This is a genomic window from Fervidicella metallireducens AeB, assembly GCF_000601455.1.
Lineage (GTDB): Bacteria > Bacillota > Clostridia > Clostridiales > Caloramatoraceae > Fervidicella > Fervidicella metallireducens.
In genome coordinates this window covers 1-115,343 of record NZ_AZQP01000001.1, presented here as the reverse complement: position 1 = coordinate 115,343, position 115,343 = coordinate 1, and the positions used below count along the sequence as shown (strand labels likewise).

The 115,343-nt window shown below is 32.4% G+C and carries 111 protein-coding genes, 2 tRNA genes, 3 pseudogenes and 1 other annotated feature (1 of these 117 running past the window's edge); of the genes and pseudogenes, 18 read left to right on the top strand and 98 right to left on the bottom strand.

From position 1 onward, the window contains the following. From Q428_RS00555 to Q428_RS00480, 16 genes are all read right to left on the bottom strand, one after another. Positions 1-285, bottom strand: the 5' end (the start) of a protein-coding gene (locus tag Q428_RS00555) for an L-threonylcarbamoyladenylate synthase (protein WP_035377192.1). Its footprint begins 759 nt before the window's first position; only the first 285 of its 1,044 coding nucleotides appear in the window; it begins with the start codon at positions 283-285; its stop codon lies beyond the left edge, outside the window. A 12-nt stretch (positions 286-297) separates the two neighbouring features. Continuing rightward, on the bottom strand, positions 298-1,029 hold the full coding sequence (locus Q428_RS00550; protein WP_035377190.1) for a ZIP family metal transporter: 732 nt from the start codon (positions 1,027-1,029) through the stop codon (positions 298-300). A gap of 60 nt (positions 1,030-1,089) precedes the next feature. Next, entirely contained in the window at positions 1,090-1,704 is a 615-nt protein-coding gene (locus Q428_RS00545; RefSeq protein ID WP_035377188.1) for a hypothetical protein, read from the bottom strand. A 20-nt stretch (positions 1,705-1,724) separates the two neighbouring features. After that, positions 1,725-2,096 (bottom strand): hypothetical protein, encoded by a 372-nt coding sequence (locus tag Q428_RS00540; RefSeq protein WP_035377186.1) that lies wholly within the window; start codon positions 2,094-2,096, stop codon positions 1,725-1,727. Between the two features lie 72 nt (positions 2,097-2,168). Then, the gene (prfA, locus tag Q428_RS00535) at positions 2,169-3,239 is read right to left on the bottom strand and encodes a peptide chain release factor 1 (RefSeq protein WP_035377184.1); all 1,071 of its coding nucleotides are present in this window, start codon (positions 3,237-3,239) and stop codon (positions 2,169-2,171) included. A gap of 107 nt (positions 3,240-3,346) precedes the next feature. After that, the gene (locus Q428_RS00530; RefSeq protein WP_035377183.1) at positions 3,347-3,862 is read right to left on the bottom strand and encodes a chromate transporter; all 516 of its coding nucleotides are present in this window, start codon (positions 3,860-3,862) and stop codon (positions 3,347-3,349) included. A 1-nt stretch (position 3,863) separates the two neighbouring features. Further along, positions 3,864-4,391, bottom strand: coding sequence for a chromate transporter (locus Q428_RS00525; RefSeq protein ID WP_035377181.1), 528 nt, complete (start codon positions 4,389-4,391; stop codon positions 3,864-3,866). Positions 4,392-4,453: 62 nt separating this feature from the next. Then, positions 4,454-5,299 carry a peptide chain release factor N(5)-glutamine methyltransferase gene (gene prmC, locus Q428_RS00520; protein ID WP_035377180.1) on the bottom strand — a complete coding sequence of 282 codons (846 nt, stop codon included), beginning with the start codon at positions 5,297-5,299 and terminating at the stop codon, positions 4,454-4,456. Beyond that, complete coding sequence (locus tag Q428_RS00515; protein WP_035377179.1) at positions 5,296-6,213, bottom strand: DUF1385 domain-containing protein; 918 nt, start codon at positions 6,211-6,213, stop codon at positions 5,296-5,298. The genes prmC and Q428_RS00515 overlap by 4 nt, the downstream gene beginning before the upstream one ends. Before the next feature lie 57 nt (positions 6,214-6,270). Next, positions 6,271-6,480: a DUF3006 domain-containing protein gene (locus Q428_RS00510; RefSeq protein WP_035377177.1), complete on the bottom strand. Its 210-nt coding sequence runs from the start codon at positions 6,478-6,480 to the stop codon at positions 6,271-6,273. A gap of 9 nt (positions 6,481-6,489) precedes the next feature. Next, the gene (locus Q428_RS00505; protein ID WP_035377176.1) at positions 6,490-7,068 is read right to left on the bottom strand and encodes a thymidine kinase; all 579 of its coding nucleotides are present in this window, start codon (positions 7,066-7,068) and stop codon (positions 6,490-6,492) included. Positions 7,069-7,209: 141 nt separating this feature from the next. Beyond that, positions 7,210-7,419, bottom strand: a complete 210-nt coding sequence (gene rpmE / locus Q428_RS00500; protein WP_035377174.1) for a 50S ribosomal protein L31 — start codon at positions 7,417-7,419, stop codon at positions 7,210-7,212. 199 nt (positions 7,420-7,618) lie between these two features. Continuing rightward, positions 7,619-9,043 carry a transcription termination factor Rho gene (rho, locus tag Q428_RS00495; RefSeq protein WP_035377173.1) on the bottom strand — a complete coding sequence of 475 codons (1,425 nt, stop codon included), beginning with the start codon at positions 9,041-9,043 and terminating at the stop codon, positions 7,619-7,621. Between the two features lie 302 nt (positions 9,044-9,345). Continuing rightward, on the bottom strand, positions 9,346-10,308 hold the full coding sequence (gene glpX / locus Q428_RS00490) for a class II fructose-bisphosphatase (protein WP_035377172.1): 963 nt from the start codon (positions 10,306-10,308) through the stop codon (positions 9,346-9,348). 231 nt (positions 10,309-10,539) lie between these two features. Further along, positions 10,540-11,187 (bottom strand): fructose-6-phosphate aldolase, encoded by a 648-nt coding sequence (fsa, locus tag Q428_RS00485; RefSeq protein ID WP_035377171.1) that lies wholly within the window; start codon positions 11,185-11,187, stop codon positions 10,540-10,542. A 33-nt stretch (positions 11,188-11,220) separates the two neighbouring features. Continuing rightward, a complete protein-coding gene (locus Q428_RS00480) occupies positions 11,221-11,616 on the bottom strand; it encodes a hypothetical protein (RefSeq protein ID WP_035377170.1) in 396 nt (131 codons plus the stop codon). 179 nt (positions 11,617-11,795) lie between these two features. Here Q428_RS00480 and kal point away from each other — a divergent pair, with 179 nt between their 5' ends. Next, complete coding sequence (kal, locus tag Q428_RS00475) at positions 11,796-12,170, top strand: 3-aminobutyryl-CoA ammonia lyase (RefSeq protein WP_035377284.1); 375 nt, start codon at positions 11,796-11,798, stop codon at positions 12,168-12,170. A gap of 9 nt (positions 12,171-12,179) precedes the next feature. Beyond that, positions 12,180-12,995, top strand: coding sequence for a 3-keto-5-aminohexanoate cleavage enzyme (gene kce / locus Q428_RS00470; RefSeq protein WP_035377169.1), 816 nt, complete (start codon positions 12,180-12,182; stop codon positions 12,993-12,995). Between the two features lie 24 nt (positions 12,996-13,019). Here kce and Q428_RS15315 read toward each other — a convergent pair whose 3' ends face one another. Further along, positions 13,020-13,178, bottom strand: a complete 159-nt coding sequence (locus Q428_RS15315) for a hypothetical protein (RefSeq protein ID WP_161633571.1) — start codon at positions 13,176-13,178, stop codon at positions 13,020-13,022. A 156-nt stretch (positions 13,179-13,334) separates the two neighbouring features. On the opposite strand from Q428_RS15315, the gene Q428_RS00465 reads away from it, so the two are divergent. Continuing rightward, on the top strand, positions 13,335-13,532 hold the full coding sequence (locus Q428_RS00465; RefSeq protein WP_035377168.1) for a hypothetical protein: 198 nt from the start codon (positions 13,335-13,337) through the stop codon (positions 13,530-13,532). Between the two features lie 93 nt (positions 13,533-13,625). Here Q428_RS00465 and Q428_RS00460 read toward each other — a convergent pair whose 3' ends face one another. The 15 genes from Q428_RS00460 to sleB all read right to left on the bottom strand — a co-directional run bounded on the left by Q428_RS00460 (position 13,626) and on the right by sleB (position 29,803). Then, positions 13,626-15,227 carry a CTP synthase gene (locus Q428_RS00460; RefSeq protein ID WP_035377167.1) on the bottom strand — a complete coding sequence of 534 codons (1,602 nt, stop codon included), beginning with the start codon at positions 15,225-15,227 and terminating at the stop codon, positions 13,626-13,628. A 185-nt stretch (positions 15,228-15,412) separates the two neighbouring features. Continuing rightward, positions 15,413-16,054, bottom strand: a complete 642-nt coding sequence (locus Q428_RS00455; RefSeq protein WP_035377165.1) for an MBL fold metallo-hydrolase — start codon at positions 16,052-16,054, stop codon at positions 15,413-15,415. A gap of 327 nt (positions 16,055-16,381) precedes the next feature. Continuing rightward, a complete protein-coding gene (gene kamE, locus Q428_RS00450) occupies positions 16,382-17,170 on the bottom strand; it encodes a lysine 5,6-aminomutase subunit beta (protein ID WP_035377163.1) in 789 nt (262 codons plus the stop codon). Further along, entirely contained in the window at positions 17,170-18,729 is a 1,560-nt protein-coding gene (gene kamD, locus Q428_RS00445) for a lysine 5,6-aminomutase subunit alpha (RefSeq protein WP_035377161.1), read from the bottom strand. Before kamD ends, kamE begins: the two co-directional genes overlap by 1 nt. Then, positions 18,716-20,362: a lysine 5,6-aminomutase reactivase ATPase KamC gene (kamC, locus tag Q428_RS00440; RefSeq protein WP_035377159.1), complete on the bottom strand. Its 1,647-nt coding sequence runs from the start codon at positions 20,360-20,362 to the stop codon at positions 18,716-18,718. Before kamC ends, kamD begins: the two co-directional genes overlap by 14 nt. Further along, complete coding sequence (gene kamB, locus Q428_RS00435) at positions 20,363-21,388, bottom strand: lysine 5,6-aminomutase reactivase subunit KamB (protein ID WP_035377157.1); 1,026 nt, start codon at positions 21,386-21,388, stop codon at positions 20,363-20,365. Between the two features lie 57 nt (positions 21,389-21,445). Next, the gene (gene kamA / locus Q428_RS00430) at positions 21,446-22,705 is read right to left on the bottom strand and encodes a lysine 2,3-aminomutase (protein WP_035377154.1); all 1,260 of its coding nucleotides are present in this window, start codon (positions 22,703-22,705) and stop codon (positions 21,446-21,448) included. A 24-nt stretch (positions 22,706-22,729) separates the two neighbouring features. Beyond that, on the bottom strand, positions 22,730-23,767 hold the full coding sequence (gene kdd / locus Q428_RS00425; RefSeq protein ID WP_035377153.1) for an L-erythro-3,5-diaminohexanoate dehydrogenase: 1,038 nt from the start codon (positions 23,765-23,767) through the stop codon (positions 22,730-22,732). Positions 23,768-24,015: 248 nt separating this feature from the next. Next, on the bottom strand, positions 24,016-25,407 hold the full coding sequence (locus Q428_RS00420; protein WP_242847733.1) for a sigma-54 interaction domain-containing protein: 1,392 nt from the start codon (positions 25,405-25,407) through the stop codon (positions 24,016-24,018). A 396-nt stretch (positions 25,408-25,803) separates the two neighbouring features. Further along, on the bottom strand, positions 25,804-26,064 hold the full coding sequence (locus Q428_RS16210; protein WP_051514782.1) for a YwiB family protein: 261 nt from the start codon (positions 26,062-26,064) through the stop codon (positions 25,804-25,806). Next, a complete protein-coding gene (locus Q428_RS16205) occupies positions 26,061-26,228 on the bottom strand; it encodes a DUF1934 family protein (protein WP_161633570.1) in 168 nt (55 codons plus the stop codon). Before Q428_RS16205 ends, Q428_RS16210 begins: the two co-directional genes overlap by 4 nt. A 38-nt stretch (positions 26,229-26,266) precedes the next feature. Continuing rightward, positions 26,267-27,247 (bottom strand): DUF814 domain-containing protein, encoded by a 981-nt coding sequence (locus Q428_RS00410; RefSeq protein ID WP_035377149.1) that lies wholly within the window; start codon positions 27,245-27,247, stop codon positions 26,267-26,269. Between the two features lie 129 nt (positions 27,248-27,376). After that, on the bottom strand, positions 27,377-27,565 hold the full coding sequence (locus tag Q428_RS00405; RefSeq protein WP_201769227.1) for a small, acid-soluble spore protein, alpha/beta type: 189 nt from the start codon (positions 27,563-27,565) through the stop codon (positions 27,377-27,379). 164 nt (positions 27,566-27,729) lie between these two features. Then, complete coding sequence (gene ypeB, locus Q428_RS00400) at positions 27,730-29,085, bottom strand: germination protein YpeB (protein ID WP_035377147.1); 1,356 nt, start codon at positions 29,083-29,085, stop codon at positions 27,730-27,732. Positions 29,086-29,095: 10 nt separating this feature from the next. Continuing rightward, a complete protein-coding gene (gene sleB, locus Q428_RS00395) occupies positions 29,096-29,803 on the bottom strand; it encodes a spore cortex-lytic enzyme (protein ID WP_035377145.1) in 708 nt (235 codons plus the stop codon). A 204-nt stretch (positions 29,804-30,007) separates the two neighbouring features. On the opposite strand from sleB, the gene Q428_RS00390 reads away from it, so the two are divergent. Continuing rightward, the gene (locus Q428_RS00390; protein WP_035377142.1) at positions 30,008-31,132 is read left to right on the top strand and encodes an MGDG synthase family glycosyltransferase; all 1,125 of its coding nucleotides are present in this window, start codon (positions 30,008-30,010) and stop codon (positions 31,130-31,132) included. Between the two features lie 32 nt (positions 31,133-31,164). Here the strand turns inward: Q428_RS00390 and spoIIR are convergent, their stop codons facing one another. The 14 genes from spoIIR to Q428_RS00320 form a co-directional block, all read right to left on the bottom strand. Continuing rightward, complete coding sequence (gene spoIIR / locus Q428_RS00385) at positions 31,165-31,884, bottom strand: stage II sporulation protein R (RefSeq protein ID WP_051514778.1); 720 nt, start codon at positions 31,882-31,884, stop codon at positions 31,165-31,167. A gap of 189 nt (positions 31,885-32,073) precedes the next feature. Beyond that, entirely contained in the window at positions 32,074-33,225 is a 1,152-nt protein-coding gene (locus Q428_RS00380; protein ID WP_035377140.1) for a Ger(x)C family spore germination protein, read from the bottom strand. A 24-nt stretch (positions 33,226-33,249) separates the two neighbouring features. After that, positions 33,250-34,404, bottom strand: a complete 1,155-nt coding sequence (locus tag Q428_RS00375) for a Ger(x)C family spore germination protein (RefSeq protein ID WP_035377136.1) — start codon at positions 34,402-34,404, stop codon at positions 33,250-33,252. Then, a complete protein-coding gene (locus tag Q428_RS00370; RefSeq protein ID WP_035377134.1) occupies positions 34,394-35,500 on the bottom strand; it encodes a GerAB/ArcD/ProY family transporter in 1,107 nt (368 codons plus the stop codon). The genes Q428_RS00375 and Q428_RS00370 overlap by 11 nt, the downstream gene beginning before the upstream one ends. Then, complete coding sequence (locus Q428_RS00365; protein WP_035377132.1) at positions 35,487-37,052, bottom strand: spore germination protein; 1,566 nt, start codon at positions 37,050-37,052, stop codon at positions 35,487-35,489. The genes Q428_RS00370 and Q428_RS00365 overlap by 14 nt, the downstream gene beginning before the upstream one ends. Positions 37,053-37,063: 11 nt before the next feature. Next, a complete protein-coding gene (locus Q428_RS00360; protein WP_035377130.1) occupies positions 37,064-37,276 on the bottom strand; it encodes a CLC_0170 family protein in 213 nt (70 codons plus the stop codon). A gap of 125 nt (positions 37,277-37,401) precedes the next feature. Beyond that, complete coding sequence (locus tag Q428_RS00355) at positions 37,402-38,139, bottom strand: NTP transferase domain-containing protein (RefSeq protein WP_035377128.1); 738 nt, start codon at positions 38,137-38,139, stop codon at positions 37,402-37,404. Between the two features lie 15 nt (positions 38,140-38,154). Beyond that, positions 38,155-38,997, bottom strand: coding sequence for a 4-(cytidine 5'-diphospho)-2-C-methyl-D-erythritol kinase (gene ispE, locus Q428_RS00350; protein WP_035377279.1), 843 nt, complete (start codon positions 38,995-38,997; stop codon positions 38,155-38,157). Positions 38,998-39,180: 183 nt separating this feature from the next. Then, entirely contained in the window at positions 39,181-41,814 is a 2,634-nt protein-coding gene (gene cphA / locus Q428_RS00345) for a cyanophycin synthetase (RefSeq protein WP_035377126.1), read from the bottom strand. Then, positions 41,801-42,637 carry a cyanophycinase gene (locus Q428_RS00340; protein WP_035377124.1) on the bottom strand — a complete coding sequence of 279 codons (837 nt, stop codon included), beginning with the start codon at positions 42,635-42,637 and terminating at the stop codon, positions 41,801-41,803. Before Q428_RS00340 ends, cphA begins: the two co-directional genes overlap by 14 nt. A 301-nt stretch (positions 42,638-42,938) precedes the next feature. Continuing rightward, positions 42,939-44,501, bottom strand: a complete 1,563-nt coding sequence (locus tag Q428_RS00335) for a DUF3794 and LysM peptidoglycan-binding domain-containing protein (protein ID WP_035377122.1) — start codon at positions 44,499-44,501, stop codon at positions 42,939-42,941. Positions 44,502-44,881: 380 nt separating this feature from the next. Then, on the bottom strand, positions 44,882-45,142 hold the full coding sequence (locus tag Q428_RS00330) for a Veg family protein (protein ID WP_035377119.1): 261 nt from the start codon (positions 45,140-45,142) through the stop codon (positions 44,882-44,884). Between the two features lie 368 nt (positions 45,143-45,510). After that, the gene (gene yabG / locus Q428_RS00325; RefSeq protein WP_035377117.1) at positions 45,511-46,383 is read right to left on the bottom strand and encodes a sporulation peptidase YabG; all 873 of its coding nucleotides are present in this window, start codon (positions 46,381-46,383) and stop codon (positions 45,511-45,513) included. Between the two features lie 143 nt (positions 46,384-46,526). Further along, entirely contained in the window at positions 46,527-47,522 is a 996-nt protein-coding gene (locus Q428_RS00320; protein WP_035377115.1) for a CotS family spore coat protein, read from the bottom strand. 134 nt (positions 47,523-47,656) lie between these two features. On the opposite strand from Q428_RS00320, the gene Q428_RS00315 reads away from it, so the two are divergent. After that, positions 47,657-49,429 carry a M3 family oligoendopeptidase gene (locus Q428_RS00315; RefSeq protein ID WP_201769229.1) on the top strand — a complete coding sequence of 591 codons (1,773 nt, stop codon included), beginning with the start codon at positions 47,657-47,659 and terminating at the stop codon, positions 49,427-49,429. Between the two features lie 65 nt (positions 49,430-49,494). Next, on the top strand, positions 49,495-50,628 hold the full coding sequence (locus Q428_RS00310) for a glycosyltransferase family 4 protein (RefSeq protein ID WP_035377111.1): 1,134 nt from the start codon (positions 49,495-49,497) through the stop codon (positions 50,626-50,628). A 26-nt stretch (positions 50,629-50,654) separates the two neighbouring features. Here the strand turns inward: Q428_RS00310 and Q428_RS00305 are convergent, their stop codons facing one another. From Q428_RS00305 to Q428_RS00290, 4 genes are read right to left on the bottom strand one after another with little or no spacing between them, the layout of a single operon-like run. Next, positions 50,655-51,668: a CotS family spore coat protein gene (locus Q428_RS00305; RefSeq protein ID WP_051514775.1), complete on the bottom strand. Its 1,014-nt coding sequence runs from the start codon at positions 51,666-51,668 to the stop codon at positions 50,655-50,657. After that, positions 51,668-52,615 carry a protein kinase family protein gene (locus tag Q428_RS00300; RefSeq protein WP_035377107.1) on the bottom strand — a complete coding sequence of 316 codons (948 nt, stop codon included), beginning with the start codon at positions 52,613-52,615 and terminating at the stop codon, positions 51,668-51,670. The genes Q428_RS00305 and Q428_RS00300 overlap by 1 nt, the downstream gene beginning before the upstream one ends. 15 nt (positions 52,616-52,630) lie before the next feature. Then, the gene (locus Q428_RS00295; RefSeq protein ID WP_035377106.1) at positions 52,631-52,990 is read right to left on the bottom strand and encodes a hypothetical protein; all 360 of its coding nucleotides are present in this window, start codon (positions 52,988-52,990) and stop codon (positions 52,631-52,633) included. A gap of 1 nt (position 52,991) precedes the next feature. Continuing rightward, complete coding sequence (locus tag Q428_RS00290) at positions 52,992-53,996, bottom strand: CotS family spore coat protein (protein ID WP_051514773.1); 1,005 nt, start codon at positions 53,994-53,996, stop codon at positions 52,992-52,994. A gap of 155 nt (positions 53,997-54,151) precedes the next feature. Here Q428_RS00290 and Q428_RS00285 point away from each other — a divergent pair, with 155 nt between their 5' ends. After that, positions 54,152-55,279, top strand: a complete 1,128-nt coding sequence (locus Q428_RS00285; RefSeq protein ID WP_035377102.1) for a glycosyltransferase family 4 protein — start codon at positions 54,152-54,154, stop codon at positions 55,277-55,279. Positions 55,280-55,317: 38 nt separating this feature from the next. On the opposite strand, the gene Q428_RS00280 is transcribed toward Q428_RS00285, so the two are convergent. Continuing rightward, complete coding sequence (locus Q428_RS00280; RefSeq protein ID WP_035377100.1) at positions 55,318-55,734, bottom strand: hypothetical protein; 417 nt, start codon at positions 55,732-55,734, stop codon at positions 55,318-55,320. 244 nt (positions 55,735-55,978) lie between these two features. Here Q428_RS00280 and Q428_RS00275 point away from each other — a divergent pair, with 244 nt between their 5' ends. Continuing rightward, on the top strand, positions 55,979-56,476 hold the full coding sequence (locus Q428_RS00275; protein WP_035377098.1) for a hypothetical protein: 498 nt from the start codon (positions 55,979-55,981) through the stop codon (positions 56,474-56,476). Between the two features lie 32 nt (positions 56,477-56,508). Here the strand turns inward: Q428_RS00275 and Q428_RS00270 are convergent, their stop codons facing one another. From Q428_RS00270 to Q428_RS00260, 3 genes are all read right to left on the bottom strand, one after another. Beyond that, the gene (locus Q428_RS00270; protein WP_035377096.1) at positions 56,509-59,070 is read right to left on the bottom strand and encodes a hypothetical protein; all 2,562 of its coding nucleotides are present in this window, start codon (positions 59,068-59,070) and stop codon (positions 56,509-56,511) included. 264 nt (positions 59,071-59,334) lie between these two features. Further along, complete coding sequence (locus tag Q428_RS00265; protein WP_035377094.1) at positions 59,335-60,399, bottom strand: mannose-1-phosphate guanylyltransferase; 1,065 nt, start codon at positions 60,397-60,399, stop codon at positions 59,335-59,337. A gap of 71 nt (positions 60,400-60,470) precedes the next feature. Continuing rightward, positions 60,471-61,652 (bottom strand): diguanylate cyclase domain-containing protein, encoded by a 1,182-nt coding sequence (locus Q428_RS00260; RefSeq protein WP_035377092.1) that lies wholly within the window; start codon positions 61,650-61,652, stop codon positions 60,471-60,473. Positions 61,653-61,839: 187 nt separating this feature from the next. On the opposite strand from Q428_RS00260, the gene Q428_RS00255 reads away from it, so the two are divergent. Continuing rightward, the gene (locus Q428_RS00255) at positions 61,840-63,180 is read left to right on the top strand and encodes a M28 family peptidase (RefSeq protein WP_035377089.1); all 1,341 of its coding nucleotides are present in this window, start codon (positions 61,840-61,842) and stop codon (positions 63,178-63,180) included. Between the two features lie 105 nt (positions 63,181-63,285). On the opposite strand, the gene Q428_RS00250 is transcribed toward Q428_RS00255, so the two are convergent. Continuing rightward, positions 63,286-66,213 (bottom strand): insulinase family protein, encoded by a 2,928-nt coding sequence (locus tag Q428_RS00250; RefSeq protein WP_035377087.1) that lies wholly within the window; start codon positions 66,211-66,213, stop codon positions 63,286-63,288. A gap of 299 nt (positions 66,214-66,512) precedes the next feature. Between Q428_RS00250 and Q428_RS00245 the strand changes: the two genes are divergently transcribed. The 3 genes from Q428_RS00245 (at position 66,513) to Q428_RS00235 (ending at position 70,126) form a co-directional block, all read left to right on the top strand. Beyond that, positions 66,513-67,580 carry an LCP family protein gene (locus Q428_RS00245; RefSeq protein WP_051514771.1) on the top strand — a complete coding sequence of 356 codons (1,068 nt, stop codon included), beginning with the start codon at positions 66,513-66,515 and terminating at the stop codon, positions 67,578-67,580. A 160-nt stretch (positions 67,581-67,740) separates the two neighbouring features. After that, a complete protein-coding gene (alr, locus tag Q428_RS00240; RefSeq protein WP_035377085.1) occupies positions 67,741-68,796 on the top strand; it encodes an alanine racemase in 1,056 nt (351 codons plus the stop codon). Next, positions 68,789-70,126 carry a peptidoglycan bridge formation glycyltransferase FemA/FemB family protein gene (locus tag Q428_RS00235; protein WP_035377083.1) on the top strand — a complete coding sequence of 446 codons (1,338 nt, stop codon included), beginning with the start codon at positions 68,789-68,791 and terminating at the stop codon, positions 70,124-70,126. Before alr ends, Q428_RS00235 begins: the two co-directional genes overlap by 8 nt. A 63-nt stretch (positions 70,127-70,189) precedes the next feature. Here the strand turns inward: Q428_RS00235 and Q428_RS00230 are convergent, their stop codons facing one another. The 7 genes and pseudogenes from Q428_RS00230 to Q428_RS00210 form a co-directional block, all read right to left on the bottom strand. Continuing rightward, positions 70,190-70,987, bottom strand: coding sequence for a M55 family metallopeptidase (locus tag Q428_RS00230; RefSeq protein ID WP_035377082.1), 798 nt, complete (start codon positions 70,985-70,987; stop codon positions 70,190-70,192). A gap of 99 nt (positions 70,988-71,086) precedes the next feature. Then, a complete protein-coding gene (locus Q428_RS00225; protein ID WP_035377080.1) occupies positions 71,087-71,740 on the bottom strand; it encodes an HD domain-containing protein in 654 nt (217 codons plus the stop codon). Positions 71,741-71,879: 139 nt separating this feature from the next. Then, positions 71,880-72,338 (bottom strand): S1C family serine protease, encoded by a 459-nt coding sequence (locus Q428_RS16455; RefSeq protein ID WP_341348986.1) that lies wholly within the window; start codon positions 72,336-72,338, stop codon positions 71,880-71,882. A 5-nt stretch (positions 72,339-72,343) separates the two neighbouring features. Beyond that, positions 72,344-73,132: a S1C family serine protease gene (locus tag Q428_RS16450; RefSeq protein ID WP_341348984.1), complete on the bottom strand. Its 789-nt coding sequence runs from the start codon at positions 73,130-73,132 to the stop codon at positions 72,344-72,346. 97 nt (positions 73,133-73,229) lie between these two features. Continuing rightward, the gene (locus Q428_RS16200; RefSeq protein ID WP_278244848.1) at positions 73,230-73,358 is read right to left on the bottom strand and encodes a hypothetical protein; all 129 of its coding nucleotides are present in this window, start codon (positions 73,356-73,358) and stop codon (positions 73,230-73,232) included. Positions 73,359-73,438: 80 nt separating this feature from the next. Continuing rightward, positions 73,439-74,055: pseudogene (gene safA, locus Q428_RS00215) on the bottom strand (SafA/ExsA family spore coat assembly protein). A gap of 70 nt (positions 74,056-74,125) precedes the next feature. Next, on the bottom strand, positions 74,126-74,884 hold the full coding sequence (locus Q428_RS00210) for an ATP-binding protein (RefSeq protein ID WP_035377078.1): 759 nt from the start codon (positions 74,882-74,884) through the stop codon (positions 74,126-74,128). Between the two features lie 256 nt (positions 74,885-75,140). Here Q428_RS00210 and Q428_RS00205 point away from each other — a divergent pair, with 256 nt between their 5' ends. Beyond that, positions 75,141-75,599, top strand: coding sequence for a DUF3231 family protein (locus Q428_RS00205; protein ID WP_035377076.1), 459 nt, complete (start codon positions 75,141-75,143; stop codon positions 75,597-75,599). A 110-nt stretch (positions 75,600-75,709) separates the two neighbouring features. Continuing rightward, positions 75,710-76,699 (top strand): hypothetical protein, encoded by a 990-nt coding sequence (locus Q428_RS00200; RefSeq protein ID WP_035377075.1) that lies wholly within the window; start codon positions 75,710-75,712, stop codon positions 76,697-76,699. A 14-nt stretch (positions 76,700-76,713) separates the two neighbouring features. Here Q428_RS00200 and Q428_RS00195 read toward each other — a convergent pair whose 3' ends face one another. From Q428_RS00195 to Q428_RS00175, 6 genes and pseudogenes are all read right to left on the bottom strand, one after another. Continuing rightward, complete coding sequence (locus Q428_RS00195; RefSeq protein ID WP_035377073.1) at positions 76,714-77,508, bottom strand: undecaprenyl-diphosphate phosphatase; 795 nt, start codon at positions 77,506-77,508, stop codon at positions 76,714-76,716. A 105-nt stretch (positions 77,509-77,613) separates the two neighbouring features. Continuing rightward, a complete protein-coding gene (locus Q428_RS00190; RefSeq protein WP_051514769.1) occupies positions 77,614-79,176 on the bottom strand; it encodes a S41 family peptidase in 1,563 nt (520 codons plus the stop codon). 132 nt (positions 79,177-79,308) lie between these two features. Then, positions 79,309-79,455: pseudogene (locus Q428_RS14745) on the bottom strand (SH3 domain-containing protein); the annotation flags it as partial. Between the two features lie 159 nt (positions 79,456-79,614). Beyond that, positions 79,615-84,072 carry a S8 family serine peptidase gene (locus tag Q428_RS00185; RefSeq protein ID WP_051514767.1) on the bottom strand — a complete coding sequence of 1,486 codons (4,458 nt, stop codon included), beginning with the start codon at positions 84,070-84,072 and terminating at the stop codon, positions 79,615-79,617. A 306-nt stretch (positions 84,073-84,378) separates the two neighbouring features. After that, positions 84,379-86,805: a hypothetical protein gene (locus Q428_RS00180; protein WP_035377072.1), complete on the bottom strand. Its 2,427-nt coding sequence runs from the start codon at positions 86,803-86,805 to the stop codon at positions 84,379-84,381. A gap of 616 nt (positions 86,806-87,421) precedes the next feature. Next, positions 87,422-87,610, bottom strand: a complete 189-nt coding sequence (locus Q428_RS00175) for a ferredoxin (protein ID WP_035377070.1) — start codon at positions 87,608-87,610, stop codon at positions 87,422-87,424. A gap of 153 nt (positions 87,611-87,763) precedes the next feature. Here Q428_RS00175 and Q428_RS00170 point away from each other — a divergent pair, with 153 nt between their 5' ends. Beyond that, entirely contained in the window at positions 87,764-88,126 is a 363-nt protein-coding gene (locus tag Q428_RS00170; protein WP_035377068.1) for a hypothetical protein, read from the top strand. A 39-nt stretch (positions 88,127-88,165) separates the two neighbouring features. Here the strand turns inward: Q428_RS00170 and Q428_RS00165 are convergent, their stop codons facing one another. The 16 genes and pseudogenes from Q428_RS00165 to Q428_RS00090 form a co-directional block, all read right to left on the bottom strand. Next, complete coding sequence (locus Q428_RS00165; RefSeq protein ID WP_035377066.1) at positions 88,166-88,768, bottom strand: hypothetical protein; 603 nt, start codon at positions 88,766-88,768, stop codon at positions 88,166-88,168. Positions 88,769-88,824: 56 nt separating this feature from the next. Further along, positions 88,825-89,598 (bottom strand): hypothetical protein, encoded by a 774-nt coding sequence (locus Q428_RS00160; protein WP_152539046.1) that lies wholly within the window; start codon positions 89,596-89,598, stop codon positions 88,825-88,827. A gap of 14 nt (positions 89,599-89,612) precedes the next feature. After that, positions 89,613-90,146, bottom strand: coding sequence for a GNAT family N-acetyltransferase (locus Q428_RS00155; protein WP_035377061.1), 534 nt, complete (start codon positions 90,144-90,146; stop codon positions 89,613-89,615). A 281-nt stretch (positions 90,147-90,427) separates the two neighbouring features. Continuing rightward, positions 90,428-90,853: a hypothetical protein gene (locus Q428_RS00150; RefSeq protein ID WP_035377059.1), complete on the bottom strand. Its 426-nt coding sequence runs from the start codon at positions 90,851-90,853 to the stop codon at positions 90,428-90,430. A gap of 15 nt (positions 90,854-90,868) precedes the next feature. Next, a complete protein-coding gene (locus tag Q428_RS14305; RefSeq protein WP_051514766.1) occupies positions 90,869-91,444 on the bottom strand; it encodes a hypothetical protein in 576 nt (191 codons plus the stop codon). Positions 91,445-91,574: 130 nt separating this feature from the next. Continuing rightward, positions 91,575-92,693: a hypothetical protein gene (locus tag Q428_RS00140; RefSeq protein WP_035377057.1), complete on the bottom strand. Its 1,119-nt coding sequence runs from the start codon at positions 92,691-92,693 to the stop codon at positions 91,575-91,577. Positions 92,694-92,765: 72 nt separating this feature from the next. Next, on the bottom strand, positions 92,766-93,611 hold the full coding sequence (rsmA, locus tag Q428_RS00135) for a 16S rRNA (adenine(1518)-N(6)/adenine(1519)-N(6))-dimethyltransferase RsmA (RefSeq protein WP_035377054.1): 846 nt from the start codon (positions 93,609-93,611) through the stop codon (positions 92,766-92,768). Beyond that, on the bottom strand, positions 93,608-94,153 hold the full coding sequence (rnmV, locus tag Q428_RS00130) for a ribonuclease M5 (RefSeq protein ID WP_035377052.1): 546 nt from the start codon (positions 94,151-94,153) through the stop codon (positions 93,608-93,610). The genes rsmA and rnmV overlap by 4 nt, the downstream gene beginning before the upstream one ends. A gap of 85 nt (positions 94,154-94,238) precedes the next feature. Then, a complete protein-coding gene (locus tag Q428_RS16195) occupies positions 94,239-95,282 on the bottom strand; it encodes a ubiquitin-like domain-containing protein (protein ID WP_051514764.1) in 1,044 nt (347 codons plus the stop codon). Positions 95,283-95,613: 331 nt separating this feature from the next. After that, positions 95,614-96,369 (bottom strand): TatD family hydrolase, encoded by a 756-nt coding sequence (locus tag Q428_RS00120; protein WP_051514761.1) that lies wholly within the window; start codon positions 96,367-96,369, stop codon positions 95,614-95,616. Positions 96,370-96,447: 78 nt separating this feature from the next. Next, positions 96,448-98,415, bottom strand: a pseudogene (gene metG, locus Q428_RS00115) (methionine--tRNA ligase); the annotation flags it as partial. 90 nt (positions 98,416-98,505) lie between these two features. Beyond that, positions 98,506-98,738, bottom strand: a binding site (T-box leader). An 84-nt stretch (positions 98,739-98,822) separates the two neighbouring features. Next, positions 98,823-99,509, bottom strand: coding sequence for a hypothetical protein (locus tag Q428_RS00110; protein ID WP_035377047.1), 687 nt, complete (start codon positions 99,507-99,509; stop codon positions 98,823-98,825). Positions 99,510-99,511: 2 nt separating this feature from the next. Continuing rightward, on the bottom strand, positions 99,512-100,294 hold the full coding sequence (locus tag Q428_RS00105; protein ID WP_035377045.1) for an RDD family protein: 783 nt from the start codon (positions 100,292-100,294) through the stop codon (positions 99,512-99,514). Positions 100,295-100,342: 48 nt separating this feature from the next. Continuing rightward, positions 100,343-101,779, bottom strand: coding sequence for a GGDEF domain-containing protein (locus tag Q428_RS00100; protein WP_161633567.1), 1,437 nt, complete (start codon positions 101,777-101,779; stop codon positions 100,343-100,345). Positions 101,780-101,861: 82 nt separating this feature from the next. Continuing rightward, a complete protein-coding gene (locus Q428_RS00095; RefSeq protein WP_035377040.1) occupies positions 101,862-102,380 on the bottom strand; it encodes a spore maturation protein in 519 nt (172 codons plus the stop codon). A gap of 9 nt (positions 102,381-102,389) precedes the next feature. Then, the gene (locus Q428_RS00090; protein WP_035377038.1) at positions 102,390-102,971 is read right to left on the bottom strand and encodes a nucleoside recognition domain-containing protein; all 582 of its coding nucleotides are present in this window, start codon (positions 102,969-102,971) and stop codon (positions 102,390-102,392) included. 233 nt (positions 102,972-103,204) lie between these two features. On the opposite strand from Q428_RS00090, the gene Q428_RS00085 reads away from it, so the two are divergent. Next, a complete protein-coding gene (locus tag Q428_RS00085) occupies positions 103,205-103,678 on the top strand; it encodes a hypothetical protein (RefSeq protein ID WP_035377036.1) in 474 nt (157 codons plus the stop codon). 43 nt (positions 103,679-103,721) lie between these two features. On the opposite strand, the gene Q428_RS00080 is transcribed toward Q428_RS00085, so the two are convergent. Both Q428_RS00080 and Q428_RS00075 read right to left on the bottom strand, forming a co-directional pair. After that, complete coding sequence (locus Q428_RS00080; protein WP_035377034.1) at positions 103,722-104,345, bottom strand: MtnX-like HAD-IB family phosphatase; 624 nt, start codon at positions 104,343-104,345, stop codon at positions 103,722-103,724. Positions 104,346-104,349: 4 nt separating this feature from the next. Then, positions 104,350-105,720 carry a tRNA nucleotidyltransferase/poly(A) polymerase-related protein gene (locus tag Q428_RS00075; protein WP_035377032.1) on the bottom strand — a complete coding sequence of 457 codons (1,371 nt, stop codon included), beginning with the start codon at positions 105,718-105,720 and terminating at the stop codon, positions 104,350-104,352. 354 nt (positions 105,721-106,074) lie between these two features. Here Q428_RS00075 and Q428_RS00070 point away from each other — a divergent pair, with 354 nt between their 5' ends. Next, entirely contained in the window at positions 106,075-106,317 is a 243-nt protein-coding gene (locus Q428_RS00070; protein ID WP_035377030.1) for an AbrB/MazE/SpoVT family DNA-binding domain-containing protein, read from the top strand. Between the two features lie 53 nt (positions 106,318-106,370). Here Q428_RS00070 and rsmI read toward each other — a convergent pair whose 3' ends face one another. The 9 genes from rsmI to Q428_RS00025 form a co-directional block, all read right to left on the bottom strand. Next, positions 106,371-107,213: a 16S rRNA (cytidine(1402)-2'-O)-methyltransferase gene (gene rsmI, locus Q428_RS00065; protein WP_035377028.1), complete on the bottom strand. Its 843-nt coding sequence runs from the start codon at positions 107,211-107,213 to the stop codon at positions 106,371-106,373. After that, positions 107,173-107,946 carry a tRNA1(Val) (adenine(37)-N6)-methyltransferase gene (locus Q428_RS00060; protein ID WP_051514759.1) on the bottom strand — a complete coding sequence of 258 codons (774 nt, stop codon included), beginning with the start codon at positions 107,944-107,946 and terminating at the stop codon, positions 107,173-107,175. The genes rsmI and Q428_RS00060 overlap by 41 nt, the downstream gene beginning before the upstream one ends. Before the next feature lie 119 nt (positions 107,947-108,065). Continuing rightward, positions 108,066-108,236 (bottom strand): DUF362 domain-containing protein, encoded by a 171-nt coding sequence (locus Q428_RS00055; RefSeq protein WP_035377026.1) that lies wholly within the window; start codon positions 108,234-108,236, stop codon positions 108,066-108,068. A 133-nt stretch (positions 108,237-108,369) separates the two neighbouring features. Then, positions 108,370-109,278 carry a PSP1 domain-containing protein gene (locus Q428_RS00050; RefSeq protein WP_035377024.1) on the bottom strand — a complete coding sequence of 303 codons (909 nt, stop codon included), beginning with the start codon at positions 109,276-109,278 and terminating at the stop codon, positions 108,370-108,372. 1 nt (position 109,279) lies between these two features. Further along, positions 109,280-110,245 (bottom strand): DNA polymerase III subunit delta', encoded by a 966-nt coding sequence (gene holB, locus Q428_RS00045; RefSeq protein ID WP_051514757.1) that lies wholly within the window; start codon positions 110,243-110,245, stop codon positions 109,280-109,282. A 15-nt stretch (positions 110,246-110,260) separates the two neighbouring features. Then, complete coding sequence (locus Q428_RS00040; RefSeq protein WP_035377022.1) at positions 110,261-110,590, bottom strand: cyclic-di-AMP receptor; 330 nt, start codon at positions 110,588-110,590, stop codon at positions 110,261-110,263. Between the two features lie 142 nt (positions 110,591-110,732). Next, entirely contained in the window at positions 110,733-111,368 is a 636-nt protein-coding gene (tmk, locus tag Q428_RS00035) for a dTMP kinase (RefSeq protein WP_035377020.1), read from the bottom strand. Between the two features lie 9 nt (positions 111,369-111,377). Next, positions 111,378-112,799 (bottom strand): aminotransferase class I/II-fold pyridoxal phosphate-dependent enzyme, encoded by a 1,422-nt coding sequence (locus Q428_RS00030; protein ID WP_035377267.1) that lies wholly within the window; start codon positions 112,797-112,799, stop codon positions 111,378-111,380. 92 nt (positions 112,800-112,891) lie between these two features. After that, positions 112,892-113,086, bottom strand: a complete 195-nt coding sequence (locus Q428_RS00025; RefSeq protein ID WP_035377018.1) for a sigma factor G inhibitor Gin — start codon at positions 113,084-113,086, stop codon at positions 112,892-112,894. 128 nt (positions 113,087-113,214) lie between these two features. Between Q428_RS00025 and Q428_RS00020 the strand changes: the two genes are divergently transcribed. Next, positions 113,215-114,366 carry an amidohydrolase gene (locus Q428_RS00020; protein ID WP_035377017.1) on the top strand — a complete coding sequence of 384 codons (1,152 nt, stop codon included), beginning with the start codon at positions 113,215-113,217 and terminating at the stop codon, positions 114,364-114,366. 7 nt (positions 114,367-114,373) lie between these two features. Here the strand turns inward: Q428_RS00020 and Q428_RS00015 are convergent, their stop codons facing one another. The 3 genes from Q428_RS00015 to Q428_RS00005 form a co-directional block, all read right to left on the bottom strand. Next, positions 114,374-114,868: a hypothetical protein gene (locus tag Q428_RS00015; protein ID WP_035377016.1), complete on the bottom strand. Its 495-nt coding sequence runs from the start codon at positions 114,866-114,868 to the stop codon at positions 114,374-114,376. 231 nt (positions 114,869-115,099) lie between these two features. Continuing rightward, positions 115,100-115,175, bottom strand: a tRNA-Ala gene (locus Q428_RS00010). A 9-nt stretch (positions 115,176-115,184) separates the two neighbouring features. Continuing rightward, a tRNA-Ile gene (locus Q428_RS00005) sits at positions 115,185-115,261 on the bottom strand. Positions 115,262-115,343: the final 82 nt, after the last annotated feature.

Genomic DNA, 115,343 nt, shown 5'->3' with positions numbered 1-115,343 from the left:
TGGCCCTGGCCAGAAAGCTTCCATCAGTTTTTTTGCATTTTCAGAAATATCAGTAACATACTTTGATAGATCAAAATCCGCCACATGTACTATTAATGGATTATCCTGTGGTCTTCCCTTTGCTGTAAAAATTTTTTCACAGGCCTTTTCATCTAAAGCATTAGCACCTAGACCATAAACAGTTTCAGTTGGAAAAACAACAGTACCTCCAGAAGCTATTATTTCAGCTGCCTCCTTAATTTTATCTGTGTCATGTTCATCAATATAGTAAACCTTTGTATTCATTTTCCTATCTCCTTATAAAATTGATGTAATAACCAATCCAATTATTATCCCAATAATTATCGAAATTGTTGAAAAAATCCCTTTAAACAAATCCTTACTTTCAGGAATAAGCTCTCCACATACAATATAAAGCATTGTACCACCTGCAAATCCTAAACATATTGTTATAAAGGTTTTTGATATTTCCCCAAGTGCAGCTCCAATATATGCCCCAACAGCAGTTGGCAAAGCTGTTGCTGCAGTTATTCCTATAATTTTAAATCTGCTTATTCTACTCTGCATCAGGGGAGATGCCACTGCTGCACCCTCTGGAATATCGTGCAGTCCTATAACAATGGCAAGTTCTACTCCCAAAGCTCTACCTCCCATGAAACCAGAACCAATTGCCAGCCCCTCTGGAAAATTATGAGCAGCAAGCCCTAAACCTAGCAATAATGCTGTTTTCAGATGCTTACCATATTTTTTCATCATCATAGTATGGGGTAAAAATATATCTAAAAGAGTAACAAAAAACACTCCAATAACAATACCCACTAGGGTTAAAACCATTCCACCCATTGCTATAGCCTCAGGAACTAAATCAAATGTTACAACTGAAAACATAATTCCCCCTGCTATCGCCATTATACTTGACATAACTATATTATTGGATTTTCTAAAACTCGTTGCCAGGATAGCACCTAAAGATGTTCCTATTCCACAAACCAGAGTACCAACTAGTGTTATAAACAATATTTTATTCAAGTTTTCATCTCCTTAAAATTTTAATCTCAATAAAATCTATTTTAAGGAGATATATTATATTCATGACAAATTATACTCTTCCATAAAAGTTCTTACATAATTTAAAGCCAGCTGAGAAAATTCAGCATTGTAAGAGTTTTTATACAAAAGATAAAGATAATAATATTTCCTAGCACCAGCTTTTTTTATAATGTAACAATATAAATCTTTATCCTTATAGCTGTTTCTTAAATGTGTATATACTTTCTTATAGCCTGGATCCCCCTTGATAAAGGAATTATCAAACTTTACAAAGCGTTTGTTTCTCTTTAATTTTTCCATAATGATTACTATTTCAAACTCATAATTCTTTCTTTCTACTATATCTATGTAAATTATTTTATCAAGATTGATGTTAAAGGGAGACTTAAAAAAGCTGTCCTTAATCCTTACTTTTTGATTTCCAAGTATCAACTGAAACTTATCATCAGAAACTAATTTAACGATATTTACAAAAAGAAGTAAGTTCACCACACCTACATATAAAAAGGCAAAATATTTTTCCCATCCCATAAAAATTCCCTGATCATTGAGAACAGCAACTAAATAGACCATTAATATCATTATAAATAATGAAGCTGCAGTAAGTTTCTTTCTCCTTGCAATATCCCTTTTTAATTGTTTCTTTATCTTCAAATTACCACCTCTTCCCGTGGCTATTTATTTATCTCTTTAAACATTTCACCTAAAATATTTTTTCCATTCTTAGATGTAAGAATATAATAATGTTTCCTTTTTGTATATACCTTAGTTAAAAATGATGATTGTCTTAATCCTTCAAATTCTTTTTTATCAATCCTAGTCTTTCTAAGCAGGGTATAAAAATTAATCCCACTGCTGTCTATACTAACTTCATGGCAGAAATAATTCAAATACCAGATTAAAAAAATAGAGTCTATTGATAGATTTAAAATATTTACCCACTTGTAGCTGTTAGAATATAAAATCCAGACATAAGTTAAAACAAGGGTTGCCAAAAATATGGGAAAAATGAGAAACAAAGCTTTATTTACTTTAAATCTTTTCATACCTAACTCCTTTTCTTTAAAACATAGGCATGCCTGAGGTACATAAGTATTCACGCATGCCTAAAATTAAAATTATTCTCCTATTTCCTTCATTTTCTCTGCCTGATCAGCAGTTATCAATGCATCGATCATTTCATCTATATCACCATCAAGAAAGGCTTCAAATCTATATATTGTATGACCTATTCTATGATCAGTAATTCTTCCCTGTGGATAATTGTAGGTTCTTATTCTCTCACTTCTATCACCAGTACCAACCTGGCTCTTTCTTTCTTCTGCCCTTTCTGATCTGAGTCTTTCCTGTTCTAATTCATATAATCTAGCCTTAAGAACCTTAAAAGCCTTTTCTTTATTTTTTAACTGTGATTTTTCATCCTGACAGGAAATTACTATACCAGTTGGAATATGGGTTAATCTAACAGCTGAGTCAGTTGTATTAACACACTGACCACCATTACCAGATGCTCTGAACACGTCTACTCTTACATCATTTGGATTTATTTGAATATCAACATCCTCTGCTTCTGGAAGAACAGCAACGGTGGCAGTAGATGTGTGTATTCTACCGCTTGCCTCAGTATCTGGAACTCTTTGTACTCTATGAACACCACTTTCATATTTAAGCTTGCTATAAGCCCCATGGCCTTTTATCATAAATACAACTTCTTTAAAGCCACCAATATCAGTAGCATTTGTTGACATAAGTTCAACCTTCCAATTGTTTCTTTCCGCGTATCTTGTATACATTCTGAAAAGGTTTGCAGCAAATAAAGCTGCTTCGTCTCCACCTGCTCCACCCCTTATTTCAACGAAAACGTTTTTATCATCGTTAGGATCCTTTGGAAGAAGCAGAACTTTTAATTCCTTTTCCAGTATTTCTTTTTTTTCCTGATACTCCCTTAATTCTTCTTCAACCAGTTCCTTCATTTCCTTATCCAACTTTTCATTAAGCATTTCTTTATCATCTTTAATTCCCTGAACCACAGCCTTATATTCTTTATATTTTGTTACTATTGGTTCTAAGGCTCCATGCTCTTTACAAAGTTTTTGAAACAAAGCCTGATCAGCAATAATTTCTGGGCTACTTATTTTATGGGACAAATCATCATATTTTTCTAAAATAAAATCTAGTTTATCTAGCATAAATTCCTCACTCCATCATATAATTTCACATTATGATATTATAACACAAACTAGTCAGCTTAAACAAGAAATGTTGAAAATGTTAAAAAGTTGTTTTTATTTGTTGTCTAATAAACAATAATCCCTATAATAGCTGAAATGATAATAACGTAGATGGGATCCATTTTTTTAATAAACAAACTACTAAAACCAAGTATAAAAATAGCTGAACTTTTAAAATCAATCACATTAGTCTTAGTTATGCCATAGGCACTGAAGGCAATCAGTCCAACTATTGCTGGTCTGATACCCATAAAAGCTTTCTTCACCAGTTCTTTTTCATATACCTTGGCAAAAAAAGAAGCTATTAATATTATCATTAAAAATGAAGGCAGCACTACCCCTAATGTAGCAAAGATACTGCCCCATATTCCAGCTAGCTTATATCCTACAAAGGTTGCTGAATTTACCGCAATAGGACCTGGGGTCATCTGCGAAATTGCCAGAATATCAGAGAATTCCTGAAATGTCATCCAGTGATTTTTTTCTATAACTTCTCTCTGTATAAAGGGAAGCATGGCATAACCGCCGCCAATTGAAAATGCCCCTATTTTTGCAAACAAAATAAATAATTTAAATACCACATTATTCACCCCTCTTTGCAAATATAATTCCAGTAAAAGCAGATATTAATATCACAAATATGGGGTCCAGCTTTAAAAAACCTACTGCAGCAAAGGCTCCAACAGATACCAGGTACCATACTGATTTTATTCTACTGGTTTTAGCTATTTTAAAAACAGAAAAGGCAATAAGAGCAGCAACTGCTGGTCTAATACCCATAAAAGCCTTTTTTACAATCTCCCTATCCATAAATCTAACAAAAAACATGGCTATAAAAAGAATACTTAAAAAGGATGGGAGTATGCATCCAAGGGTTGCTGATACTGCCCCTAATATCCCTTTTTTTCTGTATCCTATAAAGGATGCCATGTTTATTGCCAGTGCCCCTGGTGTTGACTGGGCAACTGCCAAAATATCAACAAACTCATCCTTTTCTATCCATTGCTTTTTATCAACAACCTCTGACTGTATAAGGGGAACCATTGCATATCCCCCTCCTAGAGTAAAGGCACCAATTTTTGCAAACACCTTAAATAGCTGAAATATCATTTATTCTTCATCTCCATATACTTGTATACTATCTATCTGAATTAATTGATATGATTATAACCTTATTTTTTCCACCCCAAAACAACTCTGTCATGTCCTGCATAGTCCTTAAAGAATTCTATATTTTCAAAGCCATTTTCAACAAGGATACTGGTGACATCCTCCCTTTGGTCATGCCCGATTTCGTAGGCTAAAAGGCCACCATTTTTCAGTAGCCTTGCAGCTTGTTTTGTTATCTTCCTGTAAAAATACAGTCCATCTTCTCCTCCTGATAATGCTGTATATGGCTCATAGTCCCTAACTTCAGTCATAAGGGTTTTTATAACATCCTCCCTTATATATGGCGGGTTTGAAACTATAACATCAATCTCTTCTATTTTTTCCTCAAGTGCTGCAAGTTTATCTGATTTTAGTACTATTACCCTATCATTTACTCCATTTATTTCTGCATTGATTTTTGTAATTTCCAACGGGATTGGCATAACATCAAGTGCATAAACCACTGCATCATCCTTGTATTTTGCTATAGAAACTGATATTGCTCCGCTCCCACACCCCACATCAGCTACAACTGGTTTTTTTAAAGACTCTATTTTTTTTAGAACTTCCTCAACTAATATCTCTGTATCCCCTCTTGGTATTAATACTCCAGGTTCTACATAAAAATCTAATGACATAAATTCCTGATGACCTGTTATATATTGAGTTGGTTCGCCCCTTTTTCTTCTATCAACAAGCTTAAAATATTTATCAACAATATCCACATCTAATTCTTCAATTCTGTTGAGATACAAATATATTCTTTCTCGCTTCAGCAAAAAACATAAAAGTACCTCTGCATCTAGCTGCGGTGTCTCTGTATCCTTCAGTATATTCACTGCTTCCTTTATTGCTTCAAAAATTTTCATGTAGTTGTCTCATCTCCCTCTGGGATAACTGCCTTTAAAGCCGCAATTGCCACTTCTAACTGTCTCGCATCTGGTTCCCTTGTAGTTAGCTTTTGCAACATTAGCCCAGGATATGATAGTATCCTGGCAATGGGGCTGTTGGATTTACCAAACCACTTTATCAGCTCATATGATATTCCTGCAATTAATGGTAAAAATACTATTCTCGAAATAATTCTCAATAATAGATTAGGCCACCCCAAAAATCCAAAAAAAATGATACTTATAATCATAACGATTAACAGAAAGTTAGTTCCACATCGTGGATGAAGGGTACCATATTTCGAAGCATTTTCGGGAGTTAATGGAACTTTTGCTTCATAACAGAATATACTCTTATGTTCTGCGCCATGGTATTCAAAAACCCTTTGTATATCCCTCATCTTGCTTATTAAAAAAATGTATATTAAAAAGACAATCAGCCTTATTATGCCCTCAACAAGATTTATCAGTACACTATTATCACTTATTTTCTTAATAACATTTGCTGCCAATGTTGGCAGTGCAAAAAAAAGTGCAAAGGCTATAACGAAGGAAAGCATTAACGCAAAGCCCATTATAAAACTTTCTGCTTTATCGCCTAATTTTCTTTTCAGAAACTTATCAAATTCGCTTTCTTCATCCTCATCTTCATAAAATGAAGCTGAATATGTTAATGTCTTTATACCAATTGTTAATGAGTCAATAAGTCCCACTGCACCTCTGATTAAAGGTAATGAAAAAAATTTATTTCTTTGTGAAAGGGGAACATTATCCTCAACCTTAACCTCAATTTCACCATCCGGTTTTCTTACAGCAACCGCAACTTTTTTTGGCCCCCTCATCATTACTCCTTCAATAACTGCCTGTCCCCCAATATTAGTCCTTCCAGACATCTAATCACCCCTTATTTTCAACATTTAAACTCCTGAAACCCTTATAAAAAAATACTCTTACTCTTCCCATAAATCCAGGTATTTTTCGACTTCCTCAGTCCTCTTTCTTGTCTTTTCATTATCAACTTTTATTATATCTTCCATAATCAAAACATCCCCTTCCTTTGCTTCATCAGGGAGTCTTGTTCTATTTACATTTTCTATGCTTCCATCATCCTTAATAATGACAGCATAATCCCCTTCAAATCTGTCAATGACACCTCTCATTTTGACACCTCAATCCCTAGGTATTATATGACATTTTCTACATCTAGCTTCATAAGCCTCTTGAGCACCTACTAAAACTATTGGGTCGGAATATCTTGCGGGTTTGCCATTTATGAGTCTTTGTGTTCGTGTTGCTGGATTTCCACATACAACACATATAGCCTGGATTTTGTCTACGAATTCAGCTATTGCTAATAAGCCCTGTATTGGTCCAAAGGGCTCTCCTCTAAAATCCATATCAAGCCCGGCACAAATAACCCTTTTATTTTTATCTGCAAGCTTTCTGCACACATCTATTATTTCATCATCAAAGAATTGAACTTCATCAATTGCCACAACCTGCGTATCCTCAGTAACAAAAGTCAATATTTCCTTTGCGCTTGAGACGCATATTGCTCCCTCTTTATCTCCACTATGGGATACAACATCAGTTTTACTATATCTTATATCAATAGCAGGCTTGAAAACCATTATACTTTGCTTGGCTATTTTTGCCCTTTTTACTCTTCTGATAAGTTCTTCACTTTTGCCGCTATACATAGGTCCGACAACAACCTCTATCCATCCATGATCTTTAGGTCCGTACATGCTTCCCACTCCTTAACAATATATATTGATAGTAACATTTATTTCTATTTTTTAAAATATATATTTCATATTTTCTTTTGAAGTTTTATTATCATAATTCAGATAATTTAACTAAAAAAGACCGGTACTCCGGTCTTTTTTCTATTCTTCTGATTTTAAGTTGTATTTCTTCATGAACTTTTCTATTCTTCCACCTGTGTCTAACACCTTGTGCTTTCCTGTGTAGAATGGATGGCACTTTGAACAAACGTCAACTCTTAATTCCTTCTTAACTGATCCTGTTGTGAAAGTATTTCCACAAGCACATTTAACAACAGCTTCAGAATAGTTTGGATGGATTCCTTCTCTCATCTATTTCACCTCTTTCACAATTGTCTTTTAAAAAATTAGTAAAGAGTACCCCTTTAGCCCAGTAATACCACAAATAGATGAAAGTTCTGCGGCCTTTGGAGTAACCCAAAAGTTTTCAAATTATTTTTTTATTTGAAAATCTATACCATTCGTCAACTCTTAACATTATATCATAGTAATTTTTTTAAATCAACTATTTTTACAGATACTTTTCATCTCTTAATTGTTTAGGATAAATCTGAACAAAATCCTTATTGTTTTTAGTTCTACTTAAAGCAGTTATTAGGTTTTCTGTGGCTTCCTGAGTAGATAGATTTCCCTGAAGCTTTCTAATAGAAATGATGGTATTCAGTTCATCTTCACTTAATAATAGATCTTCCCTTCTTGTTCCAGATTTATTTATGTCGATAGCTGGGAAAACTCTTCTTTCCTGAAGTCTTCTATCTAAGTGTACTTCCATATTTCCCGTTCCCTTAAATTCTTCAAAAATCACTTCATCCATACGGCTTCCTGTGTCAATTAAAGCAGTTGCCAGTATTGTTAAACTTCCGCCTTCTTCAATGTTTCTGGCTGCACCGAAAAATTTCTTTGGTTGAATCAATGCTCCAGGATCAAGGCCTCCAGATAATGTTCTTCCTGTTGGGGAAATGGTTAGATTATATGCCCTGGCAAGTCTTGTAATGCTGTCTAAAAGAATAACAACATCCTTCTTCATCTCAACTAATCTTTTAGCTCTTTCTAAAACAAGTTCAGCTACACCTGTATGATTGTTGGGTTCTTCATCAAAGGTAGAATAAACAACTTCACCTTTAATTGATCTTTGCATATCTGTAACTTCCTCAGGTCTTTCATCAATCAGAAGTACAATAAGCTCTACATCAGGATGATTGGTGGTAATAGCATTTGCTATTTTCTTTAACAATACTGTTTTACCTGCCTTTGGAGGAGCTACAATCATTCCTCTTTGTCCTCTTCCTAAAGGTGCCAGCAGATCAATAAGTCTTGTAGCTAAATCATTACCAGTAGTTTCTAGGCTAAGTCTTTTATTAGGGTAAATGGGTGTTAAGTTTTCAAAGGATTTTCTCCTTGCTATATTTTCTGGCTGCACTCCATTTATTTCCTGAAGATAAAGAAGGGCTTTATATTTTTCACCTTCCTTTGGGAATCTTGCTTTACCCTTTACCTTATCTCCAGTTCTTAAGCCAAATTTTCTTATCTGAGAAGGAGACACATATATATCCCTTGTACCCTGTTGGTAATTGTCAAGTCTTAAAAAACCATAGGACTGATTTGTTATATGTTCAAAGATACCTTCTACTGTGTCAGAATCCTGCAGAAGTTCCTGTATTTTTTCTCTCTTTTCAACATCAATATCATGCAGTTTAAAACTCTCTACCGGCTTTACAATTTCTTCTACTTCCTCAATCTCTTTTTCAACTTCTTCAAGAATTTCCGTTGGAAGTTCTTCCTGAATATCCTCAGAATGCTCACTTTTTTCCTGTATTTTTAATATTTCTTCAACAAGCTCACTTTTCCTGTATTTAGTCACGGATTTAATGCCGAAGTTTTTTCCTATCTCCCTTAATTCTTCAAGGGTTTTTGTTTTCAGTTCTTCAAAGTTCATACTACACCTCCATGTGTATAAAACACATATGTTTCTTCAAAAGTAATTTATGTAAATTTAAAATTTTTAAGAAATTAATCCAGAACACTGAACAATTTATTTGAATTCTGATTTTTGTTTAATGTGTGGAAATTGAAAAATGGATGATAAAAATTTGAATTTGGAGAAATACTCGAATAGGATTCCTTATTTATTTTATATCTAAAGCTTATAAATGTAAAGCTTTAAAGGAAGAAAGTGATTTCATTATATATAACAATTTTGTAAATAAAAAACCCGAAAAAATTCGGGCTTTTTAAGGATTATCTTTTGTTTTTCTTTAAATTATGAATTGTATTAATAAACCTTATAGTTCCAGTTTTTGCTCTCATAACAACTGATTGGGTTTTAGCCATATCTTTCTGAAGATAAACCACACCCTTTAAAAGATCTCCATCTGAAACACCTGTAGCTGCAAAGTATACCTCATCACCTTTTACTATATCATCCAGCATTAAAACTTTATCACAGTCATCAATACCCATTTCCTTACATCTTTTTCTTTCTTCATCATTTAAAGGATACAGTTTACCCTGCATATCACCACCAAGACATTTTATTGCAGCAGCTGCAATAACTCCCTCTGGTGCACCACCTATTCCGACCATTATATCAACACCTGTATCTTCAAATCCAGTTGCTATTGCAGATGCAATATCTCCATCTGTTATAAGCTTCATTCTTGCCCCAACTTTTCTAACTTCATCCATAAGGCCTTGATGTCTTTCACGATCAAGCATAATAACCGTTACATCCTCTACACTTTTCCCAAGGGCAGCAGCAACCCTTTTTATATTTTCACTTAGTGGAGCATTTATGTCAACACAGCCAGCAGCCTTAGGACCAACTGCTATTTTATTCATATACATATCTGGTGCATGAAGTAAACATCCTTTTTTTGCGACAGCAACAACAGCTAATGCATTTGGAAGACCTCTGGCAACGAGATTTGTACCATCAAGAGGATCTACTGCTATATCTACTTCAATGGAATTTTCGTCCCCACATCCTACTTTTTCACCAATATATAACATAGGTGCTTCATCTAATTCACCTTCACCGATAACCACTGTACCTCTTATGTTTAATGCATCAAACATTCTTCTCATTCCGTCTACTGCTTCCTGGTCAGCTGCATTTTTATCTCCTCTTCCCATTAACTTAGCAGAGCCAAGTGCAGCTGCTTCTGTTACTCTAACAAGACCTAATGCAAGATCCTTATCCATTTTTATTTTCCTCCCATAAACAGAACTAAAATATATTTATTAAAAACTCAATACTATTATAACTACTTTTTTTAAAAAAAGTCAATTAATATTACTCATTTTTTGTTAATTGTGCTATATTATTTTATTTAATTTTCAAAAATATCATACATTAGTCACCTTCATAATATTCAAAGCATTAAGTCTATTAAGTTTTTTATAAAAAATAAAAGTCGGGTTTCCCCGACTTCATTATTTCTTAGGAACTTTTTCCCAATCTTTTAAGAATTTTTCTATACCAATATCCGTTAACGCATGCTTTGTCATCTGTTTTAATACATTAAATGGTATAGTTGCAATATGTGAGCCAGCAAGAGCTGCCTCAACAGCATGCATAGGATGTCTTACACTTGCAGCAATGATTTCAGTTTCTATTCCGTAGTTATCAAAGATTGTAACTATTTCACGTATCAGATTCATGCCTTCCATTCCAATATCATCAAGTCTTCCAAGGAATGGGCTTACATAAGTTGCCCCTGCCTTGGCTGCTAAAAGTGCCTGGGCAGATGAAAAAATTAAAGTAACATTAGTCTTTATTCCCTCGGAACTTAAAATTTTAACAGCCTTTAATCCTTCTATGGTCATTGGGATTTTAATTACGATGTTTTTATGAATTTTAGCAAGTTCCCTTGCTTCTTTCACCATTCCTTCATGCTCTAAACTTATTACCTCAGCACTGATAGGTCCATCCACTATAGAAGTTATCTCTTTAACAACCTCAACAAAGTCCCTTCCTTCCTTTGCAATAAGAGATGGATTCGTAGTAACTCCACTTAAAATTCCCCAACTCTCTGCTTCTCTAATCTCATCAACATTTGCAGTATCAATAAAAATCTTCACCCTAGAAACCTCCTAATTTAAAATTTTTCATTATCATTTTACAACTCTTGATGGTCTTTCTTCAACTATTCCTAAATATTTTAATAACTGATACATATCTTCCATATAACGTGTTACGATATCTTCAACAAACTTTTCTTTCCCCAAAAAGGCTATCTCCATTCCAATCAATGGACAGCTAATTATAGTTACAGGCCTTTCTATTATATCCTTAAGCCTATATTTATATGCATGTGTCTTTTCACATGCTATACAATCTATTTCGATTAAAAGCTCATTGTTTATTATCTGTATTTTTAATAACTTGCTGCCACAATCACATCTGAAACTTGTTGCAGTTTTTAATTTAAAAAAATCTAAATTTATTATACTGAATTTACCGCATTCACTACACTTAACGGCTATTTTACTGGAAGCGTTAAAAATCATAAGCTCACCTCCTAATAATAATTATTCTCTATCAAGTTCTAAAATCCTTTTTAATTTTGATAATTTTACTTAATATTTATGTCAAAAAAAGAAGGATTTTATATTATTTCGAAGAATAATAATATTAAGAAATATCAAATTAATAGGGGGTAATTATCGTGCCAGTAAATGAAAAAGTAATGATCAGATTAAGAATGTCAAGTCATGACGCACATTACGGTGGAAACCTTGTTGATGGTGCAAGAATGCTTCAGTTATTTGGAGACGTTGCAACTGAACTTTTAATCCGCCATGATGGTGATGAAGGTTTATTCAGGGCTTACGACAAAGTTGAATTTTTAGCTCCTGTATTTGCAGGGGACTACATCGAAGCCGTAGGGGAAATTGTTGAGGTTGGTAATACTTCAAGAAAAATGGTCTTTGAAGCTAGAAAGGTTATAGCACCAGTTCCAGGAAGTGATTCAGCTTGTGATGTGCTGCCAGAACCTATTGTTGTGTGCAGAGCTTCAGGAACCTGCGTTACACCAAAGGATAAACAAAGATACAACAAATAGGAGGTTATTATGGAAAAGTTAATTATCACATGTGCTTTAACAGGTGCAGAAGTTACAAAAAAACAAAGTCCTCATGTGCCTTATACCCCAGAAGAAATGGCGCAGTCTGCATATGAAGCTTATTCAGCTGGAGCTTCAATTTTACACGTACATGTAAGACGTGATGATGGTACACCAACTCAGGACAAAAACAGGTTTAAGGAAGTTATTGATGCTATAAGGGCAAAATGTCCCGATGCAATTATTCAGGTTTCAACAGGTGGTGCTGTTGGGATGTCTGATGAAGAAAGACTTCAGCCAGTTGAATTGTATCCAGAAATGGCAACTTTAGATGCTGGAACAATAAACTTTGGTGATGAAATATTTGTTAACAGCTGGCCATCTCTAGTTAACTTTGCAACAAAGATGAAGGCTAATAATGTTAAACCTGAAATCGAAGTATTCGATAGAGGTATGATAGAAAATGCTGTAAGGCTGCATAAAATGGGCTTAATAGATGGCCCAATGCATTTTGACTTTGTCCTTGGAGTTCCTGGTGGAATGCCTGCAACTATGGAAGATTTACTTCATATGGTTCGTTCAATACCTGCTGGCTCAACCTGGACAGTTGCAGGTATAGGCCGTTTCCAGACTCCTATGGCCGCTGCTGCCATAATTATGGGAGGACATGCAAGGGTTGGTCTTGAGGATAATATATATTATTCTAAAGGTGTTTTAGCAACAAATGGCCAGCTTGTAGAAAGGGTTGCACGTCTTGCTAAGGAACTTGGACGTGAGATTGCAACACCCGATGAAGCAAGAGCTATATTAAATATAAAGAGGTAACAACAAGGGAGAGTTTCACTCTCCCTATTTAACTGTTTTATTAGTTATTTTTTTAGCAGGCATCTCCAGCTCTAAATACCTGTTGTTTTTTGCTGCCACTTCTCTTGAGAATGAGGCAGTTTCTTCTCCAAATTCAAAATCCATCTTCCCATCATATCTAATCTGATCTTTATTTTTACCCATAATAACACCTCCGTAACTTAGTTTCTTCACATCTTCAAAATATTATGCTATTGTTATTTATTTTTATGTATATATATGAATATCATGGAAAAAATTCAAATATTATTAAAATAAGGATTCTAAAGCCCTAAATTTATTATCCCATGGAGGTGTGTTATGGAAAAATGTATTTACTGTGGGTCAACAAACCTTGAAAAGGATGTAACTGTTGAAACATCCTTAAGGGGCAGTATATGTGGACTTAAATATAACTCCGGATTATTACCTGAACACGAAACTCTTCATGCAGAACTTTGTAAAGATTGTGGAAGTGTAAGGCTTTATATAAAAGATACTGAACATAATTGGATATGATTTTTAAATTCAACATAAAGGCCGAAAAGTTTTAGCATCACTACTTCAACTGAGTTCTGCTAAACTTTTCAGCCAGATTTTTATCTTTATTAACTATTTATCTTCCAAGGATGCCTTCACAAAATCCCTGAACAGAGGATGTGCCTTATTTGGTCTTGATTTAAATTCTGGATGGAATTGTACCCCTACGAACCATTTATGTTCAGGAATTTCAACTATTTCAACCAGCCTATCATCAGGTGATGTTCCTGATAAAATCAGTCCTTTTTCTGTTATCTGAGTTCTAAATTCATTATTAAATTCATATCTGTGTCTATGTCTTTCATATATAACTTCATCAGCATATGCTTTATATGCCTTTGAATTTTCTTTAAGCTTACATGGATATAAGCCTAATCTCATAGTTCCGCCCTTTTCATCTATATTTCTCTGGTCCGGCATAAGATCGATAACTGGATATTTCGTATCTGGATTAATTTCTGAACTATTGGCTCCTTCAAGACCAGCAACATGTCTTGAAAACTCAACAACAGCCAGCTGCATACCAAGACATATCCCTAAAAATGGAATATTGTTTTCTCTGGCATATTTTATGGCAAGAATCTTTCCCTCAATTCCTCTGTCTCCAAATCCTCCAGGTACAAGTATTCCCTCTGCTTCTTTTAATATTTCCTTATAGTTGTTCTCATCCATATCACAAGCATTTATCCAATCTATTTCCACTTCACAGTTATTTGCAATTCCAGCATGTCTAAGGGCTTCAGCTACTGACAAATACGCATCTTTCAGCTCTACATATTTTCCAACTAAAGCTATTTTTGTTCTTTTATTTACGTTCTTAAGTGTATTTACCATATCAGTCCATTCAGTTAAATCTGCTTCTTTACAATCAATGTTAAGTTTCTTTACAATTAAGGCATCTAAACCTTCGTTATGCAGCAGTAAAGGAACTTCATAAAGGGTTTCAGCATCTAAATTCTGTATAACAGAATCTCCATCAACATTACAGAAAAGCCCTATCTTATCCTTTGTTTCTGCTGAAAGTGGCTTTTCTGAACGGCATACAATCACATCTGGCTGTATGCCTATACTTCTTAATTCCTTAACAGAATGCTGAGTAGGTTTTGTTTTAAGTTCTCCTGACATTCCAAGATAAGGAAGCAAGGTTACATGTATGAAGCAGACATTCTCTCTACCTACTTCATATTTTATTTGTCTAATTGCCTCTAAAAAAGGAAGACTCTCTATATCTCCAACTGTTCCTCCGATTTCCGTGATAACCACGTCAACATCTCTTTCCTTTGCTACCCTGTAAACTCTTTGTTTAATTTCATTTGTAATATGGGGAACTACCTGTACTGTTCCACCAAGATACTCACCTTTTCTTTCCTTTGTTATAACTGACCAATATACTTTTCCTGCAGTAACATTGCTGTTAATCGAAAGATTTTCGTCTATAAATCTTTCATAATGTCCAAGGTCTAAATCTGTTTCTGCACCATCATCAGTTACAAAAACTTCTCCATGCTGATATGGACTCATGGTACCTGGATCTATATTAATATATGGATCGAACTTCTGTATGGATACCTTAAGTCCTCTGGATTTTAAAAGTCTGCCTAATGATGCAGCTGTTATCCCCTTCCCTAGTGATGAAGCCACACCGCCTGTAACAAATACATATTTCGTTGCCATGTTTCTCCTCCTTACCGAACATTTTTTAATAACATTTTTCTATTTTACCCTTTAATAAACGATATATCAATAATTAATTTTGCAAAAATCTATTAACTTTTTTATGACTTTAATTTTCCCCAAAATTCAAATAAAAAACTTTCGAGAAGGTTGTTTCCCAAAAGTTTTTTCAAATTTACTAAATTCTATTCATATTTTAAAACATATACCTTTGTTTCACCAGTATTTAAATCTTCCTTTTTTATCTCCATAACTTGTGAATTTACAGAATTAACATTATGAACCTTCTCTAAAAATCCTTCTACAGAATCAAGGTTAAACTTTAATGCAGGTGTTTTATAATGCATTGGTATGACGATTGACGGTTTTAATTGATTTACAACCTCAACTGCCTCTTCAGAATTTATAGTGTAAACTCCTCCTACTGGTATCAGTAAGACATCAACCTTACCTATCATATTAATCTGACTTTGAGTCAAAACATGACCTAAATCACCTAAATGACATACCCTTATTCCATCAACTTCCATGACATAAACGATGTTATCCCCTCTTTTAGTACCTCCCATTTCATCATGATACGTATGTATGCCGGTTATAGATATATCTTTAACATTGAAAATTCCTACCTTCTTTATTACTTCAAAATTACCCTTAACACAATCAATAAAATTATGGTCATAATGTCCATGACTCGTTGTGACAATATCACATTCAACAACAGGCAGTTTATATCCAACGTTATCATCAAAAGGATCTGTTACTATTCTTATGCCTTTATCTGATTTTATTTTAAAACACGAATGACCTAACCACTTAATTTTCATAAAACCCCTCCGAAACTCATTTGATATGTTTTTTTATTTATATTAACTTATTAACAACATTATGCTTATTTTTCTATTTTTTATGCAATCTGAAATTTTATTTATAATATTTATAAATTCTTCTTTTCTTCTGCTTTTCTACGTTATCCTTCAAAAATAACAACTTTTCCCTTATCTTTATAATATCCGCATTCAGACCTCTCTTAATTTATTCATTATAAAATTATTATGACCTTCTAATACCAATGACATACTAAACAATCTGTAAAAATAAGGGCTGTCGCATCAGCATCTTTAAACTGCTAATGTTACAGCCCCTTTATCATATTATTTTATTCCTCTTTTAGCCATCTCCTGTACTATAAATGAAGCAACGTCATCAGCGTATGTTCCTGAGCCAAAACCTGCGTCATATCCTAATTCCTTTGCCAATTCATGGCTTATTCTTGGACCTCCTGCAACTAAAACTACCTTATCTCTAAGTCCCTCTGCCTCTACTATTTCAACTAATTCTGTCATGTTTGGAATGTGTACGTTCTTCTGTGTTACAACCTGTGATACTATTATTGCATCTGCATTTAGCTCTATAGCCTTTGCTACAAGTTCTTCATTTGGTACCTGGCTTCCCATGTTTACTGCCTCAATCATCTGGTATCTTTCAAGACCGTAATGTCCAGCAAATCCCTTCATGTTCATTATTGCATCTATACCAACTGTATGTGCATCAGTTCCAGTACAAGCTCCAACAACAACAATCTTACGACCAATGTTCTTTCTAATAAACTCATCTGTTTCTTCCATTGACATTGTATTAGTTTCAACCTTAGGAACAACTATCTTTGTTGAGTCAACAGAATGAACACATGAACCATATACAACGAAAAATGTATATCCAACTCCCATATCCATCATATGGGTTACGTTTGGTTCTTCAATTCCCATCTTCATTGCAAGCTGTCTTGCTGCTTCCTTTGCTTCATCACCTATTGGTAATGGCAGTGTAAAGGATAACTGAACCTTTCCATCGTTCATTGTATCTCCGTAAGCTTTAACCTTTGTAGGATCAAAGGTTTTGTCAAATTCTTTATTCTCAGTTGAATATAATCCACCACTCATTATCTGTCACCTCCAAGCATTAGAGGAATAAATGGGTTAAAGTATTCTGCATCCTTTGTAAATACTCCATCAAGACCCTTTCCTCCAGTTCTTGATCTTTTTACATCACCAAATTTACCCTGTTCGATAGTTGAGAAAAGTCCTTCTCTTTCTATTTCTTCAAGTAAATCCACAGCCTTAGATAAAACTTCCTTTGCTCTGTTTACTATTATTCCATCTTTCTTAAATTCAACTTCATCTCCAATTGATTTCATGTTATTAAATACATATCTTGCATTTTCAATTGAAAGTGCTCTTTCTGATATAAATGGTGTATGAATTGCTTCTGACATCATTCCAAGTAATTGGATTCCTTGGTTTGTCCAGATTGAAATAGCATTAAATAAAGCATCCTGTATATGCCCTCTAAAAATATTTCCTGTCATAAACTTAGTTGGAGGCATATATTTTAAAGGCGCCTTAGGGAATATCTCCCTTGCCATTTGTGCCTGGGCAAGCTCTAATAAAAATCCATTTTCAAGTGATGGATCCATTTCAAAGGCATGACCAAGACCCATTTGTTCTTCAGGAAGTCCTGCCTTTAAAGCAAACTGCTCATTTATGAACTGTGATGCTAAAACTGTATGTGCAGCCTCTACTGCATCTGCAGTTGTTAGATAGTTGTCCTCTCCAGTGTTTATAATAACCCCTGCATATCCGTTGATAACCCTTGAGAAGAACTGATCAACCAGTGTTCTTTGCATGTTAATATCTCTGAACAATATTCCATATAATGCATCGTTCAGCATAACATCAAGTCTTTCCATTGCTCCCATAGCTGCTATTTCAGGCATACAAAGCCCTGAGCAATAGTTACACAATCTTATATATCTTCCAAGTTCCTGACCTACCTCATCAAGTGCCTTTCTCATTATTCTAAAGTTTTCCTGAGTAGCATATGTTCCACCAAATCCTTCTGTTGTAGCTCCATATGGAACATAGTCAAGTAAGCTTTGTCCTGTTGTTCTGATAACAGCAATAACATCTGCTCCCTGTCTTGCGGCTGATTGTGCCTGGATTACGTCTTCATATATATTACCAGTTGCAACTATTACGTATAAATATGGCTTTGGACCTTCTCCAATATTTTTTATAAAATCTTCTCTATATTTTCTATTATTTTTTATTCTTTCTACTGTTGGAATTGCAAGTTCCTGAGCCTTTGCAGCAACCTCTTCCATTGGTTTTTCAGGTAATCTGCAGATATCTATTTCTCCCCTTGCTACACCCTCTGCAATTTCCTGTGGGGTAAGACCTGTATTAATTACAGCATTTGCAATATAATAAGCGATTCCCTTTGTTAAACCACCAGCGTTTTTAACATGTTCAACTATTACGTTTGGAAGTGGTACCCCAGCATCGTCCACTCCATCTATACCATAAAGTCTTGCAATAGTTCTTTCAACAGCCACTGTTGAATGTACATCAATGAATTTCTGTGTATCCTCTGCTATTCTTCTAGCTGCTTCTCTACCTCTGTTTATGAGGTTCTGATCCAGATTTAATTTACTCATTGACATCCTCACTTCCTTCCTTTAATATTTCTTCAGCATTCTTTAAAACTATTTCATTTAATCCCATAAGCCTTGCTATGTTTATTGCATCCTTTGGAACAGAATATTCCCCCTCTATTCTCTCCAACCTGTAATCCATATTATCCAGGATTAAATCAATGCCCTTTTCTTTTATTTCATTGTTATTTAATAAGCCTTTGAAATCCATATTTTTCAAACCAATAACCCTTAAATGTTCAATGCCCTTCTCCCTTGTTATTCCATCAAAATGGGTTGTAAAAAGTGTTAAGGCATTCTTATCCTTTAGATATCTGACTATTGCTCTTGAAATTGCATATCCTTCCTCTGGATTGGTTCCCCTTGCCAGCTCATCAACTAATATCAGTCCTCTTTTTTCACTGTAATTTAAAATTTCCTTCATTCCTGATATTTCAGAGCCAAAGGTTGACAATCCTGTATCAATAGACTGCATATCCCCTATTGAAAAATATATATAGTCAAAAAGACAAGTTCTGAATTCCTCTGCAGGAACAAATAATCCATATTGTGTCATAGCTGCCAGAATTCCAGCCACCTTAAGATTAACAGTTTTTCCACCCATATTAGCACCAGTTATTACAGTTACTCCTCTTCTTATGGAAAAACTAACAGGTACAAATCCCTTGCCCTTATCCTTCAGCAATCTCTCCAGTTTTATATGCCGACCATTTGATACTTTTATTTCTTCTCGGTCTGATATTATTGGTTTTATACCATTTATCTGCTTAGCAAACTTTGCCTTTGATAGAGAATAGTCGAAATATGCTATCTTTGAAATTATGTTATTTAAAATATTTATATTCTCTGCTATCTTTTCTGTTAAATTTCTTCTTATTCCGAATTCCTCTCTATCCTCAAGAATCTTTATTTCCTCAAGTTTATCTGATATTTCATTAAGTTTTTCATTACTTTTAACTTTAAAGGTTGTCATCAAAATTGTTGAAGATTCCTGGGATAAATAAGGACAACTAATTGCCTTATTAAACCTCTCAGTATCTGTTTTTAAAATATTTATTTCACCATTAAGTTTCAGCTTACCCCCTATAAAAGCTTCAACCTGTGAAATAATTTCTTTTCTTTCTAATTCATACTCTCTTTGTAATTTTCGCTTTTCTTCACGAAATCTTTTTAAACTATCTGAGTAATTATCATAAATATAGAAAGTTCTGCTCTCTGTACCTTCAGGGTCAAGTAAACTCTCTAAATCCTGTGCCCTTGACAGTTTCAATTTTTCTGAGATATTTTCAATTCTCTGCTGAATTAAAGATATGTCTTTAATTGAAAAAAGAAAATTCTTTATCTCAAAAAATTCTACTTCTTCTAAAACTATGTTATTTTCTGCCCTTTTCAGTGAGCCACGGATTTCCTTAATATTTCTGAGAATAGATTTTATTTCTCTAAACTCCTGCTGATACTTGTCAGTAAGGTCTATAAGTCCTTCAATCTCATCCAATTCTCTTTTTAAGTCTTCCTCTTCACCTATCAAATAAGGTCTGCTCTCTGATTTTAATTGTATGCCATAGGGGGTTTTTGGTGAAATCATAGAAAATATATAATCCATTTCAAGACTTTTAAAGGTGTGTTTATTCATGAATTCCATCTAAAAACCTCCCTGCATACAATCATACACATCAATAGGATAAAGCTCATCCTTCATAGCCTTTAGAAAAAGCTCCGGTTCAAAAAAATAGCCATCTGGTGAATAGGGATTTACAGTTACAGCCATTAGATTTATAGGCTCCATAACATAAATCTCTCCACCATTTCTCTCAAATATTTTATAATCCATTGGTTCAACGAATATTTTAGTTCCGTCCTTTACTACGATTTTAATTTTTTTGTATCTTACAAGCTGCTGCATTCCTCTTAAAAAGCTGCCCATCAATGTTCCTGGTATCACTATAAATTCATAGTCTTCCTTCACTTGACATATGATATCATCTGCTATTCCTAATACCGTTTTATAGCTGGTATTGATGATATTTTTATCCTTATCAATAAAGGCAACCTGTGAGGAGGTGGCGGCCTCCTCACACAATGCCAGTATATCCTTTTCAACCTGTGGAAGTGTTAACATTTTGACGGTATGTTTTGTTCTTTCTATTACCATATCCATACTTCTTGAAACCACAGCACCTGTCGCAAGAATGGCGGCATCTGCAACAGCAGGTGAAGCCTGAGTTTTTCTATTTAATGCTCCGTCAATTAAAACTGTATCTGCTCCCAGTTCTAACATAAAATCTGAGACTTTTTTAATTTCCGTTGAGCTGTCAGGCCCGGCAATTTCAACATATCCCTCATCCATTATTTCGCATACAACAATTCTTCCCATGGCAGTGTGAAGATTTGTTACATCAATAATTTCAAAGGAAGCTGTACTCTTTACCAGACATCCCTCTGCTGTAGCTAAGAAAGTACCTTTTTTAACATATATTGGCGGTTTTTCAGTGTCAGTTACTATATCCTTTCTTTCTCCATCTCTTCCGATGGATGTGATACCCAGTCTTATTGAATTATTATCTGCAATATTTATCAACTCATTAAGTGTGACGGTCTTTCCTGCATTTTTGCTTGTACCTATTATAGCTATTTTTTTGTACTGTTTTAGTATTTCTGTAAAATTCATTACTGCACCTTCTATTATCTAAATCCCAGTCTTAAGTTATTCCTTTACAGATTGGATTTATTCATGATGATTCTTTGCTGCTCTTTCTCTTCTTTCTAATATATTAGGTTCAAAATTTAGTGTTTCCGTTTCTAAAAGCTGTGATACCCCAGTTGTCTTTTTTCTATTTTCTTTACATGTTCTGCAGTTACATTCTTCTTCTGCATGTTGTGGTTCTGTGTATGTTGTAATTACACCTTCGAAATTTCTTAACACAACTTTCTTTGGTGATTGGCTTATGATGTACTGTGGCATTACTGGTGTCTTTCCACCGCCTCCTGGAGCATCAACAACGAAGGTTGGAACACAGAAACCTGAAGTGTGTCCTCTTAAGCCCTCTATTATTTCTATACCCTTTGAAACCTTTGTTCTAAAATGCTCAATACCCTGTGAAAGGTCACATTGATATAGATAATATGGTCTAACCCTCATTTTAACAAGTTCATGTACTAAATCTCTTTGAATGAACACACAGTCATTAACTCCTCTTAAAAGAACTGATTGGTTTCCAAGCGGAATACCTGCATCTGCTAGAAGTTTACATGCCTTCTTTGATGCTTCAGTTATTTCATTTGGATGGTTAAAGTGAGTATTAAGCCAGATTGGATGATATTTCTTAAGCATATTAACAAGCTCTGGTGTAATTCTCATTGGGTTAACTACTGGAGTTCTTGAACCAATTCTAACTATTTCAACATGTGGTATCTCTCTAAGTTTTTTAATGATATATTCTAAAACATCATCATCAACTAATAAAGCATCTCCTCCTGATAATAAAACGTCTCTAACCTGAGGAGTGTTTCTGATGTATTCTATAGCCTTATCTATCCTTTCCATTGGCATTGAACCGTCTGTATGTCCTGCAAATCTTCTCCTTGTACAGTGTCTGCAGTACATAGCACACATATCTGTTATTAAAAGAAGCACTCTGTCTGGATATCTATGTGTAAGTCCTGGAACTGGTGAATCTCCATCTTCATGTAGAGGGTCTGCCATATCTGCATCTGAGAAATTAAGCTCTGCTATTGTTGGAACAGCTTGTTTTCTAACTGGGCAGTTTGGATCGTTAGGATCCATTAAAGTTGCATAATATGGAGTTATTCCCATTCTTAAAGTTTTAAGTACCTTATCAATTGCATTTTCTTCTTCTGGAGTTAGGTTAATTACCTTTTTTAAATCTTCTACATTTGTTATTCTGTTTCTAGTCTGCCATTTCCAATCATTCCACTGTTCATCAGTTACATCTTTCCAAAGTTCAATTTCTTTAAAGTTTCTCATCGTTTTTCCCCCCATTAAAATTCATTAGGCATATACTTCTTCAAATATTTTTCTTAGTGTTTCATTTTCCCTTAGAACTTGTAGAGTTATTTCAGCATGTCCCTTAGTATAACCATTTCCTATAATCATATTTACATCTTTACCAACACCCTCTGCTCCTAAAGCTGCCTTTGTAAAGCTTGTAGCCATACTGAATAAATAAACTGTTCCATCATCTCTCACTGGTAGTATTGATGCCATTTCTGTGTTTGGAACATTAACAACGTTTATTGATATATCAACATATCTTCCCCCAGTTGCTTCTAATACTTTGTTTAAAACATCAACTGGCTGAGTTGCATCTCCTTCGATAACTATATCGCAGAAACCTGTTTGTTTTAATCTTTCTGCTTCTTTACCTGCTCTTACAAAGCCTATAACTTTACCTGTAACTCCTGCCCTTTTCTTAGCTTCATAGCAGCAAAGCATTCCGCTCTTTCCTGCCGCACCAAGTATAAGTACATAATCTCCTGGTTTTACCAGTTTAGCTGTCTGGGCAGGTGCACCTGCAACATCTAGTGCAGCTAAAGCAAGTTTTTCAGGCATATCTGAAGGTAATTTTGCATAAATACCACTTTCAAATAAAATAGCCTTTCCTTCAATATCAACCTGGTCTATGTCCTTTTTAATATTTAGAATTTTATCTATTCTTAAAGGAGTTAAAGAAAGTGAAACTAGTGTTGCTATTTTATCTCCTACTTTTAAATCTATTTTTCCTTCTAAGGCTGGACCTATTTTCTCAATAACCCCTATTAACATACCACCTGATCCTGTAACTGGATTTTGATGTTTTCCTCTATCTCTTACAATTCCCATCATTATCTCTGCTATTTTAGCCTCATCTCCACCTGCTTGTTCCTCAATCTGAGTGAAGCTGGCAGAGTCAATATTAAGTGTCTTTACGTCAATTAATATTTCATTGTCGTAAATCTCCATGCTATTATCAATTTTTACTGCCGTTTGTGGTAGTACTCCAATTGGCTCAATTACCCTATGTGTTCCGTATGGACATCCTTTTTTCATGAATGATTCCTCCCTATCAAAAATTTTTTTGCTACGTTTTTCGACGCTAATATATAAAGCAAGAATCATGCCAACTTTCTAAATTGTAGAAAATTTATTTATTTTTTGTTTTGAATTTTTCATAATTAAATTAAAGGTTCTGAATATTCTAGCTTGTATAAAAATAAGCGTTTTACCAAATATAAAAAATCCTGTAATTTTGAACAGGATTTTTTATCTCTTAGATTGATTTCGCCTAATTTTCGGCACTATAATTTTATATTAAATCTCTTCATTCTATATTGAAGTGTCTGTCTTGGTATTTTTAAATATTCTGCTGTTTTTGAAATATTATAGTCCATCAGTTTCAATGTTTCGCAAATTATTCTTTTTTCTGTTTCATCTAATATCTCATTAAGTGATTTGTTTTTGTCTTCCCTTATATACTCCGGTAAATCACTTAATTCTATATATTCACTTTCCTTAAGATTTATTATTCCTTCCAGTACATGTTCCAATTCTCTTATGTTTCCCGGCCAATCATACTCAAGTAATTTTTCCATTGCTTCCCTTGAAATACCTTTAATTTTAGCATTTAACTTTCTATTATACTTTTCTATAAAATGTTGAACCATAATTGGAATATCTGATTTTCTATTCTTAAGCTCTGGGATAGTCAGACTTATTACATTTAATCTATAATATAAATCCATCCTTATAACCTGATTTTTTACACATTTTTGTGGTTCACTGTTTACAGATGCTATTATCCTGACATCTACATTTTTTTCTTTAGTATCCCCTACTCTTCTTACCTTTCCATCCTCAAGAACTCTAAGAAGCTTTGCCTGTAAATCCATAGGCATGGAGTTAAGCTCATCAAGATAAAGGGTTCCTCCATCCGCCAGCTCAAATAAACCAGGCCTATCCTCTGAGCCAGTAAAGCTTCCTTTTACAGTACCAAATAAAATCCCTTCCAGTAGTGTTGAGGGAAGAGCAGCGCAGTTTTGCGCTATAAAGGGTTTATTTTTTCGACTGCTGGAATTATGTATAGCCTGTACAAATAATTCCTTACCTGTCCCTGTTTCCCCATAAATCAGCACTGGTGAAGATGAAGCAGCTGCCTTTAACGCATATGCCTTAAGTCTTAACATTACGTCGCTCTGTCCAATGATATCCATGAAGGTATACAGTTTAGATTTGTTGGAATTTAATGTATTGGAAGGTGTATATTTCTTCTGTGGTTCAATTTTTTCCCTTTCAATATCTAGAAGCTCGTTTCTAAGTTCAACCAGCTCCTCAGATAGCTTTCGCATTTCAGTTATATCCCTTGATATTTCAAGAGCAGCTGTAATCTTTTTGTTCTTTTTTATTGGAATTGTTGAATTAATTGTTGTTATACTTTCACCTTTATAATTTTTAAAGCTTTGAAAATTCCCTATTATTGCTTCTCCACTATTTAATACTTTTAATAGTGTACTGGTTTTCTCTGATAATGATGGATAAACCTCAAGAATATGTCTTCCTATGGCAGTGTTTCTATCTATATTATCTACTTTAGCTGCCTTTTGATTGCAGAAAACTATTTTACCGTTAGTATCAATTACAGTAATTCCTTCATCAAGGTAGTTTAAAATCTCAAGTATATTTTCATCAAACACAACCTTCACCCCACTTGCCTGTTTTTCGGCGATATATGCAAAATTTTCTGCATATTTTTATGATATCTTATTTTCTTATGTTATTCAATGGAGAAATATAAGATGTTAATCTCCTAATTAATCAATGTGTTAATGTAAATATCTGTCATTTGCTTTAGGAGTTAAAGTAACTTAAAGCAAAGCCCAAAATGTGCTTAAAGCAAGTTTAACTATTTACTTTAAGAGGTTTAAGTAACTGCTTTAACTTCTTTAAGTGAAGGTAAAGCAGTTAAAGTTAATCCTTAAATCAAAAAGCCTGATATCTATCTAGTCATTAATATTTATTGTAACCAGATAGATTGCAGGCTTTAATTTAAAATTTAATTTAAGTATTTTTCCATAATATATGAATTGCAATTAATTGTCTAAGTGTTTAATATTAAGCTCCAGACTATTTTCAATGGGATAAAGTCCAATTGCCTCCATTTTATACTTAAGTTCTACCCTTCCTCCATTTTCATTAACATCTATGTGAACCTTATCTGGGCTTACCTTTACTTCTAAAGCCCCATAGGGTGTACTGTAAAAACTTACATGTTCAATTCCCTTTTTAAAATAAAGTTCAGAGTTGGTTGTCCCTTGTCTTAAAATGGTTAAGGCATCTTCTTTTATTTTCAAAGTAGTACGGGTACCTCCATACCAGATATCTCTGTTTCATCGTAAACTGCGTAAAACTCGTTGCCTTCTTTATAATATTCGCCTTCTGTTATAAGTTCTATCTCCTCAGGCTTGTCATCTATTAGCTGAAGTGTTTTAACAGAAATTAAAACCCTTTTCCCCATTCCATCTCCTCCTTCCATAAATTAAATCATCCTTATGTTTATATTAAAAATTGAACTATATCCTCATCCTTTGCTGGCTTAACCTTTAATATATTATAAGTTTTATCTGAATTTTGTTTGTATTTTATCTCCAGCTCATCCTGATCTTTACCTTTACTATATCTTCCGCATATTCTTCCTGCAAGAAGAATATCTTCTTCTTCAGGACTTCCTTGAAGGATTACCATAGAGCCAGTGAAATCCTTAGCTATAAATACATAATCATTTTTATTTATAAGTGGTTTAATGATTTCAGCCTCACTCTGTTCCCTGGTTGATATAACCTTTGCCCTTTCACTTACTCTAAAATGTCTTCCATATCTTAAAATTTCCACGTCCTGTGGCTTTGCATCCTTGTTATGCATCAATAAATCCTTAAGTCTATTAGAAAAATTAGGTTCTGTAAGTTTGCACCCTCCTGCTGGTGATGGGTATTCCTCTATTCCCCAAGCCTTAGCAAGCTCCATCTGCCTTTTTCTGGACCTACCGCTTATTGACTCTAATTTTTCCCTGTCAACTAAACCCTCTAATTCCATCTTTGTTGGTTCAAGATTCTTTGCACAAAGTGGTCTTAATATTTTATCTTCAAAGCCTGATTCTTTCTTAACTATATCAAGGGCTGATTTATTTTGGGACATAGGACGTTGATTTAAAACTTCACCTGTAATAATAAAATCTGCATTAAGTTCCTCTAATAGTCTTCCTGCATAACTCATCATCATTGCATGACAGTCTATACATGGATTCATATTTTTCCCATAACCATGCTTAGGGTTCTTTACCATTTCAAAATGTTCTTCAGTAAAATCAACAACCTTTAAAGGTATATCTATCTGCTCAGTCATTTTAACTGCATTTTCATGACTAAAAAAAGCTGACTTAAAACATATCCCTATAACATCAATTCCCTGATCCTTAACAAGTTTTGCTGCTAGTATACTATCTAATCCTCCAGAAACAAGTGCAAGTGCTCTTGTCATTATCTCCAACTCCTTTATTAAAATTCCTATCTAAAATATAATAAACTAATATATATTGTTTGTAAACTCAGTACTCCTCATGTATAAATTTGATTATGTAAAATTTAAAGCCGACCAATAGGTCGGCCTTTAGTGCATTCCGTTATTCTGTTGTTCATACAACTTTTCAGCATATCTTATGGCAGCAGTTACAAGGTTTCCACATTGCCTTGAAGAAACTGAACCCCATCCTTCTGACTTAACCACATCATAGACCCCAAGTTCTTTTGCAAGTTCGTACTTAAAATCCTCAGACATTATACTGTGATGTTTGCTCACAATAACCCCTCCCTTAAATATAATGTAGATAATCCCAATAATCCTGTAGAGAACCATTAAAATTCATTTTATTAAATGGTTATAAAAGGATTAGAGTTTCACACTATAATTCAGGTCGGTAGTTATATTTTAACCACAAAAACTAAGTCTATAACATGTAAATATTACATTGTCAGTTCACCATTTGGGGTTTCCAGTATTTTAAGGATTCTTTCCTCTTCTCCATCAAAGGCATTTATATATATGATGTATTTTTCTCCATTATAATCGCCGTAAAATTCATAACAAAAAACTTCCCTTAGAGATTCCATAGGTATTATACATAGCCTTATGTTTTTGATATTCAACCTATTGCTGACACTTTTCTTTGCATCCTTTAAAGTGATTTTAGGTGATTGTATCTTTCTGTCATAGTGTGCAATAAGAAAATGCTGTGATTCAATTCCCACTATATCACCGTTATCCAGTGCAACCTTAAGCTTTATCTGATCTGGATATACCACAACCTTATTCTTTACATACACATAATTTATAACAGCAACGTTATCATATCTTAGTGAAAATGTTGGTATCATGTCTTTATATCCTAATTTCTCAAGAAATTTTGTACCTTTTTCAATGGCATCTTTCATTTTAATTTTAGCTTCTTTTACTTCTCTTGAGTCAAGCATATATATAACTTTGCCGCCATTTTTACTTATATCTATATTTATATCAGAATCCTTTCTTCCTTTTATCTTTACAGCTATTGCATAACAAGGTATTTTTTCACCTGTCTTATTGCTGTAAAGGCTGGTTTCCTGAACTTTTTCCTTACCTATTACTTGAGCCGCAATCTTCTTTGCCTCCTCCAAAGTTATTTTCTTTTCACTCAAAATTCTTGGTTTTATATTTAAAACATTCTCTGAAAATGGTCCGTCATAAATTAAAGTTGGGTACTGCTGCATCTCACTTGCTATACCTTCAAACTTTACATCTACTGTATTTTGAATGTTTCCAGCAAAAAGTTTTCTTCCTTTGTGTTTTATTTCTCCCCATTTGATTTTACCATCTGATACTTCCTGCTGCAGAGCTTTAAGCTGCATACTTAAGTACCCTGAAAAGTCCTTTAGTTTTTCAACGTTTTTCCATTCTTCATCAGTTAATTCCTGTCCTCTATTGTTAGCCCTGACCAAAGCTAAAGAAAAATCTGCTACCTGAGATAAAAATTTGCTGGTTTGAGAAATGGCAACATGAGTTATGGGCAGTGCATTTAATTTGTCCTGGGCTGCACTAGATTCTTTCCATATTTCACCAAACAAAATTAAGCTCTGCCTTGGAGAAGCTGTTACTGTTGCCTTAGATAGTGCCACCTGTAGATTTTCAACATTACTTATTACATCATACAGGTTTTTCTGATACTGATTCTGCAAATAATTTCTATAATCACGTCTATCTAAATACATCAGTGTTCCAAAGGTTGAAGAACCAACAACAATCAAAGAAACAATGACTGCAAGAACCGCTCTTTTTTTAAACATGTTTTCACCTCTATTTACAAAAATGATGTTTTCCTATAATTTTTATAACTGGTCTTGACCATATCCATTTGTTTGTAGTTTTTGCCGGATTATAATAGAACACACAGCCTGAAGTTGGATCCCAGCCGTTAACAGCATCCCTGGCTGCCTTCAAAGAGCTATCCTCTAATTTCGCGTTAATTTGTCCATCTGAAACAGCTGTAAAGGCCCCCGGTTGATATACAACACCAGCAATGGTTCTTGGAAACCTTGGATCTCTTGTTCTGTTTACTATAACTGCTCCAACTGCAACCTGACCTACATAAGGTTCTCCTCTTGCCTCGCCATTAATAGCCCTTGAAAGTAAATTTATATCTGCACTTTGAGCAGTTTTTTGAGATGATTTACTTGATGAGGAATTGTTATTTCCTTGATTATCTGATAATCCCAAAGCTTTTAAAGTAGCATTGCCTGTTATACCATCTATTTTTAATCCCCTTGATCTTTGAAATTTTTTTACTGCCTCCCTTGTATCGGTTCCATAATAGTTATCTGGATTGCCTTTGAAAAAACCTAGCTGCTTTAACTTTGATTCAATTTGTTTAACTTTTGAGTTGTTTGAACCTACATTGTATGAAATAACTGCTGAATATGACTTTAAAAATAAAGACTGAGTAATAATATCCGCAATAAAATACACAATAAATAATGGAATCAAAATAGTGTTAATTTTTTTCATAATCCACCTCCAAACCACCAATGCTAGAAATTATTTTCTGTAATATTTTGCTTTTTATTCTTGTTTTTTTAATTTTTATCAATAAGTAGATGAAAATATTTATTATTTGTAAATGATATGTTAATCTTAGGTTATTAATAGACCAGGAGGAAAATTTTTGATTATAATATTAAGTGGTGCAATTAATTAAACAGGGGTGATAAAGTGCGATTATTAATACTGACAGTTTCTGCAGGTAATGGACATAGTAAAGCAGCTGAGGCTGTTGAAGATTATTTCAAAAAATACTATTCCCATGTAGAAGTTCAGATAGTAGATACCTTAAAATATATAAATCCAGTTGTAGATAAATTAGTGGTAGGCAGCTACTTAAAAACACTGAAAAAAACTCCATTTATCTATGCAAAACTTTATAAATATGCTGAAACAGAGGATGCAATTTCAACATTTTCAGGATTAGTTAATGACGTCCTTTCCCTTAAACTTAAAGGATTAATTGACGAGTTCAATCCTGATGTTATCCTTTGTACCCATCCATTCCCATTAGAAATGCTGTCTATATTAAAAAGAAAAGGAAAAACAACTGTTCCTGTTGCTGCCATATTAACAGATTACGCACCGCATTCCTTTTGGTTTTATAGTTATATTGATGCTTATGTTATTCCCCATGAGGATTTTGTAACTGATTTAATTGAGAAGGGTATTTCAAAAGAAGCCATATATCCTCTAGGGATACCTGTAAATCAGGATTTCTTAAATCCAATTGAGGTCGATAATGTCTATAAGGAGTTTGATCTGGATAAAAGTAAACTTACATTACTGCTGATGGGTGGAAGCCTTGGCATTGGGAGTATAAAGGATATTTTTGAAAATTTAGCCTTCAGCTCCCTTGATATTCAGTTAATTGCCTGTACCGGAAGCAATACTAAGCTCAAAAATCAGCTTGATAACATCAGCAGCCGCTGCAATAAAAAGACGGTTGTATTGGGTTTTACAAATAAAATAAATGAATTGATGTCTGTATCAGATATTATAATCTCTAAACCAGGTGGATTAACTATTACTGAAGCCCTGATAAAACATCTTCCATTCATAATTATCAGTCCAATACCTGGTCAGGAAGAACGAAATGCAGACTATCTTTTAAACAGCGGAATTGCGGCAAGAATTAAAAACAGTGAAAATATAGTTCCTCTACTGAACCAGCTTACAAGCAGCCCCAATAGATTAAATCAAATGCGTCAAAGCGCTGCTGAAAAATCAAAACCTGATGCAGCAAAAGATATATGTAATCTGCTCATGAGGCTAGCAGAGAGAAATAATTTATAAAGGAATGGAAATATTTATCCCATTCCTTAATTTTATATTTCAACCTTTATGTTCTTTAAACTTTGATATGCCTTTTTTATCATCTCTAAAGACTTGAATCTAAGTTCAACCTTCATATGTTCCGAGGATTTAGCTTTATTTTCCTGAATTTTGCTAGCTTTCACAGTTTTATTAAGCTGCTTTTGGTTTTCATATTGCTTAAAGGCTGTTATACTCTCTATTTCACTTTCATCTAACACTTTTTTCAGTTCTATATCTGTCTTTTCTGTCGTCAATCCCTTTGTAATATCAATAAAACAAAGTGGAGGAAACATTACACACCACCAATTTTTCCCTTCACCCTTTCCTAGTACAACCTTTAAAGCTGTATATTCCCCAGCTGGAAGGGTTATCTCTCCATATTTTTTAATGGGAAAGTTAAACCGACCAATTGCCGCAGTGGCAGTATAATCTTTACCTTCCCTTTTTAAAACATCATCAGCAATACTTTTTATCTCATTTAAATTTTTGTTCAGAATATTTAAAGATTCATTTAATGACTTGCTCTCAGCTAAATCAGGTCCGATTTTTTTAAGAATTTCATCCCTTACCTTCAATTTTGTAGCTTGGTCAGTATCTAAATCACTGTTAGCTACAACATGAAATCTGATAAGTTTATGGCTTATATCATCCTGAACAGTTGATTTATTTGTGGTAAAAACAATGCCACAAATCAGCAAAATAGTAATTATTGAAAAAAACAGCTTTTTCATGGTACTCCCCCTAAACTCTTATATGTTATTTTGTTACAAATATCCATGTAAAATACAACTCTGTATCTCATTTATAATTGTTTCCAAAATAATTATTTTTAAACATGGCATAAGAGTTTATTTTGAATAAAAGGAACCATTAATCTATCTGTAAGTAAAATGTCAAATCAAAAATATATTTTTAAAAATCTATCTTGAAGGGCCTATTCTTCTTATAAACATTTCTACATCCACCTGAAATTCTGCATTTTTAAAGGTCTCATCCCAATCCTTTTCATGTTCCTTAAAGAATTTATTGTGATATTTTTTAGTATACTCACCTATTCCTAAAAAATCCTTTCCTACATCATTCTGAAAATACTTTATTTCTTCCTCTAATTCAAGTTTTAAGGAATCTTCAAGAAGTTTTTTTACATCTTCAATTTTTTCTGGATTCATTAATTCTTCATTAAAACTGTATTGATATAAATCCCCCTCCATTTCTACACTTATCCTGTATTTGGGTTTATTCTTATCAACAAGCCAGATTCTTCTGTTAGATGAAGATATAGAAAAGGAATATTCTTTGTTTCCATCTTCAACTACCTTTCTTCCTCCCTTTAACCTGTTGATTAAACATGCATATCCTCTGATATATTTATCAGGGATGTACCCTTGAAATTTATAGTCACTTACTATTGCTAAGCCACTAGCTGTCATCTCACCATTTTTAACTTCAATACACGGAATAAGTACACTGCCATTGTCTCGTAAGCTTGAAAGGAAACTGGACAAATCTAATTTTATTGATGAACCAAGTTTTTCGGCTCCGTCTATTATATTTTTAATATGTTCAGATGGGGTATCATCCAGTTTTAAGTCTGTGTTATAAATTTCATCTATGTTTCCCTTTACTGCAACAACATACATCTGCCTGTTAAATTCATGAAATCTGGCATTTACATCTAAAGTTCCTAAAAAAGCATCTTCATTTTTTAACAATCCTTCACCTAGTAAAAATACCCTTGTATGTGCATAAAATGGACTCCTTCCAAATTTGTTGCTTAAATTTACAACAATATTTGAAAGATTCAATCCTTGGCTTTTCAAGACTTCATATGGTTTTGGATCTCCTGATGCTAATTTCTGAGGCGAAATAACAGTAAAAATGCCCTTCATAATTGGGGATGTATCTTCATAAATTCCCTGTGTTGTGCTGGCATTTGGATTTTTTTCTGTTAATGCATCTACTGCTATAGAAACTATAAATGCTCTATTTTCTATTTCTACCTTATCCCAACACCCTGTAAAAAATATAATAACAAGAAGTAATATCGATAGTAATTTATACCTTTTTTTCATCATCTCACCACCATTCCCAATTACTTATCTTGCTGGTCCTACCCTTCTGATATACATTTCAACATCAAAATCAAATTCAGCCTTTTTAAACATCTCATCCCAATTATTTTGATATTTCTTATATAAATCGTAATGGTATTTTTTTGTGTATTCACCAATTCCTAAATAATCAACACCAACGTCCTTCTGAAAGTACCTTATGGTATCTTCTAACTCTTTTTTCATTGATTCTTCAAGCTTTACCTTTATTTCTTCAATCTTATCAGAACCTATCAGTTTGTCATTAAACCTGTATTGATAAATATCCCCTTCCATTTCAACTGCAATAGTGTATTTTAAATTTTCTTTGTCCGTAAGCCAGATTCTTCGTTTTGATGATACTATTGCATAGGATATATATTTATCTCCTGATACAATAACTTTTCTCCCTTTTTCAAGCTTATTGTTTAAGCACAGAAATCCTCTTACATATTTTTTATCCATATATGTAAGCAGGTTGTAATCTTTTATTAATGCAATCTTATCGGATACAATATCATCTTTTTCCTTTTTGATACAAGGTATTACTGCCTTTCCTTCATTTCTCAATCCAATGAGCAAATCACCTGCTTTAACACTTATGGAATTCCCAAGCTTTTGGGAATTATCAACAATGGTTTTTATATATGCTCCTAATAGATTTTCTATCTTAACATTTGAATCTAGAATGTCATTTATACTGCCTTTAGCTACCACTATCCTCATCTGTCTGTTAAACTGAGGATATCTTTCTAAATCATCTATTACTCCTTTAAATACCTCTCTATTACTTATAAGTTTTTCACCAAAGATATATACATTTGCATGGGGATAAAATGGGAAATTACCGAATTTTTCACTTATCCTTTTAATAGCATCAGCAATTGAAATTCCATTTCCTTCAACCCTTGTATAAGGCTTAGGATCTCCTTTTGCAATTTTCCCTGGGGATATTGCTTGTAGTATATATTTGACCTTCTTAGGCTGGTTTTCAAAATAGGCATTATTAACATTTTTATCCTTTTCCCCTCCAGTTACTAAGGAATCAGCTGCTACTACATCAACTATTGCCCTTTGATCAATCTCCCTCATATCCCAACAGCCAGTAAAGACAACAGTTAAAATAAGTATAAGGGAAAGATACCCACCTTTAACCTTCATTACTCCTGTTCCTCCCTTTTTTAATAGTTGAAATCAAAAACATTAATAAGGGCAGAATCATGAACATAAAGCGGCTCGATGTCATTGTCAATAAATCACTTATTTTGAAAACATCTGCAACGCTATCTCCCTGAAGTGCTATTAAATACACCAATGGCAAGGACAAGGATATTATATGTTTTCTTTCTCTTTGTTTTAATACATCTGCACCAACAACTGATAGACCATATACAAAGGATATTACCGATGTATAAATAAACAAAATCCATAGAGCCATCATAAGACCTTCAGTTCTCTCTATGAAGGCACCAGGTACGTCTGAACTCTTTACCAATGTCATTGTTGGATATATTAGTGACTGCGTTTCCTTTACCCCAAATCTTGCTAAAACCTGAATGATAACTAAAGTGTATAATAGTGTAATAAAAAGCATAGCTATAATTGCAGGCTTTCGTACCTCCTTTGGTTTTCTTATGAAAGGAAAGATAACCATAAGTATTTCATATCCTGCATAGGCAAAGATAGTTTGATCTATGCTCTTTAGGTATTTGATGGGTTCCTGTGAAAAAAAGGGTCTTAAATTGCTATAATCGCTTTTAGGAAGAAATAATAGTATGAATATTATCAGAACAAATAGAACCATTGGAGTTATAAACTCAAAAAATCTTACAATCGGCTCTATGCCTGCTCTTGCATGTACAGCTGCAATCAGAAGCAGCGGTAGAATGATGAATTCAAGGGGCGTGTTAGTAAGGAGGTAGAGTTTTGTTGTCTCACCAAAAATTCTAAGTTCTATTGCAGTGAAAACCAAAAAATGAACAAATGTAACTAGCCCTATTAATGTTCCTAAAAAACCGCCAAAGAGTTTTTTCAGTGTACCAACATATCCATATTGACTGTATTTTTCACCTACTTTACACATCAAATAGATGAAAATAAGGCTCAAAAGTCCAGATACTAATGTAACTAACCAGGCATCATTTTCAGCAGCTTTAACAACAGATGCAGGTAAAGTCAATATTCCAACACCTAAGACAGTTAAATATATAAAAATACCAACTTGTATTCCAGAAATCTTATCATCATTTGGAATCATCTTTATTACCTCCCTGTCTAATAATATCCCTCGGTCCATAATGCTCCGGTCTTCTTCTCATGTATTTCATAGAGATTCTCATAACTAAGCCATCTTTAAAATCATTCCATTCAAAGGGTGCCCAGGGAGCCATAACTGGAACTCCAAAGCTTTTCAAGCTTACAAGATGTATAGCAAAACAAATACCAACAAGCATAATTCCATATAAACCATAGATTGAGGCTCCGATAATAAAAATAAACCTTAAGATTCTAACAGCTGCAGTGATTTCGTGGCTTGGAACTGCAAAGGATGCAATAGCTGTGATGGCAACAACTATTACCATGAAAGGTCCAACAATTCCTGCTGAAACTGCCGCCTGACCAATTACAAGACCACCAACAATACCAATTGTTGAACCAATAGGCCTTGGCAGTCTTATACCTGCTTCTCTTATAAGCTCAAAGGTTACTTCCATAATTATCGCTTCAATAAATGCAGGGAAAGGCACTGTTGCTCTTGTTGCAGCTATAGATATTGCAAGCTTACTTGGTATTATATCCGGGTGAAAGGATACAATTGCTATATATAATCCTGGTGCTATAATAGCAACCAGCATTGCAAAAACTCTTATCCATCTGGATAAGGTTGCAATCATCGGTCTTGCATAATAATCCTCTGGGGATTGAAGGTATGCTGTCATAGTAACAGGTATAATCAGTGCAAAGGGGGAATTGTCAACTAGAATTCCTACTCTTCCTTCATATAAAGCAGCTGCAACAACGTCAGGCCTTTCGGTAACCTGAACCTGAGGAAGAGGAGTTATATTTCTGTTTTCTAAAAATTCCTGCAGGTATCCACTGTCTAAAATTGCATCTATGTTTATTTTTTTAAGTTTCTTGTCAAGCTCATCCAATACCCTTTTATCTACTATGTCATCAATATAAAGTATTGCTATATCTGTTTGTGATCTGATACCAAGTTGTGTCTGTTTCACCTTAAGTCTTGGATCCCTTATACGTCTTCTTATAAGTGCAGTATTCATCCTTATAGTTTCAACAAATCCATCCCTTGGCCCTCTTATAACCGTTTCTGAACTCGGTTCAGATGTCCCTCTTGCTGGCCAAGCTCTTGAAGAAATAATTATCGCTTTATTATGCTTATCAATCATCAGAGCAGTATCCCCTGATAATGCAGCCATTAATGCTTCTTCCAGGGTTTCTACTTCTCTTATTTCAGTTACTGCTAAGGCAGAACTTTTTACTGCATCCACTAAAAAGTTCTTTATCTGTTCATATGAAGGACTTACCTGCCTTGAAATCAACATTAAAGGTTCAAGAACAAAGTCATTTATTAAAACCTTATCTGCCATTCCATCAACATAAAATAAGAAGGATCTCCTACCCTCTACACCACCAATTTTAAAATCCCTGAAAACTATGTCGTTACAGTTTTCCAGAACACTTTTTATTTTATTTATATTTTCATCTATATCTTCCTCAATTGGATTCTTTGCGTCAGGGATATATTCAAAAGTTAACTGCTTTTTCTTGTTGTTTCCAAATAAGTTCATGATATCAACTCCTAAACTCTGATATATCTTGCAATAATGAATAAGGTAATCCCTATAATCATGTAAGTATAACCAAGAAACCTTGAAAATTTAAATTCTTTAGTTAAATTATTACCTTTGTATTCTCTGCTGTCTAAAAAAATCAACAATATACCGGAGAGCAAAAACAAAAACAAAACAGTTGTGTCAAAATATTTAACAATAAATCTTATTAATAAGTTCAATATCAACACCTCCAGACTGGTTTAAAGTTAATTTTTGCAAAACAAAAGGGTATTATTCAAAAAATAATACCCTAAATTCGACAAACTGAATTATACATCAATTTTTAAGCTATATAACTCCCTTATTATGCAGTTTTATTTATATGTTTTAGTACAAATTCAACGTCATCTGCTTTATCAACATCATTTCCTATCTCAGGATAAGGTGTATCTATTGCACTTCCTTTTACAGAAAACATTTCATATATCTTTTTCTCAACGGCTGGTATTGACAGCATTCCAATTGCAAGCCTTAAAAGAAAAGTAAAACCTAATACCTTCCCCATTTTAAATGGTTTTTTTCTATATTCTACTAATTTATCAGCCTTTTCAGTACATCTTTCAACAATGCTTGGGTGCATATATAGAATATTTCCCCCAGTAAAGGTACCTTCCTTCATTTTTACATAAGTCCTTTTAACCTCTGGATATTTCTCATCATTAAGTCTTTTATCAATGATTGGATATCCAAGCTCTAATCCCTTTTCTCTGCATCTGTCTACAAAGTCTCTTATTGCCTCACCATTAACCATAGGTATATCAGAAGTACATACAATCAAAGGTGTTTTATAATCCCCTATTTCTTCTATACCTTTTCTTATGTTCTCAATTATACTGTTTCCTGGTTCTACAATGCCATCTACAAGATGTCCTATCTCCTTTTTTAAAACCTCATCTCCTACTATAAATATCCTGTTTACACATCCTGATTGTTTCAAAGAGTCAATTACATACTCCACCATATACCTTGAAGATATTTTCAAAAGAGCCTTTGATTTTCCATCCTCTCCCCTGTCCCCTGAAAGAATAAGTGCATTTACCATAAGAAACACTCCTTTTTATAAGGTTTTCACAAGATATACTTCCTTTAAATAGTCTCTTAACCTGTGATAGCACTTTTCAGCCTCAGCCTTGTCCCTAAACAAACCAAAGACTGTAGGTCCGCTTCCACTCATAAGACTTCCAAGCGCATTGAATTCCTTCATAATATTTTTAATTTCAAGTATAATTGGATACTCTTTAATGGTTACTGTTTCTAAAACGTTTACCATTCCCTTTGCAAGGATATCAATTTCTTCTTTCTCAATATTATCTATAAGTTCCTCCGTATCAGGATGCCTTACGATTTCATCGAGCTTAAGACTACCATATACATCTGCTGTTGATACTGAAATCGGTGGCTTTGCCAATACACACCAGGTTTCTTTAAATTGTTTTAACACAGTCAATTTTTCACCTATCCCTTCGGCTAAAGCAGTTCCACCTATTATGCAGTAAGGAACATCTGCACCTACTTTCAATCCTATCTCCATCATATCCTCCATTGTCATATGGAGTTTAAATATTTCATTCATGGCTTTTATTACTCCTGCGGCATCTGTGCTTCCGCCAGCAAGCCCCGCAGCTACTGGAATCTCCTTATCTATTAATATATCTACGCCGCTTTTAATTTGAAATTTATCTAAAATAAGCTTTGCTGCCTTATATGCAGAATTATTTTCGTTACATGGTACACTGCTCTTATTGCAATATATATTTATACCCTCTGAGCCCTTTTGAACTGTAACATTATCAAATAAAGACACAGTCTGCATTATCATTCTCAACAGGTGATATCCATCTTCTCTTTTACCTATTACATCTAAGGATAAATTTATTTTTGCCGGGCACTTAATAGTCACTTTGTCCATATTTTTACCAACCTCTTCCTTTTTATGTATTATTATATACCAAAGTCAATTATACTTCAAATAGAATTAGAGCAGTATATATCTTTACCCTTCCAATGTAAAAGGCAGACTATATCTAAAATGACTCTTATAGCTTATAATCTGCCTCTTAAAACAACTCAATAATTAATATATTTAAACTACATCTAATTTTTCTTTTATTGCTCCTTTATTATCCTTAAAGTCATTGATTATTTTAATTATCCCATCATAATCCTCATAGAATACAGCAATGCAGTCACCATCTTTTGCATTTTCTAGGGCTGTCTTTAATGCCTCAGTTTCACTCAATATTACTTTATAATTTTCTTTTTCCTTATGGGCAGAAAGTATTCCCATTTCAAGAAGCGCTGCAACTTCCCCTTCTTTTCTCCCCCTTTTATCAGCATCCTCCTTTATATAAATATAATCAAATCCCTTTCCACATATTCCTCCTACTTCAATAATACTGCTATCGGTTCTATCTCCTGGTACACCTATAACACCTACAAGTCTGTTAAATTCCATCTTTTTTAAGGATTCTATAACTGCCGTATATCCCCCTATATTATGACCGTAATCAACAACAACTTTAAAGTTATCAACATTATACACATTAAATCTGCCTGGATTCTGTGCGGCATCTAAATAGAATGTCTTAAGTCCCTTTGCTATAGTTTCTACATCAACTCTAAGGCCTATGCAAGCTGCAACTGCAGCCATTGAATTCTCAACATTATATTGAAGTTTTCCATTGTATGTTGATGGTATCTGGCAAATGTCAATAATAGGTTCTACCCTTTCAGCATCAGCCAGACAAATAAAATTGTCCCTGATAAATATACCTATACCACCATCCATAATGTGCTTTTTCAAAATAAGATTATCTTCACTCTTGGAGAAATATATTATATTACACTTGACTCTCTGACTTAATAAATTTACACTTTCATCGTCAGCATTTAACACAGCATAGCCGTAATCCTTTACTGCTTCAACTACCAGGGATTTTACATCTGCTAATTCCTCCATTGTATTTATCCCATCTATACCTAAATGGTCCTCTGATATGTTTGTAATAACTCCAACATCAGCTAAGTCGTACCCTAAACCCCTTCTTACAATTCCTCCCCTGGCTGTCTCTAGTACTGCTATATCTACTCTTTTATCCATAAGTATGGTTTTTGCACTGTCTGGTCCTGTGGTATCTCCCTTTATAATACATTTATCATTAATATATATCCCGCTGGTTGTAGTCATACCCACACATAAACCTTTAAGGGACATAATATGTGCTATTAATCTGGTTGTTGTTGTTTTACCATTTGTTCCTGTAACTGATATCACAGGGATTGAGTATTCACTTTTACTAGGGAACAGATAATCCAGTATGTAACTTGGAACATCTCTTCCCTTACCTAATGAGGGGTACATATGCATCCTGATTCCCGGAGCAGCATTTACCTCAAGGATAGCTCCTGAATTTGTTTTCATAGATTTTGAGATATCCTTTGTACATATATCGATGCCTGCTACATCAAGTCCAACTGCTTCTGCTGCTCTTATGGCAATTTCAATATTGTCTGGATGAATAATATCAGTACAATCCTTTGCTACTCCACCTGTGGAAATATTTGCATTAAATCTTAAAGTAATCCTTTCCCCTTTTTTAGGTACATGACATAAACTCAGTCCTTTATTCTTTAAGTAGTTTATAGTAATATCATCAATTGGTATCTTGGTTAAAGGCTTTTCATGGTCATAACCCCTCTTAGGGTTTTCATTTTCCTTTTCTATAAGCTCAAGTATATTAGATTCCCCATCACCAGTAACATATGGAGGAATCCTTAAGGAAACTGCAATCACCTTTTTACCTACTACCAATACCCTATAATCTCTGCCTTCTATGTATCTTTCAATTAAAACTTTCCTATTTATTTTTGAGGCTATTTTATATGCCTCTATGGCAGATTTATCGTCTTTGACGCCAACTGTTACACCACTGCCTTTGCTTCCATACATGGGCTTTATCACAACAGGATACCCTATTTTCCTGCATGAAATAAGTACTTCGTCTATATTTTCAACGCATTCACCATCTGCAACTGGTAAACAGGCACTTTTTAAAACCTCTCTCGTAAGTGATTTGTCACAGGATATATCCACCGCTATACATGAAGTATTTTCCGTTAATGTGGCCTCAATGCGTTTTTGTTTTTTTCCATAGCCTAACTGAAGCATACTTTCATTTCCAAGTCTGATTACAGGTATACCTCTTTTTACAGCCTCATCATAGATTCCCTTTGTACTTGGTCCTAATCTTATATTAACGATTTGTCTTTCTATGTTCCCAATAGCATCATTTAAATCAAATTCCTTATCTTCTATGAAGGCATTGACGCAATTTAAGGCATATTCTGCACATAATAAGGCTGCCTCTTTTAATTCATACTGGCAAATAACATGATAAATTGAACCTTTAACACATCTGGCCTTTCCATATCTCACTTCTGTAAAACCAAGTAAATTCTGCATTTCTATTAACATATGTTCAAAAACATGGGGAAGGTAAGTTCCTTCTTCTAACCTTTCTAAAAAACCACCTTCAAAACCAAGAGAACATTTATGTTTTTTTAACCCAGGTAATGCATTAACCAGTTTTTTATTAAATCCCTTTATATCTTTTGTTGGTGTATCAGCCTTATCTTCTACATCAACAGTAAACCTTACACAAAGCTTATGGCTATAAATATTTCTGCCAGTATATACTCTTGTTTCAATTATCTTCATTCTTATTCCCCTCTTCTTTTTTCTCATGTAAAGTGATTCTGTTTTCAATATCATATCTATATCCCTTAGGCAGTATATGAAGCTTAATATCAGTTATAGCTAAGGTCTCATCTGGAGATAATTCTGATACATTTGTATGAGATATACTGCTCCCATCAACAACAGTGACTGCCCCTGAACCTAAAACTTTAAATTCAGTGCTTTCTTCTATGGAAACAGCAGTATTTTCATCTATTCCAATGCCAAGTATTTCAGGGTTCTGTGCCACTGCATTAAGCAGTCTTCCAATTCTGCCTCTTTGGGCAAAGTGCTGATCTATTAATATGCCTCTAAGAATATCAAGCCCTGGAGCCATTTTAATCGTACATTTCCTTGGTGACTCGTCATCTATGCCTGAAACGATCATTGTAGAGGATAAACAGGATGCACCTGCACTGGTACCTACAATCAGTGTACCTGCATCATATGCTGTCTTGAGACTGGTATAAATTGCTGTTCCACCGATTAAGCTTGTTATCTTAAGCTGATCTCCACCAGTGAAGAAAATACATCTGCTTTCCTGAACCTGTCTATTATAGTCCTCTCTATTTGCATCTGCTCTATTTTTGATATCAATGATTTTTATATCCTTTAGATTAAGTCTGCTGAAGGTTTTCCTGTATAGAGCACCAACCTCATCTGGTTCTTCTGTTGCAGCGGTAAGTACTATAAAATCACCTTTTTTTCTGCCTGACCTTTTAACAACCTCTTTTAAGATTTCACATTCCTTTTCTTTATCCTCAGCTCCACCAATTATAATTAAATTTCCGCAGCTTTTTTTCATCCTTATCCACCTTATCAAAATTTATTAGGAGTGTAAGAAAATCAGTTTATTAATTATATTTTCCAATTTTTAAACCTTTATACAAAAAACCTCCCTTTTGGGAGGTGAGATTGTTGACATACATTATCTGAAAATGTAAGGTTTTTAAATCAAAGAAAAATTTAGACTTACTTGATGAAATGGTCTAAAACTTATGCAATTATTATGACGTTCTTATATCATAGCATGATAAACAATCTGCAAAATAAGGGCTGTGGTATTAGCACTTTTTAACTACTATTACCACAGCCCCAGATATACACTACTTTATAAACCTTTTATTTGGGATTAAAATTTTAAATCCTGGCTGAATTTCATCAGGGTCTGGTATATCATTTATCTTTAAAATATCCTCCATAGCTGTATTGTATTTCTTCGCAATCTTCCAAAGTGTGTCATTAGGCTGAACATTATAGATTATTAAACTTGGCATGTTCTTTATGTTCTCAGGCAGTTCTGTTTCCTGAACAGACTTAACAACGTCAACAAAGGATTTTCTATAAACCTTTCCTTCACATTCTAAAATCACCTTAACCTCTATTTCCCTAGGTGAAATCTTTTCAAATGATACATGTTCAATATTAACTGTCGCTTCCGGCATCATATCTATTTTTGTTCCTGGCATGTCAATACTTGCTTTAAAAGGAATTTCTTCTTCATAGCAGAAAACTCCACCCTCCTGGTTAGCTGCCATATAGATACTGCAGCAATTTACAACTCCCTCAATTAAAAGTTTATCCTCAATTATACTTAAATCAGTTATTGAAGGTTTTACCATCATAGTCTTAATTTTGTCTATTCCTTCAGCATTCTCCGGAAGAATAATTCTTTCTTTTAATGTCTGTGAATCTGTTCCCTCAGCATAGAATCCAATTGACTTAATACTTCTTCTTTCTATTTCATATCTTTCTTCAGGTGAATAGGCGTCTACTATGGTCTGTATTTCCCTATTCATATATACATTTGCATTGATTCCAATGACAGCTTCTATATCGATATTCTTTCTTTCTCCATTTTCGTTTTCTGTTATATCTTCATAAATATCTTCAATATCAAACCTTGCGTCACATTTCATACTAGTTTTTACTTCAGGTATGTTCAACTCGTGGGTAAATGCAACATCCTGTTCCATGTTCATAAGATGCTGTTCAGTAGTTATAAACATAACTTTAATAAGGGCACAGGCATTAATGATTACTTTTCCATCCTGTACTATTATATCTTTTTTATGAACATGTACATTTGGTTTCAGTATGCTCTTAACCTCTGGCATATCTTCAGGTAATTGAATTTTACCCTTTATAATTGATTGACCACTACCATGACCAATATGTTCATCTACCTCAACAGAATCCTTAAGCAGCTGAACATTATCCCCTCTGATGTCTGACACTGCTTCTACAACATCCATATCATAAGCAGCAGCTCTTATGTTAATAACAGCACTTACGTTCACTTTTTTACTGTTAACCTGTTCAAAATCCATATGTTCAATATCTGCTACAGCCTTACAATAGGATTTTGGAGTTGTACCTGGCACCTGAATAGTGTGACTAAAATTTGATGATGCAGTTTTCTTATAAACCTCATTATTCTCATCCATAGTTGTGTAATAGATTTCAAAGTTAACCTTACCTTCAACTATAACCTTATCTTCCATTACTTCTGAACTGACAATTTTAGCTTTACCGTCCATGCATAATATTCTTTCCATATCAGGGTTTCTATCCTCTAATACAATATCACCCTTTACGATAGTTTGGCTTGAGCCTTCCCCAACCAGTTTTTCATAATTTATCATATCTCTTACTATTTCTACAGGCATTATATCCCTCCCACCCATTTTACCTAATATAATTTATTAGCTTTCTATAAAAAATATGCTAATAAAAACGTTGATATTACCAAATTCTTTATTAAATTACCAATTTAATTTTTCTGAAAATTAAATTTATACTTAAAATTACTTCTTTTTGATTTTATGTTGACTTTAATACAGCTATGCTTTATCATATTGAATTGTTGATGACCATATAACCTCTCATAAATTCTCAATACCCAAAAGTTAGTTTATATTTCTTTTATCCCCCTATTAAAAGAAAAATAAGCTGCCAAACCCATAACCCCAAAAAACAAAACCGCCCCGTTGGCGGTTTTGTTTTTTATTTAAAATCTTACATAAAAAAATAAACCGAATAAATCGGTTTATCCTATTGCAACATTACCCTTTTTATACACTAATTGAACTGTTTTTGTTAAAATATCCGAATAGCTGTATGAAATAGTTCTTGAGCTATTGTCATTTCCTTCGACCCTTACAACAAATATATTAGGATATGTCTTTTCAAGGATGCCTTCTTTAACTACTACCTTTCTTCGTCCGCTATTTGCCTTAAGAAGAACTTTTTCTCCTATGTGCCCCTCAATATCATTTTTTATGGCACTTAAAACTTCTTTTCCTCTCATACAAACACCCTCTTTCCACATATACAATATTACACCAAAAAAACTAATTAGTCAATAAAAATATTATATTTTATCAGTATTTATTCAAAGTGTCAATATTAAAATTTTATGTATACAATGTAAATAAAATGTTAATTGCCTGATTGTATTATAAATCTTTTATTTTTATTAAATTTTTACTTCATTTTCAACTTGATTTTTTATAAAACCCAATAAATGAAGAATCAACAATAGTTTAAGGGGTATTGTTTTGTTCAAATTATAGGATAACACTATTAAAGCCCATAACCTTATCAGCCAATCATTCAAATTAAAGAAAATTTTATTGGCTTTTTAGGATTATATGGGCTTTTCAGTGTTTTAAATTTCTATGAGTATGCAGATTTTGGCATACCTTCTCTGAACTTTCCTCTTGTTTGCAACCCACCAAGTCCCTTAACTCCAGTTACTGTATTCTCCAGTGCCTCATCAGGAGATACAAATTTAGATATATTACTGAAGGCAACCTTTTCACAAATAAAAACTGGATCCAATGCATGTATTAATACTCTTTGTGGAGAACTTGCAAAATTAGCACCAGCTTCAATTAATGCTTCGAAATTTGATTGACATGCTCCAGCAAATATTACCAGCTCATCATAGGAGGATTGATATTCTCTGGCCTTTTTAACAGCCTCTACAAAATATTTAGAGTTTCTGTAGCTATCAAGACTTAAATAGTTCTGGCTGCCCTTTATCATCCCATCATGACCTGTTAATACTAGAATATCTGGTCTATATTCCTTTAAAAGATTTAAAATTACCTGGGGTTGCTGCATTTCAGGAACCATTTTTCCTACACATTCGATACCAAGCTGTTTATAACCCCTTACACAGATATTCATATATTCTTCATCTCCATCGATATGAAGAACCCTTCCAGCTCTTCCGAAGGCTAACCCATCTTTTGTCTTTTGCATAAGCCCCCCCCTTGAAGATGTATTGTTCTTCCTCTGCATTAAAATCTTTTTCATCAATGAATTTATTCTTTTGTTAAAAACATCATTGTTATCACTTATTTTATTCAGCCCTGGCTTTTCAAGATCATTCTGTGGTGCATCTGCCATTATTCTTAAATTGGTGCCTTTTAAAATATAAAGATTCTGTCCATCCTGTTTTTTTACAATCTGCACTATTTTAAAATAGACATCACCACCGTATGACTTTCTTATTACCACATCCCCCACACTGTACTCCTCCATTTAATCACTCCTGCATTATTCTTATACTATATTATATGAATCTGGTTATTTTATGTTAATCTCAAAAAATTAACACCGAATACTTCTATCGGTGTTAATCTCTTATTTTCATATCCACAAAAACCATAATTTATTCCCTATGCTTAATAAAGAATACTATCAATGTTTTCTATAAAATTCATGTATTGTTCTCTTTCATTTATTATTTCTGACATCTTCTTACTAAAGGTATCTGTATTCCATCTTGATTCTTTATAATAATATCTATTTGCAAGTCTCCAGAATCTTTGTGGGAACACAAGTAAAGTCTTTAGTATATTTAACTCATCACTGGTTATTGGTTTCACCTGACTGTATGCCTCAAGTATTGCCTTTGCAGTCTCTGGATTCCATTCCAATCTCTTTAACGATTTTACCATCAAAGTAGATACATCGTATATTTGAATTTCAGCTTTGCAATAATCAAAATCTACGATGTAATTTTGACCATCATTACCCATTATTATATTGTGATAAGTATAATCATGATGACATAATACGTTATCCTCTAAAGCTGCCTGACATACCCTGTTGTATGCTTCAATATCCAAAGTATTTAATGCTTGTTGCCCAAGCTTTATATAAAAGTCAACATTGGATAAATACATAATATCAAAATCCGTTTTTCTCTTGTTCTTTCTTGCCATATCCCTCATTTTATTCAATGTAGACAGCCTTTTTTCCAAGGTTTTTTCAAGTTTTCCAATATCATTTCTCATCCTTACACTTTCATCTGGAATAAATCCCCTTGCTAATAGATGAAATTCCCCCAATAGCTTTGATGCCTGTTTTAAATCCTCTTCATCTCTGAAGTCACATTCTCTTCCATCAATCCATTCAGTAACAACGTAAACATCATCATTTACTAGTGCATAGGGTACACCTGTGGGGGTTAATAAATACATGTCTATATTTTTAAATCCGTTTTTTATTATATGTTCTTTTGCATTATATAGATACATTAATTTCTGTAAACCGTAATTAACCTTTTTTAAACATTTATCTCCTTTGTCTGTTTTTAATAAATATACTCCCCTCATTGGTATAATTTCAATTATTCTAAATCCAAATTGTGTTGATATTTCTGTTTCCCTTACCATAAAATCACCCCCTCCATATCTTATATGCATTAATCTAGCAATATATGATAATTGTCCTAAAAGTTAATTTTATTTGTTGATTTTATTCAAAATTAAATGTACTATAAAGTAAAAATATTGTAAATTAAGGAGGTATTGGTATGAGATGGAGCCTTGATAGTCTTTACAGTAATTTTAATGATGAAAATTTCTGCAAAGATTATGAAAAACTTAACTCTGAAATTGAAAATATTAGAAACTGGTGCGAAGGTAATTTCAAGACAACTGAATCTGCATCAGAAAAACTTCAGTTCTTTATTAAAAAACAAAATGAATTCTATGATCTCTTTTCTAAATTATCAAGCTATGCACATCTTACACTAAGCGTAGATGCTAAAAATGAAACTGCTTTAAAAATCCAGGATGAACTTGAGGAAAAAGCCACAGAACTGACTAAACCATTGGTGTTATTTGAAAAATGGGTCAGTTCCATAGATAACATTGAAGATATAATCTCTGAAAATCCATTCCTCAATGAACATGGTTTTTATATAAAGCAGATATTAGAAAAAAATAAATATCTTTTAAGTGAAAAGGAAGAAGTAATTATATCAAAAATGAAAAACACCGGTTCTAATGCTTGGAACAAACTTCAGGAACTACTTACCTCAACTCTTTTAGTTGATATAACATTAGATGGTGAATTAAAGCATCTGCCTCTTCCTGTTGTCAGAAATATGGCATTTGATAGGAACCAGTCTATTAGAAAATCAGCATATGAAGCTGAACTTAAATCCTATGAAAAAATTGCTGATTCATCAGCAGCAGCTTTAAACGGAATAAAGGGAGAAGTAATAACTATCTCAAAGTTAAGAGGATATAAATCACCACTGGAAAAAACTCTGCTGGATTCAAGGATGGACCAGGAAACTCTTGATGCAATGATTTCTGCAATTAAGGAGTATCTCCCAGTATTTCGTAGATATTATAGAAAAAAAGCTGAAATTTTAGGTCATGACAATGGCCTGCCTTTTTATGATTTATTTGCTCCTGTTGGTGATGCAGATATGAAATTTACATATGATGAAGCACGTGAATTCATTATAAAGAATTTTCGCTCCTTCAGCGAAAAACTAGCCAATCTTGCTGAAAGGGCATTCAATGAACAATGGATAGATGCAGAACCAAGACAGGGAAAACGTGGAGGAGCTTTCTGCTCAAATCTTCATCCAATTAAGGAAAGCAGAATTTTAGCCAATTTTACTGGAAGCTTCAACAATGTGTCAACCTTGGCACATGAACTTGGACATGCATACCATGGATATTGTCTCAAGGATGAAACATATTTAAACAGTAGATATCCTATGCCTATTGCTGAAACAGCTTCTATTTTCTGTGAAACTATAATCAAAAATGCCGCTTTAAAAGATGCTTCCAAAGAAGAAGCCTTTACAATACTTGAAAGTGATCTTCAGGGAGCTGCTCAGGTTATCGTAGATATATACAGCAGATTTTTATTTGAAAGTGAATTATTTAGACGCAGGGAAAAGGGTTCATTATCTGTTAATGAGCTTAATGAAATAATGCTTAATGCCCAAAGAGAAGCTTATGGAAATGGACTAGACAACAGTTATCTTCATCCTTATATGTGGGTTAATAAACCCCATTACTATTATCCGGAAAGAAACTTTTATAATTTCCCATATGCCTTTGGTCTTTTATTTGCAAAGGGCCTTTATGCTGAATATATAAATAGGGGAGCAGAATTTGTTGAAGATTACGATAGACTGCTTTCTGTAACTGGAAAAATGAAAATTGCAGATATTACTTCTCTTATGGGTATAGATATACATTCCATTGATTTTTGGAGAAGTTCTTTAAATATTGTAGCTGAAGATATTGAAAAATTTATTAACCTTTGTAATTAAACTTATTCACCTATGATTAAAAACTTCCATATTATGATATAGAATCATTATTTTGTGAGGTTTTTATGAATATCGGAATCGATGCTCGTGCTGCAAGATGGTATCGAGGAACAGGTATAGGGACATACACCTATCAATTAATATATAATATAAATCTGATGGACAAATATAATAAATATCTTCTGTTTTTACCTGATGAAAATATTTCGGACATAAACCCTGGTGAAAACATAGATATTCGTCTGATATCAGAGGATAGAAAAGATAATTTCTGGGAAGAAGTTGATATCCCTAATATATTAACCAATACAAAAATAGATATCTATCATGTACCCCAGAATGGAATAGGTCTGCCAAGAGAAAAATCCTGTCCCTTTGTTATAACTCTCCACGATATTATACCATACAAGCTTCCTGAAACAGTTGGACCACAGTATTTAGACATATACACCAGAGAAATACCTGAGATTATTCCTTTATGTGATTCAATAATTACAGTCTCGGAATATTCTAAAAAAGATATAGCAAAGGCTCTTAACTTCCCTCTGGAAAAAATATATGTTACCCATCTTGCAGCAGAGGATATTTATTATCCCCGAAACAAAAAACTTTGTAAAGCTTTGATTAAAAGCAAATATGATATTGACGAAAAATTTATACTTTATGTAGGCGGTTTCAGTCCAAGAAAGAATATAATGGGTTTAATCGAAGCCTTCAGTATTATTAAACCTAAATTGAAAGAAAAATATTTCCTTGTAATTCTGGGGAAAAAGGGACGTTCATATTACGACTATCGTGACCTTGCATATAAGCTTAATATAAAGGAGGATGTAATATTTCCTGGTTATATACCCGTTGATGAACTTCCAATTTTTTATAATGCTGCTGATATTTTTTGCTATCCCTCCCTTTATGAAGGCTTTGGACTTCCTCCTCTTGAAGCTATGGCTTGTGGTACACCAACTATTGCCTCAAATGTAACTTCAATTCCCGAAGTTCTTGGTGATGATGCTTTGTATATAAACCCATTTGATGTTAGGGATATTTCTGAAAAGCTGTTTTTGCTTATTGAGGATTCAGATTTTAGAAATTCCCTGTCCTTTAAAGGTTTGAAACGAAGTACAATGTTTTCTTGGAAAAAAACCGCAATCGAAACTATTGAAGCATACTGTAAAACAATAGCTGAATATAAAAAATAAAAACTTCAAAAAAGAGTGGATTTACATTATCCACTCTTTTTGAAATTCTTAAGAAATTCTTCTCTCTCATCCTTATAGCCAGCTTTTCTCTGGAGTTTGTTAACAAAGTCAGCATCATCCCAGTCCCTGGTTCTCATATAATAGGAAGTAGAAATGTCGTAAAAATCCTGAGGAAACATTAAATATCCATAAAGAACTTCCAGCTCATCTTTGGACAGTTTTTTCTCTTCCATATATGAATTTATAATTATATTGGCATTATCCATACTCCAACCATTATATTTAACTGCCTTAGTAATCATATTTGATATATCATGATAAGGTAAATCTATAATAGAATAATCAAAATCAACAAAATAAACATTTTCATCATTTCCAATAAGAATGTTATGATGAGCCAAATCATGATGACAAAGAGTTCCCTTTTCTTTACAAAACTCTTTATATTTTGATTTCTCCAGATGAACTGCTGCATCAATAATATTCATAATATAGTAATCTGAATATTCCAGATAAATTTTATCGAAATCATTTTTATTCCTGTGCATCAGGGCGATCTCCCTGAATTTTTGCATTATCTCTGCTCTTTTTCTGAACTCTTCAATTATAATACCAAGTTTATTTTTAGGATAATAATTAACATTTAATTTTTCTCCTGCCTTATGGAGTTTTGCAAGGGCAATTGCTGCATTTTTAAGATCAAGAGGGTTTTCATACATGCATTCCCTGCCTTCAATTAAGTCTATAATTACATACCTTCCACCTTCATATTCAACAAAGGGTTTACCGGATATGCTTTTCTTATAATTTATTACATAGGGATATGTCTTTCTAATCTCATTAAGAGAATTATATATAAAGGTCAGCTCATCCTCAGAATAGTCAACTTTTTTTAAAATCTTCAAACCATCATCAGTTTTTAATATATATATTGACCTTATAGGGGTTGCCTCCTCAACAATTATGTCGAACATATCAAAAAGCCTGGTGTCAAGCATATAGCTGGACAAATACACCTTGTCTCTATATCTATATTCCACTATTTCACCTCCATTATATCAGTCATAGATTCTCTTTCAATGTATTTCATAAATTTTTGTAGTTTATTTATATCCTTGTCTTTAGTATACTTTACTATGGTTTTCATAGAAGAACAAGGAAAAGAGACGTAGGCCTTTATTATCTCTTTGGAAACTCTTTCAATATGTCTGATTTTAGAGTAACTATCTAATACATAATTATAAATATCCTTATCTCCCGTTTCTTCTATTCCAAGCTTAACTAGATCAGCTATATCATCTTCAACCATGTTGTACCCTAAATTAAAAAGCTTTGTTATAACTATTTTACCCTTTGAAATTTTTGCTAAGTTAACGGATATATCATTAATACATATCTCTTTTTTTCTCATACTTTCCTCTAGGCGTTTTAAATAGTTGATGGATTTCATAATTTTCAAGGATTCTTTTCCCCTTCTTAATATTTCATCAATTTGTTCCCTTGAGTATTTCTCAAAATCATTTAAGGTTCCGGCATTATCTAAATATGTTTTAAACTTTCTTGTTTCATTAAACAGATTTCTATACTTATCTATACTCTTTCCCCAGTTGGTCTTAATCTTTACTCCAGGAGGCTGTACAAAACCCTCAGCAGCATTGTGAAATTCAGCTAAAATTTCTGCACAACAAGCCAGATTTTCACTGCAGTTCAGCTGAAGTTTATCACCTTCTACTTCTTCAGTAAGTATATACCTGCTATCTCCATCGGTGATAAATATCCGCCCTTCATTCGTTTTTATTATAGGCTGGATATTATTAAAACCATTGCCATAAATATAATCTATTATTGAAAAAGCAGCTGTTATCTCCCATTCTTTATATTTAACTGGTATAAAATTAAAGTTTTTATGGGAAAGTTTTGAAATGTATTCTTTATCCGTCTCTGAAATATTGTTTGTGTCTGTATTATACTGCTTTTTAAGCTCCATCCAGAAAACCCCCAATTAATGCTTCTTTCTTTTTTTCTCCGTCTTTTGTCTCTTCCTCCTCTCCTGTTCTTTTCTTCTTTCTATCTCATCCATAATTTCAGCTCTTTTTTCTTCTAACTTCTCTAATTTTCTCTGTCTTCTCTTTATCTTTTTTAATAGTTTTACATCTTCCTTAAGTTTCTTAATTTCATCCTCAAACTCATCATAATCTTTATTTTCAGCCTCATTAACTTCCTTTACCTGATTTGAAGTTTCATCTTCCATACCCCTGGTAAAACCAACAAATCTTTCAGCTATCAAAGACTCCATCAAATCGTCTATTTCTGTCTTTAATACCTCGATTTTATATATTAATTCATCAAGTTTGTGGGACATGTTAAACCTCCATTAAACTTGTTTTAAGACCTTTTAAAAATTCCATTCTCTCCCTGCTATCCTCAACTGTTTTCTTTAATCTCTTTAAAAATATACTTTCTTCCCAGGGCTGCTTCTCAACATAGTATTGAAGTCCAACCTGCCAGAAATCCTGTGGAAATTCCATAAAGCAATAGATTAAATATTTCTCCTCCTCAGTCAAAGTTATTCTATTACTATAAATATCAATTATATATTCCATTAATTCCATATCCCAGTTTCCATATCTTAAATTTCTTATGATTATACTTGCTAAATCATGCAGGTGGGAATCAAGTATACAATAGTCAAAATCAATCATATATACATTAAAATCAGGAGAAATAAGAAAATTATGATTTGCTGTGTCGTGATGACAGAATCCCATTGTTTTTCTATGATCTTCCATTATTCTAAAATACTCTGATTCCTCTAAATCTCTAACAGAGGATATGCCTTGTTTGTAGTGACTGTCAAAATATTTTAGATAAATGCTGTCAAACTCACTCTGTACATCTTTATCTTTTATTATCGCTTTGAAATACAGGAGTTCATCGCACCTTTTTTTGAATTTTTTTACCCATTTTCCGTAGTAATCTCTCCCCTTTTCCCCATTTTCTAATTCAAATTCCCTTGAATATAAATGCATCTTACTTAAGGTTTCAACGCACATTTTTAATTCAATTGGGTTTTTGAAATTTGCCTCCCTTGCATCCACCCAATCAGATAAAAATCCGTATCTATCGTTGTAGGCTATATATCCCTCTCCATCTACTGTATTTTCATATGGTATTACTGATTCAAATCCTTTATCCATTAAATGTTTAATTGCTGACATAATAAATGTAAATTGTCCTAAATCATATTTTGATGATTTAAAACATTTTAATCCTGAAGTTGTTTTTATCTTATATACATTTTTTATCTTCTCAATTTCTAAAATCTGTATGTTATACTTTTCTTCCAGGAGCTCCTTCAAATTTTCCACATAATCATCTCCAAACATTGCTGTAAAAAATAAATTCTATTTTATAATATGAAATCTTTTAACAAATGTGATAATTTATATAAGTTTTATGCACAAAGATAATTATTCGTTAATATCTATAATATATAGACTTAAATTTATGGAGTGTGAAATAGATGAAGATTGCCATAGACGCGAGGGGTGCCAACTGGTATGCCGGAACTGGCATAGGGACATATACTCAACAGATAATTAAATACATTACAAAATATGACTTGGAAAATTCCTATCATTTATACTGGTGTGGTATGAATTATAAGGAGTTTAATATATGCGACAATGTTACATTTAGTATAGCCTCAAAAAAACATCATCGATTTTTTGAGGAAAATTTTATTCCTGCCAATATATTAAACAAAAATATCGATATATATCATGTTCCTCAAAATGGAATTGGTCTTCCTGATAAAAAAAGCTGTATATATATTACAACTATTCATGATCTTATACCCTATGTAATGCCTGAAACAGTAGGCAGGGGCTATCTCAAAAAATTTATTTCTCAAATGCCTGAAATAATCCAAAACTCTGATATGATAATTACCGTTTCCGAATTTTCTAAAAAGGATATAATTAGAATATTTGATGTGGAGGAAGAAAAAATAAAAGTTACTCACCTAGCTGCTGATGGCTTTTTTAAGCCACTTAACAAAGAAGAAACAAAACTTTTCCTGAAAAATAAATATAATATAGATAATGACTTTATACTTTATCTTGGAGGTTTTAGCCCCCGGAAAAATGTAAAATCCATTTTAGTTGCATTCTCAAGAATATATAAGAACCTCTCTAAGGATTTAAAAGTAGTAATAATAGGTCAATCTAAAGATGAGCATACTTACCTTATGAAACTATCTGAAAGCCTTGGAATTTCAGACAGAGTTCATTTTACCGGTTATGTTCCCTACGAAGATCTTCCATATTTCTATAATGGATGCGACGTTTTTGTTTACCCTTCCCTTTATGAAGGCTTTGGTCTACCACCCCTTGAAGCAATGTCATGTAAGGCTCCTGTTATAACCTCAAATATATCCTCTATCCCTGAGGTTGTTGGTGACTCTGCAGTTTTGGTTAATCCCTTCGATACAGAAGAACTAAAAAACGTTATGGAAAATGTCTTGGAAGATGAAAATTTAAGAAATTCAATAGCTGAAAAAGGTTATCTCCGCTCTAAGGAATTCTCATGGGATAAAACCGCAGCAAAAACATTAAATGTATATGAAGAGGCCTATATCAGATATAAATAATAACAAAGGAGTATTCAACATGTTAATTAACATATTGATTACTCCTTATTTGTATCTTCTGACTGGTTTATTGACGGAATAGTTTCCTCTGTCTGAGTCTCCTGACAATCTGGCACATTTTTTTCTATGCCAGAATAAAGATTCTGATAATCATATACCCCTGTATCTATTGCCTTAAGGGCAATATCAGTTCTGTTCTTTAGCACACATTCAACCCTCTCTGAGAGCCTTCGTAAATCATAGGCTAACTCTAAAAGTTCCTTTATCTGATGAGTTTCTGTTACATTAATATTTGATATGGCATCAGCTGCAAAGGTCATATTGTATATGGAAGTACTTAGCTGCTGTAGCAATGTACTTAAAGGAATTATCTCATTTTCAATTAATTCTTTTGTATTGTTATAATTTACAACAAATCCTAATTTTTCAACGTTTTCTTTACATCTATTTATCATAAATACACCTCTTTTGTGTTTAACTAATATATATTATTCACTACTGAACATCCATATGTCTTTTATATTTACTTAAATATCCCATGTTAATGTAATAAAATTCCAATGATATTAATCAACTAAAATATAGTATAATAATTTATATAACTCTATTAAATACCCCTTAATTTTTCTGCCATATTACGTAACTATGGATGGTCAAAGTTTTTTAAATAAATTTGAAATTAAATAGAAAGGAAATAAAATGGATATCGTAAAAACAATAATTACCTCAATGAATATATCTTGTATGCTTTTATTTATATCTCTTATTTTCTATAAACTTATACTTTCTGTGAAAATGGGACATGTTATAGATAGGGTAGAGACAAGAAAAGTAGGTTTAACAAAATATTTAGGTTATGTAATCTTAAGCTTAAACTTTCTTTATTTATTGGATAAGTATTTAGGCAACCAGATAACCCTGTACGAAATTTCTTTTTTCTTAAACCTCTTTTTGTTTTCCATTTATCTTTTAATCATCGGCAAAACAAAGCTGCATATTAAAAAAAGGGGAATGGTCTGTTCTATTAACCATTGGAAATGGAATGATATAGTAAAATATCAATGGAAGAAAAATATGCTTAGATTGAAAATAAAGAAAAAGAAAGGATACAGATATGTTAAAATTCCAATTTGTCCCGAAGAAAAGGATAGGTTAGATTTATTATTGCAAAGACACATCAATTTAAAAATCAGCTGAAGAAAATTTCATTATTTCTTCAGCTGATTTCACTATTTAAGCACTTTAATATATACATCCTTCACAGCTTTATTACCACTTATATCCATTATTCCTGAACCCTTAAGTTTTATCTGTATTGTTTTAGTAGCATTATCTAGAATAATTGATGGATCTACTTTAATTTCTACTTCCTTTGTAAAATAAGTGTATTTTAAAATACTTATTTTGTTATCACTAACCCTTGTTCCATCTATATATACCTCAAAATCACCAGGGCCTACTGGATACACATTTTCACTGAATATAACACTTATGGTGTTCTTACCCTTTAATACAGCATAATCAATATAAGGTTTTTTGTTTTCCCCTAGATAAATAATAGACTGATATTTATCTATTTTATTACCTGCATCATCTGTTACCCCATTTATCTCTAATGTTCTATATCCTGAATAGTTTATATGATCTGAAGCAAGAATAAGCCTTATATTTTTATTGCTTCTCTTTTCAACACGCTGGAATATACATTGGCCATTTATTCTATAGTTTGAGACATCTAGAGCTGTTTTGTCACTAATGTCCTTGGAAAATTCTATATCTATGTAGGAAAAATCCCAAGAAACCTGGGGGCTTCCAACAATGAATAATTCCTTGCCGTCGTTATAATAACCGTCACAGGTGAAGGTCACATTTGTAATTTCACTTGAATAATTATTTGAAAAATCCATAATTAATCCAGGATTTATCTTAACCTTATATGTCCCTGTAGGGAACACAGCAATATTGGATATATCAATTATAACGGACTTAAGATTGTTTTTATCCGCTCCATTCTCCTTAAGGTAACTTGCTGCATTAACTGTTGCTGCAAAGGGAAAGGATAATGTTTGAATCTGGGTTTTCAGTTCCCTAGTTCCCTGAATAATTAAAGATGAATTAAATTGCTTAATATATCTATCAAAATTTAATACAAGATACATCTTGTTGTTAAATACTTTCTTCTCAACACCTGTCAGTCTTGGTGATGTTTTCTCTGCTTTAAAATCCAGTTCCCTTTCAACCTTTTCACCGAAATTGCCACTAAGGTCCTGATAGGAAATAACTTTAACTGTATTTTTGCCTAGAGTGTAATAACATGTCCCCAAAAAAGTTATGTTATCAGATGATGAATACTCATCAAAATATACAGGACTACTGCCTACCATAACAATTGGTGGATATTTTAACTTTTCACTGAAGGTAACTTCAACTTTCTCTGGGGATATAACTTTTATATTACTTACTGCTGGTTTAGTAAAATCTGTTTTTATCATATTTAAATTAGCTATATACGGATTCGGTTCTATTGTGTTTCCAAACATATCCTGTGCATTTTTTATTATTAAACTTATAGATTCATCAGGTGAAAAATCTTTAAGTTCGAACTTCAATTCTGAAGTGCCTTTTGCAAATTTTTCTGAAACATCTATGGTTGTTTCTCCTTGAACAACATATGCACTTCCGATATTTTTCAGAGGTTCAGAAAATGTTACATTAATACTATTTTTATTATTTCCCATATTTTTAACAAAGGGCGACTCATTATCTGTCCTTTTTTCTATCTCTGTAAATGGATATGTAACAATTAAAGGGTTGTCCTTAAGTTTTATACTGTTAACAAAATAAAGTGTGTCTTTAGCAATTGGGTTTTTTAATTGCAGCAGGGCACTTTTATCCCCAACCATGCTTATTGTATTTATTTCAGATGTACTTACAAAGTAGTTGTTTTTGTTTTGAACATCTGTTACATCAGGTGCCATTGTAAAATTAACTTGAATTGTTGTAGGATCAATATAATTAATGGATTTGACCTTGAAGTTATCACATATATTAATTAATCTATTTTTATGTGCCACAATTTTAGTACTATCAGATGAAACTGCCACATCCAAAATATACTGTCCCTGTTTGTCAAAGATATATTTTAGTTTTCCATTATATTTTGAAACATCCATTAACCATTTATTTTTATTGATATCAAAGATATTTAATGAATATTTATATGTGCTACTTGGTCCAGGAAGATTTTCAACGCCACCTATCTCAACTGTTTCTCCTATTCTAAAATCTTCTCTATCTATAAGCATTTTCCCATCTGAATAGATTAACCCTTTTTCATTTTTGCCATAACAATTAATATTTACAGTATAGATACTGTCAAATGAAAAATCCTTATTTTTTAGCTTGCCCTCTACTCCTGCTCTTTTCACATATATGTAAACCCTATAATTTCCTGGCTCAAACTTATTTGTTCCATCAAGTTTATATACAGTAGTTCCATCTGTAACTTCTCCATAATTTTGAGTATAGTAAGGTTTTAGAACCGTCTTTTTATTTACAATACTTACTTTGTCTATTTTCAAAGCATATTGTACCTTTCCATTGTAGTTACTAATTAAAAAGTATGATTGGGTTTCCCCTTCTATTAAAGGTGTATGTTCAACAAAAACCCTGTTTATTTTAGGTAGAACTTCATTGGCTGAAACAGTATAACCTCTGAATACACACAATATAGACAATATAGATATCAACATGCTAACTAAAATATTTCCTTTGTACCTATCTAACTTCACTATCACTACCCCCTATTTTTCTATTTATATTATGGTATTTTATCGATTTACCTTTATTTCATATTATACCATCATATACCTATTTTGTTTATAATAAATAATATAGCTGTGGTAATATATAATTAATTATCAGCCTCTTTCAATTATGGACATACATATTTTCGTAAGCAGAAATTGCAAAAGGGTAACTTTTAAAGAATCTATAATAAAAGGCTGTTACATTAGTATCCACAAATACTAATGTAACAGCCCTATCTAAATAATCTACATAAACCTCTCAAATTCATCATTACCAGCTAATTCTTTTACTAAATTTTTTATATCCTGACACCTGTCTTTAGGACAAATAAGGAGAACATCATCTGTATCAACTATCAGCATATCTTTAATTCCTATGCCTGCAATTAATCTCTTGTTCCCTAATATCATTGTATTTTCAACTTCATATAACCCTGCTTCACAATTGGAAATGACATTATTTTGTTTATCTTTATTCAAAAACCTCTCTAAAGCCGTAAAACTTCCTATATCATCCCAGGTAAAACTTGTATCAAGTACAACAGCCCTATGAGTTCTCTGCATAACCCCAAAATCTATTGAAATACCATCAATTTTACTATACTCATCGGCAATTACCCTATCTTCCTCAGGAGTATCCACAGCCTCATATATTCTCATTAAACTTCTATACAATTCTGGAAGATATTTTTTTATTTCCCTAAGGAGTCTGTCTGCTCTCCATACAAACATTCCGCTGTTCCAATAATAACTTCCCTTTTCTATGAAGCTTTTTGCAACATCAACATTTGGCTTTTCAACAAATCTTTTAACTTTGTAAATTCCAGTTTCAATTTCTTCTCCCTTTTCAATATATCCATAACCTGATTCTGGTCTTGTTGGATTAATGCCCATGGTTACAAGATAATCCCCATCCCTTGCAGCATCTATAGCGGTTTTTAATGTTTTTTCAAATTCCTCCTGACCTATAATTACATGATCTGAGGGCAATACAACCATAACAGCCTCAAAATCTCTTTTAAGAAGTTTAACAGCTGCAAGACCTATACAGGATGCGGTTTCTTTATTCATAGGCTCCTTAAATATATTTTTCTCTTCAATTCCTAATAAATTTTGAATAATTGGCACATATCTTTTATTAGTCACTACACAAATCCTTTCCTTTGGGATTATATTCATTATTCTTTCAACAGTACATTCTATCATTGTCTTATCTCCTACTGTCTTTAGAAACTGTTTCGGCATGCTTACCCTTGATTTAGGCCAGAATCTGGAGCCAAGTCCACCAGACATTATTACCGTGTATACCATAAAAAATCACCCCGCATATATACATAATATGCCGGGTGATTTCCCTTGGTTACATTTTACTTAGTTTTGCACTAATTGTAGTACCCTATTTTTTGTCCTTCGGTCTCCCTGCTAAGTTCTAAAGCCTTCTCTAATTTCTCTATTACTTTGGGATAATTTATACCCTGAGTATCATTTTCATAAATCATACCTATACTGAGTTTTGGAATAATAGAAATTTTATCTTTCTTTAATTTTATATTACCAACACCATCTTTTATTTTATTTGAAACCTCTGCACCCTTTAACTTCTTGTTTCCTCCGTCTATGAGCAAAATTAAAGTATCTTCGTTATATCTGAATATATATTCCTTTTCTTGTATAATTGAAATTATGAAGTTAACAATATTATTTATAAAAACCTTGGAAATTTCCTTGCCATATTCTTTGTAAACGTATCTGTAATTATCTATTCCAATTATAATTGCATAAAAGGATTTATTGTTTAAAATCTTATTGTTTAAAATCACATTTAAAAACTTGCCATTGTATATATTAGTCATTTCATCCTGAAACAATTCCTCTTCTCTTATTTTAAGTTTTGTATACATTTGAGAATATCTTTGAAGAGGTATAGAAATGGAATAAACTAATATAACACCTGCTGCCCCTCTGTCAGCATATAGCCAAACAATAGCTATCAGCAATAAAATGGACATTGAATAATATGCCTTATATTTCCTTAAATCAAAAAGCTGCATCATCCATGAACCAGTAGAAAAAGATATAACAAGGGATACCAATGATGTATTGATGAATACATATGAAACATATAGGACAGCAAGCTTTATTATATCGAGTCCATTTGTACTGAATACATTTACATCTAAAATTTCTTTCAAAGAATACACAACAAATATGCATATTGAAGTTTGAGCTATATTAAAAACTAATTTTACTATAGAAAATGTTTCTGTTTCATTCCGTTTATAACGTTTATATGATAATAGGGAGAGTTCAATAGAATTCAACAAAATAGCTGGTAATATTCCAAAAGAGATAATAACAAAGGTATTTGTTGCTACACTTAAATTAAAGGCTGCATTATTAGCAGGAAGTATATCAAAATATGAGGATATAAGAACAAATACTGCTATTATGAGAAAGAATAAATTTAAACTGCTTTTTTCCAAAAAAATGCTATAAATTATACAAAATATCCCTAAACTATCTATTAGATAAAGATATGGCTTAAAAAATTTCTTTAAATCCATTAAACATCCGTCCCCTTTGTTTAACTCTTTTATATTTTCATTATACAATTAAATATATTCAAATTAATATATAAATTTACATAAAATATCAATTTTTTTACTCTACTTTTACTGGAAACGAATAGAGGAATTTTTAACAATTCATAGAATTATATGGGTATTATACTCGTTATAAGGGGAGAACATTATGAAGAAAATTTTTTTATTCCTTAGTCTCATAGTATTCAGTACATTAAATCTTCTAATTACCTCTCAAAATTTAGTTTTCGCCAGATTAAACAAATCTGACCTTTCCAGTATTAAGTTTAAAGATTTCTCGAAAAATATTTCGAAGGACAGAATGTTTGAACACATTAAATATTTAGCAAATACAGATAACGCAAGGATAACTGGGACTGATGGAGAAAAAAGAGCATCATCTTATATAAAAAATGAATTTCAAAAATTGGGGCTGACAGTTGAAGAGCAGTTTTTCCCTGTAATTAGATATAAATGCTCTCAGACAAAGGTTACGTTAATTTCCCCTGAAAAAGAAGATATATATTCCTGTGCCCTTACCTATAGTGCTCCTACACCACCTGAGGGAATTACTGCAGAAGTTTGTTATATTGATGCTGGAACTACAAAGGATTTTCAGGAAGCAGACATAAAAGGAAAATTGGTACTTATAAAACGTAACAGAAATTATTTTGACTCAAAAATACTATATGCCTATAAATATGGAGCTGTGGGAATAATATTTTATGATCCTGAAACTAGCTGTACCTTTGATGCAGAACTTTATGGTCCTTCTAAAATACCTGCTTTATCAATAAGTGAACCAGATGCTTCTTACATAAAAAATCTTTTATTTTCTAATAAGAAAGTTAAAATAAATATAAAGGTCATCTCAGAGACCACTATCAAAAACTCAAGCAATATTATTGCAACAAAAAAGGCGAACTTGAACAGCACAGATACTAAGACACTTATTATAGGTGCTCATTACGATGGTGTTAATACCCCTGCAGCAAACGATAATGCCTCGGGAATTGCTGTTCTTTTAGAAACTGCAGGTATACTTTCTAAGGAAAATTTAAACTGCAACATTAAATTCATTGCCTTTGGAGCAGAAGAAATCGGTTTAAAAGGCTCTACCTACTATGTATCAAAATTAACAACCAGAGATATAAACAACATAATATCAATGATAAATATTGACATGGCAGGTGTAGGCAATACCCTTTATTTACATACACTGAATTCTCTAAATCCCTCCTTTGTTGCTGATATTTCTGAAGAATGTATCAAAAGGTCAGGTTATAATTACACCATCTTTGATCAGGACAGCAGTGACCATGTACCCTTTGAAAATGCCGGTATACCCTTTGTTTATTTTGAATACGGCCCCTGTGATAATTACCATACAGATAATGATGTTCCCTCAAAAATAAGTAAAAACAATTTATTCAATGTATGTAATGTTGTAACAAAAGTAGCCTTTGAAATATGCTCTAATCCAAAAAAATATTTAAATATTCAAAGATAAACTTTAAAGAAAAATCCCAAGAAAGGATTTTAAATTTCATTCTTATAAAATCCTTCTTGGGATTAATTTTGAATTAAACTTTTTATCTGCCACAAAACCTGTCTTTTACTGGAATATATTTATCAGTTCATTGAATATATCCCTGTTTTCCTTTATTTTTTCTTCATTTCCTAAAACACAGACATAATTTTGATTCATACAATCCCTTATTAAGCCGGAAAGATTATTTACATCCTTTGGAGTTGTACTCAATATTTCTTCCCTCTCTTTTTGTATATCCTCTAAGGTAACTTTGCTGAAATAATAAGCATCTGCTCTTTCACCCTTCATAGATGGTGTTAAAGGTGTATCAACCATTGAAATTGTGCCAATAATATATTTTCTCATTTCTCTTTCATTTACATTAAATTGCTGTAGATATTTATATGTCTCGTCATAAACCTTTATAGTTTCAATTAAATTTGGATCGCGATAGGAACTGCAGGCTATTTTTCCAAATCTATCGAAGCTTAAGCCACATCCATAGGCTCCTCCTTGGACACGTATTTTATTCCAGAAGTAATCGTAACTCAATATCGTTTTTAAAACATAAAGTCTTCCTGTATATTCATATCCAAGTTTTCTAAAGTTATATGCCTTAGCTACATACTGAACTTTAGCAGATGTCATTAAACCATCGTTTTTGTGTTCTAAACTAAAATCATATTTTTGATATGATGGGCTCTCTGTCCTTAGTCCTTTCTGAATTATCTCTAAGTTATCCCTGAACCTGTTGTATCCTGCTTCATCACAAGTAATTCCTATAACAATGTTATTTATATTAAATATTGAATTAAAGGTTCTTTCAATATTATTACAAATTTCATCAGCCCTCTTATCAAAATCCCTTTCTAGCTCTGAAAGAAATTTAAAATAAGCAACTCCCTTCACAAGATCATAATATTTTCCTGATGCTGCTATATATGAATAAACCCTGTTAACAGCAGTTACGTTACCATTATTTATAATTGACATCTCAATTCTGGATTTAGTTTCCTGAATTATCTCCTTAATTCGTTTTTTATCATCAAATTTTGAAGCACATGTTATCTCCCTGAGAATTTGAAGTAACCTTGGTAATTTATCCACCAACACCTTGGATTTAACAATAAATTTCGGATGGAAAATCTCAAAACTTCCCTTTTCTCCAAAAATCTCAACTTTATTTTCTATACCACCTGTGTTTATATTTATTTCCTTTGTTAAATCCTGATAACTATATGTTTCTGTATTTACTTTTCCTAAAATTCCTGATAAAAGTCCAACATATGGAATTAACTCCCTTTCTACGGAAGTTGTGTCAAAATACATATTTATATAAGCTATGTTATTTGTAAACATCTCATGATGAAGAACATCAATACCAAGCTCTTTTCTTTTTTCTGTAGGAAGTCCTTCAACATTTTTTTCTATATCCTCAAGGGAGATAAGGGGTATCCTTTCAAGTTCCTCCTCTGAATCTGGTGTTTCCTGTCTTTCCCTTAATTTTATTGTATTATTTATTAATTCTTCAATTTCTGATTCCGATAAACCTTCTTTAAATCCTCTTAGTTTATTTTTAACTTCCTCAGCTTTCTTCTCAGATAATCCACATTCCGGCTTAACTATCAATAAGGAACTGTGGCTACTGTTAAGTAAATATTTTTCTATTAAAACTTCAAAATAATTTGATGTAAGGGCAGTTTTTATCTTTTTTAATGTATCCTCATACTGAAGATGCATATATGGATTTTCATCATAAAGCCAGCTGTCCATACACTTAATTCCATAGATTAAGCCCTTTGGATAACCATTAAAATTAGCTTCCCTCATTTGAAATTCTTTAATATTTATAGATGCTTCTATTAACTTTTTATCTAATCCATTTTGTACAATATCCCTTAATGTACTGTTGACAATCTCTACAAATTCATCTTTTCTATCCTCATTAGAATTCTTTACTACTACTGAAAAAACCGGCTGTAAAATGCTGTTGTCAAATACACCAAAAACGTCTTTCCCTATTCCTGCATCTAGCAATGCCTTTTTAAGTGGTGCTGCAGGAGTTGAAAGAAGCATATGCTCTAATATTTCAAAGGCAAGGTAAAGCTCTGGGTCTGTTGCCTTTCCTACAACGGTATTTAAAGATAAGAAGGTCTTATCCTTTTCCTCCTCATCATTGGAAATTGAGTATTCCACCGTCATCTCCTTTAAAGAACCTATGGGCTTTTGTTCAGGAATTTTAGAATTTATATCTATTTTATTGAAGGCATCCAGATATTCCTCATTTATAAATTTTAAATGTTCCAAAATATCTCCATCACCATATAAAAATATGTAACTATTTGATGGGTGATAGTAAGTTCTATGGAAATTTAAAAACTCTTCCTGAGTCAGCTCTGGTATCACATCAGGATCTCCTCCTGACTCAAAGCCATATGTTGTATCAGGAAATAAAGATTCTTGTATTTTCCTGAACAAAATTCCTTCTGGTGAAGAAAAGGCCCCCTTCATTTCATTATAAACAACACCCTTATATTCAATGTCAGAATCCTTATTATCTATCTCATAATGCCAGCCCTCCTGCATTAGAATTTCAGGGCATTCATATATATTAGGATAAAAAACTGCATCCAGATATACATCCATAAGGTTTATAAAATCCTTAGAATTTTTACTTGCAACAGGATACATTGTCTTATCTGGATATGTCATGGCATTTAAAAATGTGTTTAAAGAACCCTTTACAAGTTCAACAAAAGGCTCCTTTACAGGGAATTTTCTTGAACCACAAAGAACAGAGTGTTCAAGAATATGGGGTAGCCCTGTACTATTTTCAGGCGGAGTTCTGAAGCTTATTGAAAACACCTTATTATCATCATCATTTGAGATATAAAGCAGTCTGGCGCCGCTTTTTTCATGACTGAAAAGTCTTGCTGTGGAATTAATTTCCTTTAAGTCCTTTTCCTCAAGTAGTCTAAATCCATGGTATATTTTGTTTAACTCCAAATTCATTTTCATTCCCCCAAGTTATATTCTTAATTTTAAATTTTACCCTTATATGAATTATTTTACAATATATTTATCTGCAACAAACATATATCCCTCTATTTATAATTAAGGGGTGTTACAATCTGATAATTTATAACATAAAATTAACAGATTATATATCCTACGAAAACCATAAATTAAAAATGTATGATATAATATTTTGTGGAATTTTGTAAAACTTTTTCAAATAACCTAACAATAACAATTTTTATATCGAATATTGAGATTTAAATGAAACCAAACTTTCTCCAAGGAGGTATATAATGGCACGTAAAAAGAGGAAAAAAACAAAAAAATTGTTTAAAATATTATCTTTATCGGTACTATTTTTTGCAATATCCCTTGGTGGATATGCATATTACCAATTAAACAAAATTAAAACAAATAAAATATCTAAATCTGACTTAGAACTTGGAATAAAACCTCAAAACCAACTAGATAGTATTGAGAAGGAAAACCTAAAGGATGTAATCAATATTGCCCTGTTTGGAACAGATATTGGTAGAAGTAAAGGTGACGTACCACACTCTGACGCAATAATAATAGCAACCATCGATCCAAAACATAAAAAAATTAAACTTTCATCCATAATGAGAGATACCTATGTAACTATTGAAGGTCATGGTCAGACAAAAATTACAGAGGCCTATACCTATGGAGGTCCAGAGCTTGCGATTAAAACCCTTAACCAGAATTTTGACTTAAACATCCGTGATTATGCAACTGTTAACTTCTTTAGTCTTGAAAAGGTTATTGACATACTAGGTGGAATAGAAGCAGACATAAAGGACTATGAAATAAAGGAATTGAATTACCGCATAAAAGAAGTTGCAAATCTTGAAGGAAAAAACCCTACATTAATCAAAAGGACAGGCCCTCAGAAATTAAATGGTATTCAAGCTGTTGCATACTCTAGAATTAGAAAAGTTGGAAATGGTGATTACGAACGTACTGAAAGACAAAGAAAAGTTTTAAGCCAGCTTACAGAAAAGGTTCAAAATGCTGGTGTATCAAAATATCCAACCCTGGTTTCTCAAATTCTTCCTTTAGTTGAAACAAGTATGTCTAAAATTGATATTGTAAAGACGGGTGTTTCTGTTTTAAGTTCTGATATTAAAGCTATCGATAACATCAGATTTCCATTGGATGAGTTTAGTCAAGGTCAGATTATAGATCATAAATGGTTTCTTGTTCCAAAACCTGATATAAAAACAACAGCTGAACAGATACAAAAGTATATATTTGAGGATATAAGACCAGATGTCCCAGATATCAGACCAGCTGACATAAACAAAACCAAAACAGACAAAAAAACTTCCAAAGCTAATTAATAATTAAAAATAGAAAAGCATTCCCTGGTTTGGTATAATATAATGGCTACTAATCAGGGAATGCTTAAATTTTTACAACGAAATGTATATTCCCCATATTTAATGACAAGGATATTAAAAGTTAATGATATGCTTAAGATACATTGGAGGTATACTGTTTATGAGAAACTTTTGGTGTGAAGTAGACCTTGATAAATTAGAATATAACATTAATAAAATCAGAGAAAAAACTGATAAAAAGCTGATGGCAGTTGTTAAAGCAAATGCCTATGGACTTGGTATCGAAACTATAAGTGAATTTCTTGACGATAAAGTAGATTATTTCGCAGTTTCAACAATTGATGAAGCATTATTGGTAAAAAGTGAAAAGGATATCCTTATATTAACACCTGTTTATACTGAGGAAGACATAGCCCTTGTTAAAGATAACTATATTTTAACAGTTGATAATGTTGAAACATTAAATATTCTAAGCTCTGCTGAAAAAGATTTCAGAGTACATATTTATGTAGATACTGGAATGAATAGATTTGGAATAAAGCCAAATAAGGTTAATGATTTTATAAGTGATATAAAATCATTATACAAAAATATTAAAATCGAAGGAATTTATACCCATCTCCATAATACAGCAAACACAAAATATACCATAAACCAGATTAATCTTTTTAAAAACATCCTTGATAATTTAGAAGAACATATAAATGAAATACACCTTTTAAATTCAAATGGATTTATTAAATACAACGATAGTGTAGATTTTGATACAACTGTAAGGCTTGGAAACATTATTTATGGATATGATTCACATAAACATTTCTGTAAAAAAATATATCAATACAAAGCCAAGGCAATAAAAACCTATTATGTAGATAAGGGTGAATTCATAGGTTATGGTAATTACTTTAAAACTAAAAATACAACTAAGGTTGGAATCCTAGACTGCGGTCTAATTGATAAATTCGGTTTTACAAAGGATTTAAAGCGAAACATTTTCTATGATGCTGCAAAGGCCGTTTATCATCATTTAAAATACAACAGCGGTATAATCTATAACGGAAGACAATTAAGGATTCTAGGCCGTCCTAATATGAATTTCACACTTGTAAACATGGATGGTATTGAAGATGATGCCATATTCAATATTGATATGTCTCCTATCGCTGGAGACAGTAGCATTCCAAAAAAATATAGAAAAGGTGATGTTAATGTATAATTTTAAAGAAATAGATTCTTCCATTATTAACGACTTTAATAATAAAAATTCAAAGGGACATATTTTTCAGACTTCCTATTGGGCAGATGTAAAAAGAGAATGGAAATCAAGGTTTATAGGTGGTTATACTAGTAACGGAGAGCTTGTCTTAACCTGCACCATACTACTGAGAAAAATACCTTATTTAAACAAATACATGGGATACATCCCTAGGGGATTTACATGTGATTATAACAATGAAAACCTTGTTGGAGAATTTACTGATTTTCTGAAAAATTACTCAAAGAAGAACAACATTGCATTTATTTCTATTGACCCAGATATACATCTTAAGGAAAATGAAATAACAATTGAAAATGGTGAGAAAATAAAAGAGATGCTTGTATCACTTGGATATAACCATAAAAACACAAAGAACTTCGAAAACATTCAGCCTAATTTTGTATTCAGACTTAATTTTGATATGTCAAAAAACATTGATGATAGAAAAAAAGAAATATTTAATAATTTTTCAAGTAAAACAAGATATAACATAAAGGTCGCTCAAGATAGGGGACTTACAGTTGAAATATATGATAAAAACAACATAACAGAAGAAATACTTGATAAATTCCATGAGCTTATGGTGATAACTGGTGAAAGAGATAACTTCATTACAAGACCTAGAGCCTATTTTAAGAACATGCTTGAAAAACTTTCACCATATTGTAAAATCTATATGTTAAAATACAACTACCAGATAGATTACAACAGACTTAAGGATAAATTAGATACTCAGATTAAAAACAAGGAAAGATTACTTAAGAAGAAGGATGAAATTCTTGCAAATCTTAAGAGTGAAACTGAAACTGATAAAATATTGAAACTTGAAAAAAAGCTTGCTGATACTGAAAAAAACATAACAGAAGCTGAAAGACAAATAAAAAGTTTCCTTGAAAGAATAGACAGCATATCTGAGTTTAAAGATAAACAGAATGTCTATGTATCAGGTGCCATATATCTATATTATGGTGGTAAAGCATGGTATTTATATGGTGCCTCCCATAATATATTAAGGGACACTATGCCAAACTTTTTAATGCAGTGGAAAATGATTGAAGACAGTATAGATTTAAACTGTTATATGTATGATTTCAGGGGAGTTTCCGGAGATTTAAATCCAGAAAATCCTTTATATGGACTATACAAATTTAAAAAAGGCTTCAATGGGGACTTTGTAGAGTTTCTTGGAGAATTTGATTTAATAATAAACAGCTTTGTTTACAGCTTATTCAGATTTGTTCTTCCTAAATTTAAAAAAATAAGAACATCCTTAATTAAGAGAAAATAATTCATCTCAAAAGGAGATGAGGCATCAGAATTTTTTAGCTGCTGATGCCTCATCCCTTTATATTTAGACTACAAAACTTATCATAGTTAAAACATCAAAATAATTGTCTGATTCATATAACACAGAATTAGAAGACATCTCCTTCATTCCTGGATAAAAGGATGCTTTAAAGGCATCTGTATGCTTAGCAAAACATATCTCCACTTTAAAGTGTTCTGGAAGTCTGATTTCTCCAAGCTTCAAATCCCTTGTTAATGCCTTTTCAACTTCCTTCTCTATAAGTTCTACAGCTAAGTCTGGATTCATGTTTATAGTTGAACCACCTATGCCATCCTTAACACCTAATGTGATTATATTATTGTTAACCCTCTTTACTTCACTGCATAACCCCTTGTCACCGCTGACAAAGACTACTGGAACCCCAACTGATGCTGCAGCATAAGCATTGAGTAAAAACTCGCTGACATATTTATCGTTGATTTTAATATACCTTACCTTTCCTGACATTGTATGGGCTAATGGATTATCGTTTGAACCTGCACAGGAATGATAACCTATAAACAGAGCAGCATCAAAGGTTTCATCAAGCTCCTGCACCATAGCAAAGGGATGTCCACTCCAACCTCTAACAAGCTTAGAGTTTTTAGGCATTTCCCTTGGATCAATGTTTCTTGCAGTATTATGTGCATCCTTAATCCAAATTTCACTGGCTCCTGCCCTTATTGCTCCCTGACAGGCAGCTTTAACTTCCCTGGTCATCTGTTCAGCAAATCTTATATATTCTGGTTTGTCGCTTTCTGCTTCATCCCAGCTTGTAACACCTGTCACACCCTCGATGTCTGCACTTATGTACACCTTCATAATGATCCCCCCCATTATCGTCTTAAATAATATTATAGAACAATAAAAAAATAATTTATACCATTTTTTGTAACTTTTTGTTAATATTTTATTGTTAACTTATTGTCCAACATACTCCCTGCATTTTTCTATAAAATTTTTTAAATCCCTTTCCTCCTCTAATTTTTTTTCTTCATCCATATCACCTCTACCTACTCTGTCACATATCATTAATAAGGAAATTTCTTCTAAAGAAATTTCAGAAAGCATCCCTTTGATATCAGCAAAAGGAAGACCTTTAAGCACAAAAAGTATCTGCATATGCCATCTAACTCTTGTTATGACCCCTTTAATAAAATCTTCATCATTTGTAAACTCCCTTAAGAACTTTTCGGCAACTTCCTTTCCAACCTTATCATGGTCGTATGAGGTTATTCTTCCATTTCTTAGCTTTGTTGTTGAAGCTTTTCCTATATCATGTAGCAGAGCTGACCACATAAACGCTCTGGGATAATTACTGAGCTCTCTTTTTGCCGCTGCATTATCTACAACCAGCATTGTATGGTTCCAGACACTCCCCTCTGGATGATGTTTTAAGGATTGCTCTGTTTCTGTTAATTTATATAGCAATGAAAAAGGATATTCAAACTTAAATACATCATTCTTCTTTAACTCATTTAAGTATATGGAAGGCTTTACATCCTCCATAATGTGTTTATCAATATTATTGAAAATAACGTTCCTTTCATCCATAATCATTCCTCCAATTAGCATCTAAAATCCATTATTAATTTACCCATTTAACCTAAAACATATAATATAACTATAAATTAAAGCCACCGAAATCATTTATGGAACTGATTAGAGTGCCTTTTAAAATAAAATCAGGCAGCTGACAGCTGCCCAATTCAAATTAATATTCATCTAATTTTAAGCTCATTACCTTTGTTTTTTTATCTCTAACAATCTCAACATTCACCACGTCACCAGCATTATATTTCGCCTTGATTTTATTAATATCCTCAATTGATTTTATTTTTTCTCCGGCAAATTTAACAATAACATCCCCCGGCTGCAGACCTGCCTTTTCCGCTGGACTGAATGATTGTACCTGTTTTATATATACTCCTATTGGAAGATTATATTGTGATGAAAGTTCCTTTGTAATATCAATACCCATTATACCTATCTTCAAAAGAGGTTTGCTTAACTCATTAATCTTTGCCTTAACAGCATTTATTGGAATCGCAAAGCCTATTCCCTCGACACCACTTTGACCAATTTTGGCTGTATTTATTCCTATCACCTGACCCTTTGAATTAACAAGAGCTCCTCCACTGTTTCCAGGATTTATAGCAGCATCAGTCTGTATTAAATTTAATGTAGTTCCTTCAATTTTAACCTGTCTGTTACTGCACTTACAACCCCAGCAGTAACAGAGCCTAGAAAATCTCTTCCCAGCGGATTTCCTATTGCAACAGCCAGCTCTCCTACTTCCAGCTTATCGGAATCACCAAATTCAGCTGTTGGAAGATTATCTACCTTATCAGTTATCTTTATAACTGCCATATCCATATTGGCATTATAATTAACAACCTTTGCATTATACTCCTTGCCGCTGTTTAATATAACTTTAATCTTTTCTGCTCCGCTTATTACATGATAGTTTGTTACTATATAGCCATCCTTTGAAAATATTATGCCTGAACCCATGCCTTCACTTTCCTCTTCAAATGGCTCCATAAAATAACCTCCAAGTTCTGCAACACTCTTTGTTGACACCCCCACCACTGCAGGTCCCACTTTTTTTGCTATTTCAGGTATCGTTAAATCATTTCCCAATGAAACTGAAGTTGAAACAACCTGTGTACCTGAACTTTTGGTATTATATTCAGCTTTAATTGATTTATACAGCTCTGTGTTTTTAAACATCTCTGTTTTAGGAAGTATGTACAGCCCTAATGCTCCAACTATTATTCCTCCTGCTAAGGTTCCTGCTGTTGCTGCAGCAATAACTGCGGTTAAAAGACTTCTTGGTTTCTTCCCTTTTTTTGTATCTTCCTTATATTCTCTCTCATCACTCTGAATAACAACTTCCTTCTCTACACACTCTTTTAAAATCTCATCGATATTATCCATTTCATGATTGTAGTTGAAATCATCCATTGTTATTCCCTCCTATGTTATTTATTATTTATTTTAATATTAATAATCTATTATGAAAATTTTATGGTGAAAAAATGAACAATTTATTAACAGTATATTATTTAAAATATAAGAAATCTTTTATAATACAATATATTGCCCTTACAATAACTAAAAATAAATTTTCAACTAAAAATACAATAGCAGCTGCAAATAAATATAAAATAAAAAACCATCTGCTCTTCACCACAATCCCCTCCAGAACATATATTTTATATTATGAAAAAATACCCAGGATGTGATATTCCATCCTGAGTATTTACCTGGCTATCTTGTTGTTGGTCTTATAAACATCTGTGTCCAATAACATCTTCCGTATTTATCCTTAGCAAGACCAACACCAATTTCTGAATATGATGTACTTAGTATGTTACTTCTATGTCCTGGTGAATTCATCCATGAATTCATAACCTCTGAGGGTGTCCTTTGACCCATTGCTATGTTTTCACCAGCAGAGGAAAATCTTATTCCAAAGGACTCAATCATTTGAAATGGCGAGCATAGGTTGGAGAAAAATGTGAAAAATAGTTCTTATTAATCATATCCTGGGATTTATACCTTGCTATTCTTGAGAGCTGCCAATTTTGCTTTAATGCAGGAAGACCTTTTTTACTTCTTTCTACATTCACCAATCTTATTACTTCATTTTCCTGAGCCTTAATGTCATCCAGATTAGGAATCGTTAACTTCTGCCCCGGATAAATCAGTGATGGATTTTTTATACTGGGATTCTCAGCAATTATTTCACTAATACCTACCTGATATTTCTGTGCTATGATCCACATACTATCCCCTGGTTTTACAGTATAGATAATTGACTGAGCATAAGCTGTTGATGTAATAATCATAGACAAAATAATTAAAAATGTTATTTTTTTTCTCATTAAAAATCACCTCATATTTATTTTCTTATGAGATGATTTTTTATACATTGCAATTAATTCTAAACTAATTCTATAGATATTCTCTTTTTATAATATCTCCTTCTATTCCAATTGTAACAACCTTTACCGGAACATCTGACCCTGCCCTGTCCCTTGCTATTTTCGCTGCCTGTGACATTCCACTGCAACATGGAACTTCCATTTTTAAAACTGTAATGCTTTCTAGGTCATTGGTTTTTATTATATCCTCCAGTTTCCTTGTGTAATAATCTGCATCATCAAGCTTTGGACATCCAACAACAACAGCTTTATCCTTTAAAAAGTCATTGTGATAATTGCCATAGGCAAATGGAACGCAATCTGCAGTTATTAATAAGTCTGCATTTTTAAAATATGGTGCATTGTGAGGCACAAGTGAAAGCTGAACCGGCCACTGTCTAAGCTTTGAAGAAATTTTTACCGGATTGTTTTCTTCAACATTTTTTCCAAACTGTCTTATTCTGCTTCCAGGACACCCCCCCTGATGCAAATGTCCTGAATTGTTTGCTTCAGGATGATTTGAGCATCCACAGCCTTCATCCTTTTTTTGATTATTTAAATGTTCCTCCACTGCCTTTTCATCAAAATCCTCTGCATCCCTTTCAATAATTTGAATAGCATCCATAGGGCAGTGTCCAAGACATGCACCTAATCCATCACAATATATATCCTTAACTAACTTAGCCTTTCCATCAACAATCTGCAGTGCTCCTTCCGCACAATTTGGAATACATAATCCACATCCGTTACATTTTTCTTCATCTATATGCACAATCTTTCTAAATGCCATTAAAAACACCTCCAATTTTTTTCTTGATTATATAATACCATCTTTTATGTTTTTTATATGTGATTTTTATCATATATATTGAGAATTTAAATCACACCTCATGATTATAATACCCAATCTATTGATAAAATAACGTAAGATTAGACATGCTGTTTCAAGTAATGTTTATCATGAATATGATAAAGAGTAATTTAATTAAATATTTTTTAACTCATCGGAAACAATAATAATAACATTATTTTTTGGAGGTGATTTTATGCCACTTACAACAAAAGAACAAAATCTCCTTTTAGATGATTTAAACTCTGAATATCTTTGTATTAGAAAATATCAACAATATGCTTCTATGGCCAGTGACCCTCAAATAAAACAACTATTCTCAGATCTTGCAACCAAGGAAATGGAGCATGCCAATACTTTAAAGAACATACTTACACAAAACAATGCTCCTGCAACAAGTTTATTTGAAACATATAATCAACCTCAGGGAAACAATGCTTCACCAACACAGAATTTAGGAATAACTGATGCACAGCTTTTATTTGATTCACTGCATACAGAAAAACATGTTTCAAGCGTCTATAATACAAGTGTATTGGAATCAGTTGACACTAATATAAGAAAACAGCTTCAGCATATTCAGCAGGAAGAACAAAATCATGCCGAAAGTCTTTTTAACACATTAAAATCCCATGGCTGGTATAACGTACAATAACATATCCTTATTCAGCCTCCCTTTGGAGGCTTTTTTGCAGAATATGTCAATTAATTTTGAAGGATTTTTTTAGAATTTTATGTTATAATACAACCTTGGGAGGGCTCAAAATGAAACGTTATTATTTAATTTATATTTTAATTTCTTTACTTTTGGTTTCCTGTAACATGGTCTCAGCAGAAAAAAGCCATACCAATATTCCATCACCAGTTAATACACCGTCTAAAATAGAAACAAAAAAAACAGATGAAAGTAAGATTAATGAAATTCATGGAATATATATAAGCTCAATAAACAATGAACAGATTGAATTAATTAAATCCTTAAAATTTAATACAATCTTTTTAGCTAGTCCTGGGATAAGAATCGATAAAAAACCTTATAGAACTGATAATTCTGCTTTAAAACTTTTAAATAGAAATGTAAAACTTCTTAATAAGCATAATATAAATTATTTTATTGAGTTTACATCTGGGCCAGGCTTTTCAATTGATGGTAAAAACTCAAATATATTTAATAATAAATTAGAGGCATTTTATTTCTCTAAAATGGTGAAGGAAGCAATAAAGAGAAATATAAACAATTCTAATTTTATGGGAATTTCCATAAATATAAGAAATTCCGATATATCTGAAACAATATATTATGAAAAATCTCTTAAGATAATAGAAGAAATTCAAAAGGATTACCCTGATGTTAAAATAATATTAAATCTTCATCCACTGTCATTTGAAAATGGGTTTAAAAACATTCCAAAAATAAATAATAAAAATCTAATTATAAAAGCTGATATTTATTTAAAAAGCTACACCTATTCTGGATACGGTATAAGCCATAAAACCTCATTTACTTTAAACAGGAATACTATACTAACCTCCCTTCAGAGGTTAAAAAATGTTGAAAATGACTATGTAAAGGACATAATAATAACCTTTAACGCTCCATTTTTAAAGGATTCTGACGTTTTAATTCAGGATTTGTTTGAAATCTGTCGAACCCTGAATTTCAGCCATGTTATAACCCATAACACCTCAGATAATACCTATAACATAACTAAAAACAAAACTATTATTAAAATAATTAAGAGGCACAACCTTTAGGATGTGCCTCTTTTTTATACCAGCAATAAAACCAAAACACCAAGAATTATTCTATAATATGCAAATGGTGCCAGCTTTCTCTTTCTTATATAGCTCATAAATCCTGCAATTACAAGAAGTGCTACAACAAAAGAAACCAGCGTTCCAACTGTTAATACTATCCATTGAAATGATGTAATAACTATACCTGCCTTTATAAGCTTAACAATCTTTAAAAGTGCTGCCCCGCATATAGTTGGAACTGCTAAAAAGAATGAAAACTCTGCTGCAGCTTCCCTGGAAAGCCCTAAAAACAATCCTCCTATAATCGTTGAAGCAGAACGGGACATTCCAGGCCACATAGCCAGACACTGAAAAACTCCTATTAAAAAGGATTGCTTTACCGTTATATCATTTGTATCCTTTACTTTTACCCTTCTTTGCCTCTTCTCTGAAATTAAAAGAAGTATTGCTCCTACTATTAACGCCGCTGCAACGGCTCTTGAGTTACCCATCAGCTTTTTATCAATATAGTCTTCAAATAAGACTCCAAGAACAACAGCTGGCAAAACGCCTATTATAACCTTAAGCCATAGATTATATACCTCTTTTGCCTGTCTTATATTATCAAATTTAGGGAACAATTTGTTCCAGAAATAAAGGATTACAGCCAGAATTGCACCAACCTGAATCACCACATTAAAAGTATTTGCAAATTCTCCACTGAAATCTACATATTGACTGAACAATATTAAATGCCCTGTGGATGAAACTGGCAGAAACTCTGTCAGCCCTTCAATTATACCGAGTATAATGGCCTTCAAAATCATAGTATCCCTCCTTAAACCTACCTTTATAGAATACACCAATATATATCTGTATTCAATAGAGGGAAGATTATTCTATATATTTTAATTTTACATGTCAAAGGGCTTCTATTTAACATACTTACCATAGATATAAGCTGGGTTTCCCTTATAATTGATTCTGTACCATCCATTTTTATATGTTGTAACCTCTATTTTCGTTCCCTTCTTTAATACACCAATTACCTTGCTCTTTGTTGTTGCCTGGCTCCTGACATTTAAATTACATGTAATCACTTTAAATATTTTTTTAACTGCTGTATTTTTTGTTGCAGTATTTACTTTAGAACCTGTGACATTAACTGAATTGCTGTTTTTTATAGAGATTAAACCCTCTTTAATCTCAGCCTTTTGCCATCCCTTATCTGTACCAAGATATACCTCGTCTTTATTGACGTTTTCAAGAATATTTCTATAGACATCCCAATATTTTTCATCTTTGGCTTTATTTAAATCAATTTCAAATTCCCTGCTGCCTATTTTTACTTTTAAATATCCAGACTTGTTTATTACATCTGTTGATTTCCCAAGCAATAACTGGGCTACAAGCAAAGAATCCATCTCCTTGTTCTTAACCTCTAAATCTGGAGAAATTCCAACTTTGTTTATTATATTGCCCTTTGGCGATAGAAATTGCTGTATAGTCAGCTTTATGACACTTCCATCAGATAGCATAAAAGGCGCTTGAACGGTACCTTTACCAAAGGTTTTTGTTCCAACTAAAAATGCTTTATCGTAGTCCTTAACGGCTGCGGATAACACCTCAGAAGCACTTGCACTATACTCATTTACTAAGAATATTACCGGCTCTGTTATCTGCTGGCTATGGGGATAACCTGAATAAAATTGTCTCTTTTTACTTTTATTTTCAACAATTAAGGCATTATTTGATCCAATAAAATATCCGCTAATGTTCAATGCTGTATCTAAAAAACCCCCTGGATTATACCTTAAATCTATAATAAAGCCGTTAACTTTTTTTTCTTTCATTTCCTTAACGGCATTACCGAATAACTCAGCTGTATCTTCTCCAAAGGAGGTAATTTCAATATATCCTATATTATTATCTAAAATTTTAGTTTCAACCGTTGGAACTGAAATCTGTCTTCTTTCTACTTCTAGATTGAAAGTTGTTTCCCCCCTTTTAATAATAAGGGTTACCTTTGTTCCCTCTTCTCCTTTAATATATGTTACTGCCTCCTCTGACTTCATCCCAGATAGTTGATGTCCTGATGCTTCTAAAATTATGTCCCCAGGTTTTAGTCCTGCCTCTTCTGCTGGTGAATTAGATATTATTGAAAGTATCTTTACTCCCTCAGGTACCATATCAATATGAATACCAATACCAATAAATTTATTGTTTATACTGTTTAAAAAATCTTCAAACTCCTTTGCAGTAAAATATTGAGAATATTTATCTCCTAATTTGCTAACCATATCTTCAACAGTTGAAGAATTTAATACTTCATCCGATACTTCTCCTACATAGTTGTTTTTTATGAATGCCTTTGCTTCTTCAAGTGGATTTGTTACTGCATACACATTCGTTACTGCAAAATTAATTATAAGCATTAAAACAAATAAAAGACTTAATGAATTTTTAATATACCTTCCCCATTTGTTTGTTTTCATCTGCATAGCCCCCCTTATTAAAACATTGAATTATTCTCCATTTTTATATTTATTATACTTTATTTCATTAAAACTTCATATGTTTTTTTCAAATATAAAAGCTACCGTAAATCGGTAGCTTTTATCACTGATTTATTTTGTATATTTTGCTGGTATATATCCTATCTTTCCTTTATAACTTACCTTCCACCAGCCATTTATATATTGGATAACTGTAATCTTAGTTCCATATTTTAATACTCCAAGGCTCTTTGCCTTTGTTGACATAGAAACCCTTACATTTAATCCACTCTTTGCAGTAACTGTTACAACCTTTGCTTGTGGCTTTGGTTGTGGTTTTACTTGTGGCTTTGGCTGTGGTTTAACTTCTGGCTGTGGCTGTGGCTCTGGTTCTGGTGTTGGTGTTGGCTCTGGTGTTGGTTCTGGTTTAACTTCTGGTTATGGTTGTTTTATCTCAATTATAACCTTAGATTCAAAGTTACCTAGTTTAGCTACTATAGTAACATTTCCTGAAAAATCAGTAGGTGCTGTAAATACGCCTTTTTCTACCTTTCCTTTTTCAGCAGTTATTGTAACAACACTCAACCCATCAGTTCTAGTTCCATCTGAATAAACTATTTCAACCTTCAAAGCAGCTGTTTCTCCGCCCATTAATGTATTTTTATTTGTTGTCAAATTTATTCCAGTAACATAAACAACAGGTATAACAACAGGTGGAGGTGTTATCTGTACTTCTTTAACTACAACAGTAGCAGTTGCTTCCTTGCCTTCAAAGGTTACCTTTACATTTGCAGTACCAACTTCAGTTCCTTTAAATAGACCCTTTTCTATTGTTCCCTTATCTGTTGTCCACTCAGCTGTATCTGTAACATCTGTCTTGCTGCCATCTGAATATACTGCTTCTGCCTTAAATGTGACAGTCTTACCTTTTTCTATTTCTGCCTTTTCTGGTGTTAGAGTCACAGATTCTAACTCTGGTTTTACGTTCTTTAGGAAAGTTATATTTTTCACTGTTTCATTTCCAATTAAATCAACAGCCTTAATTGTCAATATACTCTTTCCTTCTGGAATACTGTATACATAGCTATAAGTGTCTAATTTCGTTCCCTTCCAATCCTGGCTTTCTTTAAAAGCTAATTGATTTCCTTCAGCATACAATTTATATCCCATTACGTTGTCCTGAACCTTAATAATTATTTCATAATTATTTGTTTCATTTTCAACTTTTATTGTTTCTGAAGGTACGCTTAGCTCCAATGTTGGAGCTGTTGCATCAACAAATATCTTATAAGAATATGCATTCACATTACCAGCTAAATCTTTCATCTCAACGTTAATTCTTTGAACACCATCATCTTCAAATATCACATCGGAACTAAATTTGTTATTACTATCAACAGCAACTTCATTTCCATTTGCCTTTAGATATTCAACTGCTTCACTTGTTGTTCCTGTAAATTTTATTGTTCTCGTAGTATAGTATGAACCACTCGTAATATTAGAAGTCATTGTTGGGAATTTAGTATCAACAATAATCTTCTTTTCTGCTACAGCTGCCTGTCTTCCATCAGCAGTGTAAGCAACAAGTTTAACTGAATTTTCTCCCTCTTCTAAGTTTTCAATTGTTATATTTGTTTTTTTCTCATTGTTGATTGGGGCTTTATCATTAACTATAACATCAACACGATCAACTTGAGAGTTAATTCTGTATTCAAGTTTTACTGTTGAATTATTTGTTCTTAAAGTCTCAGTATTGATATCAATTATTTTCTCTGAATTATCTACTTCAATTTCATTAATTGAAGTGTTTCCAGCATAATCCACAGCTGCAAGAATAACTGTATTAACCTGATTTGGAAGATTTTCTACAACATATTCTGTTGCATTTCCCTCTAACTCTCCAATTAGATTTTCTTCCTCAATACCATTTAAGAACACTAAATATTTTTTAACTGCAGTTAGATTGTCCTCTGCATCCCATGTTAACCTATAGGTGTTTATATCAGTTGTTTTATTACCTGAAGTAACTGTAATCTCTGGAGCAGTAAGGTCAACCTTTACAGGCATACTCATTGTATACCATTCAGCATTATAAAAATCTGGTTTTGCACTTAGTTTAATATAATACTGTCCTTCTGGAGCAGTCTCTAAAGTTCTTGTAATCTCACCGTTGATCTTTCCATCCCATGTCCATGCTGGGTCATATTTTGCAAATAATGTCCTTCTGTCAGTATAATCTTTTCTTATATTCTGTTCATAAGCTACGTCTCTAAGAACATTTCCATCCTTATCAGTTACTTGAATCTTAAATTCCTTTGCATTTCTCATAAATGAAATTAATGGCATCACATCATCAAAATAGCCATCTCCATCTGGAGAAATTGAAATTAAATCTGGATTTATTACTGGAACATCATTTACCTCATCCCAGCTTTCTAATCCTAAGTACCTTGTATTGCTATCTAACAATGTAGTTAATCCATAGAATGTTTCTCCATCCCATGAAGGTGCATCAAACATCCTTGGGCCTTCCTGACCACTCCATTTTCCGTAGAAGCCCATGTATGGTATTGTTAAGTCAGGGTTCTTACCATCCTTTGATTCTAATGTTATAAAACCTTCAACAAATATGTTCTTTCTTGTATTTTCAGGAAGGTTTAATGTCACATTGATTTCTGCTTTATCCCTAACAGTGACTTCTGTTTTGTCAAATGTTAAGGAAGCACCTGCTATTTTTGCTGTATTTGGATACATGAAGCCAGACTTTGAAATATAGTTTGTCATAACCCCATATTTATCCTTTACATTAAAAGTTAAATCTTCCTGACCAAAGTTAGTTATAACAAGCTTAAATGTTTTTGTATTTCCAATTTCTTTAAGTTCAATCGTTGCACTTCCACTGTCATCTGTTACATATGCCTTAGTTTTAATGGCTTTATCAACCTTAATTAATCCAGCTCCTTGTTTTCTTACTGAATAAGGTAAGGCAACTGCTGAATCAATTATTTGCACAGTTGAATTTATTAAAAGCTTTTTAGCTAGGTTAACAAATTCTCTGCCAGTTAGATTTAAATTCTGTGTTTTTAAATATTGAACTACAAGTGCAGTAGCTCCTGCTGTATGTGGAGCTGCCATTGAAGTACCACTCATTATTTCATATTTATCGTTGTTCACTGTTGAATAAATATTTCCACCAGGTGCTGTAACCTCAGGTTTAAATCCAAGTCCTGGAGTTGAGCCCCATGATGAGAAGTCTGACATCTTTCCTGTTGATGGATTTACAATACTTTCTGACTTTCCTTTAAATGAAATCTTAACATTGGATGAAATCAATGATTTTAACTTATTACCATCAGAGTATTTAATAAATACGGCTGGAATAGTTATTGAAGGATCAGTAGCCATATTTATGTATGTTTCATCCCCTGTCTTGTTGTAAACTATAGCTCCGATAGCCCCTGCTGCCTGTGCATTTAATTTCTTTTCTACGAAGGTTATTGCTCCTCTTTGAATTAAAGCAATTTTACCTGATAAATCTTTTCCAGTAAAATCTGCAGGTTGACCTAAACCACAATCAACCAGTTCATATTCTCCCTTTAACACTCCAACAGGGTCAATATCCGATGTAAAATACGCCATCGTTCCAGTTTCAGTACCATCAGAATAGTCTAATGCACTGCAAACAATATGTGTATTTTCTGATGAAGCAACTTGTAATGAATCAGGATATAACCCTGGTGAGCCAACAAGACCCATATCTGGATCAATTGCATAAGGATAATATACATCCTTTGTCATATATGCAGAGTTTCCACCTGATACAACAACAACAACTCCTGCCTCAGTGGCATTTTTAATAGCTAACTGCTCTGGATCATCAGGCATTACAAATCCTGCAGTTGAACCTAAGCTCATGTTAATAACATCTGCACCATGTTTAACAGAATCGTCAATAGCTGCTGCTATATCATCATTATATGCACCACTATTCTCTGGGTTATTTGAGAAAACCTTCATAGCTAAAAGCTGAGCCTCTGGAGCCACCCCTTTTATAGTTCCATTTGCTGCAACTATACCACCAACGTGCATACCGTGCATACTGTCTGTTCTATCTATGACAATGTCATTCATATCAGCAAAGTTATATCCATATGGCACCTTATCTGTATAGAATTTACCTGGTCCACCTAATGCCTCAACTTTTTCTTTATTTAATTTAGCCTTAGAAGCATCAGTTAATTTCATATCTTTGTGAGTATAATCTATACCTGTATCAACTATTGAAACAACTGTTCCTTCTCCCTTTAGACCAAGTTCTTCCCAAACTGCTTCTGCATTTGTTATCTTTGAAGCTGTATACATATCTGGGTAATAGATATTAGCAACAGTTACTTTCTCAACACCAGGTATATTCCTGATTTCATTTATTTCAGAATATTTAACTGTTGCACTAAATCCATTGATAACGTTTGTATAAATATGTCTTATTTCACCAACTTTTCTAACTGCTCTTAAAGCATCAGTCTGAGAAGCCTTTACAGTATCTTCAAATTTTACAGCCTGATCAAGACTTACATGCTTTTCCTTAGCTATTTCTAAAGTTGATTTTTCCTTTAATTGTACAATAACTCTAACGTAATCCTCAGGATTTATGTCATTTTTCAAAGGATTTTTCCCTTCGTCATCATTAATTTCTTGTCCATATTTTTGAGCCAACGCCCTTTTAATATCGATGTCCTTTAAACTTTTACCTGATTTTTGTAAAATGTTTTTAATTGCCTGTGTTTTGTCAGCAGTATTTGATTCTGCCTTAACTTTTAAGACAGAAACATTGAATAAGCTGAAAATGAACACTAAAGTTAAAAATAAGCTGAGAAATCTTTTTTTGTTTCTCATATTTACCCTCCTTTTTTATAATGTTAATATCCAGATTTCACCTCCATTAACATAATATATATTCTTATATTGTATTTATACTATAATTTAGAAAAAAATAACAGATACTTTAAATCGCAAATACTTTTAAATTTCTGCTTATAGAAATTTGTACTTGAAGTTTCGACAAAATTTTTAACACTTTAAATTAATTTTCAAAATAAAAGAAAGAGGATATAAAATTCAAATTTTATATCCTCTTTCTTAAAATATTGTTTGTACTAAAAAATAGAGACAACATTTGCGTTGTCTCTATCTATATTCTCACTATGGAGTAACTGTTACGAAATCTGAACCAGTAGTCTTGTTTCCATTGTTGTCTACAACTGTCTTAACTAACTTAACTTGGATAGTCTTTGAAAGATCTGTTATAGCAACTGATGAATCAAGAGTTATAACAAATGTATCGAATCTACCAACTGCGTTAGTATACTTAGTTGTATCAACTTTAACACCATTTACATAGATTTCAAATGCACTTGTATCAGCCGTATCAATAGTAACTTCTTCGCTAAACTTAACAGCTATCGTTGTAGCACTTGTTAACTTAGCTGAAGCTATTGAAGCCTTAACGTTTTCAATAACATTCTTAACCACTGAGTAATCAGTCATCACGTTTCCAGCTTTGCTCTTAACTCCTGATATAGTTACATATCTGTCACCAGTTAGAACTACAGTACCAGGAATAACAGTTAATTTAACAACTTTAGCACTTCCGTCAAATATTGCATTTGAGAATATGCATACTCCACCAACTTTGTAGTTATTTACATTTAATGCAGTTGCATAATCCATATCTCTATCAAATGTTACTGTAGCATATGAATTATCTGCTGCAAATACTATATTTGATACCTTTGGAGCATCTGTTTCAACTGCAACTGTCTTATTCTTTACAAATGAGATGTTAGCATCATTTGCCATTAAATTATTTGCCTTATCAGCAACAGCACTACTTGGTAATACTATAGTATATGTTCCAGGTGCGAATACTGTATCATCTGATATATCTATAACTATAGCCTTGCTGTTATCAGCATCAAATCCATTTGCCTTAGTATAAGCCTTTACATCAACTGCTGAGCCTGCAGTAAATGCATAAGTAATGTAATCAGCAACTTTTGTACCTTTAAACACTCTTGTTGTCGCTGTTGGTGCAACTGCCTCATTGAATGAAACAACAAGGTATTGTTTTCCATTAAATGTCTTAACTTCTGCTGAAGCGTATACTGGCTTTGTTGTATCTTTTACAAATTGTACTAACTTAGTATATTGTAGACCTTTGTTTCCACTTAAATCTTGGAAATCTGCAGCAACAGTCACTACTTCAAGGTATGAATCTGGTCTTCCTGTAGCATCAAATGTTCCAACAAATGTTACATTATCTTCACTTGCTTCGAATGTAACTGCCTTAGTTCCAACAGTTACTACTGGAGCTGATTTTAATTCTTCGCTGAACTTAACTTGAACTCTATTTTCTGACAATGCAGTTACTTCTGCTACTGTTGGAGCTGTCTTATCACTGATAGTTAATGTTAAAGATACAGTAGCTGGGTTTGGATTAATAAGATTTCCTGCGAAATCTGTAGCTCCAACTATTGTAACTACCTTAGTTTCATTTTCCTTTAATCCTGCTAAGCTGAATTCTACAGTTTTCTTATCTGTACTAATAGTTCCTGCAGTTAATCCATAAACTTGACCTAATGAACTTATTGGTTCTGAGAAAGTAACCTTTGCAGTAGTTGGTACTGGATACTCAACCTTAACTATCTGTGGTGCAACAGAATCTTTGTAAGTTTCAACAGCTGTAAACAGTGGTGTCTTAGCTGTTGTGTCTGCCGCTAAAGCTATTGGTTTAACAGTATATGCCATTGTTCCACCAAGAACTGTAGCAGTATTTACAGTTATTCTAACTGATTTTTTATCTTCTAAAAGTTTAACTGAATCTATTGTTTTTCCAGCTATTGAATAGTTAGCAAGAGTTTCTGCTGAAGTCTTGTCAACTTCTTTACTGAATGTAACTATAGCCTCAAGAGCATTTTCTGACTTAACTGATACTACTCTAAACTTATCTAACTCTGCTTTCTTAGCAGTTATTTCTGATGCTCTCTTTTCAACTCTAGCTGTTAAGTCCTTAACCTTTGCTTCATCTTCAACCTTAGCAATTGCATCAACTGCTGGTTGCTTTAAAGCTTCAGCCTTAGTAATTTCTTCTAAAGAAGTTATAGGTGCCTTTTCATAAGCACTTACACTGTCATAAGCTTCAACTAAAGCTTTAGCTTGTTGAGTTTCCTTTTCTGCCTTTGCCTTAGCTTCAGCTATTTCCTTATTCTTTGCTTCTACTGCTAAATAATTAGCGTATGCTGCATCCCAAACCTTCTTTGCAGCCATTACTCTGTTTACAAGAGTCTTTGTTGAAGCTGCCTTTGTGTTAAGTTTTCCAAGAGCTGCCATAGCAACCTTGTACTTAGCTTGACAGAAGTCAAGATTAGTTTTTGATGTTAATTTGTAGCCTTTTATAGCTTTTTCGTAATCTACAACTGCCTTTACAGCTGCGTTGTAGTTAACTGTAGCAGCACTAACAACTGTCTTTGTTGTCTTTGTAGCTGCATTAGCTGGCATGTAGCTCATGCATGTGAAAGCAGTGAATAAAGCTGCTAAGAACATGCTCATCTTTTTTGTGCCGTTTGCCATTGTGTTTCTCCTCCTCTCAAAATAAACAAAATTGATATATAAGATGAAAAATCATCTGCAAGTTAATTATGGAAATATAGGATAATTAATCCCTAGTAAACATAATATAACAGTTTTAGTATATTTGCAAGAGTTTTTATACCTGGAATTTTTTGAATATTTTTTTTTTGACTTTATTTAGCTTATTTTTCTAAAAAAATCTAAACATACTACTGTTTTACTAGGGTTTACATGGTTTTATGACCACTTTAATGTACTAAAATTTATTATTTCATATATTGATTGTTTTTAGTTAAATTATCAAATTTTGTTATTTACTTTTGTAATACATATTTTAACACAAAACTTAATAAAATGTAAATAACGTAATTATTTTTAATATTTATTAATGCTTCTTTATAAAAATTTTTCATTATAAGTATATTATTCCAAGGTATAAAATTCCCTTATATATATATATTTGAAAATAATATAAAATACTTTAAATTTTATAAAATTATAAATTAGTTTATATCATTTCCTATTAACTAAATATATGGACTAGTTATATTTTTTATTCCTTATTTTCCAGTTGTTATGTTTCATAAAGAAAATAAAAAAAGAGCGGTTAAACCGCTCATTCTACTGATATTGCATCTACTGGGCAACTTGTAACTGATTCCCTTGCCGCATCCTCTGAACCTGCAGGGACCGAATCTCCAATTACATGTGCCTTTCCATCATCCCTCATTTCGAAAACCTCTGGTGCGATAGATGGACAAAGTCCGCACCCTATACATACATCTTGATCAACTTTTGCTTTCATCAACAAATCACCTCTTCACATCATGGTAGTTATATTGTTACCCATAAAAAGATTTTTAATCCCATTTTCTATAACTTTAGAATGGTAAATCTTTTTAAAATCTGATATTATAATATGAGATTTTAAAACTTAGAGATCTTGTTAGGTGGTATTATGGCAAAAATAAACAGCTGTGAGAAATTCTTTTTAGGAAAAATAGCAGAAGGTCTTGAAATTATGAGTCAGAAGTTCACCAAAGAAGATATAGAGCTTTTACTTAGCTCTAAACCTGAATTTAGTGAAAATATTGTGCTTAAATTTAAAAATTCATTGGACTTTGCATATAAGAATGATTTAAAGCAATATAAGGATAAATTAACTGAAGTTAATCCAGAGCCTCTATGGGAAAATAATATAGTTAAACTATACAAAGGCAGAGATAATGTTTTACGAGATTTGGTAATTCAATGGTATATAAGCTATCAAAAACCTGGTATATTTTCTCTGGTTAAAAGTGTATTTAAAAAGAACTTCTGAATATTTGTATACAAATATTCAGAAGTTCTTTTTTATGTTTTATTTAATAATCACTTCAATAATTTTGGAAATAGCTTCCTTACCTTCATCTAAGGTATTATTGCTGGAAATATCGATTTTTAATGCTCTGTATCCTAAATCCTGGTTATTATTAAATTTATAATCCTCTATTACATTTACTTTAAAACCTTTACCCTCCAAACTATTTTTTATTGTTTCTACAAAATCTATATTATCTATATATTTTTGCCCATTATTTTTATCAACTCTTAACAATACAGTATCTTTATTAACTACCAAATTTGACATATTAACATCCAGCAGGATATATTTCAACCCTCCCTTTATTTTTTTCTCTATATTCTTTCTAGCCTCATCTGGGCTGCAGGGTTTTCCATTATTTATCATAACCCCTTCATATCCAGCTTCCTGTAATGTAGCATTTGCATATTTCAACAGTTTAACTATTTTATCCTTATCCTCTATATTTTTGTTTGTAGAATATATAATAAAACCTATTCTGTCAGTCAAAGGTGCTATTGTAGTCCTTTCTATCTTTTCTGCCTGAAAAATTAAATATAAAATTGATAATGTAGCAAAAATAAAAATAAATAAGACAAAAGTAACCTTTAATTTTTTCATAATCCACCTCAAAAAGGGATTTCACATTTATATATATGAAATCCCTTTTCAAGATATTATTTAAATTTAATATGATAAGACCATTTGCCTCTTTCAAAGCTACCCTCAAATTTATATTTTACCACCGATTGATTTTTATCAGTTACAGTGACAACAGTTTCACATTTTTTATCATTATAGGTGTTAGTTATTATTTTTATAGAATAATCCCATTTTTCCACCTCTTTAGGCATTCTTAAGTTAAGATTGTTTTTATCAATATCATCTAGTATTCTCTTTTGTTCTACTGAGGTTATGGATCTGGTTATTGAAAAATCCTTGCTGATATCTATTACAATGGTTGAATTATCCTCAGGTTTTATCTTGTCAATCAGTATTTCAATAAGGGATATATAGTATTCCGGCACATGTAAATGATCACTTTTTTTCATCATTCTTTTAATAAATTCGTTTTCTATAGAAGGATTTATATGATATAAATTTCCGTTTTCGTCAATGAGGTTTGCGGTTTTTTTATCATCAATCCCAGCAATATATTTAAAGGTCGACAGCCTCTTTGTATTATCATAGAAGTCTATGACAAAATCAGGCTCAAGTTTATTATCAACACTTACCCTTAAAGCTCTTATAACGTTTTTTCTGAGCCTATTTATATTCTTTTCACCCACAATTGTATATCTTCCGGCATATCTGTTATTTGTTATGGTTATTCTTTCTATATTTGCCTTGTCAAGTCCCCTATTGATCATATCCTGATTAACTCTGCTGGTAGTACATGATGAAAATAACATTAAAACAATCAATAAAGGCAGAATATATAATTTTTTCACTAAATCACCTACTCTCAAATATTTTTTCCCATGTAATATATATCATAATACTTATTATCAACATTCATTCCCCTTGAAATTTTTCCTTCGATTTTAAAACCAAATTTATTGTAAAGATTTATAGCGGTTATATTATCTTCCCTGACCTGAAGATCTATTTTTTTTATTGTTCCATTGCTATATGCCCATTTAAAAAAATAATCCATCAATGCTGTACCTATTCCTAAAGACCAGTAATCTTTTAATACTGCTATTCCTAAATCTCCCCTATGCATCATTCTTCTTCTTTGAAAGGCTAAAAAGCTCAGACTTCCAACAATTTTATTATTCAAAACTGCAACTATATATAAGCAATTATCCCTTTGCTTTATATTGGATATTAATATTTTGTGCTGATCATCTGTCAGATAATAATCATCTATTCCAAAGGTTAAATTATCAGATTCTCCACCCATTTTAATTGACATTGAAACAAGCTCCTTTGAGTCACTTTCCTGTGCTCTCCTGATGCATATTTTTTGTCCGTCTTTCAAATCATATATCAACATAAAAACGCCTCCCAATATATTTTACAATATAAAGTGAAAAAGTACAGCATAAGCTGTACTTTTTCAAAATGAGAGGCAGGAGCTTTAAATTTTCCTTTGTTATATATTATAATAACACTAATTAGCACAAAAATGCAAATGTTTTGTGATATGGATAAATGACCATTTTTTACCTTGGTTAATTTTATCTCCTGTTTTCACTGTTTTATTATCAAAAATCTTTATTAATCCTAATTTGTATTACATAAAGTAGATAAATGTTAAAAATATTTAATATTTATCTACTTTAACAGTATAAAATAAATATTTTCTATTATGAATCCATATAACATCACTAAAACACAAAAAAGTATTATCAACATCCCCATTGTAAAGCCATCACCTTTAAACTCTTCAAAACTTTCCATCATGGCTTTATCTGTATAAGGATTTTCAAACATATCATAAAAACCATATAATGGGCTTAATCTCCTAATCTTTCTTATTTTTGAATCCTCATTTCTTTTATACAGAAAAGGTACTGCCGTCATTAGTGCAAATCCTCCAAAATAATAAAGGGAAATATAAATATTTCTCACAATTGGAGTTGATTTTATCAGTGAGTATACTAAAGCTATTATTGATATGAGAATCAATGCCCCAAGGGAAGAATAGAAACTAAACTTAATACCCTTAACTAAATGCTTTCTTTTTAATCTTTTGTCCATTATTTTTTCCCCCATTTATTTAATTACTTTAGTTCTTAAAACTATATTTTCTAGGTACTGCTTAAGTGTTTCATTATAAGAATTCTCAGGAATATAAAAACTCATCCTGAAAAATCTGTTATTTTTAGATGGAATAAAGTACTCCAATGCCCTGTAATATTTATCATCTGTGCCCTTTCTTGAATATTCCACCAGGTAGCCATCATTATTTCCTATTTTGTATGGTAATATTTTATAAAACTTAAACTCAACTACCCCAGTTGAACTAAGCTGAGAATTTTTTAAAAAATTTATTAATGGCATATTTATATTCCAAACTTCAACAATGCCTTTTGTTTTGTTATCCTTTGAAAAAAAATCTCCATGATACTCTATTTCCCCTCCTCCAAAATTTTGCTCCATAAGATTCCAGTCTGAAGGAAGTGAAAATTCATATGCACCATTTAAAATCCTATATTGCTTATAAGTTGTCTGGAAAGTATTTTCTCTATTTATTGATGTATATGCATCAAAAATTCCTCTCCACATTTTAGAAGCTGTAATTAAAATCATTATTATCAATATTGTATATAAAAAATGTATTTTTTTCATATTTATACCTCCCATATAATATATGGAAGATATATTGATAATATTATTATATCTTATAGCTTTTATTAATTGTAGATATATATAATTAAAGTTAGATTAAAACATAGATTTTAATCTAACTTTTTAAAATTTATCTTTTTTTGGGTATCATTATACAACCAGTATATGGATTGTAATACATCAGCCACATACCATTTGACTTGTTGTTGGCTGGCATCCACTTTACAAAACCTGTCATTCCCATATATGGATGCTCCATTGGCATGTTCCTGCCTTCTATTCCATATATGATATATTTTATTTCTCCCCTGTCGTCATACTTTAAACCAAAATAGTAGTGTCCGTGTTTTTTAAAATATTTGATATAGTTAATATAAGGATATGTCATTTTTAAATGATGTATTGCACAGTGATATGGGTAATATTTATTTTCAACCATTGGAATATCAACATTATAAGGAATTTTCCACCATCTTACATTCTTCATTCCCATAATAACTTGATTTTCCTCTTGGAAGTTCTTTAGTAATTTATGGAATATATCTGCAAATCTTTTTTCCTTTCTATTTTCCACATCTTCAAAATTTCCTGCATATATTTCCTCCTGATAATTGTCGTTATATTCCATTTTCTCTTCTGTATCATCATCCTCACTACGAACTACATCACTTTGTACACCTTCAGGCATGAAGTAATCCATATCCATATTTTCTATGGCTTTATCCCTTATGCTTTTCTCATATTCTTTAAATTTTAATCCCTCTTCATCCAATATCTCTTCATCTATTATGTTATCTTCATGTTCATCTGTTTCATAAGCTCTGGTCTTTTGAGGCAGTTTATCCTTCCATATCAATCTTTCCTTACCAACATATCCTGAAAGAGGTGAAATAACGGTATCTTCCCCAACAACAACAGCTGCTACATTAAATCTGTCAAAGGCTGTATTGGTGTCAGCTATATTATCCTCAGGATACTCCCACCAGGTTTCCCCTCTTCCTGTATCATCTATTTTAATTTCGCCAAGCTTTGCTAAAACTGCAGGTGTTTTTGTTGCATCAAGGAGAATGCAGTTATATGGCCCCTTTTCTTTGATAAGGTTCTGTACATAAACAGTTATTTTGCACTTTCCATTACGTGTTTCAATCTTGGTATAACCAGTTGGTTGTTTATCAATTGCAATTCCAAATCCTTTGTCTTCTTCTTGAAATATAATAAAATACCTATTATAACTTTTCTTAGTAGTCACCTTCTTACCTCCCAAAATAATTCATCATTATAATATATGAGGGGTATTTCAAAATGTGACCAAAAAATTAAATTACATCCTGTTTTTTATACAATCAGATAACTTTCCAAATTCCTCAATTGATAACGTCTCTCCTCTACGTTTTGGATCTATTCCTGCCTCCTCAAGGGCTTCTTTAAGTTTTTCCTCTTCTATCCCTAATTGCTTTAATGTGTTCCATAAGGTCTTTCTTCTCATGTTAAAGGAATCCCTTATTATTCTAAAAAACAACTTTTCATCTGCTACTTTAACAGATGGTTCTTTTCTGATGTCCATCTTTATCACTGCTGATTCTACCTTAGGCTGAGGTATAAATGAGGATGGCGGTACTTTACATATCTTACTTACATCAGAATAATACTGACATAAAAGTGATAATGCTCCATATTCCTTTGTATCAGGTTTAGCAACAATTCTGTCTGCGACCTCTTTTTGTATCATTATGACAATCCTATTTATTCCAGTATTTTCCGTTAAAATTTTTGTTATAATCGGCGTTGTAATATAATATGGTAAATTGGCTACTAAGTTTGGTGATTCAAGACCTTCATCCATGATAAGTTTGTTAAAATCTATCTTCATTGCATCTTCATGGAGGATTTTTATGTTATCAAAATCAGATAAGGTTTCATTAAGCACTGGTATTAAAGTGTCATCTATTTCTATTGTTACAACTTTCCTACTTCTTTTTGCCATTTCCTGTGTTAATGTTCCTATGCCAGGTCCAATTTCAATGGCACAAGTGTCTTTACTTAATTGTGCTGCGTTAATTATATTGTCTAGGACATTTTGATCTATAAGAAAGTTTTGTCCAAAATTTTTACTAAATTTAAACTCAAAATGCTTTACTATTTCCTTTGTCTTTGAACTTAAACTCATATCTTCACCTCATCTATTTTTTCAATAGCTTTTGTAAATTCTTCCCGTGTTATTCCATATCTGTTTAACCTGTTTAAAAATTGCTTTGCGTTCCCATACCCTATCCCAAGTTCCTTACCAACTTCATCTCTTCTTGAAGAAGCCATATTTGAACCTGTCAATCCAAATTTAATCAAATCATCCATTGTAAATTCTTTTCTATCTCCTTCAATTTCTGTTTTTACCTTTGCTAATGCCTCCCTAATGCTTTCTGGAGAGGCGTTTTCTATTCCTATATCTCCATCTTTAATTGCCTTCTCCCTTGGCAGAAATGCATGTTTACAGCCAGGAACTTTTTCCTGTATTGTTCGCCTGATTTTTTCACCTGCGTAGTCTGGGTCTGTAAATATAATTATTCCCCTTCTTTGGGCTGCACTTTTTATTCTTTCTATAATTCTGTCGTTTATACCAAAGCCAGATGTTGCTATGAGATCTGCATCAACAGCTCTTTTAACCGCAGCAATATCATCCTTTCCTTCAACAACTATAACTTCCTTTATCACAAATAACCACCTCTATATTTTAATCTCATTTATTATAACACATATAAAATAATAAGGTGGCTGATACCACCTTATTATTTTTACTTTAAAACATAGACTGTTGTTTTACGGGTAGACCACAATCCCTTTCCCATTTCATGTGCTCAAAGTAAAGGTCAATTATATTTCCCTTTACCGCTCCTCCTGTATCCTGAGCTATTGCAAATCCATATCCTACAACATAAAGTTTTGTTCCTAAAGGTATCACTCTAGGATCAACAGCAACTGTACTCCACCCACTAGGATTCCTTTTGGCTATTGCACCTGTTGCTGTTCTTGCAAAACCCTTATCACCAGGCCTTTTACCTGTACATTTGTAATTTGCAGTATAGGAAGTAGCCTTCATTGTCAGCTTCCTTGTATATGGTACCCTTCCTCCTCTCGCTGGAGTAAACCAGGAAATTGTCCCTACAGCCACTATTTTATTTATTGGCGATTTTTTTATTGCCTCACCAATCTTAATTTTAGATACTTCTTTACCATCCTCATATACCACTTTCATTGTCACAAGTTTTTCTCCATCCTGTCCGTCCTGAAGTATCTTCGTAGTCCCCTTTTCCAGTCTGCTATCAGACTTTTTAAATATCTTGTAAGCAATTTTCTCAGTGGAAGTTATTGTCTTTTCCTCCACTCTAACAACAACTATCTTCATGTTTTCAGTAATAGGTTCTTTTAATCCTTCACTTACTCTGTCTTTTTCATTCAAGACTATTCCTTCTTGATTTAACATATTCTTTACTGTGTCTTCTGCTGTATATATTTTAAGTTCTTTTCCATCAACCCGGACTGTAACTGGTACTGCCCTCCTGATGAACACTTCCATTCCGCTCTTCACCCTGCTGTCTAATCCAGGTAGTATCTTGTCCTTACTTCCAACCTTTATATTTGCTGAAGACAAGACCTCCTTTACCGTTGACTTATAGGTTGCCATATTGATTGTATTACCATCAACACTTATAGAAATTCTCTTTTCCATAGTCGTGGTAGCAGCAAGAATTATAGTTGCTGCTGCAACGGCAATTATCACTAACCCTGGATTGTTTGAAAAATACTGTCTCAACCTTGATGTCATATTTTTCAAATCAATCATAATGTTACCTCCTTTTAGGACTAGGGACGACTTGTGTATTATACATTATACGACATTATATGTCAAATTTCCCTAATCTTAAATTTGCTGGTTAAAATATTTCATAGTAATGCCATAATAGGCATATATTTTATATTGTTATACTAAGATAGTATTATCATTTATAAGTGCATTTATTCATTTACCAGCATATGGAGGTTATTTTTTTATCTAACAATATAGTATATTAATGTGAATTGAATTTCTTGATTCCAAACATTGTGGATTATACCATATTTAATTAATTTATATCAACTTTTATTAAGATATCTTAAAATATCTCATCTTTGCTTTATAATCTAAATAAAGTTGATGCATTTTCATAAGTGGCTTTACATACCTCATCATAGCCAATTCCTTTTATTTGTGCAATTTTATCTGCAACATGCAAAAGGTATGAAGAGTCATTTCTTTCACCTCTATGTGGTACAGGTGCCATATATGGACAATCTGTTTCAATCAGGATTTTATCTAATGGGATATGCTGAACTACCTCAATGGCTTTTTTGGCATTTTTAAATGTGACAACCCCTGTAAATCCAAGATAATAGTCTTCCTTTAATATCTCCTTTGCAAATTCTAAGCTTCCAGAATAACAATGAAGTACTCCCTTTACCCCTTTAAATTCCTTAATAACCTTTAGTGTATCCTCATGAGCATCCCTGTCATGTATTACAACAGGAAAATCAAGCTGCTTTGCTAAATCCATTTGTTCTTTAAAAGCCTTTATTTGCAGATTTCTATCATGGGTATCATAATAATAATCTAAACCAATTTCTCCAACCGCCTGAATTTTTTCATTCTGAAGCATATCTCCAATCTTATTAATATTGTTAAACACCTCATCTGCCGAATGTGGGTGTATTCCAACAGCACCATATATAAAATCATATTTATGAGTTAATTCAGTTGTTGTTATACAGCTTTTCAAATCAGCTCCACAGTTTAAAACCCTGTTTACACCTGCTCTTTTTATCTTATCTATTACTTCTTCTAAATCATTTTTAAAGGCTTCATCATCATAATGTGCATGTGAGTCAAATATCAATCTCATCACCTCAGTTTATATTTTCTTTAAAAGTAATTTGTGCAAACAGTATTTTATACCATTTGCACAAATTATATGCTATCTGACTATGCTGCCTGTCTCTAGTTCTCCATCAATTGTTGCCACAAATAATTTGCTATCATCATCAGTTGAGGCAGCTAAAATCATTCCGTATGAATCTTCTCCCCTTAGTTTAACAGGTTTTAAATTAGCCACAAGTATTACATATTTTCCAATTAACTCCTCTGGTTTGTAATATTTTGCTATACCTGAAACAACCTGCCTGATTTCACCATCTAAATCCACCTTTAACTTTAACAGTTTATCTGCACCCTTTATTTTTTCACATTCTACAACCTTTACTACCCTTAAATCTATCTTAGAAAAATCATCTATTGTTATTTCTTCTTTTAATGGAAGCATTGGCTTCTTTTCCTTTTCAGCTGATTTCTTTATGATTTCTTCCCTTATTCTGTCAAATTCTTCAAGTTTCTTTTCTACATCTATTCTAGGGAATAACAACTCTCCTCTTTTTACCTTTGTTCCATCAGCTATAGCTCCAAAATTACTTAAGCTTTCCCAGGTTAAAAGTTCCCCTTTAAATCCAAACTGTTCATTTATTTTATTTGATGTTCCAGGCATTGCACTTGAAATCAATATTGAAATAAATCTTATTGTCTCTGAAAGATTGTAAAGCACTGATGCAAGTCTTTCTTTTTCCCTTTCATCCTTAGCAAGTACCCAAGGCATTGTCTCATCTATATATTTATTTGCCCTTGCAATGAGTTTCCAAATCTCATCCATTGCATCGCTTATTCTAAGCTTATTCATAAGCTCTTCTACTCTTACTGGGACTTCAAGGGCAAGTTTTGACAATGATTCATCATATTCTCCCTGTAAAAATCCCTTCTTTATTTCTCCATCAAAGTATTTCTCAATCATAGTCAAGGTTCTGGAAACAAGGTTGCCTAAATCATTTGCTAAATCTGAGTTTATCCTTTTTATAAACATTTCGTTGTTGTATAATCCATCTGAACCAAATGGAATTTCCCTTAAAAGATAATATCTTACTGCATCTACTCCAAAATGCTGAACCAGTACAACTGGATCAACTACATTACCCTTTGACTTTGACATTTTTCCGCCATCAACTAAAAGCCATCCATGTCCAAATACCTGCTTTGGTAATGGTATTTCAAGGGCCATCAGCATAATGGGCCAGATAATTGTATGGAATCTTATTATGTCCTTACCTACAAGATGAACATCTGCTGGCCAGAATTTATTATATAATTCTACATCTTCACTTCCATATCCAAGTGCAGTAATATAGTTTGAAAGTGCATCTACCCAAACATAAACCACGTGTTTTGTATCAAAGGATACTGGTATTCCCCATTTAAAACTTGTTCTGGAAACACATAAATCTTCCAATCCAGGCTTTAAGAAATTATTTATCATTTCATTTTTCCTGCTCTCAGGCTGAATAAATTCAGGATGTTCTTCTATGTACTTTAATAATTTATCCTGATATTTAGATAATCTAAAGAAATATGCTTCTTCCTTTGTAAGCTCTACTGGTCTTCCACAATCAGGACATTTTCCATCAACAAGCTGTGTCTCTGTAAAAAAAGATTCACATGGTGTACAATACCAGCCTTCATAGTGTCCCTTATAGATATCTCCTTTATCATATAGTTTTTTAAATATTAACTGAACAGCATTTTCATGATAGTCGTCAGTTGTTCTAATAAATTTATCATAGGATATATTCATTATTTTCCACAATTCTTTTATGCCATCAACTATTTTATCAACATATTGTTTTGGGGTTACACCCTTTGAATTTGCTATTCTTTCAATTTTTTGACCATGTTCATCTGTTCCCGTTAAAAACATTACTTCATATCCTGTTAATCTTTTAAATCTTGCCATCGCATCTGCAGCCACTGTTGTATAAGTATTTCCAATATGAAGCTTATCACTTGGATAATATATTGGAGTTGTGATGTAATATCTCTTATTTTCCATATTTATAACCCCTTTCTCTTTGTATGTTAAGAATTTTTTATCTTTAAAATATCTTTTGTTTCATGACATGAAGACAATCAAAAAACCCCGCACCCTATATTTTCATATAGGGGCGAGGTATCGCGTTACCACCCTATTTTGTCTATGTCTCACAACATAAACCTCACTAGGTGACTATCATCACCCTGCAATATAACGGTTGCACCCGCAGTGACTTACTTATTTTCAATCACTATGCTCCGGAGCCATCTTCATATATCCCAGCATGACTGGCTTTCACCTGCCCCAGCTCTCTTTACATGCCAAAAATATATTACTCTTTCCTTCACAGCATTTTATTATTTAGATATTACATAAAATTCTATATCTTGTCAATATCAATATTCATTTTAGTTATAAATATTATTTTAACCAGAGGTCTATCAGAAATCCATCAGATTTTCAATTGAAGTTAAAACCCTGTTTAAAATCAGGAGATATCTGTTAAAACCGTAAATTTCAATTTTATATCCTTGGCCATTAACATCTCCACTGCCTACTGCCTTAAAAATTATTTCCGTTTTTCCATCTCCATCTATATCATATATATCATCTATATTTCTAACCAAATATGCATACCTTCTTCCTGGTCTGTTCCCAAAATTGTACACCCTTTTTATTTTGTCTTTTATTACAAATACATCTAATCTCTGTATTTTGCCTCTTCGAAAAGTCATATTGTTTCTGTTGATATTGGAAACTACAATCATATCATTAAATTTATATATATTTCCATTACCATCTATATCAATTTCTTCTTTGTAACTAAATTTAAATTTGTTATCTTTATACTCATAAAAATACAGAAGATTATTCTCAGAGCCCTTAGCCAATACAAAAATTCCCCTGTCTATTAGAAAACTTATTGGCATTATATCTTCTCCGAACTTTCCAAAATAAACGCTTTTTAGCTTAGAATCCAAAAGTTTAAAAATTTCTATATCTCCTCCTCGCCCTAATATGACAGACTCATCTTTCCCATCCATATCTATATCTCCACATTTTAAGCTTAATATATTTGAGATTTGTGTTTTATTTTTTCCATATATTCTGCCACTTTGATTTATCAATACTATGTCACCCTCAGGCTTATTCCGCACATATCTCTAGTTTCTTTAAAAACACCGCTGCATAGATATTGTATAGGAAGATCTATTTTATAGATATATTCACCAACAATTTTTGAATCCCGTAAATTCAGTTTATATACTTCTGAATATTTTAATTTATTAGATATCCTTATAAGGGATGGCTTGTTATCAATATCCACAACTGCAGTGTATTTCCTACCAAGAGTTTTCATATATAATTCATCCTGAGACAAACTTATTAATTTATCTCCTTCAAAACTTTGGAAATACAGATCTGAAATATATTTTTTCTTTAACCCTATAAAGCCTATGTCGTTTAATATGAAATCTGCTGTCCATTTAGTTGTTGATATAATTAATAAGATAACTGCAACTATTTTTACGTATTTCTCTTTTTCATCCTTCTTTATCTCTCCATCCTTTATTACAACAGCTGTATCAGAAAGGATATCATGAAAGGTTCTGCCATTACCGTCTATCAATGCATATAGATACCCAATATAAAAAAAGGATGAAGCAAATCTATAGATTTCACGCTTTAAACATATTCTTTTATCAAAAGATTTAAGTCTTAATTTTAGTATTTTCATGCCTAAGGTAGCCCCATAAAAGGCTGTTGTTAAATACCTATACAGGAAAAACAAAATTAAAGATAAAATATATCCCATGGTGTTAAATTTAGCTAATAATGTTGTAAATAAGTACAAAAAAAGATAATCTATAACAAAAGAAGCAAAGCGAGATATCAAAAATATGTACCGCATACAATCACCCATACATATATTTCCCACTTTGCCTTAAAATAATTATCTCTAAAGATTTTTTATACAGTTTTTTTCTGTTCCCCTTATCTTTATAAAACAGCTTTGTAAATCAGCAGCCGTTTCCTGAGCATCTCCACTATAGCTTTTTACACCAACACTCACAGTAAATTTAATCTCTAAATCCTTTGTGTTGACTATATATTCTTCACAGGTGTTTCTTATTTTTTCAGCTATACTATTTGCCTTTTCCAAATCAGTATCAGTTAAAATAATTAAAAATTCACCCCAGCCAAGCCTTATTGCAATGTCCTTAAATCTGATATTTTCTCTTATAATTTTCCCAGCTTCAAATATTAAAATATCACCTATTGCTCTGCCATATACATCATTTATCTTTTCAAACAAATCTATCTGTACAATCATGAAAAAGACTTTACTTTTTTCATAATTTTTTAATATGTTGTTGAGTTTTTCCTCCATGTATCTCTTGCTGAATAATCCTGTAAGCTTATCATGGTACAAAACTTCATCAACATAACCTGTAGTATGACTTATAATATCAACCATTTTGTTATAATTCTTGGCTATATCATTTAACTCCTTATATTCCATAAAAATTTCATCCTTCTCATTTAATCTGGTGAAGGATTTTGAAGCAGTTAAAATCCTATTTACCACCATATCTATTTTATCAGATATGTAAATGGATATAAAAATTATGGCAACTATAATTATCATCAATAAAATAATAACTCTGGTTAAAACATCTACGTATATGCCTTTCTTTAAGTCTATAATATTAACATCAGCTTTTAACTTCCAATCAGTATCCTTTATGTTGAATTCAATTGGGGCTTTATTTAGCCCATTGAAATCACTCTTCATAAAGTAACTTCCCCTGCTGTCCTCAATATATATGTCTACAATCCCTCCAACATCCATGCTTTTATTTATCATTTCTGCCTTATATAATGGAACATATCCAATTACAGTGGCTGTTTTTATCCCATTTTTTCTATGAATTACTGAAAAAACAATGTATTTACCATTGTTTTCATCTGATAACATGGAAAATCTTTCTTTTTCGATGCATGTGGCCTCAACATAGCTTAGAGGTTTTTTATGATAATCTGCAACCTCACCTTTTCTGTTGACTTCAATTACCCTGCCATTTGTATAAACAAACTTCATCTTTTCAAAATTTTTATTAACATCCATGAATCTTATAAAAACGTCTATTATCTCATGTTTTTCTCCACTGACGATATTGTCAGAATTTGACACCAAGGCAACACTATTTAAATTATTATATATATAATTGCTGATGTGCCTCTCTTCACGACTAACAATATCATTAACATAATCCATATACCTATCTGCAAAATAATTTATTGACTGTACAGCACTGCCAATAGTGAATATGCACATTGGTATAATAGACATAAGTAAAAATAATATTAATGTTGATTTCTTTATTCTTTTCATTTGCTTCACCATTTTCATTTTATATTTTCCTAATTATATCAATTAAGATTGATATATATCAACTATCATCTGCTATATCTATCTATTTATAAAATATATAACATACATATACTGCTGCTAAACACCCAATTATATGAGCAATTAATGCTGATAACAAGCTATGTCTTATTTTCTTGATCTGACATGCTCCAAAATAAATTGAAAGGGTGTAAAATATAGTCTCAGTAGATCCCATCATTACCGCTGCAATTCTTCCCTCAATTGAGTCAACTCCGTAAGTTTTTGCAATATCCGTCATAATCCCCAGTGCCCCACTTCCTGACAGAGGCTTTATTATTATCATGGGAATAACTCCATCAGGTATGTTAAAAATTTTTGTTACTGGGCTTATAAACTTAATTAAAAAATCCATTGCCCCAGATTTTCTGAAAATATCAATTGCAAATAACATTGTCAGTAAATATGGCGCAATTTTAAACACAGATATAAAGCCATCCTTGGCTCCATCCACAAATTCTTCGTATACTTTAACTTTTTTAAGTGCTGCAACAGACAAAATTAATAAAACAATTGATGGTAAAATAAAAACTTCCACTCTCATATATTAACCTCATTTATAAATTTTTCTCAATAACAGGTTTGATATCAGACCCGATATTAATGCAGCTGTTGTTGCAATAATTGTTGGAACTATTATATCTGAAGGATTAGAAGATTTTAAACCAGCTCTTATTGATATTACAGTTGTTGGCAAAAACTGCACACATGTTGCATTAACTATTAAAAAAGTTACCATATAGTCAGATGCTCTGTCCTTTTGTGGATTAATACTTTGAAGCTCATTCATAGCCTTTATTCCAAATGGAGTTGCTGCATTAGACAGGCCCATCATATTTGTTGCCAGATTCATTATTATACTACCTAATGCCTTTTTATTTTTCTTATCCAGTCCAGGAAATAAAATCCTCATTGGTAACGAAAGAAGTTTTGCAGCTAAATCTACCATCCCAGATTTTTCGCACAGCCTCATCATCCCAGACCAAACTGCCATTATTCCAGATAAGGCAATTAATAATTCCATAGATTTTTCAGCGGACTCCGACATTATAATCATCATATTCTGAATATCACCCTTTATCATCAGTGTAACAATCCCAACTACAATCATAAAAAACCATATTATGTTTATCATTCAATCACCTCTTATCATATGTATGATAAGGATAATCTAATTTATACTTGCCTTATCAGCATTTGTTTTTTTATTGAAGTCAATTGTCATTTTTAAAATTTATTAAACTTTTCATAAAATTATTAATAAATTAATATGATTTTAATACACAAGTTAAATCATGTATGTTAAAATTAAAATAATCATAGGAAAAGACATCAGGGTGTGACTCCAAAAAATGTGGAGGTGTAGAAATGATTTTTAAACCCGACGAAGTTGCCAACCTTAAAAAAGGTAGAACAATTCACGTAGAAATTAAGGAAGGAGATGTAAGGGTATTAAAAAGAAATTTCTGTGGGGTATATGAACTTTTCCCAGAGGATAATTCATGTCAGACGGAATATTTTGAGGATCTCAATCTTTTCAAAAACAGATACGGAAATGTCCATAAAAAGTTTCCCTTATATAATATCTGCAAGCAGCGTCTTGACATCTATCCTGTAGCTGAAGAAAAGGACTGTAGATATATCCTGAAATGGTTCAGTGAATACGGAAAAATAATCTATCAAAGAACAAAGACCTTTGCTGGACTGGATATTGACTATTATATATGGATATCTGATATGGAAAATACAATCTCCAGTTTTCAGGTGGTAAAAGATGACCATCACTTCACACTTAGTATTGGTTCAAAGAATATAGTAAATAGTCTTAAATATGCAATTTAATAGCCTGTGGCATTAGCTTTAATGCTAATGCCACAGGCCTTTCTTATATTGCTGCCATTATTTCTTTAAAATCCTTAAATTTAATATGTGGAATCTTTTCATCTTCGCAATATCTTGCTAGGTGAGATTTGGCAAAAATTACATCTGCATTTGTACAGCCACATCTGTCTGAATATCCATCCCCAATGTAATAAACCTTGTAACCCTCTTCCTTTAATTTATCAACAATCTCTTTTTTACAATTTCCACATTGTCCACATTTTTTAGATAGATTAGGATATGAAAACTTCCATCCATCTTTATACTCTAAATGACAGCACCTTACCTCAATATTATCAAACCCACTGTTTTTTAAAATTGGATTAATATAAAAATCAAATCCGTCTGAAGCTATAATAATCCTATCACCTATTCTGCTAACATATTCATAAAACTCTTTAAAACCTTGATTGAAATCAGCATTTTTTACAAAATCAATTATATCCTCTGGAGCTATATTTACCATACTCCATTGCATTTCTGCACACATAGGGGTGGTTATTTTTCTTTCTATCCACAATTCTTCCCATTCACCCCAGCCTTCCTCTGCAAAGGTTTTTATTATCAAATGTCCAATATCATCCCTTGTAACAGTTCCGTCAAAATCAACTACAAATGCCCTTTTCAAAATACTACCTCCTATATTTCCTGATAAATTCCAATGCTTCCTGCTTTGTTTTAATATTACCAATAAAAATTAATTCATCAACTTCTTTAAGGATTTTACCTATATCCTTTCCTTTAAGACCTGTAACTTCAATAACATCTTTACCTGTAATAAATTTAACTTTACTCATTTTTGTATCATAATTATCATAATATTTATCTATTAGCTCCATTATAAAATTCCAATATTTTTTACTTTCATCCTTATCATCCAGTAAGCTTCTTGTTGCTGAAATGTCACACAGAGAGCAGATAAATATATCTATTGCATCTTCTCCATAATCTCTAAAAAAATTGTATATCGCCTTTTCTGTTGCTCCCTGTTTAAATAACCCCAATACCCTCATATGCCCTGATATTACAGACTTAATAATCTTTTTCTGGGCGCTTGACATTGCCAGCCTTTCAGCTATTTTTTGAAATACCTCTTCTCCTTTTTTGTCATGTAACCTGAAACTTACTTTATCACCCTCAATTGTAATTGCATCAGGTTTCCCAATATCATGAAGAAAAGCTGATAATTTAAGAGTTAAAAACCTAGGGTATCCATTCACCTGCATATTAAAATGTTCACTTATTCTATTGCCCCATTTACTTGAATATATGTCGTTTATATTTTTTTCTAAAAAATCTAATGTTAATAAAGAATGCTCATATGCATGTACCACATGGTATCTGCATTTACCTACATTTTTCATTCTCTTCATAATAGGGAAAACAACCTCTAGAAGATTCAGATTATCTAAAAGTGTAATGTATTTTGAGCTTTCTTTGTTTCTTAATATTTTATATAATTCATCAAGGATTCTCTCCCCGGCAGCGTAAGTAAGTAAAGTAGCATCCCTTTGTATTTTTTCCTTTGTTGATTTTTCTATTTCAAAATCTAAATCACTGGCAAGCCTTACTGCCCTTAATAATCTTATGCCGTCCTTTAAAAACACATCATCTTTTATAACTCTTATCAATTGCTTTTTTAAATCTTCTCTCCCATTATAAATATCTATAATTTCCCCAGTAACAATATTTTCTGCAATGGAGTTTATAGTAAAATCCCTTTGACCCAAATCTTCCAAAATATTATTTCCTTTTAAATTGGCAATATCTATATATGTATTATCCTTTACAATTCTAGCTACATCATTATGCATATTAACGTATGAACCTTTGATATTATCAGCAATATTTTTCCCAATTCTATGACAATCTTCCTTACTTACAAAATCATAGTCAGATATATCCCTTTGTAGCAATCTATCCCTTAATGCCCCTCCAATCAAATATATATCTAATTTGTTTTCAATGGCATAATTTCTTACTTCATCCATCCAATTTCTCATAATTACCCCCTAAAATAATCTGCATACTATATTTCAACTTTTTCTTCAAATAAGTTTTTAAATAACCCATAGCATTTATTATGATAAAAAATTAACACTTCCATAATAATTATACTACTACATAAAACAAAATAACTAAAATTCGAAAAACAAAAATTATTCACCCACCTATAATTGTATAACAATAATGTAATTTATTAAATAAATAAATTAATTCCAAATATTCATTTCAAAATTTTTTGATATATTAATTAAGTTTAATAGAAATTTATTATTTAACCCATTGACTTTAATTGGTAGATTTGCTATTCTTTAATTACTGAAATGTCGAAGATTGTTGAAGGAGGTAACACAATGAAATCAACTGGTGTTGTAAGAAGAGTAGACGAGCTTGGTAGAGTAGTTATTCCTATAGAGCTAAGAAGAACAATGGAAATAGCTGAAAAGGATGCTCTTGAAATATATGTAGAAGGAGAAATGATAATCCTTAAGAAATATCAACCAGCTTGTATATTCTGTGGAAATGCAAAGGATGTTGAAAACTTTAAGGGTAAGAACATCTGCAAAACTTGCATGGCTGAACTTAAATCTGAGTAATTACATAAAACCTGTGCGATATGCACAGGTTTATTTTTATAATACCATATCTATTATATTTCTAAGCTGAATTTATATACTTCAGATTTAGATAAATTTCTATCCTTGGCAACCATTTTAATGGCATCCTTTTTACTTAGTCCCTCATTAATATACATTTGAATATGTTCTTCAATTGGTATCTTATCCAGTTCTTCTTGTTTTTCTCTTTCAATTTCGGATTTATTTTTACCCTCTATAACAATTACATACTCACCCTTTGGCTCTTTATCAGAATATATTTCTATTGCCTCTGACAAAGTGCATCTTAATATTTCTTCATGCTTTTTAGTTAATTCCCTGCATATAGCTATTTTCCTGTTTCCCAATTGTTCATACATATCATTTAAAGTTTTTATAAGTCTATGTGGTGCTTCATAAAAAATAATTGTTCTTTCTTCGTTTTTTAATTCCTGAAGTTTTATCCTTCTTTCCTTATTTTCCCTTGGCATAAAGCCCTCAAAAATAAATCTGGATGTGGATATACCTGAAACCACAAGAGCATATATAAGGGCAGCAGGACCTGGAATCAGAAATACATCTATGTTATTTTCAACAGCTAATCGAACTATATCTTCACCTGGATCAGAGATTCCAGGAGTACCTGCATCTGTAACTATGGCTATGCTCTCACCATCTAATGCCCTTTTTATTAGTTTATCTCCACTTTCCTTTTTGTTATGTTCATGATAACTTATCAGTGGCTTTTTTATTTCAAAGTGATTTAATAGTTTCAGCGTCTGCCTGGTATCCTCAGCAGCTATTATATCTACCTCTTTTAATGTATTTATAGCTCTGATACTAATATCCTCCAAGTTACCTATTGGAGTTGCAACAAGAAATATTTTCCCCTTCATTTTGACACCTTCCGTAAATTCTATTTATTTCTTCAGAATATGTTCCATCATCATTATATACATATAGAGGTTCCTCTACCTTTAAAAAATCTCCTCCAAAACGTGTAGCTTCAACAAGAACCATTGTAGGAGCCTTACCAACCTTTGGATGAACAAATCTTATTCTCTTAGGTGCAAACCTATGTTTTTCAAGACCAATAATAATATTAGCAAGCCTTTCTGGCCTATGTATCAAATAAAATCTTCCACCATCCTTTAACAGTTTTGAGGCTGTATAAATAAGTTCTTCCAGATTTATTAGTATTTCATGTCTGGATATTGCCTTATTATCATGTGGATTCAATATGCCTGAACTATTCTTTTTATATGGTGGATTAGATAAAACTACATCATATTTGTTTACCCCTATATCCTTAAAACAATCCTTTATATCTCCAGTATATATTTTTATGACTTCTTCTAGATTGTTTAAAGTAACACTTCTTCTAGCCATATCTGCTACTTCTTCCTGAATTTCTACTCCAATAATTTCTCTTGGCTCATATTTCCCGTAAACAAGGGTTGGGATTATTCCTGTTCCTGTTCCAAGGTCAACCACGCTGTCTTTTCTTTTTATTGATGCAAAATCTGATAAAAGAACGGCATCTATTCCAAAGCAGAACCATTTTGGATTTTGAATCAGCTTTAATCCCTTAAGCTGTAAATCGTCTATTCTTTCTCCTTCCTTAAGCATTGTATCTCTCCTTTTATGCTTATTCAATTATATTATTATAATCTATAATATATTTTTTTCATATATCAACTTTAAAGCAAAATAAAAAAGGTCCGTTTGGACCTTCCTTAAGTACGTTATTATTCTTGAACTGGAGCAGCTACTGGGCAAACATTTGCACAGTTTCCACAGTCTATACATGCTGCAGCATCTATAACGTATATTCCTTCTCCTGCTGATATGCAGTTAACTGGGCATTCTGGTTCACATGCTCCACAGCTAACGCAAGCATCTGTTATTTTGTATGCCATAGGTGATTCACCTCCTCAAAACACTTTTCAAACTTATTTTAACACTTTAGCTATAATCTGAAAAGTATTTATTTTTATTATAATGTTTATTATACGCAAATTTCTCCAAATTTCATCATGTTACTTCATATATCTATTCTTGAAGTAGGTTTTTAATTTCCTTTATATCATCTACGTCTTCCAATTCTAATTTTATTTCCTCTTCATTTATTTCCTGATGTTCATAATTTCCTGATATAAGTTCAACATCATAGATTGAAAAGATTTTTATTATTGGTTCATCTTTTTCATTTAAAATTTTTACTTTAAGACTTTCTTTAATAATGTTATTTTCAATAACCTCTCCCTGTCCTTCCTTTGTTTTAACAATTGAGCCTACGGAAGGAGTTATTTTTCTTATATCTTCATATGTGCTCTGCTCATAATTTAAGCAGCACATTAATCTTCCACAAACCCCTGAAATCTTAGTTGGATTAAGTGATAAATTCTGTTCCTTTGCCATTTTTATTGATACAGGTTCAAAGTCTCCTATGAATGAAGAACAGCACATAGGCCTGCCGCAAGGTCCAAGTCCGCCAACCATCTTTGACTCATCTCGAACTCCTATCTGTCTCAATTCAATTCTCGTTCTGAAAATAGCAGCCAAATCCTTTACTAACTCTCTAAAATCTATTCTACCATCGGCTACAAAATAGAATATTATTTTATTGTTATCAAATGTATATTCCACATCTATAAGCTTCATAGGAAGTCCATGCTGGGCAATTTTTTCAAGACATATATTAAAAGCCTCCTCTTCCCTTGATTTATTGTCAGCATGCTTTTCAACATCCTCCTGGGTAGCAATCCTTAGAACCTTCTTTAATGGAGCCACTATTTCTTCTTCACTTACATGTCTTATCCCTATAACAACTTCTCCAAACTCCAGACCCCTTGCGGTCTCAACTATTACATAATCACCCTTTTTTATTTCTAAATTATCAGGGTCAAAGTAATATATTTTACCTGCTTTTTTAAACCTGATGCCTACAACCGTAATCATCCTATACCTCCTGTATTTCCAAAAGCATAACTTCCATTGTTAATTGAAAATTAGCATATTGCTTAAGTTTATTTTTGGCATCATTTATTGCCAAAATTATTCTATCTAGTCTATTATAAGATAATATCCTGCTTTCCTCAACTAACTCAGAATAAAAATCCTTATTTATAATAATTTCTCTGTCTTTTATCAGTTTTATAAGCATTATATCTCTGTACCACGCCATCATAATATCAAGAATTAATTCTATCTTATCTTTATTATCAACTAAAAACTTTACATCCTTAAATGCTTCAATTGTTTTTTCTCTGATTATTCTCTTTGAAAACTCCATAGTTTTACTTCTAAGCTCTAAAAAAGATTTATCTAAGGCATTCCTTGCATTGCCTAATATACCATCACTTATACTGGCTGCCAGCTGTGCATTTTCTTCATTTATCCCTTCCTTAATAAGTAAATTCTTTATCTTTTCTGGATTTATTCTTCCCAATCTCAAAATTTGACACCTTGATCTTATTGTCTGTAATATTGTATTTTCATTGTCTGTAAGCATGATTATTGTTGCATACTCTGGAGGATCTTCAAGTGTCTTTAAAATAGCATTTTGTCCTTGAACTGTTATTGTATCCGCTTCCTTAATAACCACTATTTTTTTATATCCTTCGTATGGTTTTGTATAAATCTCATCTGTAAGATTTCTAATTTCATCAACCCCAATACTCTTCCCTTTGCTTGATATTACAACAAAGTCCGGATGGTTGCCATTTTTTATTTTTAAACACTGACTGCATAAACCACAGGGTTTTACCTCTGAACTACAAAGCAGTTTTGCCGCCATATACATTGCAAAATCACTTTTCCCAACTCCATCCGGACCTGTTAATATATATGCATGGGATATTTTATTGTTTTTATATATTTTTTCAAACACTTCCCTTGCAAATTCTTGTCCCGCAAATTCAAACAAGCCTATCACTCCGTATTATACTTTTTCAAATTTATCAACATCTATGACAAAAACTGTTGCTCCACCAATGGTAATCTCAACAGGATTAGGTACATAAACACCTGTAGCTCCTAAAACTGGTGATGGTGGAGAGACAATCTGTTTTCTGGTTGTACACACCTTTCTTATTATATCTAAAACTTCTTCAACCTTTTCCTTTTCTACACCTATTAATAGGGTAGTATTTCCTGCCTTTAAAAATCCTCCTGTTGTAGCTAATTTTGTGACTCCAAATCCTTTTCGGGTAATTTTCTTAATTAATTCGCCAGCATCGTCGTCATGAACAATGGCAATAACAAGCTTCATAATAACCCCTCCATATTAATAATTTTAATGTTTCTGAACCAATATATTTAAATATATTATACCCTTTAAAATCCTTTTTATGGAAGGAAAATGTGCAATTTTAATAATTATTAATTTTTCCTAATATTTATTAGTATTTGTTTTAGACCCTTTCTATTTCTTTTCTCACTAGTTCTAAAACATCATTGAAGACTTTTTCTATACTTTGACTGGCATCAACTCTCTTTATCCTCTCTGAATATCTATTAAGTAATATTTGATAACCCTCTCTTACTTTTCTATGAAAATCTACAGCTTCTAAATCTAATCTATTAACTTCTCTTCCTTTATTTGCAGCTATTCTTTTAAGTCCAATCTCAGGTTCAATATCTAAAAGTATTGTTAAATCAGGAATGTAATTTTCAATGGCAAACCTGTTTATCTGCAATACTTCATCTATACCTAATCCCCTTGCATGTCCTTGGTATGCCAAAGAGGCATCAAGGAATCTGTCACATATTACAATTTTCCCATCTTTTAACGCTGGAATAATCTTTTCAACAAGGTGCTGTCTTCTTGCAGCAGCATAAAGTAATGCCTCTGTTCTCCCATCCATAGAGGTATTTTCTTTATTTAAAATAACCTCCCTGATCTGCTCTGAAATAGCTATTCCTCCAGGTTCCCTAGTTAATAAAAAGTCTAATCCTTTTGACTGAAGATATTGTCCTAAAAGCCCGATTATAGTTGTTTTTCCTCCACCCTCTGGTCCATCTATGCAAATAAATATTCCCTTTTTCATATTTTCCTCCTAAACATCAAGTACATTAATATATTCTGCTGTCCCATCATTAATACCGTTTAATGGAATGTTATTCTCCTTAACGAATTCAATATAATTAATTATCTCATCTGTAATATATTCTCCAGGCAATAATACCGGAATTCCTGGGGGATAGGGCGCAACTAATTCTCCACTTATCATACCACTTGCCTCACATAATCTAATCCTTCTTTTCTTTGTATAATAAGCCTCCCTCATATTAATAGCTATCTTATAGCCTGGTATACTTTTTTTAAAATGAATAGACTTATTAACCTTTTCCTTGTTTTTTATGACATCAATAAGTGCATTATATAATAAATCAAAGGATTCTTTATTATCTCCTACACTACAGATTAAAGTGATGTTATTTACATCTGACATTTCAACCTGTATCCCATATTTTTGTCTTAATAAATTATCTAAATTTTTCCCACCAAAATTTGAAGATATAACTATTTTTGTTATATCAACATCAGAAACTCCCTTTACACCAATATGTTCCTTTCCTAAAAGTCTGTATTCCTCTATGCTGCTCATTTTATCTCTAAATTCATTTATATTAACCAGCAACTCATCTGTCAAAATTCTTCCCTTTTCTTGCATTATATATCTTGCAGTATCTATGGATGCAAGCAATATATATGAAGGACTGGTACTTTGATAGAGTTTTAACATAAACTCTATCCCCTCTGTATCTACCCCCTTACTTACATTTAAAAGTGCAGTCTGTGTTAAGGCAGGGGTTGTTTTATGCATACTCACAACCGAGACGTCAGCCCCGCATTCCATAGCTGATTTAGGAAGATTATCATTGAATGGAAAATGAGCTCCATGAGCTTCATCAACTAAAACAAGAATTTTTCGTCTGTGTGCTTCCTTTACTATTTCCTCTAGGTTGCAGCAGGTTCCATAAAAAGTTGGATTTGTTATTACAATTGCCTTTGCATCTGGATTCTCATCCATTATCTTAATCAAATCTGATGTTTCAACTGATACAGCAATATTAAATTCATCTAATATTCTTGGATTAACATAAACACAATTTAGTCCACCTAAAAAACACGCCATAAAAACTGAACGATGACAGTTCCTCTGAACAATTATTTTATCCCCTGGTTTTGTTGTACCTGTTATCATACTATATATACCACAAGTACTACCATTAATTAAAAAATAGCTTTTGGCTGCTTTATATGCCTGTGCAGCAAGTTTTTGTGAATGTAAAATCATTTCTTCTGGTAAATGGAGATTATCCAGACCAGGTACCTCGGTATTATCCATTTTATAAAGGTTATCCCTTATCACATTAAGTTCATTAAATTGCCTTTTATTATTTTTATGCCCCGGCATATGAAAAGGAATTATATCTTCATTTATATAATCAATTAAACCTTCTACTATAGGCATTTTATTCAAATTTATCAGCCCCTTAAGCAAAACTATAAATACATTATACATTTACAAATAAAAAAAATAAAGCAACCTGATGGCTGCTACTTTTATGATTTAATAATTATATTTCTATTCATATTCAATCTATAAATATCTCTGATTTTATCTTTATAGTAATTATATAATACATGATTTATTTTTATTTCTCCAATACTGGCAACACATAGACTGCAGATTTTTTCATTTAATAAATTAATACCATTTCCATCTTTTATTTCATTTTCACATATAAAACATCTCATACTATCACCTGCTCTCTCGGTCTGTTTATTCCAATTATTACCTTATATAAAACAAATTATTCACTTATATAAAATTATCTAAAGTTAATACTAATATTAGTATGTTATAAAGATTATGAGGTGATTTTATGAGCAATGCAGTTAGAGCCATGGTTGCTGGGTATGTAGAGAACTTTAAGGATAAACTTGAATATATTGTTGATACTCTTTATAAAAATCCGGAACTCTCATTTAATGAAGAAAAATCCTCTGAAATTTTAATTTCCATCCTAAAGGATGAAGGCTTTAAAATTACTGAAAATGTAGCCAATATAAATTACTCCTTTAAAGCAGAATATGGCTCCTCATCCCCTAAAATAGCTTATTTATGTGAATACGATGCAGTTAAAAATATGGGGCATGCTAACGGACATAACATAACTTCAGCTATAAATTTAGGTGCAGCTGTTGGCTTGAAAAGAGGTATTGAAAAGATAGGTGGCAGCGTAGTATTAATAGGTTGCCCTGCAGAAAATAAATATCCCTCTAAAATCGTAATGTTGTCTGAGGGAGTTTTTTCAGATGTTGATGCAATTATCTGTGGTCATGCAATGGATAAAACATGTGAAAGCGGTTCTTCCCTTGGAATGTCTATTGTGGATTTAACTTTTATTGGAAGACAGGCACATTCTTCCCTTAATCTTAAGGAAGGTATAAATGCTATTACTCCTTGCGTGATGCTTTTCAACTTGATTGAATCTTTAAAGAATAAATACCATCATCGTGGATTTATTAATGGAATCATAACCAATGGTGGAGATGATATAAGTCTGATACCTGGAGAGGTCAGCTGCAGCTTCATGGTTAAATCAGCAGATAAAAAAGTTATTTCTGATATATTGAATCAAATCATCAACAGCGCTGATTTTACAGCTAAATTATATAACTGCAAGGTTGATTATAAAGTCTCTGAGCATGAATATCTGCCTCTTATTACAAATCATGATTTATCAACTATTGCATGCCATAATTTAAAAGAAAGGGGCATAATAAACATACATGGTTCTATTACTTCCTTGGCAAGCCTGGATATTGGAAATGTAAGTCAAATAATTCCTACAATACATCCTTACATAGGCATATGCGAAGAACCTACCCAATACTACTCAAAAGAATTTGCTGATTGCACAATAACCAGCTATGCTAAAGAAAATATGCTTAAAGCAGCCTGTGCATTAGCCCTTACCGGTATTGATATTATCCAGAACCCTGATATCATAAAAAAGCCGCTTAAAAATTAAGCGGCTTTTATCTACTAATTAATTGGTTTAACTTATTTATGAGTCTACTACTGGGTTCAAAGTAAAAACTATATATGTTTCCTTCCTTTTCGTAAGTAACTTTATATGCTAAAGCCAATCTCTTTGTACATAGAAAGATACTATCTTTGTCAATTTCTGACTTCTTGGTTTCTGAAGATACTTTCTCTATTTTTAATATGTGTTTAGCATTTAAACTTAACTCAACCTTTCTTTTATTACCATTAAACCTTTCAATAATAAGCTCATTATCAATAATAGCATATCTGAACTTTGTCTTACATTTTACCCATATTAAAAAGGTTATTATTATTGCAAGTGGAATTATACCATAACCTAAATATATAAACTCCCTTATGAATCTTTTTAAGTCACTTAATATGATTGTAAAATCAATCAACACTATTAAGGCAATTAATAATAAGAAAAATTTAGCCAATTTTCTATGCCTATACGCAACAGTTTCTCTATATAAAGTTCCCATTTATGCTCTCCCTCTTAACATCGTTGTAACATAATGATTATACAACGGTTAAGTAATTATTCCTAACCTCAAAATTCATACTCTATAGCCTCTATTTACTATAATTCTAATTAAGCTGAAACTATTTCTCTCCTGCTCATTTTATATTAACCAATCTCCATATATCTATAATTTATTCATAGAACCATATTTATTGTTTGCAAATAAAAAAGACGACTAACGCCGTCTTTATGGTGGAGATAAAGGGATTCGAACCCTTGACCCCCTGCGTGCAAGGCAGGTGCTCTCCCAGCTGAGCTATATCCCCATATTAAATTGGTGGGCCTTCAGGGACTCGAACCCCGGACCAACCGGTTATGAGCCGGTTGCTCTAACCAACTGAGCTAAAGGCCCTCGTTATCAACTGAATACATTATATATTTTACACTGTATTCACCTAATAGTCAAGTACTTTTTTAGAAAATTAAAGTTCTTT

Bases quoted from the DNA above. Each gene is read 5' to 3' on its own strand.
- kamB (WP_035377157.1), bottom strand. From the start codon at position 21,388: ATGAATTTTACAGAAATACTAAAACAGTACAAAAAAATAGCTATAATA.
- Q428_RS00040 (WP_035377022.1), bottom strand. From the start codon at position 110,590: ATGAAGCTTGTTATTGCCATTGTTCATGACGACGATGCTGGCGAATTA.
- Q428_RS00170 (WP_035377068.1), top strand. From the start codon at position 87,764: ATGGCAAAAATAAACAGCTGTGAGAAATTCTTTTTAGGAAAAATAGCA.
- Q428_RS16195 (WP_051514764.1), bottom strand. From the start codon at position 95,282: ATGATTGATTTGAAAAATATGACATCAAGGTTGAGACAGTATTTTTCA.
- Q428_RS00260 (WP_035377092.1), bottom strand. From the start codon at position 61,652: ATGGATTTAAAGAAATTTTTTAAGCCATATCTTTATCTAATAGATAGT.
- kdd (WP_035377153.1), bottom strand. From the start codon at position 23,767: ATGAAAAAAGGATGTCCATACGGAACACATAGGGTAATTGAGCCAATT.
- kamE (WP_035377163.1), bottom strand. From the start codon at position 17,170: ATGAGTGGTGGATTATATTCAACTGAGAATAAAGAATTTGACAAAACC.
- glpX (WP_035377172.1), bottom strand. From the start codon at position 10,308: ATGGATAAGGATCTTGCATTAGGTCTTGTTAGAGTAACAGAAGCAGCT.
- Q428_RS00410 (WP_035377149.1), bottom strand. From the start codon at position 27,247: ATGACAAGAGCACTTGCACTTGTTTCTGGAGGATTAGATAGTATACTA.
- Q428_RS00150 (WP_035377059.1), bottom strand. From the start codon at position 90,853: ATGGACAAAAGATTAAAAAGAAAGCATTTAGTTAAGGGTATTAAGTTT.
- Q428_RS00085 (WP_035377036.1), top strand. From the start codon at position 103,205: ATGATTTTTAAACCCGACGAAGTTGCCAACCTTAAAAAAGGTAGAACA.
- Q428_RS00265 (WP_035377094.1), bottom strand. From the start codon at position 60,399: ATGGTATACACGGTAATAATGTCTGGTGGACTTGGCTCCAGATTCTGG.
- Q428_RS00335 (WP_035377122.1), bottom strand. From the start codon at position 44,501: ATGCCTGTAGAAATAGTAAGAGATATGATAAATTATGAAAAACTGGTT.
- Q428_RS00055 (WP_035377026.1), bottom strand. From the start codon at position 108,236: ATGGCATACAAAATAACAGATGCTTGCGTTAGCTGTGGAGCATGTGAA.
- Q428_RS00165 (WP_035377066.1), bottom strand. From the start codon at position 88,768: ATGAAAAAATTAAAGGTTACTTTTGTCTTATTTATTTTTATTTTTGCT.
- Q428_RS15315 (WP_161633571.1), bottom strand. From the start codon at position 13,178: ATGGGTAAAAATAAAGATCAGATTAGATATGATGGGAAGATGGATTTT.
- prmC (WP_035377180.1), bottom strand. From the start codon at position 5,299: ATGAAAATTTTTGAAGCAATAAAGGAAGCAGTGAATATACTGAAGGAT.
- Q428_RS00370 (WP_035377134.1), bottom strand. From the start codon at position 35,500: ATGATTCCAAATGATGATAAGATTTCTGGAATACAAGTTGGTATTTTT.
- Q428_RS00295 (WP_035377106.1), bottom strand. From the start codon at position 52,990: ATGTCCCACAAACTTGATGAATTAATATATAAAATCGAGGTATTAAAG.
- Q428_RS00320 (WP_035377115.1), bottom strand. From the start codon at position 47,522: ATGGTAAGGGAAACAGAAATATCAACACAATTTGGATTTAGAATAATT.
- Q428_RS00180 (WP_035377072.1), bottom strand. From the start codon at position 86,805: ATGGCAAACGGCACAAAAAAGATGAGCATGTTCTTAGCAGCTTTATTC.
- spoIIR (WP_051514778.1), bottom strand. From the start codon at position 31,884: ATGAAAAAGCTGTTTTTTTCAATAATTACTATTTTGCTGATTTGTGGC.
- Q428_RS00185 (WP_051514767.1), bottom strand. From the start codon at position 84,072: ATGAGAAACAAAAAAAGATTTCTCAGCTTATTTTTAACTTTAGTGTTC.
- Q428_RS00505 (WP_035377176.1), bottom strand. From the start codon at position 7,068: ATGTACGGACCTAAAGATCATGGATGGATAGAGGTTGTTGTCGGACCT.
- Q428_RS00090 (WP_035377038.1), bottom strand. From the start codon at position 102,971: ATGATAAACATAATATGGTTTTTTATGATTGTAGTTGGGATTGTTACA.
- Q428_RS00205 (WP_035377076.1), top strand. From the start codon at position 75,141: ATGCCACTTACAACAAAAGAACAAAATCTCCTTTTAGATGATTTAAAC.
- rsmA (WP_035377054.1), bottom strand. From the start codon at position 93,611: ATGAGTTTAAGTTCAAAGACAAAGGAAATAGTAAAGCATTTTGAGTTT.
- tmk (WP_035377020.1), bottom strand. From the start codon at position 111,368: ATGAAAAAGGGAATATTTATTTGCATAGATGGACCAGAGGGTGGAGGA.
- ypeB (WP_035377147.1), bottom strand. From the start codon at position 29,085: ATGTTTAAAAAAAGAGCGGTTCTTGCAGTCATTGTTTCTTTGATTGTT.
- Q428_RS00310 (WP_035377111.1), top strand. From the start codon at position 49,495: ATGAATATCGGAATCGATGCTCGTGCTGCAAGATGGTATCGAGGAACA.
- Q428_RS00355 (WP_035377128.1), bottom strand. From the start codon at position 38,139: ATGGTAAATGCACTTATTCTTTCAGGGGACAGGGGAGAGGATGGAAAA.
- kce (WP_035377169.1), top strand. From the start codon at position 12,180: ATGGAAAAGTTAATTATCACATGTGCTTTAACAGGTGCAGAAGTTACA.
- Q428_RS00540 (WP_035377186.1), bottom strand. From the start codon at position 2,096: ATGAAAAGATTTAAAGTAAATAAAGCTTTGTTTCTCATTTTTCCCATA.
- kamD (WP_035377161.1), bottom strand. From the start codon at position 18,729: ATGTCAATGAGTAAATTAAATCTGGATCAGAACCTCATAAACAGAGGT.
- rho (WP_035377173.1), bottom strand. From the start codon at position 9,043: ATGAACTTTGAAGAACTGAAAACAAAAACCCTTGAAGAATTAAGGGAG.
- Q428_RS14305 (WP_051514766.1), bottom strand. From the start codon at position 91,444: ATGAAAAAAATACATTTTTTATATACAATATTGATAATAATGATTTTA.
- Q428_RS00020 (WP_035377017.1), top strand. From the start codon at position 113,215: ATGAGCAATGCAGTTAGAGCCATGGTTGCTGGGTATGTAGAGAACTTT.
- Q428_RS00195 (WP_035377073.1), bottom strand. From the start codon at position 77,508: ATGATTTTGAAGGCCATTATACTCGGTATAATTGAAGGGCTGACAGAG.
- Q428_RS00095 (WP_035377040.1), bottom strand. From the start codon at position 102,380: ATGAGAGTGGAAGTTTTTATTTTACCATCAATTGTTTTATTAATTTTG.
- Q428_RS00460 (WP_035377167.1), bottom strand. From the start codon at position 15,227: ATGGCAACGAAATATGTATTTGTTACAGGCGGTGTGGCTTCATCACTA.
- kal (WP_035377284.1), top strand. From the start codon at position 11,796: ATGATCAGATTAAGAATGTCAAGTCATGACGCACATTACGGTGGAAAC.
- sleB (WP_035377145.1), bottom strand. From the start codon at position 29,803: ATGAAAAAAATTAACACTATTTTGATTCCATTATTTATTGTGTATTTT.
- cphA (WP_035377126.1), bottom strand. From the start codon at position 41,814: ATGAAGATAATTGAAACAAGAGTATATACTGGCAGAAATATTTATAGC.
- Q428_RS00025 (WP_035377018.1), bottom strand. From the start codon at position 113,086: ATGAGATGTTTTATATGTGAAAATGAAATAAAAGATGGAAATGGTATT.
- Q428_RS00455 (WP_035377165.1), bottom strand. From the start codon at position 16,054: ATGAAAATTAAGTGGTTAGGTCATTCGTGTTTTAAAATAAAATCAGAT.
- rpmE (WP_035377174.1), bottom strand. From the start codon at position 7,419: ATGAGAGAAGGAATCCATCCAAACTATTCTGAAGCTGTTGTTAAATGT.
- Q428_RS00300 (WP_035377107.1), bottom strand. From the start codon at position 52,615: ATGGAGCTTAAAAAGCAGTATAATACAGACACAAACAATATTTCAGAG.
- rsmI (WP_035377028.1), bottom strand. From the start codon at position 107,213: ATGAAGGGGAAAATATTTCTTGTTGCAACTCCAATAGGTAACTTGGAG.
- Q428_RS00510 (WP_035377177.1), bottom strand. From the start codon at position 6,480: ATGAGAGGTGTCATTGACAGATTTGAAGGGGATTATGCTGTCATTATT.
- Q428_RS00280 (WP_035377100.1), bottom strand. From the start codon at position 55,734: ATGATAAATAGATGTAAAGAAAACGTTGAAAAATTAGGATTTGTTGTA.
- kamA (WP_035377154.1), bottom strand. From the start codon at position 22,705: ATGAGAAACTTTAAAGAAATTGAACTTTGGAAAGATGTAACTGATGAA.
- Q428_RS00075 (WP_035377032.1), bottom strand. From the start codon at position 105,720: ATGAGAAATTGGATGGATGAAGTAAGAAATTATGCCATTGAAAACAAA.
- Q428_RS00515 (WP_035377179.1), bottom strand. From the start codon at position 6,213: ATGTCTGGAAGGACTAATATTGGGGGACAGGCAGTTATTGAAGGAGTA.
- Q428_RS00070 (WP_035377030.1), top strand. From the start codon at position 106,075: ATGAAATCAACTGGTGTTGTAAGAAGAGTAGACGAGCTTGGTAGAGTA.
- Q428_RS00230 (WP_035377082.1), bottom strand. From the start codon at position 70,987: ATGAAGGTGTACATAAGTGCAGACATCGAGGGTGTGACAGGTGTTACA.
- Q428_RS00255 (WP_035377089.1), top strand. From the start codon at position 61,840: ATGAAGAAAATTTTTTTATTCCTTAGTCTCATAGTATTCAGTACATTA.
- Q428_RS00250 (WP_035377087.1), bottom strand. From the start codon at position 66,213: ATGAATTTGGAGTTAAACAAAATATACCATGGATTTAGACTACTTGAG.
- Q428_RS00245 (WP_051514771.1), top strand. From the start codon at position 66,513: ATGGCACGTAAAAAGAGGAAAAAAACAAAAAAATTGTTTAAAATATTA.
- Q428_RS00380 (WP_035377140.1), bottom strand. From the start codon at position 33,225: ATGAAAAAAAGGTATAAATTACTATCGATATTACTTCTTGTTATTATA.
- Q428_RS00100 (WP_161633567.1), bottom strand. From the start codon at position 101,779: ATGAAAAGAATAAAGAAATCAACATTAATATTATTTTTACTTATGTCT.
- Q428_RS00340 (WP_035377124.1), bottom strand. From the start codon at position 42,637: ATGAAAAAAAGCTGCGGAAATTTAATTATAATTGGTGGAGCTGAGGAT.
- kamC (WP_035377159.1), bottom strand. From the start codon at position 20,362: ATGGAATTCATGAATAAACACACCTTTAAAAGTCTTGAAATGGATTAT.
- Q428_RS00105 (WP_035377045.1), bottom strand. From the start codon at position 100,294: ATGCGGTACATATTTTTGATATCTCGCTTTGCTTCTTTTGTTATAGAT.
- Q428_RS00365 (WP_035377132.1), bottom strand. From the start codon at position 37,052: ATGAACTTATTTGGAAACAACAAGAAAAAGCAGTTAACTTTTGAATAT.
- Q428_RS00015 (WP_035377016.1), bottom strand. From the start codon at position 114,868: ATGGGAACTTTATATAGAGAAACTGTTGCGTATAGGCATAGAAAATTG.
- alr (WP_035377085.1), top strand. From the start codon at position 67,741: ATGAGAAACTTTTGGTGTGAAGTAGACCTTGATAAATTAGAATATAAC.
- Q428_RS00330 (WP_035377119.1), bottom strand. From the start codon at position 45,142: ATGAGAGGAAAAGAAGTTTTAAGTGCCATAAAAAATGATATTGAGGGG.
- Q428_RS00235 (WP_035377083.1), top strand. From the start codon at position 68,789: ATGTATAATTTTAAAGAAATAGATTCTTCCATTATTAACGACTTTAAT.
- Q428_RS00285 (WP_035377102.1), top strand. From the start codon at position 54,152: ATGAAGATTGCCATAGACGCGAGGGGTGCCAACTGGTATGCCGGAACT.
- Q428_RS00210 (WP_035377078.1), bottom strand. From the start codon at position 74,884: ATGGCATTTAGAAAGATTGTGCATATAGATGAAGAAAAATGTAACGGA.
- Q428_RS00225 (WP_035377080.1), bottom strand. From the start codon at position 71,740: ATGCTAATTGGAGGAATGATTATGGATGAAAGGAACGTTATTTTCAAT.
- Q428_RS00030 (WP_035377267.1), bottom strand. From the start codon at position 112,799: ATGCCTATAGTAGAAGGTTTAATTGATTATATAAATGAAGATATAATT.
- Q428_RS00050 (WP_035377024.1), bottom strand. From the start codon at position 109,278: ATGATTACGGTTGTAGGCATCAGGTTTAAAAAAGCAGGTAAAATATAT.
- Q428_RS00175 (WP_035377070.1), bottom strand. From the start codon at position 87,610: ATGAAAGCAAAAGTTGATCAAGATGTATGTATAGGGTGCGGACTTTGT.
- prfA (WP_035377184.1), bottom strand. From the start codon at position 3,239: ATGCTAGATAAACTAGATTTTATTTTAGAAAAATATGATGATTTGTCC.
- Q428_RS00190 (WP_051514769.1), bottom strand. From the start codon at position 79,176: ATGAAAACAAACAAATGGGGAAGGTATATTAAAAATTCATTAAGTCTT.
- Q428_RS00060 (WP_051514759.1), bottom strand. From the start codon at position 107,946: ATGCTTAAGGAAGGAGAAAGAATAGACGATTTACAGCTTAAGGGATTA.
- Q428_RS00525 (WP_035377181.1), bottom strand. From the start codon at position 4,391: ATGATATTTCAGCTATTTAAGGTGTTTGCAAAAATTGGTGCCTTTACT.
- yabG (WP_035377117.1), bottom strand. From the start codon at position 46,383: ATGGAGGAGTACAGTGTGGGGGATGTGGTAATAAGAAAGTCATACGGT.
- Q428_RS00375 (WP_035377136.1), bottom strand. From the start codon at position 34,404: ATGAAGGTTAAAGGTGGGTATCTTTCCCTTATACTTATTTTAACTGTT.
- Q428_RS00275 (WP_035377098.1), top strand. From the start codon at position 55,979: ATGGATATCGTAAAAACAATAATTACCTCAATGAATATATCTTGTATG.
- Q428_RS16205 (WP_161633570.1), bottom strand. From the start codon at position 26,228: ATGGGGAAAAGGGTTTTAATTTCTGTTAAAACACTTCAGCTAATAGAT.
- Q428_RS00155 (WP_035377061.1), bottom strand. From the start codon at position 90,146: ATGTTGATATATGATTTGAAAGACGGACAAAAAATATGCATCAGGAGA.
- Q428_RS00480 (WP_035377170.1), bottom strand. From the start codon at position 11,616: ATGATTTTTAACGCTTCCAGTAAAATAGCCGTTAAGTGTAGTGAATGC.
- Q428_RS16450 (WP_341348984.1), bottom strand. From the start codon at position 73,132: ATGGATGATTTCAACTACAATCATGAAATGGATAATATCGATGAGATT.
- Q428_RS00200 (WP_035377075.1), top strand. From the start codon at position 75,710: ATGAAACGTTATTATTTAATTTATATTTTAATTTCTTTACTTTTGGTT.
- Q428_RS00465 (WP_035377168.1), top strand. From the start codon at position 13,335: ATGGAAAAATGTATTTACTGTGGGTCAACAAACCTTGAAAAGGATGTA.